Source organism: Bacillus sp. DE0042 (genome assembly GCF_007680225.1).
Lineage (GTDB): Bacteria > Bacillota > Bacilli > Bacillales > Bacillaceae_G > Bacillus_A > Bacillus_A wiedmannii.
In genome coordinates this window covers 287649-402991 of the sequence record NZ_VEJP01000001.1, presented here as the reverse complement: position 1 = coordinate 402991, position 115343 = coordinate 287649, and the positions used below count along the sequence as shown (strand labels likewise).

Annotated in this window: 66 protein-coding genes and 3 pseudogenes (2 of these 69 cut by a window edge); 60 read left to right on the top strand and 9 right to left on the bottom strand. The window is 32.4% G+C overall.

The features are described 5' to 3' along the window. The 3 genes from FS802_RS01815 to FS802_RS01805 all read left to right on the top strand — a co-directional run. A protein-coding gene (locus FS802_RS01815) for an SMI1/KNR4 family protein (RefSeq protein ID WP_098655157.1) crosses the window boundary here: on the top strand, window positions 1-355 show its end. 1178 nt of this gene lie to the left of the window's left edge; 355 of the gene's 1533 nt are visible here — the last part of the coding sequence; its start codon lies off the left edge, out of view; it ends in the stop codon at window positions 353-355. Between the two features lie 165 nt (window positions 356-520). Then, the gene (locus FS802_RS01810) at window positions 521-1831 is read left to right on the top strand and encodes a phytoene desaturase family protein (RefSeq protein ID WP_098655158.1); all 1311 of its coding nucleotides are present in this window, start codon (window positions 521-523) and stop codon (window positions 1829-1831) included. Continuing rightward, the gene (locus FS802_RS01805; protein ID WP_088092603.1) at window positions 1809-2678 is read left to right on the top strand and encodes a sigma-70 family RNA polymerase sigma factor; all 870 of its coding nucleotides are present in this window, start codon (window positions 1809-1811) and stop codon (window positions 2676-2678) included. Before FS802_RS01810 ends, FS802_RS01805 begins: the two co-directional genes overlap by 23 nt. Before the next feature lie 35 nt (window positions 2679-2713). Here FS802_RS01805 and FS802_RS30905 read toward each other — a convergent pair whose 3' ends face one another. Next, a complete protein-coding gene (locus FS802_RS30905; RefSeq protein WP_001100983.1) occupies window positions 2714-2872 on the bottom strand; it encodes a hypothetical protein in 159 nt (52 codons plus the stop codon). Window positions 2873-3183: 311 nt separating this feature from the next. Between FS802_RS30905 and FS802_RS01800 the strand changes: the two genes are divergently transcribed. The 3 genes from FS802_RS01800 (at window position 3184) to FS802_RS01790 (ending at window position 6053) form a co-directional block, all read left to right on the top strand. Continuing rightward, window positions 3184-3768 carry an O-methyltransferase gene (locus tag FS802_RS01800; protein ID WP_000380142.1) on the top strand — a complete coding sequence of 195 codons (585 nt, stop codon included), beginning with the start codon at window positions 3184-3186 and terminating at the stop codon, window positions 3766-3768. 314 nt (window positions 3769-4082) lie between these two features. After that, a complete protein-coding gene (locus FS802_RS01795; protein WP_000137410.1) occupies window positions 4083-5195 on the top strand; it encodes a toxic anion resistance protein in 1113 nt (370 codons plus the stop codon). A 24-nt stretch (window positions 5196-5219) separates the two neighbouring features. Then, window positions 5220-6053, top strand: a complete 834-nt coding sequence (locus tag FS802_RS01790; protein WP_000008384.1) for a DUF3974 domain-containing protein — start codon at window positions 5220-5222, stop codon at window positions 6051-6053. Window positions 6054-6108: 55 nt separating this feature from the next. Here the strand turns inward: FS802_RS01790 and FS802_RS01785 are convergent, their stop codons facing one another. Next, entirely contained in the window at window positions 6109-7668 is a 1560-nt protein-coding gene (locus FS802_RS01785) for a glycoside hydrolase family 10-like protein (RefSeq protein ID WP_098707933.1), read from the bottom strand. 226 nt (window positions 7669-7894) lie between these two features. Here FS802_RS01785 and FS802_RS01780 point away from each other — a divergent pair, with 226 nt between their 5' ends. The 11 genes from FS802_RS01780 (at window position 7895) to FS802_RS01730 (ending at window position 18977) form a co-directional block, all read left to right on the top strand. After that, entirely contained in the window at window positions 7895-8200 is a 306-nt protein-coding gene (locus FS802_RS01780; protein WP_000865895.1) for a PTS sugar transporter subunit IIB, read from the top strand. An 11-nt stretch (window positions 8201-8211) separates the two neighbouring features. Continuing rightward, on the top strand, window positions 8212-9495 hold the full coding sequence (locus FS802_RS01775) for a PTS sugar transporter subunit IIC (RefSeq protein ID WP_098655160.1): 1284 nt from the start codon (window positions 8212-8214) through the stop codon (window positions 9493-9495). Between the two features lie 78 nt (window positions 9496-9573). Continuing rightward, window positions 9574-9840, top strand: a complete 267-nt coding sequence (locus tag FS802_RS01770) for a hypothetical protein (protein WP_098655161.1) — start codon at window positions 9574-9576, stop codon at window positions 9838-9840. 22 nt (window positions 9841-9862) lie between these two features. Continuing rightward, window positions 9863-11020 carry an anhydro-N-acetylmuramic acid kinase AnmK gene (gene anmK / locus FS802_RS01765; RefSeq protein ID WP_098655162.1) on the top strand — a complete coding sequence of 386 codons (1158 nt, stop codon included), beginning with the start codon at window positions 9863-9865 and terminating at the stop codon, window positions 11018-11020. A 9-nt stretch (window positions 11021-11029) separates the two neighbouring features. Next, on the top strand, window positions 11030-11929 hold the full coding sequence (locus FS802_RS01760) for a BadF/BadG/BcrA/BcrD ATPase family protein (RefSeq protein ID WP_098655163.1): 900 nt from the start codon (window positions 11030-11032) through the stop codon (window positions 11927-11929). Window positions 11930-12063: 134 nt separating this feature from the next. Next, window positions 12064-12612, top strand: a complete 549-nt coding sequence (gene plsY, locus FS802_RS01755; RefSeq protein WP_098655164.1) for a glycerol-3-phosphate 1-O-acyltransferase PlsY — start codon at window positions 12064-12066, stop codon at window positions 12610-12612. A gap of 69 nt (window positions 12613-12681) precedes the next feature. Continuing rightward, complete coding sequence (locus FS802_RS01750) at window positions 12682-14265, top strand: aminotransferase class V-fold PLP-dependent enzyme (protein WP_144524840.1); 1584 nt, start codon at window positions 12682-12684, stop codon at window positions 14263-14265. A gap of 105 nt (window positions 14266-14370) precedes the next feature. Further along, on the top strand, window positions 14371-15372 hold the full coding sequence (gene tdcB, locus FS802_RS01745) for a bifunctional threonine ammonia-lyase/L-serine ammonia-lyase TdcB (protein ID WP_000628895.1): 1002 nt from the start codon (window positions 14371-14373) through the stop codon (window positions 15370-15372). Between the two features lie 449 nt (window positions 15373-15821). After that, window positions 15822-16934, top strand: a complete 1113-nt coding sequence (locus FS802_RS01740; protein WP_098707932.1) for an RNA-guided endonuclease TnpB family protein — start codon at window positions 15822-15824, stop codon at window positions 16932-16934. A gap of 185 nt (window positions 16935-17119) precedes the next feature. Then, entirely contained in the window at window positions 17120-17590 is a 471-nt protein-coding gene (locus tag FS802_RS01735) for a MarR family transcriptional regulator (protein WP_001030911.1), read from the top strand. 157 nt (window positions 17591-17747) lie between these two features. Further along, window positions 17748-18977 carry an MFS transporter gene (locus tag FS802_RS01730; RefSeq protein WP_098655167.1) on the top strand — a complete coding sequence of 410 codons (1230 nt, stop codon included), beginning with the start codon at window positions 17748-17750 and terminating at the stop codon, window positions 18975-18977. Between the two features lie 273 nt (window positions 18978-19250). On the opposite strand, the gene FS802_RS01725 is transcribed toward FS802_RS01730, so the two are convergent. After that, window positions 19251-19580 (bottom strand): YkvA family protein, encoded by a 330-nt coding sequence (locus FS802_RS01725; RefSeq protein WP_000415093.1) that lies wholly within the window; start codon window positions 19578-19580, stop codon window positions 19251-19253. A 245-nt stretch (window positions 19581-19825) separates the two neighbouring features. Between FS802_RS01725 and FS802_RS01720 the strand changes: the two genes are divergently transcribed. Beyond that, a complete protein-coding gene (locus tag FS802_RS01720; protein WP_000691140.1) occupies window positions 19826-20512 on the top strand; it encodes an MBL fold metallo-hydrolase in 687 nt (228 codons plus the stop codon). Between the two features lie 41 nt (window positions 20513-20553). Here FS802_RS01720 and FS802_RS01715 read toward each other — a convergent pair. Beyond that, window positions 20554-21263 (bottom strand): annotated as a pseudogene (locus tag FS802_RS01715) (hypothetical protein). A 62-nt stretch (window positions 21264-21325) separates the two neighbouring features. On the opposite strand from FS802_RS01715, the gene FS802_RS01710 reads away from it, so the two are divergent. The 3 genes from FS802_RS01710 (at window position 21326) to FS802_RS30900 (ending at window position 23689) form a co-directional block, all read left to right on the top strand. Next, complete coding sequence (locus FS802_RS01710) at window positions 21326-21595, top strand: hypothetical protein (protein ID WP_000054886.1); 270 nt, start codon at window positions 21326-21328, stop codon at window positions 21593-21595. 73 nt (window positions 21596-21668) lie between these two features. Continuing rightward, window positions 21669-23009: a DEAD/DEAH box helicase gene (locus tag FS802_RS01705; protein ID WP_002096607.1), complete on the top strand. Its 1341-nt coding sequence runs from the start codon at window positions 21669-21671 to the stop codon at window positions 23007-23009. A gap of 422 nt (window positions 23010-23431) precedes the next feature. After that, window positions 23432-23689: a hypothetical protein gene (locus tag FS802_RS30900; RefSeq protein WP_176547014.1), complete on the top strand. Its 258-nt coding sequence runs from the start codon at window positions 23432-23434 to the stop codon at window positions 23687-23689. Between the two features lie 841 nt (window positions 23690-24530). Here FS802_RS30900 and exsF read toward each other — a convergent pair. After that, window positions 24531-25034, bottom strand: coding sequence for an exosporium protein ExsF (gene exsF, locus FS802_RS01695; protein WP_098655168.1), 504 nt, complete (start codon window positions 25032-25034; stop codon window positions 24531-24533). Window positions 25035-25456: 422 nt separating this feature from the next. Here exsF and FS802_RS30895 point away from each other — a divergent pair, with 422 nt between their 5' ends. Beyond that, window positions 25457-25615 carry a hypothetical protein gene (locus FS802_RS30895; protein WP_176545814.1) on the top strand — a complete coding sequence of 53 codons (159 nt, stop codon included), beginning with the start codon at window positions 25457-25459 and terminating at the stop codon, window positions 25613-25615. A gap of 8 nt (window positions 25616-25623) precedes the next feature. On the opposite strand, the gene FS802_RS01690 is transcribed toward FS802_RS30895, so the two are convergent. Further along, complete coding sequence (locus FS802_RS01690; protein WP_000033155.1) at window positions 25624-25836, bottom strand: hypothetical protein; 213 nt, start codon at window positions 25834-25836, stop codon at window positions 25624-25626. 485 nt (window positions 25837-26321) lie between these two features. On the opposite strand from FS802_RS01690, the gene FS802_RS01685 reads away from it, so the two are divergent. From FS802_RS01685 to FS802_RS01660, 6 genes are all read left to right on the top strand, one after another. Then, window positions 26322-26960, top strand: a complete 639-nt coding sequence (locus FS802_RS01685) for a TetR/AcrR family transcriptional regulator (RefSeq protein ID WP_098655169.1) — start codon at window positions 26322-26324, stop codon at window positions 26958-26960. A gap of 42 nt (window positions 26961-27002) precedes the next feature. Beyond that, on the top strand, window positions 27003-28265 hold the full coding sequence (locus FS802_RS01680; protein WP_098655170.1) for an MFS transporter: 1263 nt from the start codon (window positions 27003-27005) through the stop codon (window positions 28263-28265). 6 nt (window positions 28266-28271) lie between these two features. Further along, on the top strand, window positions 28272-30611 hold the full coding sequence (locus FS802_RS01675; protein ID WP_098655171.1) for an ABC transporter permease: 2340 nt from the start codon (window positions 28272-28274) through the stop codon (window positions 30609-30611). An 11-nt stretch (window positions 30612-30622) separates the two neighbouring features. After that, complete coding sequence (locus tag FS802_RS01670) at window positions 30623-31384, top strand: ABC transporter ATP-binding protein (RefSeq protein ID WP_098655172.1); 762 nt, start codon at window positions 30623-30625, stop codon at window positions 31382-31384. Window positions 31385-31482: 98 nt separating this feature from the next. After that, entirely contained in the window at window positions 31483-32193 is a 711-nt protein-coding gene (locus tag FS802_RS01665) for a class I SAM-dependent methyltransferase (protein ID WP_098655173.1), read from the top strand. A gap of 121 nt (window positions 32194-32314) precedes the next feature. Further along, window positions 32315-32722: a VOC family protein gene (locus tag FS802_RS01660; protein WP_098655174.1), complete on the top strand. Its 408-nt coding sequence runs from the start codon at window positions 32315-32317 to the stop codon at window positions 32720-32722. A 49-nt stretch (window positions 32723-32771) separates the two neighbouring features. On the opposite strand, the gene FS802_RS01655 is transcribed toward FS802_RS01660, so the two are convergent. After that, on the bottom strand, window positions 32772-34448 hold the full coding sequence (locus FS802_RS01655; protein WP_141547122.1) for an alpha-keto acid decarboxylase family protein: 1677 nt from the start codon (window positions 34446-34448) through the stop codon (window positions 32772-32774). Between the two features lie 116 nt (window positions 34449-34564). Between FS802_RS01655 and FS802_RS01650 the strand changes: the two genes are divergently transcribed. From FS802_RS01650 to pepD, 6 genes are all read left to right on the top strand, one after another. Next, window positions 34565-35047, top strand: a complete 483-nt coding sequence (locus tag FS802_RS01650; RefSeq protein WP_088080043.1) for a MarR family winged helix-turn-helix transcriptional regulator — start codon at window positions 34565-34567, stop codon at window positions 35045-35047. Between the two features lie 167 nt (window positions 35048-35214). Continuing rightward, a complete protein-coding gene (gpmA, locus tag FS802_RS01645) occupies window positions 35215-35952 on the top strand; it encodes a 2,3-diphosphoglycerate-dependent phosphoglycerate mutase (protein WP_064449141.1) in 738 nt (245 codons plus the stop codon). A 336-nt stretch (window positions 35953-36288) separates the two neighbouring features. After that, the gene (locus FS802_RS01640) at window positions 36289-37026 is read left to right on the top strand and encodes a type II toxin-antitoxin system SpoIISA family toxin (RefSeq protein WP_116480647.1); all 738 of its coding nucleotides are present in this window, start codon (window positions 36289-36291) and stop codon (window positions 37024-37026) included. 94 nt (window positions 37027-37120) lie between these two features. Next, the gene (locus FS802_RS01635; protein WP_000588712.1) at window positions 37121-37246 is read left to right on the top strand and encodes a hypothetical protein; all 126 of its coding nucleotides are present in this window, start codon (window positions 37121-37123) and stop codon (window positions 37244-37246) included. Between the two features lie 75 nt (window positions 37247-37321). After that, window positions 37322-37498, top strand: coding sequence for a stage II sporulation protein SB (gene spoIISB, locus FS802_RS30890; RefSeq protein WP_000852619.1), 177 nt, complete (start codon window positions 37322-37324; stop codon window positions 37496-37498). A gap of 142 nt (window positions 37499-37640) precedes the next feature. Then, entirely contained in the window at window positions 37641-39110 is a 1470-nt protein-coding gene (pepD, locus tag FS802_RS01630; RefSeq protein WP_098655176.1) for a beta-Ala-His dipeptidase, read from the top strand. Window positions 39111-39702: 592 nt separating this feature from the next. On the opposite strand, the gene FS802_RS01625 is transcribed toward pepD, so the two are convergent. Then, window positions 39703-40173 (bottom strand): DUF5065 family protein, encoded by a 471-nt coding sequence (locus tag FS802_RS01625; RefSeq protein WP_033658763.1) that lies wholly within the window; start codon window positions 40171-40173, stop codon window positions 39703-39705. Between the two features lie 453 nt (window positions 40174-40626). Between FS802_RS01625 and FS802_RS01620 the strand changes: the two genes are divergently transcribed. The 7 genes from FS802_RS01620 (at window position 40627) to FS802_RS01585 (ending at window position 49710) form a co-directional block, all read left to right on the top strand. Continuing rightward, entirely contained in the window at window positions 40627-41286 is a 660-nt protein-coding gene (locus FS802_RS01620; protein WP_098655177.1) for a CatB-related O-acetyltransferase, read from the top strand. A gap of 265 nt (window positions 41287-41551) precedes the next feature. Then, window positions 41552-42865: a D-alanyl-D-alanine carboxypeptidase family protein gene (locus FS802_RS01615; RefSeq protein WP_098655178.1), complete on the top strand. Its 1314-nt coding sequence runs from the start codon at window positions 41552-41554 to the stop codon at window positions 42863-42865. Window positions 42866-43427: 562 nt separating this feature from the next. After that, entirely contained in the window at window positions 43428-44537 is a 1110-nt protein-coding gene (locus FS802_RS01610) for an acyltransferase family protein (protein ID WP_144524838.1), read from the top strand. 175 nt (window positions 44538-44712) lie between these two features. Then, complete coding sequence (locus tag FS802_RS01605) at window positions 44713-45333, top strand: SGNH/GDSL hydrolase family protein (RefSeq protein WP_116480648.1); 621 nt, start codon at window positions 44713-44715, stop codon at window positions 45331-45333. A gap of 455 nt (window positions 45334-45788) precedes the next feature. Then, window positions 45789-47759 (top strand): penicillin-binding transpeptidase domain-containing protein, encoded by a 1971-nt coding sequence (locus FS802_RS01600; protein WP_098655180.1) that lies wholly within the window; start codon window positions 45789-45791, stop codon window positions 47757-47759. A 600-nt stretch (window positions 47760-48359) separates the two neighbouring features. Continuing rightward, a complete protein-coding gene (locus FS802_RS01590) occupies window positions 48360-48893 on the top strand; it encodes an RNA polymerase sigma factor (RefSeq protein ID WP_000393076.1) in 534 nt (177 codons plus the stop codon). Then, entirely contained in the window at window positions 48883-49710 is an 828-nt protein-coding gene (locus FS802_RS01585; protein WP_098655181.1) for an anti-sigma factor, read from the top strand. Before FS802_RS01590 ends, FS802_RS01585 begins: the two co-directional genes overlap by 11 nt. 46 nt (window positions 49711-49756) lie before the next feature. On the opposite strand, the gene FS802_RS01580 is transcribed toward FS802_RS01585, so the two are convergent. After that, on the bottom strand, window positions 49757-51481 hold the full coding sequence (locus FS802_RS01580) for a peptidoglycan D,D-transpeptidase FtsI family protein (RefSeq protein ID WP_098655182.1): 1725 nt from the start codon (window positions 51479-51481) through the stop codon (window positions 49757-49759). A gap of 393 nt (window positions 51482-51874) precedes the next feature. Here FS802_RS01580 and FS802_RS01575 point away from each other — a divergent pair, with 393 nt between their 5' ends. The 19 genes and pseudogenes from FS802_RS01575 to FS802_RS01480 form a co-directional block, all read left to right on the top strand. Then, window positions 51875-54010 (top strand): peptidoglycan D,D-transpeptidase FtsI family protein, encoded by a 2136-nt coding sequence (locus FS802_RS01575; protein WP_000744259.1) that lies wholly within the window; start codon window positions 51875-51877, stop codon window positions 54008-54010. Window positions 54011-54240: 230 nt separating this feature from the next. Beyond that, complete coding sequence (gene bla / locus FS802_RS01570; RefSeq protein ID WP_371410401.1) at window positions 54241-55167, top strand: class A beta-lactamase Bla1; 927 nt, start codon at window positions 54241-54243, stop codon at window positions 55165-55167. Window positions 55168-55868: 701 nt separating this feature from the next. Further along, the gene (gene hblC, locus FS802_RS01565; RefSeq protein WP_144524836.1) at window positions 55869-57188 is read left to right on the top strand and encodes a hemolysin BL lytic component L2; all 1320 of its coding nucleotides are present in this window, start codon (window positions 55869-55871) and stop codon (window positions 57186-57188) included. A 61-nt stretch (window positions 57189-57249) separates the two neighbouring features. Continuing rightward, entirely contained in the window at window positions 57250-58479 is a 1230-nt protein-coding gene (gene hblD, locus FS802_RS01560; RefSeq protein WP_144524834.1) for a hemolysin BL lytic component L1, read from the top strand. Window positions 58480-58510: 31 nt separating this feature from the next. Further along, window positions 58511-59644, top strand: coding sequence for a hemolysin BL binding component B (gene hblA, locus FS802_RS01555; protein WP_098655185.1), 1134 nt, complete (start codon window positions 58511-58513; stop codon window positions 59642-59644). A 511-nt stretch (window positions 59645-60155) separates the two neighbouring features. After that, entirely contained in the window at window positions 60156-62765 is a 2610-nt protein-coding gene (locus FS802_RS01550; RefSeq protein WP_098655186.1) for a putative mucin/carbohydrate-binding domain-containing protein, read from the top strand. Window positions 62766-63020: 255 nt separating this feature from the next. Continuing rightward, complete coding sequence (locus FS802_RS01540) at window positions 63021-63569, top strand: fascin domain-containing protein (RefSeq protein ID WP_144524833.1); 549 nt, start codon at window positions 63021-63023, stop codon at window positions 63567-63569. A 1337-nt stretch (window positions 63570-64906) separates the two neighbouring features. Then, window positions 64907-65089 (top strand): annotated as a pseudogene (locus FS802_RS01530) (VaFE repeat-containing surface-anchored protein); the annotation flags it as partial. Then, a pseudogene (locus FS802_RS30885) lies at window positions 65078-65197 on the top strand (DDE-type integrase/transposase/recombinase); the annotation flags it as partial. The pseudogenes FS802_RS01530 and FS802_RS30885, both read left to right, overlap by 12 nt. 117 nt (window positions 65198-65314) lie before the next feature. Next, a complete protein-coding gene (locus FS802_RS01525) occupies window positions 65315-66235 on the top strand; it encodes an ABC transporter ATP-binding protein (RefSeq protein WP_098655248.1) in 921 nt (306 codons plus the stop codon). Next, on the top strand, window positions 66228-66965 hold the full coding sequence (locus FS802_RS01520) for an ABC transporter permease (protein WP_098655249.1): 738 nt from the start codon (window positions 66228-66230) through the stop codon (window positions 66963-66965). The genes FS802_RS01525 and FS802_RS01520 overlap by 8 nt, the downstream gene beginning before the upstream one ends. Before the next feature lie 106 nt (window positions 66966-67071). After that, complete coding sequence (locus FS802_RS01515) at window positions 67072-67671, top strand: undecaprenyl-diphosphatase (protein WP_098655250.1); 600 nt, start codon at window positions 67072-67074, stop codon at window positions 67669-67671. 813 nt (window positions 67672-68484) lie between these two features. Further along, on the top strand, window positions 68485-69750 hold the full coding sequence (locus FS802_RS01510; protein ID WP_098655251.1) for an MFS transporter: 1266 nt from the start codon (window positions 68485-68487) through the stop codon (window positions 69748-69750). Window positions 69751-69794: 44 nt separating this feature from the next. Next, window positions 69795-70514: a 4'-phosphopantetheinyl transferase family protein gene (locus FS802_RS01505; protein ID WP_098655252.1), complete on the top strand. Its 720-nt coding sequence runs from the start codon at window positions 69795-69797 to the stop codon at window positions 70512-70514. Continuing rightward, on the top strand, window positions 70514-71215 hold the full coding sequence (locus tag FS802_RS01500; protein WP_098655253.1) for a thioesterase II family protein: 702 nt from the start codon (window positions 70514-70516) through the stop codon (window positions 71213-71215). The genes FS802_RS01505 and FS802_RS01500 overlap by 1 nt, the downstream gene beginning before the upstream one ends. 373 nt (window positions 71216-71588) lie before the next feature. Continuing rightward, window positions 71589-87407 carry a non-ribosomal peptide synthetase gene (locus tag FS802_RS01495; RefSeq protein WP_144524831.1) on the top strand — a complete coding sequence of 5273 codons (15819 nt, stop codon included), beginning with the start codon at window positions 71589-71591 and terminating at the stop codon, window positions 87405-87407. A gap of 305 nt (window positions 87408-87712) precedes the next feature. Next, the gene (locus FS802_RS01490; protein ID WP_141547121.1) at window positions 87713-95566 is read left to right on the top strand and encodes a non-ribosomal peptide synthetase; all 7854 of its coding nucleotides are present in this window, start codon (window positions 87713-87715) and stop codon (window positions 95564-95566) included. A 102-nt stretch (window positions 95567-95668) separates the two neighbouring features. Further along, the gene (locus FS802_RS01485; RefSeq protein WP_144524829.1) at window positions 95669-114823 is read left to right on the top strand and encodes a non-ribosomal peptide synthetase; all 19155 of its coding nucleotides are present in this window, start codon (window positions 95669-95671) and stop codon (window positions 114821-114823) included. A 125-nt stretch (window positions 114824-114948) separates the two neighbouring features. Beyond that, on the top strand, window positions 114949-115343 hold the 5' portion of the coding sequence (locus FS802_RS01480; RefSeq protein ID WP_098655064.1) for a response regulator transcription factor. The gene runs 316 nt beyond the window's last position; the window shows 395 of its 711 coding nt (coding positions 1-395); it begins with the start codon at window positions 114949-114951; the stop codon falls past the right edge of the window.

Sequence of the window (115343 nt, the reverse complement as noted above, 5' to 3'; positions counted from 1 at the left end):
TTTGCAAAATTTAAATAAGTTAATCACAATTGAATTTGAAAATAGCGACATCGCTAATTTATATTGCTTTCGACACAATGCGTCAATTCAAAATATAAAGTTGACAGATACAAAGGTAAAAGATGTATCGGCATTAGGTAAAATGAAAGGGCTAAAGGAATTAGAATTAGATGGCGCAACAATTGATAACCTTGAAACGGTTTGTTGTTCTCGATCATTAGAAATATTTACAGGATCGTTTGAACAATTTTATATGTTAAAAGACTCATTTGATAGGAAAATAGATTTTTCAAAAATAATAGGGGGGATGTCTGAAGAAGAAGGAGAAATTTGGCACCAGCATGTAATTGATTAGAAAATAACATTATTATGTAAATAAGTTTGTTTGTAGAAGGTGTAACTGTTTGACAGTTGATACTGCAATAAAGTGGTTAGATGAAATAAATTATGTGTAACTGAATGTCACATCCCCCCTTAATCGTTCGTCTTGTATGTAGAACGTATAAGGAGGGATTTTGTTATGAAACATTTTGATATAGCAATTGTTGGTGGTGGGCTTGCTGGATTAACAGCATCTATATATTTAGCGAAAGCTGGAAGGAAAGTTATTGTATTAGAAAAGTCCAGTCACTTCGGTGGTCGAGGGATGACAATAAATAAAAACGGCATTTGTATGAATCTTGGTGCACATGCTCTATATAGAGGTGGAGAAGCGTTTTTAGCTTTTAATGAGCTAGGAGTAAATCTTCCAGGTGGAATCCCATCTACAAAAGCACATGGAATATGGAAAGGGGATATTTATACCATTCCAACAGATTTTCGCTCCATTTTATCAACACCGTTACTTTCATGGTCTGCAAAAGTACAGTTCGCTCGTCTTATGATTCATTTAGGAAACTTAGATGTAGGAAAAGTTCCGAAAATGAGCCTAACTACATGGGCAGAAAATGAAATTAAAGATCCAATGGTTCGAAATATATTTTATGCATTATGCCGAACAACAACATATACGTATGCTCCTACAATACAATTAGCATCTTCTGTACTAAAGCAAATACAGCTTTCTATGAAAGAAGGAGTACTTTATGTAGATGGCGGTTGGGAGACGATAATAACAAATTTAAGGAATATAGCAAGTACTAGTGGTGTGCAATTTCTGGCTAAAAAGCATGTTTTGAAAATAGAGCATTGTGAAGGGAAACAAAGAATACAATGTTTTGACGATGAAGTATTTGAAGCAGGTGCAGTCATTGTAACAACTCCACCGAAAGAAGCTTGTAAAATTATAAAAGGTGCGGAAGGAACAAGTTTGCATAGATGGAGTGAACAATCAGTACCGGTTACCGTTGCTGCATTAGATATTGGTTTGAGACGATTACCCAACCCTACACATCAATTTGTATTAGGCTTAGATCAACCTATATTTTATACAAATCAATCGAGAGCAGCTAAATTAAGTGAAGACGGATCAATTGCAGTGAGTCTAATTAAGTATCATACCCCTGTGTTTGAGCTAAATCATATTCAAGATGATAAAGAACAGTTAGAAAATACGATGGAATTATTACATCCGAATTGGGAAAGGGAAGTTGTTGCACAGCAATATTTACCGAAAATAACGGTAGTATATGATTTTCCTCATATTGACCGTGTTGAAAAACCAGGCCCTAGCATACCTGGAATGCCAGGTGTTTACGTTGCAGGAGATTGGTTAGGACATGATGAAATATTAGCTGATGCTGCGGTAGCAAGCGGAAAACGTGCAGCGTTACACATATTAAAGCAATCCGAAAGTGAGGCAATTCATCATGGAAACGGAGCAATTATATGAAACGTATCAATCATTATTATTTTCGTTAGCATATAGAATCCTTGGGAGTGTTATGGATGCTGAAGATATCGTCCATGACGTATTTATAACACTTAATAATATAGAGGACGTTCAATCTATAGAAAATATGAGAGCCTATTTATGTAAAATGGTAACAAATCGCTCAATTGACAAATTACGTTCGGCAGCACATAAACGGAACGTATATGTCGGAATGTGGTTGCCAGAGCCATTTGTGGAAGAGGTTGATGATCCATCAGAGTCATTTGTAATGAAAGAATCAATTTCTACGGCATATTTATTACTTTTACAACAATTGTCTGAGGTAGAGAGAGTTGTTTTCATATTAAGAGAGGTTTTCAGTTATGAATACGAAGAAATCGCTTCAATTGTAGATAAGAGTAATGCGAACTGCCGAAAAATCTTTCAACGTGCACGAAAAAGTATTTTGGATAAGCCGAAGCAGTCAACATTAAGTACGAAGAAGATGGCTGCCTATGTGGAGAAATTTGTATCATCATTGCAGTGTGGGGATGCGCAAGGCATGTTAGAAGTATTAAAAACAGATGCGATATTAAAAGCTGATGGTGGTGGTAAAGCTACAACTGCAATCCATCCAATCTATTCTGCAGATAGAATTATACGTTTATTCTTTGGAATTGGGAAGAAGTTCCCGGAAGAGTACAATGTTGATTATAAGATGGTAAATGGTGCCCCAGGTGTTATTGTTAAAGTAAATAATAAAGTGACTTATGTGCTTTCATTTACATTTGAAAATGAGAAAATCTCAAACATTTATATGATGGTTAATCCTGAAAAACTTATGCACTTAAATGTAACAGTATAAAAAAAGACGCATTTCTTTAGAAGTGCGTCTTTTTTTTATTTCTCTAACATTTCAAGAGGTACATCTTTTTCGCCTGCTACCTCAAATTTAATTTCCCCATCTTCTTCATAAATACGTGAAATAATCGGTATAGTAATCATTAATTTTTTATGCTGTTTGCGCTTTCGAGCAGCATCTAAGCTAATCACGTTCATTGTAAGCATCCTTTCTTCTAGAAATATATAAACAAAAGAAAATGCGTCCGGAAAGGGCGCTTAATTGAATTTGAAATACCGATTCATTTAATTGGGGTTTATATTTTTTAATAACTGCAATTGAATTAAAAATAATATGAATGGAATAATTGCACGTAGAAATTAACTTTACCAAAAAACGAAACAATATGCTATAAAAAAATTCAAATCTTTGTCATATAACGAGAAAAAGGTTTTTGTTTCGCATATAATGAAAGTAGACGGGCAGCAAGAGCTTTTTCATCATATTGCTTTGGAAAGGCGATGAAAAAATGGATACGTTAGATTCATTATTATTTCAACTTGAACAATATGGAGAAGAGCATGATCGAAATAAAAAAACACGGGAAGAAAAGTTACGGAATATTACTCGTGAGATGGGGCAGTTTTTATCGATTTTAGTAAAAGGGTGTAGCGCAAAAAACATTTTAGAAATCGGAACTTCTAATGGCTATTCTACATTGTGGTTAGCTAATGCGGTAGAAGAAACAAATGGAAATGTAACAACTGTAGAGCTTTCTTCAGAACGAGTTGGAGAGGCACTTGTCAATTTTGAAAAGGCAAACCTTTTACAAAGGATTGATGTTCATAATCAAGAAGCAGGGGCATTTTTAGATGCGCAATTAGATCACTCATTTGATTTTATTTTCCTAGATTCAGAGCGTACGCAATACATGTGGTGGCTTGAGCATATAAAACGCATTTTACAACCAAAGGGTTTTCTTGTTGTTGATAACGCAACCTCTCATGCAAGCGAATTAGCCGAGTTTAGAAAAATGATTGAAGAAGATGAAATGTTTGAAACGGTCTTATTGGCATTTCAAAATGGAGCATTTGTAGCGCTTAAGAAGAGTTAGGATTGAGCGTAATATAATTATCACATTGAAAAAGGGTGTATGTCAAAAGATTGAGTACAGTAGGATGGGAAGGACGTAATTTATATACGTAACATACGAAGAATCCGCCTTCAGCATGTTGTTCTCTAGGTCTTAAGTCTGAGGAAAATAATGTTGAGAACAGGTATACTTATAGTAAGAAACAGGGAATGACTGCATAAACAGGCATTTCTAAAAAAATCGATTTCAAGCAGTTAGAATGTATATGAAATACGATATAATAGATGAAATATAGTGCATATAAATTCGCACATATAAATAAAGGAGCGATTTTGTTGACTGAACTCGAGAAAAAAGAACCTGTATCCATTGTGAAAGATAATAATGTAGAAGTAGTAGTAGATACAGTTATAAAAGATCAAGAATTAGAGGAACTGAATAAAGAAGCTGATCTTTATGTACAAAAATTAAATAGCGAGCAAAATACGGATTTATCAAAAGTATTGTCACAGCTAGGAGATTTAGGGGATAAAGAGCAACAAGCAGCAGGACAAACGTTATCAGCACTAAAGCGTCCAGTAACAGCGATGATGAATGGAAAGAACGAAGAAATTCCAAATACATTGTTAGAATTACGAAAAGTGGTATCAGAGCTTGATCCGAATTCATTAAAAGCAAGTGGTATGAAGAAAATTATGTTTAAAGTATTCAAGAAAAATCCACTTGAAACATACGTGCATAAATATCAATCTATAGATAAGCAAATTGAGGAGATTATAAGATCCCTACTAATTGGTCGTGACAACTTACAAGAAGATACAGTTGGTCTTGAAATGCTTAAAGAACAATCGCACGATAAAATTCACGCACTTGATAAGCAAGTATACTTAGGGAGAAAACTTGCTGGCATGCTGGAAGCTGAGAAACAAAATCCAGAACGTCAAAGAGATATTCCATTAATTAACGATGCATTAGAAAAGATTCTAGTACGTACACGTAATATGCAGCAAGCGAAAAGTGTTTTATTACAATCTATCGCATCTGTAGACATTATTAAGAAAAATAATGAAAAGTTAACAGAAGCAATTCGTAATGCCATTACGATGACGCAAAACGTTGTAACAGTTTCAGCTGCTATCCAGCTAGCATTAACAAATCAGCGTAAAACAATTGATGCAGTGAATGCGACAAATGAAGCAATTGAATCAATGGTATTAAGTAACTCACAAGCATTAAAACAAAATACAGAAGAAACAACAAAACTTCTTGAAAATCCTGCTATTAGCATGGATAAATTACGTGAATCATTCCAAAATGTATTTGCTGCGATTGAAGCTTCTGAGAAATCATCAGAACGTATTATCGAGTCAAGTAAGAAGTTTGTAATTGAATTAGACACATTTAATGATGAAATGAAACAAAAACTCATTCAGCGTCCAAGGAAATAACAGACTTTTAGAGGAGGTGAAAAAATGAGTTTCATTCAAACAGTATTAGTACTATTGGGTACATTGCTTTTAATCGCATTTACTGTCGTTGTTTTAGTTGTATATTTCGGACGTAAACTGTATTTTTCATGGACGAAACCATATAAAAGAGCACATGATTCTTTAGATAAGTTATCGAATAAATCATTACCGTTTCTACAAGAATTTACACAGCACCCACTCTTTTATCGCTGGATTCGTACGGAAGGAAAGAAAGAACAATATACATTAAACACTCTTTTCTGTGCATCGGGTCAACGTACGAGAGAGCAAGTATTCTCAATGTTACCGAAAGAAAAACAGAAAAAAGTACATGTAATGGCAAAAACAACGAAAAAACTTACAAATGAAGATATTGATGTAGCGGCGATGAAAGTAAAAGATTTTTTAAGACAAGAAACGCAGCAAACAGTAAAACCATCAGACCTTTCGTTTTATAAATTGTATTTTTATGATCGATATCCAGATGCATTAAATACAATTCAAACGTATAAACGCTCAATAAACCCTTCATTACAAAGAACGGTTGATGAAATTACAATTTCAGTATTAAATGCCTTGCCGTATTATCAGGAGCAGCGTATGTTTGAACAACAACATAAACTTGAAACGTTCTTAATGAAAGATTTAACAGCGATGCTATCGTTAGTCGTACAATTACCACCTTCACAAAGACCAGAAAAAGAAGAAGAATTAAAAATCTACTTGCAAAATTTCCAAAAAGAAATGGAAGTAGTCGAGCGAGATATTCGTGACTCGATTGATCACGATTTGAATGTGAAGATGAGAGCAGCGACTGAGAAGTTTAAGAATAAATAAAAAAAACGCCTTAAAGCTATAGTTCTTAGCTTTTAAGGCGTTTTTTTATTAGTTGTTATTTTGCTTTAACGGTAGTATGACTAGATGCAACACTTTCATTATGCAATCGATCAACTGCAGTTACTACATACGTATACGTTTCTCCTGAAATAGCTGTTTTATCTACATAAATTTCTCCGAGCTTTGTTTTTCTTACAGCAGTAAGTAAATTTTTTGGATTTTCTGTATCCACTTCATTTTTTCCATTCACACGGTAAATGGCGTAATAAGCAGAGTCATTCTCTCTATCATCAATGATACCTACAGCAATACCTTCATCTCTTGGAATAGCACCTTTTAAAGTCGGTTGTTTTGGTGGATCATGAACAAGCCAAGGCATAGGCGGGATTAATGCAGGATGTTTATATATGTCTTTTGAGAGTCTATCTTTAACTCCTAGTGGATTGTTATTAATATCTTTTAAGCTAAAATGCATACTACCTTTTATTTCAGGATATAACCGGTTTAATGCAAGTTGTCTTGGGTATTCTTCAGGATCAGACCAAGCTGGGACAGAATTATTATTAATTTTATACGCCGCCTGACCGATGTATAGGTGAATCGGTTTATTATTTGTTTCTTTTACCCACCAATCTACTAATATGTCATATGCAGCTGGTGTGAAACCAATATTCCAATATATTTGCGGTGTAATGTAATCAATATAACCTTTTTGTATCCATTCACGTGTATCAGCATAAAGGTCATCATAGTTTCTTTGACCTGCAGTAGTGTTAGACCCAGTTGGATCGTCAGCTATATTTCGCCATACGCCGAACGGACTTATGCCAAACTTTACGTATGATTTTTCTTGTTTTATAGCAGTATTTAAACCTTTGACAAGTTCATTTACATTGTCACGTCGCCAATCTTCTATATTTGTAAATCTACCATTATTATACGTTTCGAACGTTTTTTGATCGGGGAATTGTTCACCAGCTACTTTATATGGATAAAAATAATCATCCATATGCAGCGCGTCAATATCGTAATGTTGTACGATTTCTAAAGCGCCTTCTATAATAAATTTTTTCACTTCTGGAATACCAGGGTTGTAATATAACTTTCCTCCATAAGGTACAACCCAATCCGGATGCTGTTTTGCAGGGTGGTTATCCGATAATCGATTTATATCAGTGTGATTCATCGTTATTCGGTATGGATTAATCCATGCGTGGAATTCTATATTTCTTTTATGTGCTTCTTCAATCATAAATGCGAGCGGGTCGTATCCGGGATCTTTTCCCTGTGTACCTGTAATGTATTCTGACCAAGGACCGTAATTGGAAGGGTAAAAAGCATCAGCGGTTGGTTTTATTTGTACAACAACTGCATTCATACCAGTGTTTTTTACATCGTCTAATAATCTAATAAACTCTTGTTTTTGATTTGCGATAGGTAAGCCAGTTTTTGAGGGCCAGTCAATATTAAGTACAGAAGCAATCCATACAGCACGTAATTCGTGTTTTTTATACGTAGTATTTACTTCAGCGTAAGTAGAGTGAGGAGAAATGAAAGAGAAAGGAATAAAAAAGATGACGATACAACATATCACTAATAAACGTTTCATGATTATTTATACGCCTCCCTATTATATGGTTAGCTAATATGATATCCGAGGTGAGGTTGTACTTACAATTGAGAAAAATAAATATTGAAACATTAATTTAATAGGAAAAATATTTTTACTGAAATTTACTTTCAATATAACTAAATTCTTTTACTTCTTCATATGCTTGTTAGTAAAGTGAAACTTCCTTTCATCCGAAGGGGATAATTTATAAGTATAGGAGGATTAATAAATGAAGGTTTTATTCGTTTGTTCTGGAGGGATGTCCAGTGCAATTGTTGTAAACGCTTTAAAAAAAGAGGCGGAGAAAAAAGGTGTAAACATGGAAGTCCATGCCATTGGAACAAGTGAGATAGAGGAAGAAGTAAAGAATGGCTGGGACGTTGTAATGGTTGCACCTCAAGTAAGACATAGATTTGACTCTGTTAAAAAATTCGCAGAAGAGGAATCTATCCCGTGCGGTATCATACCGCCACAAGCATACACGCCGCTTGGCGGACCGACTTTATTAAAAACTGTAAATGATTTAATTAGTTAGGGGGAAGCGTTATGAATAAATTTGTCACGTTTCTTGATAGAAACTTATCTGGACCGATGGCAAGGCTTTCTGAACAGAGGCATTTACAAGCAATCCGTGATGGAGTTATTTCAGCGTTACCATTTATTATTGTAGGAAGTTTCTTTTTAATCGTAGCATTTCCACCATTACCGAAAGATAGTTTCATATCTGTTTGGGCATTAAAAAATCAAACAAGTATATTAATACCATATCGTTTAACGATGTTTATTATGTCTTTATATATAGCATTTGGAATAGGGTATAATTTAGCGAAAAGTTATAAGCTAGATGCTTTATCAGGAGCACAGCTTGCAGTATGTTCATTACTATTAACATTAACGCCTGAATTAATTGATAAAAAAGGGTTTATGCTTCCGATGACAAATCTCGGAGGTCATGGATTATTCGTGACAATGATTGTTTCTATTTTATCAGTTGAGATTTTAAGATTTTGTAAGAAGAAAAACGTAACGATCAAAATGCCAGAACAAGTACCACCGTCAGTAGCGCGTTCGTTTGAAGCACTTATACCTGCGGCTTTCGTTATTATTATTATGAGTCTTATTACTGTCGTTTTTAAAGTAGATGTACATTACGTTGTGGATAAATTAGCAGCACCATTAGTTAAAGCTGGCGATAGTTACTTTGGCGTTATTATACCTGTATTTTTAATTACATTTTTCTGGTCTTTCGGGATACACGGTGTATCCGTTGTAGGTACTGTGGCGAGACCACTTTGGGATGTATATTTAGGGAAGAACGGTGAAGCTGTAGCAAGTGGTGCGAGTCATTTTCCATTCATTGCACCAGAGCCGTTTTATCAATGGTTTATTTGGATTGGTGGTTCGGGTGCAACGCTAGGACTTGTATTAGCCATGATTGTTTTTGGTAGATCAAAATATTCGAAAGCATTATCGAGAAGTTGTATTGTGCCTGGAATTTTTAACATTAATGAACCCGTTATATTCGGTTTACCAATTGTCCTGAATCCAATCTTAATTATTCCTTTCGTTATTACACCACTAGTAACAGCTACTATAGCATATTCTGCAACTGCAATGGGATTTGTAACACCAACACACATTATGCCGCCGTGGACACTACCAGCTCCAATTGGTGCATATTTAGCTACAGGAGGAGATTGGCGTGCAGTTGTATTAGTTTTAATAAATATAGCAATATCATTTCTTATTTATCTACCATTCTTTAAAATGTACGACAAAAATATGCTTGAAATTGAAAAGAATGGAGACGGAGAATCTGTAAATTCGTAATTTTTATACTGTATTTTTGAGTGATAGGCATTTTGTCTATCACTTCTTTCACATGAAGTCCAGAGAGGGTGAAATGGAATGAATATAAAATTTAGTTATAAAGGTGTATTTTTATTATTATTTGGAGTGATATGTGCAAATTTACTTTTTGTACCTTTATTAAGAATGCTACATTTATCACAAATGCATAGTATATGGCTCGTTACAAGCATTGCGGCAAGTATTTTGCTTACAGTAGTTGTTTCTTTCATTGATGGATTGTTCGCATCGAAAGCCCAGTTGTTTTATAGATTTATATTATTTTCCATCGGTTGTACGTTTGTAACTTACATGATTGTTTTTTAGTAAATAGGAGGTCATGCATGTTATGTATATTGCAGGGATAATGTCTGGTACTTCGTTAGACGGAATAGATGTAGCACTCGTTCATATAGAGGGGAGTGGTGTAGAGTCTAAGGTCAAACTCATCCATTTTACTACAGTTCCATTTTGTAATGATATGAAAAATGAGATCCAGCAGGCATTATCAATAGAAAATTCAAATGTACAACTCATATGCAGTTTAAATTTCAAACTCGGTTTATGCTTCGCCAATGCTGTAAGGGAAGTTTGTAAAGAGGCCAATTTTCCTTTGGGACAATTAAATTTAATTGGTTCTCACGGACAAACGATTTATCATCAGCCAAAGCACGATGGTAATATGATTCCTTCCACATTGCAAATTGGAGAACCAGCAGTTATAGCATATGAAACGAATACGACGGTTATTTCTAATTTTCGAACGATGGATATCGCAGCAGGGGGACAAGGTGCACCACTTGTACCATATTCAGAGATTATTTTGTATCGTCATCCAACTAAAAATAGACTACTACAAAATATTGGCGGGATTGGTAATGTTACCATAATACCAAGTCACCTAAGTGATAAGAACGTTATAGCTTTTGATACTGGTCCAGGTAATATGGTAATTGATGAAATGTGTCAAAGGCTATTTCAGTTATCATATGATCAAAATGGTAAAATTGCAAAACAGGGAGTAGTTGTAGATGAAATTTTGACATATTGTATAAACCATCCATTTTTGAAAATGAATCCACCGAAATCAACTGGTAGAGAACAGTTTGGAGAAGAATTTGTCAGTGAGTTGTTGAAGCGGTATGAAAAGCATAGTAAAGAAAATATAGTGACGACTGTCACGATGTTTACAGCAAGTTCAATTGTTCATCACTATAAGGAGTTTATTCTGCCGTATTATGAAATCGATGAGGTGATTTTAGGCGGTGGTGGCAGTTATAATCGTACACTTGTTGAAATGATACGGTATGGATTGAAGGATGAAAAATGCGCCATATTCATTCAAGAAGATATAGGCTATTCTTCAGAGGCGAAAGAAGCAATCGCCTTTGCCATTTTAGCAAACGAAACGTATCATCGTAATCCGAGTAATGTGCCAAGTGCAACAGGTGCAAAGCAATCTGTAGTTTTAGGGAATATAACATTCCCTCCAATTCGAAGAGAATGAGGCGAACATATGAAATATATGATTGGAGTAGACGGCGGGGGAACAAAGACAGAAGCAATTGCATTTGATCAAGACGGAAGTGAACTTGAAACGGCTACGAGTGGTTTTGGAAATATATTAATAGATTTTGAAGAAGCACTTTTTCATAGTATGGAAGCGATTGATCAATGCCAAAAAGGTTTATTAAATGGGCATTGCGTTTGTATTTGTTTAGGATTAGCGGGTGTAAGCGGAGCAAATACAAATGAATTAACATTACGTCTGAAAAAGAAGTACGGAACACAAATTGAAGTTTTTAATGACGCAATGATTGCTCATGCAGCCGCTTTAAAAGGAAAGGATGGAATTTTAACAATTGGCGGTACAGGTGCGATTTGTATAGGAAAGAAAGGGGAAGTGTACGAGTATAGTGGGGGATGGGGACATATTTTAGGAGATGAAGGAAGCGGATATTGGATTGCGTTACAAGGTTTAAAGAGAATGGCAAATCAATTTGATCAAGGAGTTACACTTTGCCCATTAAGCGTAAGAATTCAAGAAGAGTTTCAACTTTTGACATCGTCTCATATAAAAAGACTAGTATATAGTTTTTCAAAAGATAAAGTTGCAGCAATCGCACCATTCATTATTGAGGAAGCGAGAAATGGGAATGATGACGCACGTGAAATTATGGTGCAAGCGGCTGCGGAATTAACGAGAATTACGGTGAATATTTACAATAAGATGCAGTTTGATTTATCAACTTCAATTGCAGTAAGTGGCAGTATATTACGTTTCGTTCCTGAAATATATGCTGAATTTAAGAAATGCTGCGAGAAAAGTATGGGAGAAGTTATATTTGTATCACCATCAGAACTAGCAGTGAAAGGAACCTATTACTTAATGAAGAATTTATATTTTAATAAATAGCCGCATGAGAATTTTTGTATGATTTGTAAAAATATGATGTTAAAATGTATAAAGGGATGTAAAGTAAGAAAAGTACAATATACATAGTCATTGAATATTGTATAAGTACTCCCATGTAGAAAGTGAATGATTACATGATTAATAGTATGCAATTTTTGTATTTGGTGGCTTCTTATTTATTTGGAAACATATTGACCGCTTATATAGTGACGAAATGGAAACATAATGTTGATATTCGGCAGGAAGGAAGCGGTAATCCTGGCGCAAGAAATATGGGGCGGGTATATGGAAAAGGGTATTTCGTCGCTACATTTTTAGGTGATGCGATCAAAGGGGCAATCGTAGTTTCTATTGCAAAATACCTTTTTGGAGATTCTACATTTGTAATGTTAGCTTTACTGGCTGTTTTACTTGGACATATTTACCCAATTATATTTAAAGGCAAGGGCGGAAAAGGCATTTCAACATTTATTGGAGGATTAATTGCATTTGATTATTTGATAGCGCTTACCCTTGTTGCTGTTTTCATTATATTTTATTTAATCTTTAAAGGATTTACTAAGCCAGGACTAATTACAATCGCTTGTTTACCAGTTTGCATGATTTTGTATTCTTACTCTATTGTTACGACTATATTAAGTGCACTTATAATTATACTTATTTTATATGTAAATCGAGAATGAAATGAACTTTTTATAAGTGGAGTTAATCTCCACTTATAATTTTTATTAAATACATAAAGGAGATACAACATGGGGTTAATTTATAAAGTTGCTGATCAAGCTTGGGAATTTGAAAGTATACATAAGTTGAATTATAAAACATTTGTAGAAGAAATTCCGCAACATGAAGAAACGCAAGAGCGTGTTCGTATAGATCGTTTCCATGAAGAAAATACATATTTAATTTGTTTAGATGACGATAAGTTAGTAGGTATGGTTACATTGCGAGGAAAACGACCATTCTCGTTAGATAATAAAATTCCAAATCTAGATTATTATTTGCAAGAACATGGAGAAAACGTATATGAAATTCGTTTACTTTCAGTAGAACGTGAATATAGAAATGGAAGAGCGTTGTTAGGTTTAATTCGCTTTTTACATCGTTATTTGCTTCTAAATGGATATGAATTGGCACTCATTTCTGCTACAACACGTGAACTACCTTTATATGAGCAAATGGGATTCAAATCTTTCCATACGTTAGTTGGTACAGAAGAAGCAGCCTTCCAGCCAATGTATGTTACGCCTGCTATGTTTGAAGCGTCGAGCGTTGGAGGGGTTATGACGAAAGAATATTCGTTTTTACCTGGTCCAGTAGATATTGAAGAAAATGTTCGAAAGGCATTTTCTACTAAGCCTATTTCGCATCGTTCTAAGTCATTTCAAATGACAATGGACAATGTGAAAAAACGGTTACTTCACATGACAAAAGCAAAGCATGTACAACTTATGTTAGGAACAGGGACGTTAGCAAATGATGCCATTGCTTTACAGTTACGTTCTTTAAAAGGGAAAGGACTAGTATTAACAAATGGGGAATTTGGTAATAGATTAGTTGGACATGCAGCACGCGCGCAATTACATTTTGATACGTATAAAAAAGAAATGGGAGAACTATTTATTTATACAGAATTAGAACAAATAATGGAAACTGGCAATTATGAATGGCTTTGGTTTGTTCACCATGAAACATCAACCGGAATGTTAAATGATTTAGACGAACTAAATGTTTTATGTGAAAAGTATAAAGTGAAACTATGTGTAGATTGTATTAGCTCAATTGGAGCAATACCGATAGATTTGAAAGATGTATATTTTGCAAGTGGTGTTAGTGGAAAGGCAATTAAATCGTTTACTGGATTATCTTTCGTTTTTCATAATCACAATGTGAAAGTAAACGAAACATTACCAGCCTATCTGGACATTGGCATGTACGAAGAAAATGAAAGTATTCCATATTCTCATTCATGGAATTTAATTTATGCATTGCAAGAAGCATTAAAGAGATTTGAAGATGCAAAAGCATTTGTAAAAATAAAAGAGACATATGAATATATTGAACAAGCTATTACTACTATGGGCTTAAATCTTGTTTCACCTAAAGAACATGCTGCATCAGTTATACTTACCATTCAATTAAGCGAAGGTCTTTCTTCTAAAGCGGTAGGTGATATGTTAGCGCTGCAAGGATATATCGTCCATTATGAATCAGCGTATTTACAAAAGAATAACTGGATCCAAATTGCATGCCTGAATCATTACAAAGAACGTGATATGAAGAGGATGTTGAATTGTTTGCATATATGTACAGTAAATAATAGCGTACATATATGAGGAATGATTTTTTAACAGGGTTGGTTGCGTATAAAGGAGTTATTGCCTACGAAAACTTAGGAATGAGACAAATAGTAAATCATAAATCATGAAGGGGGTATTAGTATGATAACTAAAAAACTACCATTACATATAGCAGACATTAAAAAAGCTCAAAACATTCTAGACAGAAATGCTCGTAAAACTCCATTAGTAAAGTCTTTTTATTTGACTAGTAAAACAGGTGGAGAAATTCACCTGAAGTTAGAAAATATGCAATTAACGGGTTCTTTTAAATTTCGTGGTGCATTTAATAAAATGTCACAGTTGACAGATCAAGAAAAAGACCGAGGAGTAATTGCCTGTTCGGCAGGTAATCATGCACAAGGTATTGCTTTATCTGCTCATTTGCTTGGTATTAAGAGTAAAATTGTAATGCCAATTTCTGCGCCTTTAGCGAAAGTTGAGGCTACTAGAGGATATGGATCAGAAGTTGTTTTATACGGTGAAACTTTTGATGATGCGAAGGCAAAATGTGAGGAGATTATAAGAGAAACAGGTGAAACATATTTACATCCATATGATGATGTAGAGGTAATGGCTGGTCAAGGTACAATTGGTTTGGACATTCTTGATGATATGTGGGATGTTGATACTGTCATTGTACCAATTGGTGGAGGTGGCATTATTTCTGGTATTGCTGTTGCATTAAAATCTTTTAATCCATCCATTAATATAATTGGTGTCCAAGCAGAAAATGTTCATGGGATGAAGGCATCTTATGACAAAGGCACGATTGTAGAACATTATGAGGCACCTACTATAGCAGATGGTTGCGCAGTTAAAATACCAGGCGATTTAACTTTTGAAGTTGTAAACGAATTAGTAGATGATATCGTAACAGTGTCAGAAGGTGAATTAGAAGTAGCGATGAAAGACTTATTACAACGTGGAAAAGCTGTTGTAGAAGGTGCTGGTGCATTAGCTACTGCTGCTCTACTTGCAGGGAAAGTGGATCCATATATTAAAGGGAAAAAGGTAGTCGCGGTTATATCTGGTGGAAACGTAGACTTGCAGCGCATTTCCAGTGTTTGTGAGCAATTTTTTGTAGCCAATGAAGTGAAATAGTATTTAAAAAACATAAATTTTATGGAAGAAGAGCTAAGACAACTAATCTTAGCTCTTACTTTTTGTTTACCGTGTAGGGCATATTATAATATACATGCTTTATTTTCCGTATAGTGAATTATTATATTTTATCGTCTACTTTCATAGATAACTCAAATAATTATATCAATATTGTCGAAACGGAAACAGAAATTTAACGTATTATCCGAAAGAAGTCTCCTTCCTCAAGCGTGTGAAAGACGATAGTCTAGCGGTAGGTGGGGGATGAATTTCGATTTGGCGTAGCCAAACATTTGGTTTTCCTATTTTTTTCGCCTCTGATATAATCATTCTTATAAGAGGTAAAGTTTGGTATAACAATGAAAGTAGATAATAATAATGTAATGTTCAGGTTGTATAATCACCGTCATAGCTTATGGGAAATGAAGCGAAAACTGAGGTGAATAGAAATGATAAAGCAGAATAAGGCGTACAAATTTCGTCTGTATCCTACAGAAGAACAAGCACATCTCATACGTAAAACGTTCGGATGTGTACGCTTTGTGTATAATAAAATGCTGGCTGAGCGGAAAGAAATATACGAAACATATAAAGAGAACAAGGAAGAGCTGAAGAAACAAAAATTCCCTACTCCTGCGAAATACAAAGTGGAGTATGAATGGCTGAAAGAGGTCGATTCCTTAACATTGGCTAACGCGCAATTAAACTTGCAAACTGCGTATAAGAACTTTTTTAGTGGTCAAAGTGATTTTCCTACATTCAAAAGTAGAAAGAGTAGAAAATCTTATACAACGAATCGCGTAAACGGAAATATTATGTTATTTCATGGTTATATCAAATTACCGAAATTGAAAATGGTGAAACTGAAGCAACATAGGGAGATACCGCCAAGTAATATCATCAAATCGTGTACGATCTCGATGACACCTACTGGTAAATACTATGTGTCCATCTTGACTGAATATGAAAAAGAGATTGTACAAAAAGAAGTACAAAATGTAGTTGGATTAGACTTCGCAATGGCTGAATTATATGTGAGTAGCGAAGATGAGAAAGCCAATTATCCTCGCTTTTATCATCAGATGTTAGACAAATTAGCGAAGGAACAACGAGTATTAGCCAGACGTGTGAAAGATTCGGTACGCTGGAATAAACAACGCATTCGTGTAGCGAAGTTGCATGAAAAGGTCGCAAATCAACGTAAGAATTTCCTTCATCACAAGTCTAAAGAATTGGCTACTCATTTTGACGTTGTAGCAATCGAAGATTTACATATGAAAGGAATGTCACGAGCACTTCGCTTTGGTAAGAGTGTAGCTGATAACGGCTGGGGGATGTTAACGACATTTTTAGCATATAAGCTACAAGAACAAGGAAAACAGCTTGTGAAAATAGATAAGTGGTTTCCTTCTACAAAGATGTGTAGTCGTTGTGGAAACAAAAAAGAAATGTCACTATCTGAACGTACGTATGCGTGTTCGTGTGGACTAACAATCAGTCGTGACTATAACGCAGCTATCAATATCAAAAAAGAAGCCATGCGGTTATTCGCATTGATATAAACCGTAAGAAATAACCTTTGGAACAAGGGAGTTAGCTCGGCTGTCTTAAGACAAATTCGTTAGCTATCAAAAGTAGCGATGAACCGAGAAGACACCACTCGGGGTAAGCTCGTAAGAGATACTAAGTGGTGGGTAGTTCACTATAATGGTTTTAACGTATGAATGAGCGGTTAGGAGGATAGACCATGAATAAGGAAGAACAGGTCATGAACGGTTTCAGGGAATTATATAATAAGATGGTTTGGCTTAATAAGGATAAAATGGAAGAAGGTCTTAAAGGTTTTAAGTCTTCTGAAGTACATTGTATTGAATACATTGAAAACAATGCCGATTCTAACGTGACACAACTTGCAGAGGCTTTTTATGTGACTCGCGGTGCAATAAGTAGAATGACTAAGAAGCTCATAAACAAAGGCCTTATCGAAAGTTACCAGAAATCAGAGAATAAAAAAGAAATCTATTTTAAGCTTACTGAACAAGGGAAAGAAATATATAAAATTCACGAAGAGTTGCACAATGAGTTTCAACAACGGGATAAAGCTGTATTTGAGCAAGTAACCGAGGCGGAATTCGACAGTATTATTAACTTCGTGGAAAAGTATAGTAGGCATTTGGATGCAGAAATAAAGAAACAAGGTATACATATTAAGTCGTAAATTTGCCTGTTAATGCGAGATATATTTAAATAATAAAAAGGTAGCCTATTCACGGTAAGGCTACCTTTTTATTATTTTATTTTTGTTGACTAATCAACAAAACAGAGTTATTATTTTTGTTGACAAAGCAATAAAATGTTCTGAGGGGAGAAATTAAATGTCTATTTTAAAATCAAAAAATGAAACTGAAAAAAACATAGATAAACATGCTTTAATATTCGGTCTTATTTCTGTATTTCTTTGTGGTATAGGTTTCAGTATCATTATGCCTGTAGTGCCATTCTTAGTGGAGCCTTATATAAGTAGTCCGGAAGAACAGGCTCTAGTTGTTACGCTACTGACCTCTGTTTATGCGGTCTGCGTGTTTTTCGCTGCTCCTGCACTCGGAGCTTTGAGCGATAAATATGGCCGTCGTCCATTACTTTTAATATGCCTTTTCGGTTCTGCAATCGGGTACTTAGTTTTTGGTATAGGAGGGGCTTTATGGGTACTATTTGCTGGACGTATAGTAGAAGGAATAACAGGCGGGAGCATCAGTACAATTTTTGCATATTTTGCAGATATCATTCCCTCTGAACAGAGAACGAAGTATTTTGGGTGGGTGAGTGCAGTGGTAGGTGCAGGAACCATTATCGGACCAACTCTTGGGGGATTACTTGCAAAGTTTGGTCATTCTGTACCTTTATATTTCGGAGCACTTATAACTTTATTAAATGTTTTATATGGGATGAAATATATGCCTGAGAGTCTTGACAAAAATAATAGGTTAAAAGAAATTACTTTTGTAAGGTTAAATCCTTTTGCACAGCTGGCAAACATACTTTCCATGAAAAACTTAAAATGGTTACTTGTCTCAGCGTTTTTACTTTGGATACCTAACGGATCTTTACAAGCAATTTTTACACAATTTACGATGGATACTTTTAGCTGGAAACCTGCACTAATCGGACTTATGTTTTCAATTATGGGCTTTCAAGATATCATTTCACAAGCTTTTATAATGCCAAAGCTTTTGATCAAGCTTAGTGATAAACAAATAGCTATGCTTGGAATGGTTTCGGAGATTATTGGCTACAGTTTTATTGCAGCATCTGCTTTATTTTCCTTATATCCTCTTCTAATCGTTGGGATGTTACTGTTTGGTTTTGGTGACTCAATTTTCGGGCCTTCATTCAATGGGATGCTTTCAAAGTCTGTCGATTCTAGTGAACAAGGAAGGATTCAAGGCGGTAGCCAATCTATTCAAGCTTTGGCAAGAATGATTGGTCCAATTATTGGAGGGCAAATCTATGTATCACTTGGTCATACTGCACCTGCTTTTATGGGAATGATTCTTATAGTAGTGGCAATAGCAGTTTTGTATAAGGGGACGCATGTAACTGTATAAACTACATGCACTAATATGGTATTTCTTCATATAAGAATGTCACAACTGGAATCCTTCCTGAATGAATTGTATAACAGATAAATTTCAGAACAAATAATAAGGTGTCAGAACTTAGGAACAAGTACTGACACCTTATTTGTTTACGGTTGAGAGCTAAGAGAAATTAAGAATGTATTCTGTAATGCTCTCATGGTGAATGTTAAATAGAACTATCAATAATTATAGTTAGCTTTTTTGAAAGTAAAAAGCTAGGTAAATGACTGGACAGTATAATTATACTTGTGCTGAAGTAAATAATGACTCCATTTTTACTTTGCTCTTCTCTCGAATTTCAGCGTCCGCATGGCGCATTACAAACTTATGCGCTATAGCAATTGCTAAAACATCATCTAATAAGCCAATCCCAATAATAGCAGCTATATCTGGAATGAAGTCGATTGTTAATACGTAATAGGATAAAGCGGCTAAAATTATAAATTTCGCTTTAGTAGGTAACCCTTTTTTTCTCATTGTGTAGTATAAAATAATACTTTCATATACGCTAGATTTTCCGAGGCTTGCTGAGCTTTGTTTGAATTTTTTCCAAAGTGTCTGTTTCTCCATATAAACACTCCTTTTACTAAAACAGAGATTTTTTAAAAGGATAGACAAAAAAGTGAGGAAGTAATCAATTTTATTATTTATCTTATTGTATATTTCCATAAAAATAAGGAATTACCTGTTCAAAATAATAGAATGTTGGTTATGTCACGACTCACGGTGTTTTGTTACATAAGTATGTACAGTAAAATGTATGTGGATGATTTGTTTATTATTAAACATTAAATAATGGGTATGGGGGAAGAAAAATGAAGATAATAGAATTACCAATTGAATTTGAGTTTAATGGGGCAAAACAATATATTTATCCTAGCTTAATTATAATAAACAATGAATTAACTTTAGTAGATACAGGTTATTTAAACTTTTTACCTTTAATTGAAGACGCAATTTTAAAACAGGGGTATGAGATGAAAAACTTAAAAAATATAATTATTACTCATTATGATGACGATCATATAGGATCTTTATATGATTTCAAAGTGAAATATCCTTACATTAATATTATGGCTAGTGAAATAGAATCCAACTACATAAATGGTGAAATAAAATCGGAGAGACTAGTTCAAGCTGAAGACATGTTAGAACGTATGCCAATTGAAGAGAAAGAATTTGGTGAATGGTTTATACAACACTTAAAAAATATAAGACATATTTCCGTCGATGAAAAAGTATATGATGGTCAAATGATTTTGAATGATGAATGTCAAATAGTAGCGACCCCAGGACATACTTCGGGGCATATTTCATTATATTTTCCAAATTTAAATTGTGTAATTACAGGGGATGCGGCCGTTCAAGATAATTGTGAATTAGAAATAGCTAATCCGGATTTTTGTTTAGATATAGAAAAAGCGGAAGAATCTTTAAAGAGAATTAAAAACCTTAAAGCTGCAAGTTATTATTGCTATCATGGAGGAAAACTCACTGTATGAATTAAAAAACCGACCTTTTCGATATAGGAAAGATCGGTTTTTTAATTCATAGATTCTGCAATTCTAATCAAATCATTAACACTGTATTTTCTTTTTATGTATAGTTTGTTACCAATGGCGATTTTATTTTGAAAACCGTCTTTTTTATATTATGTTTTAAAATGTGAAATTTAGTTCCCTTATGTACATATTGATCTAATTTATGTTGAACTGGTGAAACAGTGATTTTTAAAATCCCATGAATATCTTCATTGTAGTATTGGAGGTTTAAGTAATCGTTATAGATGTACCCTTGAAATTCGTGAATTTCGAATGGGAATTTTGTAGGTGTTAGTATATGCCGCTTAATCCTCAATTCATATTCTTTTACAATAGTAGCTTCTTTCATAAGAGGGTTAGTTCCATCATAAATTTGATTAATTCGAGATATTTTAATATTCTTTGTTACTATTTCTAAAATACAACCGATAGTAAATTCATCACCAGTGTCTTTGAAATAGGAAATAAGAATTGTAGTATCTTCTTTTGGAGACGGTACTATTTTAATTTCATGAATATGTTTATCTGTAAGGAAAGTAGGCAATTCAATCCCTTCTGTTACATTTGACCGCATTAATTTTTTATCATTTTTGAGTAAAGCTTGTTTAAATTCACTTATCACATTTGTTTGAGACTTCGCCATAATAATTGAGTTCGATTGAAAATATAGTAAGAAAAATACGCAAAAACTCTTTATGAATGTAGTCGTCAATTTCATCACCCTGTAACTATATTTCCGTAAATTTGAAATATATATGTATAGGAGGGGAGAAGATGAGTTTATTGCTTGATATAATAATGGATATAATTTTATTTTATCCTCGAAATGATATGAAATTAAAACATCATATTGCAAAGTTAAGTGAATTCGAGTGGTTTCGAAAGCTACACGAAGATACAAAGTATACAAAATTAATTTGGAATAATAGAAAAATTAAAAAGTTCATTTTGTCTTCTATTAATATGGAAGCATTAATAAAATCCGAGAAAAAACAAAAAGAATTTATTCATTTAGTACACGATGAATATAAAAAAAGAAGATAAGAATTTTTTTATTTTTCATATTTGGCGAAACAAATGGTACAATGAAAGCTAATGTGAAAAATAAGGAAAAGAAGTGGTCTATTTGAAAAACTTTTTAGAATTAGGAATTAGTGAAACTTTTAATCATACATTACGTGAAAATGGAATTACAGAAGCAACACCAATTCAAGAGAAGGCAATTCCTGTTATTATGTCAGGTAAAGATATTATTGGGCAGGCGAAAACAGGAACGGGTAAAACGTTAGCATTCGTGTTACCGATTTTAGAAAAAATCGATCCAGAGTCTAGTGATGTTCAGGCTTTAATTGTGGCACCAACAAGGGAACTAGCATTGCAAATTACAACTGAAATTAAAAAAATGCTTGTTCAAAGAGAAGATATTAATGTACTAGCGATATATGGCGGACAAGATGTAGCACAACAATTGAGAAAATTAAAAGGTAATACACATATTGTTGTAGCGACACCAGGTCGATTATTAGATCATATACGACGTGAAACAATTGATTTAAGTAATCTTTCAACGATTGTACTAGATGAAGCGGATCAAATGCTTTATTTCGGTTTCTTATATGATATTGAAGATATTTTAGATGAGACACCTGATAGTAAACAAACGATGTTATTCTCAGCAACGATGCCAAAAGATATTAAAAAATTGGCGAAACGTTATATGGATGAGCCGCAAATGATTCAAGTACAAAGTGAAGAAGTAACGGTAAATACAATTGAGCAGCGTGTCATTGAGACGACAGATCGTGCAAAGCCAGATGCACTTCGTTTTGTTATGGATCGTGATCAGCCATTTTTAGCTGTTATTTTCTGTCGTACAAAGGTTAGAGCAAGTAAGCTTTATGATAATTTAAAAGGACTAGGTTATAATTGTGCTGAACTTCATGGTGATATACCTCAAGCGAAACGTGAAAGAGTCATGAAGAGTTTCCGCGAAGCTAAAATTCAGTACTTAATTGCGACTGATGTAGCGGCTCGTGGACTTGATGTAGATGGTGTAACGCACGTATTTAACTTTGACATTCCTGAAGATGTAGAAAGTTATATTCACCGCATTGGCCGAACAGGACGTGCAGGTGGATCAGGTATTGCAATTACGTTCGTTGCAGCGAAAGATGAAAAACATTTAGAAGAAATTGAAAAAACGCTTGGTGCACCACTGCAAAGAGAAATAATCGAACAACCGAAGATAAAACGTGTAGATGAAAATGGAAAACCGGTACCAAAGCCGGCTCCAAAGAAATCAGATCAATATCGTCAAAGAGATAGCCGTGAAGGTTCAAGAAGTGGTTCAAAAGGTGGCCCAAGAAATAGTTCGAGAAATGATAACAATCGATCATTTAATAAGCCAAGTAATAAGAAAAGTAGTACAAAACAAGGTCAGCAAAGACGTGGCCGTTAAATAGTTATTATTTAAAAAGAGTCGCAAAGTGTTGCGGCTCTTTTTTTGTTTGTAGACAACAAGGGTGATGCCGAGAAAAAAGCAAAAATTTCATTCACCGTATTTAAAATGAATTTTATAGTCCAAAACCAGTAGAGCAAAGGTATTACTGCCATGTCGCAATTCAAGAACAAGTGCAACTTACGTATGAACAATATTTAATCGGAAAAAAAATCGAGAGAAAACAATTCGTACTAGCGCCCTGATGATGATACGGGTTATGAAAAAATCAATTGGTATAATGATACGAAAACATTTTTTGCTAACAAAGAATTGGACGATTTGGTGAAAGAAACTCGTAACACATTCAAACGGTACGGGAATGTTATGTTGCAGCAAAAAGAGAACGGAACTTATTATGTCTACTATTTCGGCAGAATACTTTGGTTGAAAGAAAAGGTAATGTAGCGAGCGAGTATTTTCATTACACATTCCGCAATTATCGAAATGGAAAAAGAGAAGTTTATGAAGGATTTAACTCGTATTGGGATACGATCGTTGGAAACTGGAAAACTAATTTGTTCGTTTTGCTCGATGGGGAACTTGAGAAGCACAACTGCCATCCTTATTGGGAAATTGCTTACTACGACGATGAAGGTAATGTAGTACGAAGTTACCTGAAGGGATTGTATGCGATATAAGAAAAAAGGACTAGCAGTCGTACCTGCCGTCCTTTAATAGGAGAAAAAGTATTCTTGTTTAGAACTACGCATAAACAGAAAATCTGCTTGTAATTAGCTTTACCTTAAATGTACGTGTCTATACAAAAAGGGATAAGTAAAAAATACTTATCCCCAGGAAGGGAAATCCCAAGCACCAAAATGGTTCGTATTGGTCTGCAGGTTCAAAAGTAGTATATGTAAAACGAAAAATCTCATACAAAAAGCAGACAACGATTTTGGTTGTCTGCCAGTGAGTTCAATGAGTTAGCTAATTGTAATAAATTGCATCCCCATTACGAGAAGAGTGAAGCTGCTAGTTCAAACAGCTTGTTGGTATTATTTTCGATTTCTTAAAAAATATACAGAGAAAGCAGATAAGTGAAGAACCTACCTGCTTCTGCTGTAACAAAAGAAAGAAGTATTAGCCGTGGACACGGCGGCTTGAAAATAGTATGTATTTTTATTTGAAAAATATTCAAGGGGTGAAGAAACATGGAATGTTTAATAAAAGGTGTTTGTGAAATTAATCAGCTAATTAGTAAAACAAAAGAGAAAAACAATGAGCAAATATAACAATAAAAAGGTAAATGTTCAAAAGAGCGATGAGTATAAGGTAAAACAAAATAGTTATATTAAAGCTTGATTTTCATAAGAGCACACATATAAGTATGCTCTTATGAACGCTTTAGATTTGTATGACTAGATAGTCACCATACAATAAAATATGCTTGTTTGATATAAATGTGTGTTAAATCTATAACATATATTTTGGGGTGTATAAGGAATATTAAATGTTAATTAGCAAAGCATATTGTTTTTATTAACGAATTTGTGCAACTGTTAAAGCGGCAGAACGAATATCTACTGTACCAATTACTTCAACCGGTACAATTTGAATTAAATCATCAGGGTTTAAGTTTATTAGAATGACACCGCTGGATACATCTACTTCACCAGTGCCAATGATATTAGAACGGACTGCGGTTCCAGATCCTGCAATAATATTAGTTGATGAGTTTAGTGTCAAGAAAAAGCGCGCTGCTTCCGGAGCTACTGGAACATTATCGAGGCTGATTGTTAATGTATAACTGACTTGATAAATACCAGCTACTTGAATTCTAATACCAGTTCCTGTACTGATTGTATCATTGATTACAGGTACAGTAATGTTTGGATTTGGGCCTGTACTAGGTAGTAGTAGTGGCGTGAATAGTGTTGTAAATTGAGGTGAAGTAGCATTAAAAGCAAAACCGAGAGCTGGTAGTGTACTGGGGGCTTGTGCTCCACAATTAAAGTTTGTGAGCTTACGACTAGATGAGCGCATATTCTCACTCACTCCTTTCTTTCATTTAGATTGCGTGAGTAATAACCTCACGTTTTGGACAAGCACAATACACTATATGAAAATTTCTAGTGAATAGTGCAGAGGTGTGCTGTTATGAATAAAACTAACTGCCTGTTGTACAAAGGAAACACTACGCTTACAGAAATAGTTTGTAACCTAAAGTTGAAAAAATAGTATGAACAGAGTTAAAAATGTTATTTAGAAATGAAAGAAAACATAATAAAAAAGAGCACGCATATAAGCATGCTCTTTGACAAGAAAGGTAGATTTTTATGAGTGGATTCCTCCATAGAATAATATATGCTTGTCCGGTTAATAGTTGAGAAAGGGAGAATGCATATAGAACGAATTGAAGCGAATAACAAAATAAAGATTTCATTTTGTAGCAAAGGGGAATAGATATGTGTATTTATTGGGAAACGCAGTTAAAGAGTTCTTTAAGTGGTAAGAACTGGAACGAAATGAAAGAGCAGCTAGCAAAAGCTAACTGCTCAATACAAGGAGATACAGGGAAAACTACTTTAAATGAAATTTGGCATACAGCCTACATACAGTATTGACCGAATATTTATTTTAAATCCAATTTATTTAAAGTAAACATCCCAACAGATAAAATGGCTGCACCTGCTGCAGAACCTAACCAGTCTCTCCAGCCTAATGAATTTAAAGGCGTATCTGTTAAATCCATAATTAAGAAGATAGCAAACATTAATACACCAAATGCTAAGCATCCCCAAAATGTTTGCAAATATTTAATCATCTTCTTTCGGAACTTGCTCATATAAATCACCCTTATTAATAATCTATATTTTTATAAATAAATTATCGCATGTGCAAAAATTAAAAGTATGAAATATGCAAAATTACATATTGGAACTTAACAAAATAATCCATTCATAAGTAAATAGATCGAACAGAGGGGAACCGTATCGTATGAATCAATTGTCATTTTTTGAAGTCATCGATGAAAAGGAGATGCGCAGACTTGTGGTAAAGGAGCTGAAAAAATACAAAGTATTGTGCGTCTGAATGAAGAATCAAGAAAAATAGGATCAAGCGGGGGCATCGTTCTTTTCCTAAAATAAAAGGTGACGATAAGAAACATGAGATACGTTTTAAACAAATTGAACGGAAGTTAAAAAATAAAAATTTATAAAGGAAATAGAAAGAAGGATGTTGTATATAAACAATAATAGGAAACTTTTTACTAACTAAACATATAATTAAAATAGACCGACAGTCGGTCTGGCGGGAAGGAGAACGTGAATGCGCATAGTTAAGGAATATGAGGAGCGTAGAAAGGAAATTTTAGAAACTGCTGAACGTTTATTTGTTACGAAAGGTTATACGAAAACAACAGTAAATGACATTTTAAAAGAGATAGGGATAGCAAAGGGGACATTTTATCACTATTTTAAGTCAAAAGAAGAAGTAATGGATGAGATCATTATGAGGATCATTAAAGATGATGTTGCTAAAGCGAAAGTAATTGTCTCTAATCCAAATATCCCGGTATTAGAAAAATTATTTCGAGTTTTAATGGAGCAATCGCCAAAATCAGGGGATGTTAAAGATAAAATGATTGAACAATTTCATCAACCAAATAATGCGGAAATGCATCAAAAAAGTATAGTGCAATCCATTATTCATTTATCTCCTGTTTTAGCAGAGATTTTAGAACAAGGAATCGATGAAGGCATATTTTCTACACCATACCCACAAGAAACGATTGAACTATTACTCTCTTCAGCACAAGTCATATTTGATGAAGGTTTATTCCAGTGGAAGCCGGAAGAAATGATCAGAAGAGCTAAAGCTTATATTAAAATGATGGAAGTATCTGTTGGAGCGAAAGAAGGATCCTTTAATTATATGGTTGAGGTTTTAATTAAACAGAAATCATGATTTCTGTTTAATTATTACAGACCGACAGTCGGTCTGAATTAAATGAAGGGTGTGATGAGGATGCCAGCAAGTATAAAATCTTCTATGAAAGATTTTCACTTAATGGTAAGTGGGCAAATTATTACTATTTTAGGTTCAACATTTTTACGTTTTGCTCTGTCTTTATATGTATTAGATATAACAGGGCGTGCTGATATATTCGCAGGACTATATGCGGTTACGAGTATTCCGTTTTTGCTAGCTCCTCTTGGCGGAGCGATAGCAGATCGTTTCAATCGCCGTAATTTAATGGTTATATTTGATTTTATAAACGCTGCGATTGTGTTAAGCTTTATAGTTTTGTTATTTACTGGATCTGTATCTATTCTATTGATCGGAACAATTATGTTTTTACTAGCGATCATTAGTGCAATGTACTCACCGGTAGTAATGGCGAGTATTCCGCAATTAGTTCCAGAGAAAAAGTTAGAACAAGCGAACGGTATCGTAAATGGTGTGCAAGCATTATCTAATATAGTCGCTCCTGTATTAGGAGGAATATTGTACGGCATAATTGGTTTGAAAATGCTCGTAATAATAAGTTGCTTCGCTTTCTTTTTATCTGCGATTTTGGAAATGTTTATTACAATACCTTTTATAAAAAGAACGCAAGAAAGCCATATAATACCGACAATTGTAAAGGATATGAAAGAAGGGTTTATATTCGTTTTAAAACAACCATTTATTTTGAAATCTATGCTTTTAGCCGCATTACTAAATTTAATATTAACACCGCTATTTGTTGTTTGTGCTCCAATTATTATACGAGTAACAATGGGAAGTAGCCACACGTTATACGGAATTGGAATGGGATTAATAGATTTTGCAACGATATTAGGTGCGTTATCTATAGGTTATTTTGCGAAAAAGCTTCAGATGAAAACATTGTATTATTGGATGCTTTTAATAGCATTATTAGTAATACCTATGGCACTATCCGTTACACCATTTATTCTTAATTTAGGACACTATCCATCATTTATCATCTTTATACTCTCTTCAATTCTAATTGCAATGATCATGACAATTGTATCTATTTATGTCATTACAGTAGTTCAAAAGAAAACACCAAATGAAAACCTAGGGAAAATAATGGCAATTATAACAGCAGTATCTCAATGTATGGCACCAATCGGGCAAGTCATTTATGGTTTTATGTTTGAAGGATTCAGTATGAAAATTTATTTACCTATATTCGCTATTAGTTTCATAATGATAATAATAGCAATCGTGACGAAGAAAATATTATGGAATGAAGGGAACTAGCTTCATATGATTAGGAGAATGTTAAAAAGAGATTTCTCTCAAAATAAAATGATAATTACCATTTTATTTATGTTTATCATGTTATCAAGTCTTTTAATGGCTAGTGCTTCAAGTAATGTTATAAATCTATTGAACTCAATTGATCAATTGTTTAAAGCATCAAACGCACCGCACTTTGTACAAATGCATGCCGGAGAAATAAATCAAAAGTCAATCGACTCATTTGTAGCGAAAACTCCTTTTGTAAAAAAACAGCAAACGGCTGAGATGGTTCAAATAAATGGATCTAACATTTTTATAAAGAAGAAAAATCAAGCGGAACATAATAGTGTAATGGACATAAGCTTCGTTAAACAAAATAGTAAGTTTGATTTTTTATTAAATTTAAATAATGAAGTGGTCGATGTTAGGAAAGGAGAAATAGGTGTACCAATTTATTATATGCAAAAATATAATTTGCGTATTGGAGATAAAATATGGGTTGATAAAAATAAGAATGAACTAGAATTTACTATTTCAGCATTTGTTCGTGATGTTCAAATGAATCCATCAATTGTTAGTTCAAAACGATTCGTAATAAGCAATGAAGATTTCGAAAGAATAAAAAGGAATTTTGGAGAAAGCGAATATCTTATTGAATTCCAGCTAACAGATGTAAATAAAATAAATGAATTTGAAAATCTATACGAGTCATCGAACTTACCTCAAAAAGGTCCCTCTATTACGTATTCACTCTTTAAAACACTCAATTCATTAACAGATGGAATTATAGCTGCAATGCTCATTATAATAAGTGCATTATTAATGTTAATCGCAAGTTTATGTATTAGATTTACGATTATGACTTCAATGGAAGAAGATTACCGGGAAATTGGTGTTATGAAAGCTATCGGCATTACAAGTAAGCAGATACAAAAATTATATGTAACAAAATATGTTGTTATTGTTGCTAGTGGATGTATATGTGGATATATACTTTCGTTATTTGTTACAAAAGTATTTGCTTCTAATATCTCACTTTATATGGGGATAGCAAATACAAGTGTTTTACATTTTGTTATACCATTACTAGTCACAACTTTATTATTTCTAGCCGTTATCCTTTTCTGTCGTATTGTTTTGCGGAATCTCAGGAGAATTACAGCAATAGATGCTTTACGATCAAGAGATAATCTAGGAAAGAGGAAGGGAAAAAGGTCTTTTTCTCTCTATCAAACTAAAATTACAAATGTAAATATATTTATTGGCATACAAGATGTAGTAAAACGATTTAAGTTATATCGCGTATTAAGTATCGTTTTAATCATAGCCGTTTTCATGATTGTTGTACCTGTTAATTTTTTGTATACGATTCAGTCACCGAAGTTTGTAAATTATATGGGAACAGGAAAAAGTGATATTCGAATAGATTTACAGCAATCTGAAAATATAGAGAAACGATTTAAAGACGTTATTTCATATATACGAAATGATAAAGAAGTAGAAAAATATGCAGCTTTTGTAACGAGTACATTTAAAATGGTAAGCGCTGATGGTACACATGAAAACTTACATGTAGAAGTAGGAGACTTCACTCAGTTTCCATTAGATTATATTCAAGGTACGGCACCAAAAACTGAAGATGAAATTGCGCTTTCTTATATGAATGCAAATGAATTAAAAAAGAATGTGGGGGATAAGATCGTTTTATTTGTAGAAGGAAAAGAAAAGGCACTAACTATTAGTGGGATATATCAAGATGTAACAAATGGTGGGAAAACAGCAAAAGCAAGCTTCTCTTATAATAGTGAAAATATATTATGGTATGTCGTTAATGTAGACATGAAGCCTACTGTAAATTTACAAGAAAAAGTGAAGGAGTATAAACATAATTTTCATTCTGCAAAAATAACAGATATGGATGATTATTTAACGCAAACTTTAGGAGAGACAATTAAACAATTAAGACTCTTGACGCAAGTGGCAATTTTGATTGCAATATTGATATCGGTTTTAATTACTGCGATGTTTTTTAAAATGTTATTAGCAAAAGACTCTTCGCAAATATTAATTATGAAAAGTATAGGCTTTTCTTACAAAGATATTCGTATACAGTATATAACTCGTTCTATTGTCATCGTATTATTAGGCATTGTAACAGGGATAATACTAGCTGCTACGTTTGGTGAAATGTTAGTAAGTTGGTTAGGATCGTTTATGGGAGCAGCTCATATAAAGTTTGTCGTGAATCATATGGTTTCTTATGTAATATGTCCAACTATATTATTTATAGCTGTGACAGCAACAACACTTTTCAGTAGTTTTACTATAAATCAAACAAACGATGTAACGCCAAATGGGGAGTAGGGGTGTAAAACTTGAAAAAAATTTTAGAAGTAAAGCAAGTAAACAAAACATATTCAATAGATGGAAATGCAAATTATCACGTGCTAAAAAATATAGATTTAGAGGTTTATGAGGGAGAGTTTGTATCGGTTATGGGGCCTTCTGGTTCTGGGAAATCGACGTTACTATATAATATTAGTGGAATGGATCAAATGTCATCAGGAAGTGTGAAAATTAGTAGTAAAGAAATATCATCTATGAAAGAAGAAGAGTTAGCCAAATTGCGCCTTACTGAAATAGGATTTATTTTTCAGCAGAGCAACCTTCTTAGGAATTTGAATCTATTTGATAATATCATACTGTCAGCATATTTAGCGAAATATGAAAGTAAGGAAATAGTAAATAAACGCGCTCTAGAGCTAATGGGGAAAATGGGGATAAGTGATTTAGCGTCTCATTATATAACCGAAGCATCTGGTGGGCAATTACAAAGAGTTTCTATTTGTAGAGCGCTTATCAATAATCCAAATATTATTTTTGCAGATGAGCCGACTGGTGCTCTAAATTTAAAATCAACAGAAGAAGTAATGCAAATATTATTAAATATTAATCGTGATGGAACGACTATTATGTTAGTCACTCATGATGTCAAAGTAGCAGCAAAAACAGAAAGAGTGCTCTTTATGGCTGACGGAGAAATTGTTAGTGAAATACAGTTAGGGAAGCTTATGAATAATGATTTAAAAGTGCGAGAAGAGAAGTTTTTAAAATGGTTAGCTGTACTTGGATTTTAAAGACACAAACTCCTATTGAATGTAGGAGTTTTTTCTTTGTCTGAAAGTTTGGAAAGATATATAATAATTTTCTGACTATTAAATTTGGAGGGATACAAATGAAAAATGAAACGTTACATACTCAAGAAAATATTATTGAAATGCTTGATTCATTATTAAGACCGGCAGAACTGTTTTGGAATGAATTTTATGCGAACAGAGAAAAAGATGTTCCGTTTTTTGAAAATATTCCAGATGAGAACCTAGTTTCCTATATACAAAAAGAATGGATCTCCAAAGGGAAAGTGTTGGAGCTTGGATGTGGTCCAGGAAGAAATGCAATTTATTTGGCGAATGAAGGATTTGAAGTAACAGCAGTGGATTTATCTATAGAGGGCATTAATTGGGCGAAAGAGAGGGCGTTAGCAAAAGGAATAGAAATCGATTTTATTTGTGATTCGATTTTTAATTTAGAGTGTCAAAATGATTTTGATTTTGTGTACGATTCGGGCTGTTTACATCATATTCCACCGCATAGAAGAATAAATTATGTGAATTTAATTAAAAACTCCTTGAAATCGGGTGGTTATTTTGGATTAACATGTTTTTCGGCAGGTGATTTAGATGAGCGAAATGGATCAGAAATAACAGATTGGGATGTATATAGAGGATGGAGTCTACAAGGTGGCCTTGCATATTCAGAAGAAAAATTAAGAGATATATTTGACGAGTTTGAAGTGATCGAAATTAGAAAGATGAAGCAAATTGACCAACCAAATACTATGTTTGGAGAATCATTTCTTTGGACAGCATTATTTAAGAAGAAATAAGAAAGTAGATAATTGACAAACTCATCGTTTTTATAGACAATATATTTATAAGAATATACGTTCGGTTTTTTGCTTGCCGGTGTATGTTTTGCATAAATACATAATAAGGGGTTGTCTCTATATGAGTAACACAAATCAAAAAATTACTACGTTTTTAATGTTTGAAGGTAAAGCTGAGGAGGCGATGAATTTTTACACGTCGCTATTCGATCAATCAGAAATTGTAAGTATTTCTCGCTACGATGAAAATGGACCTGGTAAAGAGGGAACTGTCATTCATGCAACTTTTACGCTAAATGGCCAAGAGTTTATGTGTATTGATAGTTATGTAAATCATAATTTCACATTCACTCCAGCTATGTCTCTTTATGTAACTTGTGAGACAGAAGAAGAAATTGAAACGGTCTTTAATAAACTAGTGCAGGATGGATCCGTACTAATGCCTTTAGGTTCCTATCCATTTAGCAAAAAGTTTGGCTGGTTAAATGATAAGTATGGTGTGTCTTGGCAGTTAACGCTTGCGGAATAAAAATTTAATAAGAAAAAGCGTAGCTATAAATGGGCTACGCTTTTTCTTATTAAGAATTTTGCTTACCGAATCTTTTCGCAAGTTTAGCTAACAATTCAGGCTGATCCCCTTGGCTCATTACAACTTCAACAAAGATAAGTCGATTTATATTAAAATTTATTTTAGTTAAGACTTCTGCTAACTCTGTTTCATTTTCCACTTTAAATGTTAAGCTTTTTTCTTCTGATCCGAATGTGTTTGCTAGTTTCGTGTAATCCCACATTTGTATGTCATTATACGGTTGATTTTGGCCGTGAATTGCACGTTCAACAGTGTATCCATTGTTATTAATTAAAAATATAATCGGTTTTAAGTTTTGCCGAAGTATAGTCGATAACTCTTGAACAGTTAATTGGAAAGAACCATCACCAATAATTAAAATGTTACGCCGCGATAAGTCAGCGAGCTGTGTAACGAGTAGAGCAGGTAATGTATAACCGATTGATCCCCATAATGGTTGTGCTACATATGTAGTGTTGCTTGGTAAAGGGATAGCGGCGCTACCAAAGAAAGGTGTTCCTTGCTCTGCAATTAAAACATCGTTTTCTTGTAAGAAATGGTATATTTGTTGCCAAAAACGTTTTTGTGTAACCATTTGAGCTTTTGGATTGAACTCTTCTGTCATAGATAGTGATTCTGAAATAAAGGACTTCATTTCAAGTGTTTCCTCTATGCGATGTTCGATTAAATCACTTAATTGTTCTAAAACATCTTTCATTACAACTGGTCCATATGTTTTATCTATAATTTTCACAGTATAGGGATGGATTTCTATAACTTGCTCTTTCGTAAAACCTTGTGTAAAGCCGCCGGTAATAGTATCAGTTAATTTTACGCCAATACTAATAATACAGTCAGATTCATCAATTCTTTTTCGTAAGTATGGAGAACTAACATCCCCAGTATAAATTCCTATAAATTGAGGGTGTTTTTCAGGGAATATTCCTTTCCCCATACTTAACGTTGCGATAGGAAACCCAGTTTTTTCTACGAATTGATGTAAATATTCTTCCGCATGAAAACGATTCACTTCAAAATCAGCTAAAATAACAGGTTTTTTTGCACTGTTTATTATTGAAGTTGCATATAGAAGCATTTTATCCAGCGCATCTTTATTACTTAAAACTGGTTTATGTAAAATTGGTTCCGTAGGTTTATTAATTGGCTTATTATATACATCAATTGGTAATTGAATATGAATAGGGCGTTTATCACTCCAACATGCACGTAACACACGGTCAATTTCTTCAGCGGCATGCTCAGGTGTTAATTTTGATTGTGCTACCGTGATTTCTCTATACATATTGGAGAAATGATCGAACTTTCCATCACCTAACGTATGATGAACGAGTCCTCCATTTTCCATTACTTTAGTTGTTGGCGTACCTGTTATTTTTATAACTGGTACGTTTTCGGCATATGAGCCAGCAACACCGTTAAGGGCGCTTAATTCTCCAACGCCAAAGGTGGTAATAAGAGCGGCAATTCCTTTTATACGAGCGTATCCATCTGCAGCATATGCCGCATTTAATTCATTACAACTGCCAATCCACTTTAGCTTTTCATGTGCGAGTACATCATCTAAAAAAGCTAAATTATAATCACCAGGAACACCAAATATATGCTCAATTCCTAATTCGCTTAGTCGATCTAATAAATATGTACTTACAGTATATTGCGATTTCAAATGAATCCTCTCCTAATTGTGCATTGAATATTTCAATAAACTAAAGAAGTTCTAATGTGTTCGTTAAAATATTCAATACTAGATTGTGGTATAATTTACATACAGGGGGAAAGTAGATGACACAACATAAAGAAGAACAGATGAATGAAGCATTAGCATTATTTTACTTTGCATATAAAACATTTACTGAAAAGCCAGATGAAATTATAAAAGAGTATGGCATACAACGAGTACATCACCGAATTTTATTTTTTATCGCACGATTTCCAGGGATAAGTGTAAATGAGTTATTATCACTGCTAGAAATAAGTAAACAAGCTCTTCACGGACCACTACGACAACTTGTGGAAAAGGGCTTAATTGAGAGTAATGAAGCTACACATGATCGCCGTGTGAAACAGTTATCTTTAACAGAAATAGGTGTAGATTTAGAGAAAAAATTGAGCGATGTTCAAAGACAACAGATGAGTGCTATTTTTTCAAAATTTGGTGAATCGTGTGAAGAAAATTGGCATCAAGTTATGAATGAAATGGCAAATAGTCGATCAGGTTTTGATGCTTGGATATCAAAACGAGAAGTTGTAATCGATCAAAAATAATAAGAAATATATCTGTTTTTATAGTTTGAAAAAGAACAAATTTTATCCATACATTTGGCAACTATGGATTGGTCATAGAGTGAATGGATAAAAAGATACATTACTAGATACTTTATACGTGTACGCAATGGAACAATAAAATTCACATTTCCGAGAGGGGAATTATTATGATAAAACTTGTACTTATTCGTCACGGACAAAGTTTATGGAATCTTGAAAATCGTTTTACTGGATGGACAGATGTAGATTTATCAGAGAATGGATTAAGTGAAGCGAGAGAAGCAGGAGCAATATTAAAGAAAAACGGATATACTTTTGATGTTGCTTATACATCTGTATTAAAACGAGCAATTCGGACTTTATGGATTGTACTTCATGAGATGGATCTTGCCTGGGTGCCAGTACATAAATCTTGGAAGCTAAATGAAAGACATTACGGTGCATTGCAAGGGTTGAATAAAGATGAAACTGCGAAAAAATATGGTGAGGAGCAAGTTCATATTTGGAGAAGAAGTATTGATGTAAGACCACCTGCTCTTACTGAGGATGATCCTAGATATGAAATGAATGATCCAAAATATAAAGCACTTAAAAAAGGTGAGTTTCCATTGACTGAATGTTTAGTGGATACGGAGAAAAGAGTACTTGATTATTGGCATTCAGAAATTGCACCGTCATTAAAAAATGGTGAAAAGGTAATTATTTCATCACACGGTAATACGATTCGTTCGCTAGTGAAATACTTAGATAACCTTTCAAGCGATGGTGTTGTTTCATTAAATATTCCAACGAGCATTCCACTCGTTTATGAATTAGACGATGATTTACGTCCGGTTCGTCATTATTACTTAAGTATGGACGGAGAAGTACCAGAAGGGGAAATTCCGAAACATATTTCTTTTTAACATGAAAATTTGAAACGCATGCTTGTCTACATATACAATGTAGATTCATGATAAAGTGAAACTTTAATCAGTGGGGGGTTCATCCCCCATTGATTATTAGTTGAACCAATCGGGCTTTTATGGGCAGTTGATCCCCTACCTAACTTCTATGCTTTTGCTAAATTTTCAGGTGGGGGTCTTACTGCCCGTTAATGCGGGGTAAAAGACGTGGCACCTTCTAATGTATATGCGATATTGCTAAATTTAGAAGCTTGTCCACGTCTTTTGTCATAAAGAGAGCTGCTTGTGCATGTAATTATATCGTGAGTAGTTTTTGAATGGAGGGTGATGTCATTGGTGATCTCTAACATTCGAATCGGCTTATTTATTTTAGCAATCGTTTTTCTCGTTCTTGTGTTCTTTTACTGGAGAAACGAAGAGTTGTACGAGGAGAAAAAGCAACGTATTAGAAAGACTTGGTATGGGTTGTTTATAATATCAGTCACCGTGTATTTCATGATAAAAGGAATTGATTTAACCCTCTGGAAAAATCTTTTAATGTTCACTGCAATGGTTATTTTCGTTGATATCGCATTTATTTTAACACCAAATATTTCAGAAATATGGGGAGCGAAATTTAGCGATATCGGCAAGACTGTTCAATCGATAAAACGGTCATTAATTGCTTCTAAAGCAAGAGGAGAAATATACACAACAATTATTCAAAATGTCAATCCAGCAGTATTCGGTACAATGGAATGGCATACGGAAGAGGAATATACAAAGAGCTTAAACGCATTTTTAGATTCGTACGGAGAAAAGATTGGTGCGAAAATTGTTGTATTTGAAGCGGCAAAGGAATTAAATACAAACTTTCGTGGTATCCGTTCTCAATTTAGTATTATCGTTCCGTTAGAACACATTGAGCAATTGAATGAGCAGAAAGCGGTGCAAGTAGAAAATGTCGGAATAATACCAGCAAAAATGGTGAGTGATGTTTTCATTGTTATTGATGGGAAGAAAAATAACCTGCAAGATCGAGATTTTGAAAATGTATATAATTTAACAATACATCATAGTTATTTTAGTAAATAAGGACAGGATTTTCTTCTGTCCTTTTCACTTATACATAAAGGACTTGTATAAAATCGGACAATCATTCCTACACTAGCACGTAGAGGTGATTGTAATGATAAAAGATTATGACAATGATTTTTTTAAAGAAGATAATGAAGATACAACAGATTTCTCGTTAATAAAAGGAGATACATTACAGCAAGTAGAAGAATTAGAAGAAGAATTAAAAAGAAAATGATACGTGTACACGCTGTCTACATTTGCGATATAATATAAATAGAAGATTGTATCTTTTTGAAAAGGGGGAGAAGAGATGGCTGAAGTAAACGTACAAAAGTCTTCATTTTTTAAAGAAAAAAAAGAAGAACCAAATACAGATTTCTCTCTTGTGAAAGGTGCATTAACGGAAAATATAAATCGGTTAGAGAAATTAATGAATAATGGTACTTCAAAATATATGAGAGCAAAAAAAACGAAAGAAAATGCATAGTGCATTTTCTTTCGTTTTTTTTATACGATTAAATATTTAAAGGGTGGATTTTAAAGGATGAAATAGAAAGGGAAAGTAACGAATCATGGTATAATGATAGCAGACTTACATATTATTTTGTCATTTTGAGAGGAGCTTAAAAATGTATTCTACTTTAGAACAATTAACAAAGCACCCTGTATTTTATCATTTTGCAGAAATTTCAAAGATTCCTAGAGGATCTGGTAATGAAAAGGAAATTAGTGATTATTTAGTTGGTTTTGCAAAAGAGCGTAACTTAGAAGTGATTCAAGATGAAGCAATGAATGTCATTATTAAAAAAGACGCAACTACTGGCTATGAAAATGTACCAGCTATTATCATTCAAGGCCATATGGATATGGTATGTGAAAAAAATCAAGCAACCGTACATGATTTTGAAAAAGATCCAATTGAATTACGAATCATTGGGGACATGTTATATGCAAATCAAACGACTTTAGGTGCTGATAATGGAATTGCAGTTGCGTATGCAATGGCTTTATTAGATGCATCAGACATTTCGCATCCAGCACTTGAAGTAGTTATTACTACTGAAGAAGAAACGACAATGGGCGGGGCTTTCGCTGTTGATGCAAATCACTTTGAAGGAAAGATTTTTATAAATATCGATTCTGAAGAAGATCATAAATTACTTGTAAGTAGCGCAGGTGGTGCGAAAGCTGTAGAAACAATTCCAGTAATATGGGATGAAGCGCCAGTGAATACGGATGCATACCGTCTATATGTTGGTGGTTTAAAAGGCGGACATTCTGGTATGGAAATTGATAAACAACGCGGTAATGCGAACAAAGTATTAGGACGAGTATTACGAGATTTATCAGCAAATATTCAATTTGAAATAAGTGACGTTCACGGCGGATTAAAAACAAATGCAATTCCGCGTGAAAGTGTAGCTACAATTGTATTAGCTACAGAAGATGTAGAGAAAGTAGAAGAAAAACTAGAATCATGGACAAGAGTATTACAAGAAGAAATGCGTGCTGTTGATCCAGATGTTCATGTAACACTTACAAAATTGGATGAGAAAGTAGAAAAAGTATTTGCTAAAGAGACACAAAAGCAACTTATTTCATCATTATTCTTAATTCCGAATGGCATTCAAAGTATGAGCATGGATATTAAAGGTCTAGTAGAAAGTTCAACAAATTTAGGCGTTATTGAAACGTTGCAAGATGAAATTAAATTACGTAACGAAGTGAGAAGTTCTGTCAGTAGTTTAAAACAACATATTGCAAATGAAATTAAATGTATTGCCGAATTAGTTGGTGCAACATTTGAAATAGAGTCAGAATATCCAGAATGGCCATACAATCCGAATTCACAAATTCGTAATTTGTTTGAAAAAGTGCATCAAGAAAAATACAATAAGGATGCTGAAATATTCGCTGTACATGCAGGTATTGAATGTAGTGCATTCGTTCAAAAGATGCCTGACTTAGATGCAATTTCATTTGGTCCAGACATTTTTAACGTTCATACACCAGATGAACATATTAGTATTTCTTCTGTTGTGAATAACTGGGGATTCTTCGTTGATGTAATGAAGGGTACGAAAGAATTAGCTAAATAATATGGATGAAATGAAAAGTAGCCTATAAAATTTTATAGGCTACTTTTTTGTATAGAGTTTTATTAGAAATTTTTTTTACGTTAGTATTTAATTTTTACTTTTATTTCTAGAGGATATTGTACCAAAGATTGCTCCGGATACTGCTCCGATTAAAGTCATAAAAAATGCACTCCATGCTGCAAATGACATTATTACACCTCCAAATAATAAATTATTGTTTCTTAGCCTTTTGAATAGAAATGATAATTGCAACAAATATTAAGAAAATAAGAGGGACCAAGAATAGAAAGACATGTAATATTCTCCTTCCAATACTAATTTTAAATATTTTTATAAACAAATTATCGCATTTTTAAAGAGTAAACATATAAAATATGCAATATTGCATATTGAATTGTAAAACTTATAGAAGTGGAAACAGTTATTGAATAAAAATGCTAATTTATAAAGAAAGTAAGAATTTTTTTAAACCTTAAAAAGGGCAAACAATCAAAAAGCTCCTCTATCTTATATAAGGTAGAGAAGCTTTTAAAATGATTTTTGTCTAATAAAAATGTATCCAATATTTTTTTACTGATGAGATAAATGTAAATTATTTTGAGATTTTAAAGCTGCCCCCATAATAATAATTTTCTCCAAGTTTCATAACGGCTACATATGTTCCTGGATTATAAACCTTAGTAATAGGTGTTACAAATCTACCATAATTATGTTTTAAACCTGAGTCATAAATGGTTTTATATCTATGCAAGTTTATTTCATTATTTTCATTTTCACTCAATTGATATATTTTTACAATACCAGTATCCTTACCACCAGTATATATAGTAACATCGAATGTATCTCCATGCTTTAAGTCACCAACTGCTAACTCTTCTATAAAATCTGCATTATGATGTAATAAAAAATAGCTTTGCCACCGCCAATTATCTAAAATTCGTGATTCTTTTTGTGTAAGTTGCGATTCAGCAGACACAGGTGTGATTGTACTAATTGTATTTGAAAATAAAAATCCTCCAACAGTCAATGCACCAATAATTGTTGATTGCCTTAAAAGTTTCATGTTCTAAACCTCCTATTTACTTAAGGATTCAGAAATCGTTTTTGTGAAAAACTAGCTGTGAAATCTAATGGATGATAATATCTTCTATAATCATATTAACATTTATTGATTTATCAGACAAATTAATAAATAATAAAACTATATCGAGGGAGTGAAGGCTAATATAAGAAAGAAGTTAGATGTATAGCTAAGAAATCTTTATTATATGTAATTGGGATTTGTTATTTGAAAACTCGATTATTTTAATGCTGAAATTTCAATTCATACTTCAAGTTTCAGTACATAATTTTACAATTTGACTTATATAATTTATCACGATATGATTCCTTTATAATAAAAGAAAGGCTTGAATACAATGATTCGTCGTTTGAGAAAGCTAAAAAATGTAGCAGTCGTAGTAAGCTTCTAAGTAAATAGCAAAATATATAATACTTAGAAGCGAGGAATAAAGTTATGAAGCATCCATTATTTAATCATTGGTCAGAAACAAAGTATTTAAAAGATATAGTAACAAATTCACTCATTGAGGTAGGAGAGTACTCCTATTATTCAGGTTATTATGGTCATCAAAATTTTGAAGATGGCTGTGTAAGGTATTTGTGGGGGGATGCTAAGTCCCGAGCGCTGTTCAATCCAATTGAACAGATGGGATGGCATCTTGATAAACTCATTATTGGGAACTATGTTTGTATTGCGAGTGGAGTAGTCATTTTAATGGGTGGTAATCATAATCATCACTCAGAATGGATTACAGTATATCCATTCGCTGAGCAAATTGAACATTCGTATGAACCGAAGGGCGATACAGTCATTAAAAGTGATGCTTGGATTGGAATGAATGCTATTATTATGCCTGGCGTTATAATCGGTGAAGGTGCAATCGTTGCAGCGGGATCTGTCGTAAGTAAAGATGTTCCGCCGTATACAATAGTTGGTGGAAATCCTGCTAAGGAAATAAAGAAACGATTCACTGATACAGAAATGAAAATGCTAATGGAAATGCGTTGGTTTGATTGGGATAGAGAATTAGTTGAGAAGGCAATGTCGCTTTTATCTAGTTCATCTATTGAATTATTATATGATTTTTATAACAAGGAAGTAAAAAATAGATAGATCTGTGAGGGAAACTACATTCTATATAGGATGTAGTTTTTTTATTATAAAAAATTAATAGTCTAGACTAAGGAAAATTCATCTCTGGTATGAGTATAGTAAATAGCTGAATTAAATAATTAAAATCCTTGATAGCTAATAAAACCAGTGTGTCTCGATATTTAATCGGGATACACTGGTTTTATTTTTTGTAAATATGGAACAAACGCATTATTTAGATTGTCTATTCATTGTAATCCTAAAAAATATATTGGAGGTAAGAGGATTGAAAGGTATGTTTTACAAAAAATTCATTGTAATAGTAACAGTGCTTACACTATTTTGTAGCATAATTGTTACATCTGGAAGAGCAACAGCGGAAACAGTCCCTGTTTTAGATGTAGAAGCAGGATCAGCAATTTTAGTAGAAGCGAATTCCGGAAAAATTTTATATCAAAAAAATGCGGATGAATCACTAGCAATTGCTAGTATGACAAAAATGATGAGTGAATATTTAGTTCATGAAGCGGTGGATAAAGGAAAACTTAAATGGGATCAAAAAGTTAAAATCTCTGAATATGCACATAAGATTTCACAAGATCGCTCATTATCAAACGTTCCATTAGAAAATGGTGGCTCTTACACAGTAAAAGAGTTATATGAGGCAATGGCAATTTACTCTGCAAATGGTGCAACAATTGCTTTAGTTGAAGAAATTGCTGGAAAAGAAGCCGATTTCGTGAAAATGATGAATGATAAGTCAAAAGAGTTTGGAATGAAAAATTATAAATTTGTAAACTCTACAGGCTTAACAAACTATGATTTAAAAGGATATCACCCAGAAGGGACAACTCCAGACGAGAAAAATAAAATGTCCGCAAGAGATTGTGCGATTTTAGCACAACGTCTTATTAAAGATTTTCCAAAAATGTTAGATACAGCAAAAATTCCCAAAAAAACATTCCAAAAGGGTGGCAAGTATCCAATTGATATGGTGAATTTTAACATGATGTTAAAAGGTTTAATTAAGCAATACGAAGGTGTAGATGGGTTGAAAACAGGAACTACTCCAGAAGCCGGTGATTGCTTCACTGGTACAGTAGAAAGAAACGGTATGCGTCTAATATCTGTAGTGATAAAAGCAAACTCCCATACAGCACGTTTTGATGAAACGAAGAAATTATATGATTATGGATTTGCGAATTTTGAAGTGAAGAATATCTACGGAAAAGATTCAGTAGTAAAAGGGCATGAAACTTTGCGAGTTGCAAATGCAAAAGACAAAGATGTAGTAGTTCAAACGAAGCAAGCTGTTTCACTTCCAATACCAAAGAGCAATAAAGATGTTTATAAAAAAGAATTTAAAGTATCGAATAAAGAACAAGAAGCGCCTATTAAAAAAGGTGTAACAATAAGTAAAATGATTATCTCGCCTAAAGATAATACAGATCCTGGGTTCTTATCAGGTAAATCATTACAAATAGACCTTGTAACAAAATCTGATGTAGAACAAGCAAATTGGTTTACACGTTTTATGCGCCAAATTGGATCTTTCTTTAGCAGTATATGGGATAGTGCGGTTGATATAGTAAAAAGCTAACTTTATAAGATAAAACTAAAAATTAATCTGAAATACAGAGTTTCAAAGTATTATGGATTTTTGTGTAGATAGCTTGGAATGGTAGATTGCATTAATTCTCAAATTTGGCTCTTCAGAACTATTTGTAGTGGTAGTGCTATCAAGCTAAATTAAATTTGTATCTATATAATCAAAAAACGCTATTCTTTTTGTAGAAATATACAGAAAGGATGGCGTTTATTATGTATTTTTTGATTCAAAGCATTCTAGTACAAAGTTAGTTTAATAAAGTTACATGAAGAAAAAACATCCATTTTTTCATTAAATGACAATAAAAAATAATACCCGGTACGTATTTCTGTAATTAGATTTTATAAAAATTTAATAAAATCTTTTCTTTGTATTAAATATTTTGTTTTAAATTATTTATATAAGGAAATGGAGACCAGAAAACAGATGCATAGATTGACTTTGAACTGCTTATATCTGGGATCTAGATAAACATTATGTACAATTCTCCCACTATACTAGTATAGTGGCCTTTACGAACAGCAAAATCTACAATTTACAAGGAGAACATTTTATGAGTAAGAGAATAAAAGAATTAGATTCTATACGAGGGTTAGCGGCACTTACTGTGGTATTTGGACATTTTTGTTTAATGCTACCATCGTTGCCTAATTCTATTAAATTTTCCCCGCTTAGGTTTTTATGGGCGGGTGGGGAAGCTGTTATCGTTTTTTATGTACTAAGTGGTTTTGTGTTATCTATGGCACTTTATCATTCAAAAACAAATTATTGGGGATATTTAATTAAGAGATTTGTAAGAATCTATATTCCTTATTATTTTTGGATAATCGTTACCTTTGTTTTATTTATTGTATTTTCGTCGTATGAAGTGGTAGGACTAAGGGATTGGTTCTATGATAGGTGGCAAGGGTCTATAACAAAATTAGATATTCTAAACCACTTTGTGCTTCTTAATAACTTTTTTACGGAAAATTATAATCCAGTTATTTGGTCATTGGCTCAAGAAATACGTATATCTATTGTGTTTCCTTTATTATTCCTTCTTTTTTATAAACTGAATTGGAAGAAAACGGTACTATTTGCTTTGAGCTTTTCTTTCATTAGTGTTTTTCTTAATATGTTGCATATTGGGAAAGCTGAAGGATTTTATAATGGTTATGCTGATACACTGCATTTTACATCTATGTTTATGGTTGGAATGTTACTTTTTAAGTATCAGGAAAAACTTATTTACTCATATAGGAATATGAAAAAATTTAAAAAAGGATTTCTTATTGCATTAGGGATTATTTTATATTTATATTCCATTTTAATTTATGGTTTTTCCCGTAATGATACTACTTTCTTATTAAAAGATTGGGGTGTCGTAATGGGGGTTAGTATATTTATTATAATGGCTATGAGTAACCTAAAAGTAAAAGCATTTTTAAATAAGAATGTATTTGTATATTTAGGAGAAATTTCATACAGTATCTATTTGTGTCATTTTCCAATCATGATGGTACTATTTAAACTTTTGTATACAAAGATACCTATCTTTTTCCTGCTTACTTTGTGCATTGCAATGACACTACTTTTTTCTATAATTTCGTATCATTTAATCGAAAAGAAATGTATAAACTGGGCAAAACAAAGAACAACCAATTTTTTGAAAAAAGTATAATTCCTAGAGAGATTTTATTTCTTTAGTAAATATACGAAATTGACCGATTCCTAAGTATACTTAGGAATCGGTCAATTTTGGATTCTAAATGTAAATATAGTAAAGTGGAATATAATTGAAATCGAAAACCACTTAGAAATAACAATTACGGTGTGAGCTATTGTATAGTATAGATATGGTTAATAATAAAGGGGGACTACATATGTGGAAGCGATTTGTATCGATTGGTGATAGTTTTACAGAGGGCATAGGGGATGAAGTTGAGGGAATAGCATTAAAAAGCTGGGTAGATCATTTTGTTCAACTCTGTGTAAACGATATAGAATATGCTAATTTTGCAAAGCGTGGGTTAGTAACTAAAGAAATTCGCTCACAGCAATTGGAAAAGGCATTAACGTTTAATCCAGATTTGGTTAGTTTAATTGCAGGTGCAAATGATGTATTAAAAGGACGTTGGAATCATCAAGAATATAAGAACGAAATGGAATTTATGATAGATACATTAAGTAAAACAGATGCTGATATTATTATAGCAAACCTTCCAGATTTTACAGTTCGGCTACCTATTTCTTCTGAAAAAAAACAAGTGTTAAAAGAACAATTATTAGAGGCAAATGAAATTATACTTTCATTGAGTAGAGAGTATAAGCTTCATCATGTTGACTTTTGGAATCATCATTTAGTAAACGATAATACGCTTTGGTCTACGGATTTGATTCATCCAAACTCAAAAGGATATGTAAAAGTTGCTGAATTGATTTTTAGTAGTTTGCCTGTACATGACTCTTCTAAATAAGCTTTAGAATGAACGCATCGAATCCCCTGTCGCATACAGCGCAGGGGTTTTGATGCGAAATAGAAGGATATAAAGCGCCTATAAATTATACTTTCAGTAATTCTTTTTATTGTTTATACTTAGTTATTTTCTATTGTAGGACCCTTAGTATAAGGGGTCTTTTTTGTTTCAAATATCTACAAAAAAGATAAGAGCGGAGAACTCAAACTAAAAGGTATTTTAAATAAAATTGTTAAAACAGCACTAATAATGACACCGATTGCTAAATAGATCCGCTTTTTTTATTTGTAAGAATTTTAAAATCTTCCCCTTCGAATGCATCTGAACCATAAATTAATTTCTTTTGTAAATATGGAACAATCTCATTACTTACACTGTCTATTAAGCGTTACAACATTTTTTATTTAATATATCAAGAAAGGAATAAATATTTTTAACTAAGGGAGAAGATTGAATTGAAAAAATTATGGATGTTGGTTTTCTTTTGTTTTGCAGTTATGTTGGTAGGATGTAATAAAAACGAACCGCCAAAACAAGCATTTGAAGAATATATAAATTTATGGAATGATAAAAAATTCGCAAATATGTATGATCATTTATCAGAACATGCCCAAAAAACGATTTCTAAAAAGGAATTCACCGAGAAATATCAAAAAATCTATGAGGGTATTGGAGTTAAGGATTTAAAAATTAAAACGAAAGGAGAGAATGCTAAAGATAAAGAACTTTTTCTTTTTGAAGTTAAGATGGATACGGATGGAGGAACAGCTTCATTTATACATGAAGCAAAACTTGTGAAAGAAAAAGAATCTTGGAAAATAGATTGGACACCAGATTTCATTTTTCCAGGTATGAAAAAAGATTACAAAGTACGTATGCAAATAGAACAAGAAAAACGCGGAGAAATATATGATCGAAATGGGAAGGGTCTAGCAACGAATGGTAAAGCGACTGAGGTTGGAATTATTCCAGAGAAACTAGGCGAAACGGCAGCGCAAACAAAAGAAATAGTAGCACAGTTACTGGATATGTCTATAGAAGAGGTTGATCAGAAGCTTACAGCGAAATGGATAAAACCAGACTCCTTTGTACCAATTGGGATTTTAAAAGAGGGAACTAGACAGAATGATTATATTGAATTAGAAGGAGTATCATCTCGCCCAGTAAATATTCGTACGTATTCATTAGGAGAAGCAGCGGCACACTTAACTGGATATATAGGAAAGGTGAATGCAGAGGAGTTAAAATCGCTTCAAAAAAGAGGTTATCAAGCTGATGATTTAGTAGGTAAGACAGGTTTAGAGAAAGTATTAGAGAATAAATTGCGTGGCGAAAAAGGTGGACGCGTATTTATAGAAGATGAGAATGGAAAAGAGATTAAAAATGTAGCAAAAAAAGAAGCAAAAGAAGGGGAAAACGTTACGTTAACAATTGATGCTGCAATTCAAGAAAAAATCTTTAATGAGATGAAAAATGAAGCAGGATCTAGTGCAGCGGTCAATCCTAAAACAGGTGAAACTATAGCACTTGTAAGTAGCCCTGCTTATAATCCAAATACAATAGTTAGAGGAGCGTCAAAAGCCCAACGAGAAGCATGGAATAACGATTCAAAACTACCAATGATGAATCGTTTCACACAAGCATTTGTACCAGGTTCCGTATTTAAAACGATTACTGGTGCAATTGGTTTGGAAACAAACACTATAAACCCTAAGGAAGAATTTAAAATTCAAGGATTAAAGTGGGCAAAAGATTCATCTTGGGGAAATTATTATGTAACACGTGTGAAGGAAGCTAGTCCAATTGATTTTGATAAGGCAATGAAGTACTCTGATAATATTTATTTTGCTCAACAAGCTTTGAAAATGGGAAAAGATCAGTATGTAAATGAATTTAAGAAATACGGATTTTATGAAAAATTACCAATCGAATACGAATTTCCTATTTCAATCATTGCAAGAGATGGGATAAAAAATGATATTCAACTAGCAGACACGGGATATGGACAAGGACAAGTATTAATGACACCACTCCATTTAGCATTAACATATGCACCGATTGTGAATGAAGGGAATATTCCGTCGCCTCATCTTTTAAAAGAAGCAAAAGTAGAGGGGAATTGGAAAGAAAATGTGGTTTCTAAAAAGAATCAAGAGATATTAAAGAGCGCATTAATAAAAGTCATTAATGACCCTGATGGCGCGGGGAGAATTGCTAAGGTTGATGGTATAACTCTTGCTGGTAAAACCGGTACAGCAGAACTGAAGGAGTCGAAAGAAGCAGACGGAAAAGAACTTGGATGGTTTGCAGCTTTTGATGCAAATGCGCCCGACATGATCGTTACCATGATGATCGAAGATGTAAAAGGAAGAGGGGGGAGTAACGTTCCAGGCGAAAAAGTAAAACATGTTTTTCAGAAAAAATAAGTAACTATAAGGTGAAATCTTTTACTACATTCATTGTTTGCTTAACACGAAGGTATAAATTGAGCAATGCAAAGAACAATTAAGTTTCGAAAAAGCATTCTCCTTAATTGAGAATGCTTTTTTGTTGTGGCTGAATAAAGATAATAACACATCTTTGTTTTCATTTTTGAAAGGTTGGTATTGCTAATAGTAAATAGAAGAGTAAAACAAATTGAAAGGGACAAGTGAGGGGGAATTGTAAACGTTAACAAAACAGTTATTTAGTAAAACATAAATAGAGCACACAAATAAGTATGCTCTAAGAAAAAAGGTGATACAAGTGGAGTGTTGCGTGAAATGCACAAATAATAATCAGATTTTTTATGAGTGTATTTTTAACATTGTATGCTTTACTTGTTTTTTCGGAGCTTGTCATGTAAAAGAATGTATAGATGATTATTTTATGAAAGTAATTGCACACCTTTACATTTTTAGGAGGATTTTTTTATTAAAAAAAGATAAAGAACGGAACAAATGAAACTTGTATCTTGTCTATATATTGAAACCATAATAAAAGTGAGGGCAGTTTTATCTTTATTCAAATAAGTTCGAGGTGTGGAAATGGAAGAGACGTTTATTGAAAAGTGTATTCATGATGAGCTTGACTATGTTATAAAAGACTATTGGCAAGATGTATGGAATTATTCATTTATTATTACGAAAGATCCACACTTATCAGATGATATCACGCAAGATGTATTTATAAAGGTATTTAAAAATTGGAATTCATTTCGAAAGGAGTCATCTATTAAAACGTGGATATTAAAAATTACAAGAAATACAGCAATAAACTATTTGAAATCCTCCTATTTTAAAAGGATATCATTAGTAGGTTTTTTTAGTGATGATAAGCAATCTCCATCGGCAGAAAAAGAATTTTTTAATCAAGAGGAAATGAATGAAGTGTGGGATGTTGTATTAAAACTACCTAAAAAACACCGTGAAATAATAATTTTAGACGCGAAATATGAATTATCTTATGAAGAAATGGCCGAAACACTAGGAGTATCCATTGGAACTGTAAAATCTAGATTAAGCCGAGCGAGAAGTAAGGTTTCAAAATTAATAGGGGAGGGTAGTAGTGATGAACAATAAACAAAATCCTGACTGGTATAAACAATTAAAAAAAGGCCCAATGAAGAATCGTAAAGATGAAGAAGAGTTTATTTTTAAAATAAAGCAGTCTATATATGAAAATAATGAAGCGGATCTTGTAAAACATAAAAGACCGTTTCGTAAAAGAGCATTGCCTATAGTAGTTGTTTTGGTTTGTACAATGTTATTTGTTATCGTTCAACAACCATGGCTTGATGATAATAAATCACCGGTCCAAAGTAGTACACAAATTAAGCCTAAAACTAAAGATGAGTCTGCTCAAGATCCAACATTAAAACAATTTATGAATGAATTATATCAAAGTACAAATTCAAAAAATGAAAATGACTTGTATAGAGCGTTAAATGATGAAGTTCTATTTAAAGGGAAGAGTTATAAGAAGGATGAATTGAAGTTTGATGAAGATATTTTTCATGAGTTGCAAGTCGCTCTTACAATGGGGGGAGAATTTGCAAATGATACAAAAAAAGTATACAAAGTACCAAGTGGATTGACAGAAAGTAACGAACCAAAGCAAGCGCATTATATATATGCAACTGTTACTGGAAATAAAACGAAAATTTTAGCTGAACCAAAGCGAGAATCACAAGTTTTATATGAAGTATCTAATGAAATGGTAAAAGCTTGGATTCCAGAAAAAGTGCAGAATAATGGATATATAAAAGTATCGACAATTAGCGGTAATACTGGATATGTACAAAAAGAGTATGTTTTAACTGATATTAAATATTCTTTCATGTTCGAAAAGGATCATGAAGGTAAATGGAAAATAATGAATATAGATTCTATATGGTAAAGAGGAAGGTTCACTTTAATGAACCTTCCTCTTTGTTTTTATTCTCTTATTGAAGAGTATTCCAGTACTCTAAAATTTCTGATGTAACGAGAGCAGCAATGTTTTTTTCTGAATTACTACCAGGAATAACGACAGAAACGGCAATTTGTGGATCTTCCGTAGGAGCATATGCAATGAAAAGAGAATGGTTTATCATTCTTTCTTGCTCATTCGGAGCACCTGTTATGCCTGTTTTACCTGCGACATGAAAGGGTAAGTTTTTAATTTCCTCTATATTTTGGCTCATCCCACCTTGCACGACACTCCAAAATTTCACCGGGTAACGATTTGAACTTTCTAAAATTGGTTTAAACTTTTTGGTTTCCTTACCATTTTGATCAATAATAGCACTTAAGATTTGAGGTTTATATTTATCACCTTTACTTGCTAAAGTTGCTGCATATTGAGCAAGTTGAAGAGGCGTGTGTACTTCATTTCCTCCCCAAGAGGCATTTAATAAGGCGGAGATCCCATTTTCAAACTTGTTTGTTGGATGAAATTCATATTGTCCGTCTTCTTCAAAAGGTAAATCAACCCCGGTTTTAGAACGAAGGCCGAATTGTTTTAAATACTCTGTCCATATATGTGCAACTTTTTCTATATTCCCATTATTTTGGTTGAATAAGGGTAGAGCTACTTTTGCTGTCATAAATGTGTTAGATGAATTAATGATAGCCTGCCTCGGTGTAATCTCACCTGTTGGCGTTCCAGGTGCATTCGTAATGTTATTTTGATTATCATATTGAAAAGTACCTTTATCTAAATAAGTATCTTCAGGTTGAAAAAGCTTTTCGTTTAATCCAATTAAAATAGTAAGTGGCTTTATAGTTGAGGCCATATTTACATAAGATTCACCATACTTTAATTTTTGAATTGCTTTATTTTGCGAAAGTGATTTGATGTTTTCTTTTTTAGATGATACTTGTTCATATAATGTATTTGGATCAAACACTGCTGAGTTGGCCATAGTTAAAATTGCGCCAGTTTTCACATCGGTTACCACAACGTAACCAGCATTAACATCAGTTATTTTCTTGATTTGAGATCTTAATGCTTCCTCTGTTTTTTGCTGCAACTTAGAGTCTAAAGCTAGCCGGATATCTTTTCCTTTTTGTACTTTTTGAATGTTCCATAAGAACTTTTTATTATTCATTTTAAAAATAAGAGTTTTTCCGGGTTTTCCTTTTAAATCATTTTCATATTGCAGCTCAATCCCGCTTTTTCCAACGGGTCCATACTTAGAATTAAGGTCATTTTCTACATACCCAATTAGCTGTGAACCAACTTCGTGTTTAGGATAATATCGAATCCATTCATCTTTAATTATTACATTATTGGGTTTGTTCTTGTTTATGAATGTAAGTTCACTCTCATTTATGTCAGAGTATAACGGTAAATCATTCATAGTCTGCTTTTTACAAGATTGTTGTAATTGTGATTTTATGTCCTCTGCCGAAATGTCATGTTGAAACTCGTTTGAAAATTGATTAAAAAAAGCTAATGTGTTTGATGTATCTTGATTCGATACCTTTTCATCATTAGAAGTGCAATATAGAGACTTAACTTTCTTATTTGTAGCTAGTATTACACCATTTTGATCGGAAATTTTTCCTCTTTCAGCTGAAGAAGTTGCGATAGTAATTGAGATGAAGTTGATTTTTAATAAAATTAGTAAAATCAAACCTACAATAGAAAGAACCGCAAAAAATCTCCATCTTTTTATATGTAACATATAACCCTCCCTTATGTAGCCTATTTCATCTTATAGTTAATTATTTTTTTTGTAAATGTGGAACAATTTTATTATTTAGGTTGTCTATTAAGTATAACAGCATGAAGAAAGGAATAATTAGTATGAAAAGTTACTAGCAAGTCTATGTGTAAGCTTAATATGAGTCATTATACAGTTTAGCATTTCTAATGCAAGCAATAAAAAAATAGAGAGAAAAACAGGAAAGGGGATTTATCGATTACGCGGCTAAACGAAGAAGGCTTGATGCTTACAAGGATGTAGAAAAAAAGATAAGACACTATTTATAACTGAATGGTGATTTCTAATATATAGGGAACGTATTTATTTACTAAGTATTAGTGAGGAGTTCCGGAAGAATTATATGGAGGATTTATGAAAAAACAAAAAGAAAAAAAGCAGCAGACATATATATCTATTCGATTAAATATAATGTTCCTTTGCATATTTCTACTATTCTCAGCCATTATTATGCAGCTAGGAAAAGTACAAATCGTTGAGGGAGAGGCTTATAAGAACCAAGTGGAGAGCAGTCAAAATGAAACAACTAGTATACCAGTTCCACGTGGACAAATACTAGATCGAGAAGGGAAAACAGTCGTTAATAATAAATCTCTTCGTACGATTACGTATACAAGGGTAAAGGGAATTACTAGTGAAGATATTTTAAAAACAGCAAACGACTTAGCGAAAGTACTTGAAATGTCTGAACAAGATATAAATAAATTAACAGATATCGATAAAAAAGATTTTTGGATGCAGTTGAATACGAAACGTGCGGAGACAATGATTACTAAAAAAGATATAGAAAAGTTAAAAGATAAGGGAATAGAAGGAAAAGAGTTAGATAAAAAAATAGAAGACTTAAGACGAAGTCGTGTTACAGAATTAGAATTGGCAGAATTAACAGCACAAGATTTAAAGGTGTTAGCTATTAAAAGTAAAATGAGTTCAGGTTATCAACTAACACCACAAATTATAAAAAAAGATGTAACAGATCAAGAGTATGCGCGAATAAGTGAAAACCTTGCTGAGTTTCCAGGAGTAGATGCAACAGTTGATTGGGAACGTAATTATGTAAATGGTAATCTATTTCGTTCCGTGTTAGGTAATATTACGAGTAGTGAAGAAGGATTACCGAAAGAAAACTTAGATTCTTATTTGGTACGTGGATATAACCGAAATGATCGTGTAGGAAAAAGTTATATTGAACAACGATATGAAGATGTCTTGCACGGTGCAAAAGAAGAAGTGAAAAACATTACTGATAAATCAGGAAACATTATAAACACAGAAATAATCTCTAAAGGAAAAAGTGGTAATAGTTTAACATTAACGATTGATATGGAATTACAAAAGAAAGTGGAAGAAAGTATAGAGAAAAATTTGAGAGCGTTTAAGAGTTCAGAGCCACTGTTGGACCGAGCTTTTGTCGTCATGACGAATCCAAATAACGGACAGATTTTATCTATGGCAGGCAAAAAGATTGTAGAAAAAGAAGGGAAAATAGAGATTGAAGATTTGGCATTAGGTAACATGACAACCTCGTATGAGCTAGGGTCAGCTGTAAAAGGTGCAACTTTATTAACTGGATATGAGACAGGGGCAATACAGCCAGGAGATCAATTTTATGATGCACCTATGAAATTTAAAGGTACACAAGCTAAGAAATCGTGGAATGTATCCGGATTTGGTAATATTAATGATTTACGAGCGCTACAAGTATCTTCGAATGTATACATGTTCCAGACAGCATTAAAAATTGCGGGAGTTAATTACGTACCAAATGGTTCGTTGGATATAAAACAAGGAGCATTTGATACGATGCGCTATTATTTTAAACAATTTGGATTAGGAGTTCCAACAGGTATTGATTTACCGAATGAAATAATTGGACAAACTAGAAAAGTAGATAGTCAGCCTGGGTTTTTACTAGATTTTTCTATCGGGCAGTATGATACGTATACACCGTTGCAATTGGCGCAATATATTTCAACGATTGCTAATGGGGGGTATAGAATGCAACCTCAAATTGTACAAGAAATACGAGAGCAATCAATAAAAGAAGAAGAGGTTGGCAAAGTTATACGCTCTATAGAGCCTGTCGTATTAAATCGAATTGATATGAAGACAGAACATATTGATCGGATAAAAGAAGGGTTTAGATGGGTATTCCAAGAAGGTGATGGAACTGGCGTGAAGTATTTCAAAAACGCGCCATATAAACCAGCAGGAAAGACAGGGACAGCTCAAACTGTTTATGGTGGAGATGATCCAATTGGTAGAAATGCAAAAGGAGAACGTATGGAATGCTACAACTTAACGTTAGTTGGATATGCTCCATATGATAATCCAGAAGTAGCATTTTCTGTAGTAGTTCCATGGCTTCATAACGATAAAAGTGGAATTAATTCTATAATTGGAAAAGAAGTTTTAGATGTATACTTTGATTTGAAACAGCAACGTATACAGGGGGGAGCTCCTAGTACAGGTATTTCTAAGCAAAATTAGTAAGATTTTAGTACTTTTCTCAGGGAAGAGACCCTGTTTATATAAAGGTATTTATAAGTAAAAAAATGAGATGTGAAATAAGAGATAGCGGCGCTCGTAGCTGCTATCTTTTATTTTGTTAATATCTTGGCTACTAGTTAAAAAGTTTTAAATTTATGGAACAAACTTGTTTCTTAGATGGTCTATTATGTGTACGTATAAAAACAGATGTTGAAAATTTGAAAGGAATGATGATTTTGAAAAATAAGAGGATGCTAAAAATAGGTATATGCGTTGGTATATTAAGTTTAAGTCTTACAAGCTTAGAAGCTTTTAAAGGAGGGCCATTGCAAGTTGAGGCGAAAGAAAAGACAGGACAAGTGAAGCATAAACATCAGGCGACGTATAAAGAGTTCTCTCAACTTGAGAAAAAATTCGATGCACGATTAGGTGTATATGCGATTGATACTGGTACAAATCAAACAATCTCTTATCGACCTAACGAAAGGTTTGCCTTTGCATCAACATACAAGGCGTTAGCGGCAGGGGTATTACTACAGCAAAACTCTACTGAGAAATTAAATGAAGTTATTACTTATACGAAAGAAGACTTAGTGGATTATTCACCTGTTACCGAGAAACATATAGATACTGGAATGACACTAGGAGAAATTGCTGAGGCTGCTGTTCGTAACAGTGATAATACTGCAGGGAACATTTTATTTAACAAAATAGGCGGACCAAAAGGATATGAAAAAGCGCTTAGACAGATGGGTGATCGGGTTACTATGTCTGATCGCTTTGAAACAGAATTAAACGAGGCTATTCCAGGAGACATTCGTGACACTAGTACAGCGAAAGCAATTGCTACGAATCTGAAAGCTTTTACGGTCGGAAATGCGCTTCCGCTTCATAAATGTAACATTCTTACAGGGTGGATGAAAGGAAATGCTACAGGAGACAAACTTATTCGTGCAGGCGTACCAACTGACTGGATAGTTGGAGATAAATCAGGAGCTGGAAGTTATGGGACACGAAATGATATTGCTATCGTTTGGCCGCCAAATAGAGCACCCATTATCATCGCAATTTTATCTAGTAAAGATGAGAAAGAGGCTACCTATGATAATCAACTAATTGCAGAGGCAACTGAAATGATAGTTAAGGCTCTTAAATGATAATTTCTCAATTCTTTATGTAACGTAATTGAAAATATGAACCTAGAAAGCGATTCTTTTCATGTGAAAAGAATCGCTTTTTTGTATTTCTATAATGAATAGTAAGTATATAAGTAAAAAATTTTATTACATAGACATTCTATCCCCTAGAGTGCATGAGGGGAGTTTTCTCCTGTGGTGTTCGTAGTCGCAATATTATTATTTATACGATAATAATATTGTTGGCGTATGTATGCTAGTTACTCCTAGATGGATATGTAATTTTACATATCCATCTAAAAGACACATATGCGTCAATTACTATTAAATTATATTAAAATCATTTTCGGATGAGGGATTGATATAGGTTTTGGTGAATAAAAGGATTTTTATGTTTAATTATCATAGTATAATTATTTCACTTTATGAAATGAAATTTGGATTTAACTTTTTTAAATATAATATTTTATAATTTGAATAATAAATATCTGAAAAATCAAATTTAACAAAAGCGATTTTCTGGTTTACTTATGAAAAACATAGTGTTTAAAATGAGGGGGAAGTAAGGTCCTTATATTTTTTCAAAAATAAATAAAAAACGAGATGGAATTACTTTTTTGAAAAAATCTCTATCCTCAAGTATGTGTGAAGAAATCCTAACGTTAGGTTGTACAACATTTACGATTAAAACTGTAAAAAACAATAGTGAAGAGGTGTACGGAATGAAGAATAAAATTATGACAGGATTTTTAATAACATCAATCGTTACTGGAGCGACTATTCCTATCAATACTCTCGCAACGCCAACCGTTCAGGCAGAAACGAAACAAGAAAATATAGATATTTCCTCAGCATTACGAAAAATAGGTGCACACTCCAAATTAACACAAACCTTTATAGATGGAGCCTTAGCAAGTCCGAATGTGCAACTTGAAGAAGTTCCATCTTTAAATACAACTCAATTTCTAATTAAACAAGATATGAAAGAGTGGTCCTCAGAACTATATCCAAAATTAATTCTACTAAATTCAAAAAGTAAAGGATTTGCAACCAAATTTAATAGCTATTATCCAACATTAAAAGGATTTGTAGATAATAAGGAAGATAAAGAAGGGTTTTTAGATAGACTGGAAGTTCTTCAAGATATGACTATAACAAACCAAGAAAACGTGCAACGTCAGATTAATGAGTTAACAGATCTTAAACTACAGGTAGATAAGAAACTGAAAAATCTTGATACAGATGTGGTAAAAGCACAGAGTGTACTTAGTTCAGAGGGAACCGGAAAAATAGACAAGTTAAAAAATGAAATGCTAAATACAAAAAAATCAATTCAAAATGATTTACAGCAAATAGCATTATTACCAGGAGCTTTAAATGAACAAGGGCTAAAGGTATTCCAAGAAATTTATAGTCTATCAAAAGATATCATTGAACCGGCTGCTCAAACCGCAATAGTGGTGTATAACAAAGGAAAAGAAATAAACAATGCTATTGTAGAAGCAGAGAAGAAAGCAGAGCAAGAAGCAACAGAAAAGGGAAAATCAGTTATAGAAATTGAAGCTGCCAAAAAAGAAGCACGTGAAGCGATAGAGAAAAGTAAAAAAGGTGAAATTGCTGCAGCTGCAGTTACAAAAACGAAAGAGTATGATCTTATGAAAGTGATTGATCCTGAAAAAATTAAAAAAACATATAGTACCTTTGCCGAAATTAATAAACTAACAGCAGAGCAAAGAGCATATTTAAATGATTTAGAGAAACAAAATCAAAAATTATATGACTTAACAACTAAATTAACAGTAGCAGATTTACAAAAATCAATGATTCTTTTCATGCAAAATGATTTGCATACATTTGCTAATCAAGTAGATGGAGAGATTGAGCTAATGAAACGTTATAAAGAGGATTTGAATCTAATAAATAATAGTATTACAAAATTATCGAATGAAGTTGATACGAATAACACTCAGTCTCAAAAAGATACATTAAGACGACTAAAGAATGTAATAAATCAACTCGAAGAACAAGTTAATAAATTTTAATATTAAGAAATTAGGTTTAACAAAAAATTATAATGCAACTGAAAATAAGGAGGAGAATCAAATAATGAAATTTCCATTTAAGGTCATAACTTTGGCCACTTTAGCAACGGTTATAACTGCTACGAATGGTAGTACTATTCATGCACTTGCACAAGAACAGACAGCCCAAGAACAGCAAATAGAAAATTATGCGTTAGGACCTGAAGGGTTAAAGAAAGTATTGGCTGAAACAGGCTCTCATATTCTTGTAATGGATTTGTACGCAAAAACAATGATTAAGCAACCGAATGTAAATTTATCCAACATTGAATTAGGTTCAGGAGGGGGAGAATTAATTAAAAACATTCACCTGAATCAGGAACTGTCACGAATCAATGCAAATTACTGGCTAGATACAGCGAAGCCAAACATTCAAAAAACAGCACGTAATATTGTAAATTATGATGAACAATTTCAAAATTATTACGACACACTAGTAGATACTGTAAAAAAGAAAGATAAGGCGGGCCTCAAAGAAGGAATAGGGGATTTAATCGGTACAATTCATACAAATTCAAATGAAGTTACGGAAGTTATTAAGATGTTAGAAGCTTTCAAAACAAAGTTGTATACAAATACTGTAGATTTTAAAAATAATGTTGGAGGTCCAGATGGACAAGGGGGATTAACGGCTATATTAGCGGGAAAACAAGCACTAGTCCCACAACTTCAGGCCGAAATTGAGAATTTACGTTCTACGCAGAAAGCACATTTTGATAATGTATTAGCCTGGTCAATTGGTGGTGGATTAGGAGCAGCTATTTTAGTTATTGGAACGATTGCAGGAGCGGTAGTAATTGTTGTGACCGGTGGCACAGCGACACCAGCTGTTGTTGGTGGTCTAACAGCTCTAGGGGCAGCTGGTATCGGTTTAGGAACAGCAGCTGGTGTTACGGCATCTAATCATATGAACTCTTATAATGAAATTTCTAATAAAATCGGAGAATTAAGTATGAAAGCCGATCTTGCTAACCAAGCAGTTATTTCACTTACTAATACAAAAGACACGTTGACATATTTGTATCAAACAGTGGATCAAGCAATCATGTCTCTAACGAATATTCAGCAACAATGGAATACGATGGGAGCAAATTATAAAGATCTATATGATAATATCGACCAAATGCAAGAACATAAACTTTCTTTAATACCTGATGATTTAAAGGCTGCAAAACAAAGTTGGAATGATATTCATAAGGATGCAGAATTCATTTCAAAAGACATTGCTTTTAAACAAGAAAAAACAAATTAAAAATCAATATATATGTATAGGAGGAATTGAAATGAATAAAAACTTTCCTTATAAACTAATTGCTGTATCGACGTTTTTAACTGTGACAACAACTACTGTAGTTTCTCCAGTGGCAGCCTTCGCAAGTGAAAGTAAAATGGAACAAACTAGTACCGAAGATATATCTCTTTCTGTAAACAGCGAAAAGATGAAAAAAGCTTTGCAAGATGCTGGGGTATTTGCAAAATCTATGAATGATTACTCTTATTTGTTAATTAAAAACCCAGATGTTAACTTTGAAGGAATTGACATTAAAGGATATACAAATCTACCTAGTCAAATTCTACAAGATCAAAAGAATGCAAGAGAGCATGCTACGAAATGGGATTCACACATAAAAAAACAACTTTTAGATACACTGACGGGGATTGTAGAGTATGATACTAAATTCGACAATTATTATGACACATTAGTAGAAGCGATTAATGAAGGGGATGCAGACACATTAAAAGAAGGTATTACAGATTTACAAGGTGAGATTAAACAAAATCAAGCATATACACAGAATTTAATACAAGAACTAGCTAAGTTAAGAGATAGTATTGGAGAAGATGTCCGGGCATTTGGAGGTCATAAAGATATTTTGCATTCGATTCTGAAAAACCAAGCATCTGGAATTGATGAAGATGAAAAGCACCTAAATGAAGTTTTAGAGCAAGTTAGACATTTTAAACAAGTAGAATCAGATGGAATAATAACTGTATCAATTCCCTCAATTCCTACGTGGATTGCTGGTGGTGTAATGATAGGGGTAGCAAGAAATAATTTAGGTACATTAGAGCCGTTGTTAGCACAATTACGTCAGACTATAGATTATAAAGTAACATTAAATCGTGTAGTTGGTGTTGCGTATAATAATATTAATGAAATGCACAATGCGATTGGATCGGCTATTAATGCACTTACCTATATGTCTGCACAATGGCATGATTTAGATTCTCAATATTCGGGAGTGCTTAGTCATATTGATAAAGCATCCCAAAAAGCGGATCAAAATAAATTCAAATTCCTAAAACCTAATTTGAATGCAGCGAAAGATAGTTGGAAAACATTGAGAGCGGATGCGTTTACATTAAAAGAAGGGATAAAAACATTAAAAATGGATCCTATTTCTTCAAAAAAATAGCGGAATACGGTATTTGTTACAAGGGCATTTATACAGTTATAAAATGATTTTTTGTTCTTTATAAATTGAAAAGACGGAGGTATAATCAGGCCTCTGTCTTTTGTTTTATTGAAATATTTTTATAATTCCATCCTATATGTAGAAAGTAGTTATACAAGTTTGAATTTTTAAGGTGAATGATTTTTATGAATTTTTCCGTAAAACCTAATCTATGATTAGTGAGCTTTATATTCTTATTTTCCTAATTGAATACTTTTATACAATTAGATGGAAGTTAAGAATACTAAATCAAAACATAATAGGTTGTTATTGATGAGTTTATCGTAAAGTTGTTATTTTATGTGTCATCAAATAACATTTATAAACAATTAGAAATAAAGAAAAGGAGACTATTATGAGAAAAAATAGAGTATTAGATACAAAATAAATAGCGTAAATAGTTTTTGATGTAAAAACATGATAAATAAAATAATAGTCCTTACATGTACTAAGGGAAAATGAGGGAGATAATATGGGGAATAACTCAAAATATAAAACTAGAAAAATACTTGCAGCTACTGCTACAGTAACTATGCTTACGACTGGAATGGTTTCTTCATCAGATGTCTTTGCAGAGGAAACAAAGCAGCAAAAAAAAATATCGACATCATTGCAAGAGGAAAAGTCAGTTAAATCAGAAAACAGAATATATACAGTCCCAGGAAAAGGGGATGTTGAGATACTGAAACAACAGGAAAGAAAAAGTATGGCATTTAGTCCATATGAACCCACTGGTTTATATGCAAAGCCAAATGAACAAATAACGATTAATGTAGAAGGAAATCAAAATATTCAAGCATACATTGGAACGTATTCGTATGATGCTTCTTGGAGAGAAGATTCTAAAATAAAATTATTTACATTAAAACCTGGTATAAACACAATCCAATCTCCAAATGGGGGGATGATTTATTTTTATAATAAACAACAAGGTGGCACTATTCGAACAACAGTCACAACGGGTGGAGCGACTACTCCTTTCTTTGAACTAGGCAAACATACGAAACAAGATTTAATAAACATGCTGGACCAATATCCAAATGCACATGCAGTGGAGTTAAAAGGAGAACGTGTATTAATTACGGCCAGCCCGGCACGTGTTAAGAAATATTTGTTAGGTTCTAATACAGATCCTGTACAACTCTTAAAAAAGATGGATGAAGCTACTCGAATTCAAGACAAAGTAGCTGGATTATCTGAAGAACAAGCAGATAAACATTATATTCATTACGTAGAAGAAAATCATTCTCCTGATTATTATATGTATGCAACTTCTTATCGAACCGCATATGTGGGAGACGCAATCCAATACGTGTTAGATATTAATAAATTTATAAAAGATGGTTGGGGTCCATGGCATGAGGCAGGGCATTTGAGACAGCAATCACCTTGGAAGTTTTATAATATGACAGAAGTACAAAATAATATTTACAGCCTTTCTGTAGAAAAAGCATTTACATCTAATCAACCTTTTAGATTGCAACAAGAGGGTGCTTATACTAAGGCATTTCAATACTTAGAACAATCTAATAAAAATTATGATGAAATTAGTGATGCTTTTGTTAAGCTTGTTATGCTTTGGCAACTACAATTAGCATATGGAGAAGACTTCTATCCTAAACTGCATCAATTGTATAGAGATATGTCTTCTGATGAACTTCCACAAACAGATGAAAATAAAAAACAATTATTTATGATCTCAGCATCAAAAGTAGCCAAACAAAATTTGATGCCTTTCTTTGAGAAGTGGGGATTACGTCCAAATAATGATACCATTCAAAAAGTGGCTGCATTAGGATATCCAATTTTAACAGCAGAGATTTGGAAGGGTACTGATTCTAATCCGATTAAACCAAATGTGCCTAATGCAAATAATATTTTAGAAGGAAGACAGTTTGCGTGGTCAATGAAAGGAATTAGTGATTTCGAGTTTGCTAAAATCAATTTCAATAAGTCGGCAGAAGAAATGCAAGTGGACTTAAAAGCAGGCGTACCGCATCACTATTTTAATGAAACATATGCGAGTATTAAAGTACAAAATGCATCAGGCAAAGTAGTATACAAGAAAGACATTTATGGAAACAAACAACAAAATGCTGAATCGCAAAAAGTTCCAGTTAAAGTAGGGGATTATATTGAGTTAACACATCTAGAAGGTGTGCATAGAGCTACTTTAACAAATATAGATAATAGTAAACAAGAAAGCTTTGGAAAAAAAGCAATGTACGAAGTTACAAAAGAAGGCCTGAAAAAAGTAGAAAAAATGCCAGAATCAACAATTTTAGATGGGAATCAATTTGCATGGTCACTAAAAGGAATAAGTGATTTTGAGTTTGCTAAAATCAATTTCAATAAGTCGACAGAAGAAATGCAAATGGACTTAAAAGCAGGCGTACCGCATCACTATTTTAATGAAACATATGCCAGTATTAAAGTACAAAATGCATCAGGCAAAGTAGTATACAAGAAAGACATTTATGGAAACAAACAACAAAATGCTGAATCGCAAAAAGTTCCAGTTAAAGTAGGAGATTATATTGAGTTAACACATCTAGAAGGTGTGCATAGAGCTACTTTAACAAATGTAGATAACAGTAAACAAGAAAGCTTTGGAAAAAAAGCAATGTACGAAGTTACAAAAGAAGGTCTGAAAAAAGTAGAAAAAATGCCAGAAACAACGGTTTTAGACGGGAATCAATTTGGCTGGTCTTTAAAAGGATATAGTGATAGAGAGATTGCAAAAATAAATTATAATAGGGTAACAGAGAAAATGCAGGTGAATTTAGAGGCAGGCGTACCACATTCTTATTTTAATAATACGTATGCAAGTATCAAAGTACAGAATTCATCTGGTAGTGTTATGTACAATAAGGAAATAGTGGGAAATAGACAGCAAACTGCTGAAAGCCAAACTGTGCCAGTCAAAGTGGGAGATTATATCGAGTTTACCCATATAGAAGGGGAGGCAGTAAATGAAAAGACACGGGCTACACTTACTAACCTTGAGAATAATAAACAAGAATATATAGGCAAAAAAAGAATCTATCAAGTTACTTCAACGGGATTAAACAAAATAGATTAACATGAAAAACATTCAAATTATTAGTTAGATGCTTGATAGTCGTTCATTATGAACGGCTATTTAGCTTTTATTTAAAATAAAGTGAAATTAATTTTAAAAATATGTTTGAGAATAGAGCAATGTTTAGGTGCTATAGATTTGAGAAATAAGAAACAGAATAATAAGGTATTTGTTGATAAAGACTCTCTTGTATTACAAAATTTTACATATTTAGTATGATGTATATGAGTGCTATATATTAAGGGAGGATTGGGAATGAAGAGGTTCATAGCTCATGCAAATGGTAATAAGATCTTTAAAAAGTTAGTTTTAATGGTGTTACCAATGGTTCTAATGATAATGATGATAACCCCATCGAATGATGCATTGGCAGCCAGCCAATTAAATGCGTGTTTACTAAAAGGTGTGAATCTATTTAATGGAAGCTGGACTGTTGCTATACAAGCTGCAAATTTACAATATGTGTCTGCTGAGCCATCGGGAAATGTAGTAGCAAATCGTAGTGTAGTTAATGAATGGGAGAAATTTGAATTAATTCCGACTGGGGAATTATATACATTTGCTTTAAAAGCGAAAAGTAATGGAAAGTACGTTTCGTTTGAGCCAAATGGTAGAGTAGTAGCAGATCGTACATTAATCGGGGCGTGGGAAAAATTTATTTTATATAATGGTGGAGACAATAGGATATATGTATTACAAGCGTTAAGTAATGGTAGATTTATATCAGCAAATGGTGGTAGAGGATTAACAGCTAATAGTTATGTAGCTGGAAGCTGGGAAAGATTTGTTATTGTGTACTTCTAAATTTGGAAGTGTAATATTTCTAAATGATAATGACATGTTTAGTTAATAATAATGCATAATAAAATAAAGGATTAAGTACTTAAGACAAGTGTATATTTAGGTACAAAAAGGACTACAAGTAATTGTCAGTCCTTTTTGTATGTTAAATAAGTAACTGCTGTAGATGTAATAAGAAGAAAAAGAACCCTATAGGGTTCTTTTTCAAGGCATATTAACTGTAAGGAGAATCATGAAATGCTACTTCAAATCTTTATTAGGGGAAAGATTTTGAAAAAGCTTAACATACATCTATTTTTACATAAATGTAATATATAGTAAATTGATAATGTTTATACTTACTATTATTAATATTCAATTAAGATAGTTAACACTATGCTTATAGTGTTAACTAGTGTTTAGTGAAGTATACATTGAGATATCTAGTATTAGATTACAATTTTCAAAAAAGCTAATAGATTTATCATTTCAAATTTTAACTAAGATTTAAACGATTTTAATTGAAATTGGGTGTGTATTAACTCTTATAAGCTAATGAAAGTAAATAAAATAAACAAAGACCCTGTAAAAAAATACAGGGTCGGATACAGGGTTAAGGGAACGCATAGTTTCTTAAAAACATAATAGCATATATGTTTTGTATAGCTATATGAGGATTTTGACAAAATTAAGAACAAGACAGAAAATCTTTGAGAAAGCAAATATAGTGATAGAAATATGATTTGGAAGTGAACTATTTACATGTTGATATAGACGAAAAATCTTGAGCACCATGATCAAAGTGTCTTTAAATAAGAGGATTAGGTTAGTAAAATAGTTGAATCTTCCTGAAAAAGAAAAATTTTTTTTTAATTAAAAGAAGAAAAGACACCTTTTGAGAGTCTTTTCTTTTGGGGTACAGCTCACATATTGCTGAATTAGATACGAAACCATAATTCAACTATGAAATAAACAACTTAAGAAATTTTAACATAATCTGTACTGAAAAAAATATGTAATAGTGCACTTTTAGTCTTCAATTACTTTATCGGATATAGAACAGCAATATAAATAAAAAGGGGGTATGCAGTCGTATCTGCCGCCCTTTTTAGGAGGAATTCAAGACACCAATAGAACACGTATTGGTAAGCAGGTTCAAAAATAGTATATGTGATAAGAAAAAGTTCTATATAAAAAGATTACTGTAAACACCACAGCCTATGTGTATGTGAAATAATGAAGGGCCGTCCTATTGGATTGTTCTTCTCGTTTGAAGAATTAATATTAATATTCAAATAGTTTATCCATTAAATTTTGAATTTCACGTCTTTTTTTATCAATTGTATACTAATTATCCTCAATTATTAATTGATGGTAAGGAAGTAACTTTTGAGACTAAGTTTACTGCAAAAGAAAAGGATGTTTTTTAAACGTTAGCTATTACTTTCGTTTGTGTTGAACAGCAAGTGAGAGAAATAGTAGTGTTTGAAAATTTATTACATGAAGGTCAAGTAATTGCAACTTACGCTGACATTAATCAGATTTGGAAAAAGAAAAACAAATCTGCACACCATACTTGCCATCTAGATGAGACTTATATCAAAGTCAATGGAGAGTGGTGTTATCTTTATTGTACAATGGTGCAAGAAGGAGTCAATGATGACTAGTTAATTTCATAATTAAGAAATAGTTAAGAAATAGTTAAGCCTGGTTTAAAATTTGCTTTCTATACTAAAATCATAAGCATACAAGAAAGTTGGTGTTCTTACATGAGTGCAATAATAAAGACTACAAATTTAACAAAGATTTATGGCAATCAGAAATCAGTTGATAATCTTAATATAACCGTAAATCAAGGAGAAATATACGGTTTTTTAGGTCGAAATGGTGCAGGGAAGACGACTACAATTAGAATGTTATTAGGATTAATAAAACCCACCCATGGAAAGATTGAAATATTTGGAGAAGATTTATTTAAAAATCAAAAGGAAATCCTTAAAAGAATTGGGTCTATTGTTGAAGTTCCTGGATTTTATGAGAATCTTACAGCACGGGAAAATCTAATAATAAATGCAAAAATTATTGGGATACACAAAAAAAATGCAATTGATGAAGCGTTAGAAATCGTAGGATTGCAACATGAAACTAAAAAGCTTGTGGGTAAATATTCTTTAGGGATGAAGCAAAGATTGGGGATTGCTAGATCTCTTCTTCATTACCCAGAATTATTAATATTAGATGAGCCTACTAATGGTTTGGATCCAATTGGAATTAAGGAAATTAGAAGGTTAATAAAAAATTTGGCTAAAGAAAGAAAAATTACTTTATTGATATCCAGCCACATTCTATCAGAAATAGAACAGTTAGTAGATCATATGGGGATTATTCATGAAGGTAAGCTCTTAGAGGAAATCGAATTTAACAGCCTTAGAAAAAAGAATCGTAAATATATTGAGTTTCAAGTATCGAATGATAATAAAGCTACAACAATCTTAGAGAAGAACTTTGATATTTTCGATTATGAAGTTCATGATGAGGGGATTATTCGTGTTTATTCTAAGCTTGGACAACAAGGTGATATTAATAAAATATTTGTACAAAATGATATTCAGGTTTTGAAAATATTGTTGAGTGAAGACAAATTAGAAGATTACTTCACAAAATTAGTTGGAGGTGGAACAATTGGTTAATCTGTTATATACAGAATTATTAAAGCTAAAACGATCCCATATGTTCTTAATTAGTATTCTCGGTGCATCGGTGGCACCTTTTATGGTAGTAGTAGCATCATTTGTAAGTTTAAAAACTAAACATCCTACTCCTACTATTGTATTTAGTCAATTGTTTGGTGAAGTAAATTTATATACCGTTCTAATAATAGGAGTACCACTATATGGGGTTGTAACCGCCTACCTATTTATTCGGGAATATACAGAAGATACATTAAAGAATTTATTAACCATACCTGTATCACGTATAAATTTTCTAATCAGTAAAATCATACTTCTGTTTTCGTGGATTATGATGTTAACTTTTGTAGCATGGGTATTAACATTATTATTAGGGATAATATTTCAATTTGATGGACTAAGTTCATCCTTAATGAGGGAATCTTTTGTACAATTTCTGATAGGTGGATTATTACTTTTTATTTTATCATCACCAATCATACTTTTAACAATTGTGCTTAAGAATTACGTGCCGACCATTGTATTTACAGTTGTAATAACTATGATTAATTTAATGACGGCAAATTCAGAACATAGAGCATTGTTTCCATGGGCAGCAGCAGGAGATATTTCAAGAAATACGCTTCAGCCCACTTATCCTCCCGAGTACTCCTATATAGGTATATTCGGAACATCTTTTATTGGATTAGTGTTATTGATTTCATATTTTAAAAAGGTAGATATCCATTAAGAAAAATAACATGGGACCATCTAAAACTATTAGGTAGTAACATAAAGTAGTTAAAAAAATTATAATTAGCGTTTAATTTATATATATCGTAAGGAGGAGTTTGAAAATGTCTTTTTCTCAATTCAATATTGATGCTTTTCGAGCCGTTAACGATTTAGGCAAACAGTACCCATTTCTCAATTCTACTATGACGTTCGTTGCAGAATATATGGTATATTTCTTAGCTTTAATTATTGTAGTGTATTGGTTTACTCGATCTAACCAAAATCGAATGATGGTTGTTCAAGCAATGATTGCTTTTGTGACTGCTGAGGTTATCGGGAAAATAGCAGGAAAGTTTTATTCAAATTATCAACCATTTGCAGAGTTACCCAATGTTAATAAATTGGTAGAGCATGCTGTTGATAATTCATTTCCAAGTGACCATACAATTTTATTCTTTTCAATTTGTTTTTCATTTTGGCTTGTTCATAAAAAGATTGGTTGGCTATGGATCACACTTGCATTCTGTTTAGCTTTTTCTCGTATCTGGGTAGGAGTTCATTATCCTTTCGATGTTATGACAGGTGCTATATTAGGGATTGCTTCAGCGATATTTGCTTATTGGCTAGTACCAAAAGTTACTTTCTTGAAAAGAATACTTTCTATATATGAAAAAGGGGAAAACTACATTTTACCTGCAAAAGATAAATCAAAAAATTTTTAAGGAAAAAACATCTAAATTATAAGTAGCTTTTTGCCTATAGTGTTAGTTTGATGTTAGGTAAAGATGCAGCATTTTTAGGATAAGGAGTGGCTTAAACTTGCCACTTCAATTATCCTAGAATAACTGAGTAAAAATATGGTTTGTATATGTATCATAAATACGAACAACGTTTTCTTGGTAAAAATCTTTTCATTACAATTGTTTTTTGGAAGACTAAACCTCATAGACATACCCCACATCATTTTCACTTCAAAAATGAATTTCATACTTAAGTTAAAACAGTTACAAGGGATAGGATAACATTGGTGTTCATTCCTTTTAGTAATAATTGTGGATATACATAATTATTTTTTAGAAAAAAATTTACAGTAATATTACGTTTCTTAAAGAAGAAATAAAGTTATCTAAATTATTAAAAAATATGATTTATTGGTGATTTGAAAACTTGAGAAAATAATTGATTTATTATTTTGATTACAATATAAGGTAGTATTAGAATGTAGCGTGGAAAGGTAGGGAAAATAATTTGTATATCAAAAGGAGGATGCTTTTGGATAGTTATGTTTGGATTATGAATATCAGAATAAAAAACTATAAACTTTAATGAGTGGTAGTGTACATTTGGTCGTGCACTTCGCGATAGAAATCTTAATGATAAACTAGACCTTAAACCAGTGTGCTAAGGCTTCTAACCACAGGAACTGCGATGAACGTCAGAAATTATTAGCGATTTAGATATTCTACGTTTCAAACATAGCAAAGGCATTAAATGCTGAATAATTCAAATTAAGTCAAATTTAATGAGGAGCCCTTATGAAGAAACTTTTAGTTCTATTTCAAAATGGGAATTACTTGAGGCTATTTTTTGCATCTTTTACTTCACAAATGGGTAGTACAATTGGTTTAACCGCACTTATGTTTTATTTTTTAAATCGTTTTTCGCACCAACCTGCATATGCTACTATTACGGAGTTGATGTTGTCTTTGCCTACATTAGTAGTATTTTTTCTTGTTGGTGTAGTTACTGATAGGATTGATCGACAAAAAATAGCTCAAAACTGTGATTGGATTTGTTCTATATTATCGCTCTTATTATTGTGGTCTCTTTTTATAAACTGGATGCCAGTAGCATTTGCACTGTTATTTTTAAGGAGTATGGTAAAGAGCTTTTTTACACCTGCACAATCATCCCTTGTACAAGGTGTTTTAACAAGAGATGATTATACTACTGCAGTTGGTTTGAATCAGATGGTTACAAGTTTGTTTATGCTTTTTGGTAGTGGTATCGGGATTTATTGTTATTGGGTAATCGGTATTTATGGTGCAATCTTAATTGATGCAATTAGTTTTTTTATTAGTGGTCTTCTTATAAAATCTTGTAGAATGTCAGAAGAAATTCGTATGCCAAACGGAAAACATAATATCAAAGATTTGAACATTTCAATTGTAATGAAGGATTTTGTGAAGGGAATACGTTATATTTTCAACCACAATTTGTTACTTACGCTTATCTCCGGATTTATAGTTTTCGGAATTTTAAATGGAGGGCTTTCAGTGATGCAGGTGTTTATTTTAAAATACAAACTAGCCCCAAGAAACTATGAAGAAGTTTCAATTATATTAAGTATAGTCTTTGGTATAGGAATTTTACTTGGTAGTGTTATAGCATCTATACTTTCTCAAAAAATAAAGCTTTATCATTTACTTATTTTAGCTTTGTTTATTGGAGGAGGAGCGATTATTTTGAGTTCATTAGTCAATACAGTTTGGCTGTATATTATTTGTACGGGCATAGTTGCCCTAGCACTTCCGATGATTAATGTAGCTATTGGAGGGTGGATTCCAAAAATAGTAAATCCCAAAATGATGGGAAGAGTACAAGGTTGTATTAATCCTTTGATGATGTTATCACAGTCACTAACCTTATTTTTTATTGCAGGATTTTATCCAGGTATTCTTGCAGTTGAAACTCTTTTTTGGATAGTAGGCGGATGTTTAATATTTGTAGGAGTTTTTTACATGATTAGCATTCCACGATTTATGGAAGAAGAAAAATCAGTTAGCATAACGCTCGAATAATTGTAGTTGATCAATTAACTTAACTAGGATTTGTGAGGGGTTTTATGGAGATTTGTGTTGTCAAAATTAAAGATATAAATGATCAAAAATTAGAAAATATTTGTTCGCGGATAGATGAAGAGAAAAGATATAGAATAAAAAAGTTTATTAATAAAAAAGATAAAATTAGAACCTTGATTGGTGAGTTACTAGTAAGGACTTTAACAAATAAAAAGCTTAAAATCGGTAATGAAAGAATAGTATGGGGGAAAAATCATTATGGAAAACCTTACTTAAATGGGTATCCGAATTATTACTTTAATATTTCACATTCAGGGGAATTTGTAGTATGCGCAATTAGTAATAACCCTGTTGGAATTGATATTGAACAAATAAAACAAATTGAATACGAAGAAATAGCAAAAAGTTTTTTTTGTGATAGTGAATATGCTTATATACAAAAAGGTGATGTTAATCATCAATTAAGGAAGTTTTATGAGGTATGGACATTGAAAGAGAGTTATATTAAATGCTATGGAAGCGGATTATCAATGTCACTAAAATCATTTTCTATTAAAATAGATAGTCACAAAGCTGTTCGTATACTTTCCGATAATGGAGAAAAAAGTAATTCTTATTCAATGGCGATTTTTGATATAGAGTCAGAATACAAAATGGCTGTATGTTCATTAAATGAAGAAATTTCAAGTAATATAACAGTGATTGATCAAGATAGTATTATTAATGATTTTTACAAACTTTTATCAGAAAGTGGTGCATTCTAATGAAGTTATTTTGTTTACCATATGCAGGAGGATCAGAGGCATTATATTATAAATGGGGTGATTATCTAAGCCCATCTATAAATCTATGTCCAGTACTGTTAAAGGGAAGAGGGAAAAGATTTAATGAACCATTTTATAATAGCTTAGAAGAAGCGGTAGATGACATTTTTGATAATATTCGGGATAAAATAGGTGAGGAAGATTATGCAATTTATGGACATAGTATGGGGAGCCTATTAGCGTATGAATTATACTATAAAATAATAAGAATGGGCTTGAAGAAACCTAAGCATATCTTTTTTTCCGGATACAAAGCACCGAGTGAAAGGGAAAAGAAGGAGATAACTTATAATTTACCAAATAACGAGTTTAAAAATAGAGTTATAGAATTAGGGGGAACACCAGAAGAATTAATTCGTAACGAAGAATTGTTCGATTTTTTCATCCCTTTACTAAAACATGATTTTAAAATAGTTGAAACATATGATTATAAGGAAAAAGCAGACAAAATCACATGTGATATCACTGTATTAAACGGAAAAGAAGATTTAATTAGTCTAAAAAGTATAATAGGTTGGAAGAAGCATACTTGTGGAAATTTTAAGATTTATAATTTTGAAGGGAATCACTTCTTTATAAATAACAACGTGGAGAAAATTGTAACGATAATAAATGATACGTTAGCTGAAGTTTTAAATTAGATTCTTCTGAGATATACCACTAGTTATTCTTGTTTATTCATTTTCTTAATTATGTGCTGTAGTAGAGTTATCTGTAACGTGATATGAGTTTTAATATTTGTCTTTAATTAAATTACTGTAAAAAAATCTGAATATTTTAACTATTCAACCGAATTTTTTTCATGTGCTTTTTTACGTAAAAATAAGGAAATTTTTCTCATAGTAAGTTAAATTTTTCTATAGAATTCCTTTTATTAACTTCTAAATAGGGGGGATTGTATACCTTGTTATGAACGATGAATTTTTTATTTAATTCATTCTCTATATTTTTAACAGTAATAAAATAATAAATAATTTTGGTAATGGATAATTACTAAAAAAGGGGAAATCCAATATGTCTATTAAGAATTCTGGTGAAATAAACAAGGATGGTATAAGAACTTACGATGAGATTACAGCAGCAGAGCAAAATATAATATTAAATAAATTCAATTCCACAAAAACTGAATATCCAAAAAATAAGACCATAAACCAGCTATTTGAAGAACAAGTAGAGAGGACACCTGAAAATATTGCAGTTGTGTTTAAAGATAAACAACTCACATACAGGGAACTTAACGAGAAATCCAATCAATTAGCAAGGATGTTAAGGAATAAAGGCGTTCATACAGATGCTATCATAGGATTAATGACTGATAGGTCTCTCGAAATGATAATTGGAATAATGGGTATTTTAAAATCTGGAGCGGCTTACCTCCCAATTGATCCTGATACTCCAAAAGCAAGGATTGATTATATATTACAGGATAGTCATGCCATGATTTTATTGACTCAAGAGAAATTCATTAAGAAAATTGAATATGATTTGGAAATGATTAATTTGGACGAGCTAGATTCAAGCGACTTAAGTACAGGTAATCTGAAACATGTAAATCGTTCTGATGATACAGCTTATATTATTTATACATCGGGTTCTACTGGAATACCAAAGGGAGTTATCATTTCGCATTATAGTGCTATCAGAGTCGTTCGGAATACAAATTACATAAAAATAAAAAATAATGATACCATTCTGCAGCTTTCGAATTATTCTTTTGATGGATCAATTTTTGATATATATGGTGCTCTGTTAAATGGGGCAAAATTAGTAGTGATAGAAAAAGATACAGTCATTGATATAAATAAGCTTGGAAACATAATTAAGCAAGAAAACATAAACGTAATGTTTATTACAACTGCTTTATTTAATGCGCTTGTAGATATGAAAATAGATTGTTTAATCAATATAAGAAAAATATTATTTGGAGGAGAAAGAATTTCAGTTTCCCATGCTAGAAAAGCATTAGAATTTATAGGGAAAGATAAACTCATTCATGTATACGGACCAACGGAAAGTACAGTTTTTGCCACATATTACTTTATAAATGAAATAGATGAGGAAGTTGACACTCTACCTATAGGTAAACCGTTAGCAAATACTTCGGTTTACATAGTAGATGAAGAGAAAAATTTACTTCCTATTGGTGAACCTGGAGAACTTTGTATTTCTGGCGATGGATTAACTAAAGGGTACTTAAATAATGAGCAGTTAACATTAGAGAAATTCGTTAAAAACCCATTTGCAATAGGTGAGCGTTTATACCACACAGGAGATTTGGCTAGGTGGTTACCTGATGGGAATATTGAATTTATAGGAAGAATTGACCATCAAGTAAAGGTTCGAGGATTTAGGATTGAACTTGGAGAGATAGAGAGTCAGTTATTAAAGCATCAAAATGTAAAAGAAGCTGTAGTTGTAGCAAGAGAAGAAAAGAACAAGAGCAATTATATTTGTGCATATCTAACATTAGTGGGAGAAGTTACAGTTGAAGAATTAAGAAGATTTTTAGGTCAAAAGTTACCTGATTATATGATTCCTACTTATTTTCTTAAGTTAGATAAAATGCCGTTAACAGCAAATGGAAAGATAGATAAAAAGTCTTTACCTGAGCCAGATGGAAGTTTTGATACTGAGGTTGAATATGAGGGACCAAGAAATGAGATTGAAAAACAGCTAGTTTTAATGTGGCAGGAAACTTTGAATATAAATAAAGTTGGTATTAATGACAATTTTGCAGTTCTTGGTGGGCATTCCATAAATGCAATGGAGCTTATATCTAAAATGAATGATAGGTTAAGTGTTGACTTACCATTAAAGGAACTGTTCAGATTATCTACAATAAAGAAAATAAGTACTTACATTGAAACAAATAAGGGAGAAATTATAGAGAACCGACAATTTACAAAAACTACAGATTTAAAGAATTTACATGAGCCTTTCCCACTTACAGGTATACAATTAGCCTATTTAATAGGTAGAGATCCGGCTTTTGAAATTGGTGGCGCAGCTACAAATTTAACGGTTGAATTTGAAATAGATATAGATATGGATAGGTTTAATAGTGCATTACAAAAATTGATTAATAGACATCCAATACTAAGAACAATAGTTTTTGAAAATGGAACACAAAGAATCCTTGAAGGAGAACTTCTTTATTCTGTAGACACAGTAGATGTAAGGAATTTAAATCAAGAAGATATAATGATACGTATATTGGAACAAAGACAAAAAATGATAACTAAAATCATAGATCCAAGTACTTGGCCATTATTTGAGATAAAAGCTTTTATATTACCTAATAATAAAAAATATTTTGGTTTGAATATAGATCCGTTAATTTGTGATGACAGTAGTATGAAAATATTAATCAAAGAATTTAAAATGTTTTACGATCAGACAAGTCTGCAGCTGCCTGAGCTGGAGTATAATTTTAGAGATTATGTTTTAGCGGCTACTGAATTTAGGCAATCTAATCGATATAAAAAAGATGAGAATTACTGGTTAAGTAAATTGGATAATTTCCCAAGTGCACCAGCATTGCCTTTAAAATGCAACCCAGTAGAAGTTGAGAAGCCTATATTCGGTAAATATTCCGAATTTTTAGAACGTGAAACATGGAATAAATTAAAACAAAAAGCAAAAGAAAAAAATCTAACCCCCACATCTGTTTTATGTGCTGCATATGCTTATGTCTTAGCATATTGGAGTAATCAGAGTCAATTTGCAGTCAATTTAACTGTTTTTAATCGGATACCGTTTCATCAAGACGTAAAAAAAATCATTGGAGATTTCACAACTCTAATGTTATTAGATATTAACGCGAAAGATAGTGTTGATTCATTTTGGAAATTTGCTGCGAAGGTACAGGATACATTGTTAGAAGCCCTTGAACATAGACATTATGATGGTGTGGATTTTATAAGAGCTATTGGGAAAAAACATAGAATGGTTAATCAAGCTATAATGCCTATTGTATTTACAAGTGTATTGAGTGAGGACTCAGATGATTCATTTGATCATTTGATAGACTTTGAAAAAATTAAATTTTTTAGTACAAGAACATCCCAAGTTTATATAGATAACCAAGTTTATGAATTAAATGGAGGTTTATATATTACGTGGGATTACGTTGAACAATTATTTGAGGACAATGTTATTAAATCAATGTTTGAACAATATATAAATATATTAAATCAGGTTATATTTAATGATCAAGTGTCAGGTATTAACCTTAGTGAGAATAGCATAAAAGTTATTGAAACCTATAATGATACAAACAAAAAGTTTGATAAGTGTACTTTACATGAAATGTTTGTGAAACGAGCAAAACTAGTACCAGATAAGGTAGCTGTAATTCATCATGATTCGATAACTTATAAAGAACTAAATGAAAAATCGAATCAAATTGCAAGATACTTAATGGATAAGGGAGTTAGAAAAGGTGATTACATTGGTGTGATAGGTAAGCGATGTATAGATACCATTATAAATTTGTTTGCTGTTTTAAAGGCTGGAGCAGCATATATACCGCTTGATCCTGATTATCCTGAAGAAAGAAAAGAATATATAAAAAAGAAAAGTAATTGTAAGTTCTTTATAACACCTTCTACCTATAAAGATGAAAATATTAGGGAATATTCTGGTGATGAAGTTAATATAAAAGTAGATGAAACAGATATGGCATATGTTATTTTTACTTCTGGTAGTACAGGAAAACCTAAAGGAGTTCAAATAACTCATGGTGCAGCAACAAATACAATTATAGATATTAACGAAAAATTCTGTGTGACAGAAAATGATAAAATTATGGGGATTTCTTCACTGTGCTTTGATTTGTCAGTTTATGATGTTTTTGGTGCATTGAGCTGTGGAGCGGCCCTTGTAATTATAGATGATCAAAGGGATGTATATAACCTAAAAAAAGTTGTAAAGAAAGAAGGAATCACAATTTGGAACTCAGTTCCAGCAATTATGGAACTGACAGTGGACTTATATAATGATAGTGAACAGGATGATAGTCTAAGGCTTGTATTGCTTAGTGGGGACTGGATACCGCTGGAACTTCCTCAGAAGATAAAGAAAACTTTCAAAAATGCGGAAGTTATTAGCTTAGGTGGAGCAACTGAGGGGTCAATATGGTCCATATATTACCCTATTAAGGAAATTAAGGTTAATTGGAAAAGCATACCATATGGAATGCCGTTGGCTAACCAGAAAATTTATGTATTAAATCAAAACAAGCAATTGTGTCCCGTAGATGTAGAGGGAGAATTGTACATTGGTGGAGTGGGAGTAGCAAGTGGGTATATAAATGATATTGAAAAAACTAAGATGTCATTTATTTTGCACGAAGAATTAGGATATATTTACAAAACTGGTGATTATGGCGTGTTAAAAGAGGACGGATATGTCGAATTTTTAGGAAGAAAAGACAGTCAAGTTAAGATAAGGGGATATAGGATAGAATTAGGGGAAATTGAAAATTGTATAATCAAATATAAAGGTGTAAATAAAACAGTAGTAATTGACTATACAAACGATATTAAAATGAAAAGCCTATATGCTTTTGTAGTTTCAGATGAAGACATAAACCCAAATGAACTAAAACAATATTTGCAAAATCAGCTCCCGAATTATATGATTCCATCAAGATTTTTCAAAATAGATGAAATACCATTGACTGTAAATGGGAAAGTAAATAAGAGTATTTTGGGGGAATTAATAAAAAATCATGAACTAGATGAAGTTGCAGCAACTAAATGTGAAGAAGCAGAAAATGAAACTCAAGCCCAAATATTAGATATATGGAAAGACGTATTCGGAATAGAAAACATAGGAATAGATACTAATTACTATGAAATAGGCGGAGATTCATTAAAAGCGATATCGATTGTTACTGAAATTAAAAAGAGAATGAATATAGAGGTGCCGATAGGAGGAATATTTAAAAATGGCACTATAAAGGTATTAGATCAATATTTGAAAAATAGCCAAGACAATCATAGGGGAAATATGATTGAAAGGGTATCGAAAAAGGATTATTATGCCACATCGCCTTCTCAAAAACGAATGTACATGCTTTCTATGATGGAAAATAATAGAGGAGCATATCATATTCCTATGGCGTTACTTGTCGAAGGTGAAATCGAATGTAATAGACTTGAAAATGCATTTAGAAAATTTATAGATAGACATGAAATCCTGAGAACAGGATTTGAAGTATTAGATAATGAATTAGTTCAAAGGGTTTATGATAAAGTTGATTTTGATTTGGAATACCAATGTTTAGATATAGTCGTAACAGATGATGAAGGTTTAAGAGATTTAACTAGCAAAATGTGTAAGGAATCAACAAAGCCTTTTGATTTAAGTAAACCATCATTAATGAGAGCTAAGCTAATTAAAATCGGAGTAGAGAAGCATATATTGGTCGTTAACTTCCATCACATAATAGCAGATGGGGTATCACAAGGATTATTTATGAATGAAATACTCGATTTATATAACAATCTTGATTTACCTAAGATAAATATACAATACAAGGATTATGTAGAATGGAATAATACGTATAATCAATCTAATGCTATAAAAAAACAAGAGCAATATTGGCTGAATTTATACAGTCATCTGCCATCTAAATTAGAATTACCTTATGATTATAGAAAAGAAAATATTGATGCCTTTGCAGGAGAAAATGCATACTTTCATATAGGAAAAGAGTTATCTGAACAGATAAGAAGGGTAGCTAAGGATACAGGATCGACTTTATATATGCTTATGCTTAGCGCTTATCATATATTACTTCACAAATATACTGGAAAAACTGATATTGTTGTCGGAACAGCAGCATCAGGTAGGTTACATCAAGATTTACAAAACATTTTTGGTGTGTTCGTCAACACTATTGCTTTAAGAAACAATATAGATTCTACAAAAAGTTTTAAAGAAATTTTGGAACAGGTAAAAGAAAATACAATTACAGCATTTGAAAACTCTGAGTATCAGTTTGACGAACTAATTCGCAGTATAGACTATGAAAGAGACTCTAATAGAAATCCTTTATTTGATACCATGTTTGTATTGGAAGACGCTAAATTATTTACTAAGAAGCAAGGTGATTTAAATCTTAGTCCAATAATATTTGAATTAGATAATGCAAAATTCGATATAACTTTTAGTATTTTAGATTATGATGATGAGATTGTGTTAAATGTCGAATATAGCACTGGATTATTCAAAAAAGAAACAATATTAAGAATGACAGAAAACTATATTAATATTCTAAGGGAAATATCAAGGAATCTTTTGGTAAGTGTAAATAAAATAGATATGATTCCACAAGAAGAAAAGCGCCTTTTATTGTATGAGCATAACGATACAAATGTAGATTTCTCTAAAAACCAGTTAATACACAAGTTATTTGAAGAACAAGCAGAACGAACGCCAGATAGCATTGCAGTTGTTTTTGAAGATAAGAAATTGACATATAGGGAGTTAAATGAAAAATCTAATCAATTGGCAAGAGTGTTAAGAGAAAATGGTGTTGGTTCTGATAAAATAGTAGGAATATTATTAGAACGTTCAGTTGATGTGATTGTGGGAATTATGGGGATTTTAAAAGCTGGTGGTGCGTATTTACCTATTGATCCTACATATCCTATAGATAGAATTAAATATATACTTCAAGATAGTCAAACGGAAATATTATTGACCCAGGATAAATTAATTAATTTAGTTGATTGTACAGAAGTTGATGATATTAGCATTATTAATATTCATAATGAGCATTTGTTTAAATACGGAACCGAGAACCTACGTATTGATAGCAGCAGTAAAGATTTAGTCTATGTCATTTATACATCTGGTTCTACTGGAAAGCCAAAAGGAGTTATGGTGGAGCATCATTCATTGGTGAACTTATGTAATTGGCATAATTCCTTCAATGAAATAAGTGAAACTGATAAAAATGCCAGTTATGCAAGTATAAGTTTTGATGCATTTGCTTGGGAAGTATTTCCTTATATCATAGCGGGTTCAGAGATTCATATTATAAATGATAATTTAAAATTAGATATTACGAAATTAAACAAATATTTTATTGAAAAAGAGATTTCAATAAGCTTTTTACCTACACAAGTATGTGAACAATTTTTAATGCTTGAGAATACATCTTTAAGGAGATTATTAACAGGTGGAGATAAACTAAATTATTTTGAAAATAAAAGTTACCAGATTGTTAATAACTATGGTCCTACAGAGAATTCAGTAGTAACAACAAGTTTTATTATAGAAAATTCTTATGGCAATATACCGATAGGAAAACCAATATGTAATACAAAAGTCTTTATTTTAAACGAATCTAATGGGCTTTGTCCATTGGGAGTGCCAGGTGAGTTTTGTATCAGCGGAGAAGGTTTGGCACGTGGTTATTTAAATAGACCAGGGCTCACAGCAGAAAAATTCATTCCAAATCCGTTCATTCCAGGAGAGAGAATGTATCGAACAGGAGACCTTGTGAGAATGTTACCTGATGGAAATATTGAGTTTTTAGGAAGAATTGACCATCAAGTGAAAATTCGTGGTTTCAGGATTGAACTGGGTGAGATAGAGAGTCAACTTTTAAAACATAAGGAAGTAAAAGAAGCTGTTGTTATCGCAAGAGAAGATAATAATAATCATCAATATTTATGTGCGTACTTTACTTCTGAAACATCGAAGGGTGAGACTAGGGTTCAAGAAATTCGAAAGTTTTTGGCAAAAGAGCTACCAGAGTATATGATTCCTGCTTTTTTTGTTCAGCTAGACAAGCTACCACTTACTACAAATGGGAAAGTGGATCGAAAGGCTTTACCAAGTCCTGATGGAAGTTCGGTTGCAGGAGTAGTAGAGTATGAGGCGCCAAGGAATACAGTCGAAGAAAAGCTTGTGTCCATTTGGCAAGATATTTTAGATATAGAAAACATAGGAATTCAACACAACTTTTTTGAAATTGGAGGCCATTCACTGAAAGCGACTACGATGGTTTCTAAAATCCATAAGGAACTTATGGTGGAGATACCTTTAGGACAAATCTTCCAAGCACCTACTATAAAAGGGATTGGAGAATATATTGACTCTACAAAAGAAAGTGTATATGCATCGATCAAAAAAGTAGAAAAACAAGATTATTATCCGCTTTCATCTGTCCAAAGAAGACTCTACATTTTAAACAAAATAGAGGGTAGCGGAGTATCTTATAATATGCCTTTCGCTATGAAAATAAAAGGTGATTTGGATGTTCATCAGCTTGAGAAGGCTTTCCATAAATTAATCGAAAGACATGAAGCTTTAAGAACTTCTTTTGTAATGGTAGATGGTGAACCAGTTCAAAAGATTGAAAAAGAGATAGATTTCCAAGTGACGTATAGAGAAATGGGTACCCATAAGCTAGATGATATGATTAATGGATTTGTTAAACCGTTTGATTTGGAGAATGCGCCTCTTTTACGGGTTGAAATCATACATGTAACAGATGATGAGCACGTGGTGGTATTAGATATGCATCATATCATTTCAGATGGTGTATCAATGGGGATTTTCATGCAGGAATTAGCTGAATTATATAATGGTCAAAAATTATCTCCATTAAGCATTCAATATAAAGATTATTCTGCGTGGCAAAGAGGCTTGTTTACTCAAGAAGAAATCACAAAGCAAGAAAAGTATTGGATGAATGTGTTCAATGAAGAAGTACCAGTACTAAATATGCCAACGGACTATAAAAGGCCAAAAAGAAGAAGTTTTGCTGGAGATAGAATCAATTTAAAAATCAATAGTGAAACTTATAATCAGTTAAACAAGTTGGCTACAGAAAATGAAGTTACTATGTATATGCTGATGTTAGCAGGATACACAACTTTGCTTTCTAAATATTCAGGGCAAGAGGATATAGTAGTAGGATCACCAATTGCAGGAAGAAAACATGTAGATTTAAATAATGTAATGGGCATGTTTGTGAATACCCTTGCGATGAGAAATTATCCAAAGGGCAATAGATCTTTTAGAGAGTACTTAAAAGAAGTAAAAGAAAATACATTGAAAGCATATGAAAATCAGGATTATCAATTTGAAGAATTGGTAGAAAAGGTAAATGTGAGAAGAGACATTTCACGAAATCCACTATTTGATACGATGCTTGTATTTCAACACACTGATAATATGCTATTAAATTTGGATGGACTAAAGGTTAGCATGTTAGAAGATCAGAGGAAAATAGTTAAGTTTGATATTACTATACATGTAAGTGAGTTAGAGGACGGATTAGGATTAGAAATTGAATACTGTACGGCTCTCTATAAAAAGGAAACAATAGAGAGGTTTTTAGAGCATTTTATAAATATCTTAAGAGAAGTAGTAGAAAATCCAGAACAGAAATTAAGTGAAATAGATATATTAACAGAGAAAGAAAAAAGTAAGTTATTAAACGAATTTAATAATACAAAAGGAAAATATGCTAAAGAAAAAACACTTCCAGAGCTTTTTGAAGAACAGGTAGAGAAGACACCTAATAATGTGGCACTTGTTTTTGAAAATCAAAGTATAACATATAAAGAGCTAAACGAAAGGGCAAATAGCCTTGCGCATATACTCCGCGAAAAAGGAGTTGGTCCTGACGTAGTAACGGGAATAATGGTGGAACGCTCTATTGAAATGATAGTAGGTATAATGGGGATTTTAAAAGCTGGAGGAGCTTATTTACCGATTGATCCAACTTATCCTAGGACAAGAAAAGAATATATGTTACGTAATAGCCATATAGAGATACTATGCGTAACGAATGAGGTTCATAGCGATATATCTTTTCATGGACAAATTATACAATTAGATAAATTAAAATATAAAGAAAATAGAACGAATATCAGTAAAATAAATAGTCCCCGAAATTTAGCTTATGTAATATATACATCAGGTTCTACAGGGAATCCTAAAGGGGTAATGATAGAACAAAATAGTGTAAATAACTTAGTCAATGGGTTAAATGATGTAATTTATAAAAGGTTCAATACTAATGTTAATGTCGCATTGCTAGCACCATTTATATTTGATGCATCGGTGAAACAAATATTTGCAACATTACTTTTAGGACATACCTTATTTGTTGTGCCAAAGGAAGTAAGTTGGAATGCAATGAGTTTAATTGAGTATTATGCAACAAATAAAATACATGTATCCGATGCTACTCCGGCACATTTAACAATGCTTAGCTATGTAAATAAAATAGAACAAGAATTAGAAATTAAAGAATTTATTGTAGGAGGAGAGGCATTAACGCCTTATTTAATCAAAGGTTTATTTGAAAAATTTGCTGATTTTAAACCTAATATCACAAATGTTTATGGGCCTACAGAGTGTTGTGTAGATTCCACAAGTTATAGAATTGAGTTTAATCAAATAAGCGGTGATAAGGTAATTCCGATTGGAAAACCAATTTTAAACACTAATATATATATATTAGACAAGGGAAATAATCTTCAGCCAATTGGAGTAGCTGGGGAACTGTGTGTATCAGGTGAGGGGATAGCAAGAGGATATTTGAATAATCTAGAATTAACAGCTGAAAGGTTTATTGAAAATCCATTTAATAACGGTGAATCTATGTATCGAACTGGAGATCTTGCAAGGTGGTTACCTGATGGGAATATAGAATTTTTAGGACGGATAGATCATCAGGTGAAAATACGTGGTTATCGAATTGAACTTGGAGAAATAGAAAGTCAACTGTCAACTCATCAAGATATCGAAGAAGCGATTGTTATAGCTAGAGAAGATAAGGAAAGTAATCAATATTTATGTGCGTATATCGTTTCAGAAAAAGAATTACATGCAAGGGAAATTCGAGAATATTTAGAACAGAAACTTCCGGATTATATGATTCCTGGATATTTTGTGAAATTAGATAAACTTCCGTTAACAACGAACGGGAAAGTAGACAGAAAAGCACTTCCTGAACCAGATGGAAGTATTAATACTGGGGTAGAGTATGAGGAACCGAGAAATGAAGTGGAAGAAAAGCTCGTTGAAATTTGGAGAAGTATTATTGGGATAGAGGATATAGGGATTAATCATAATTTCTTTGTATCTGGAGGAGATTCCATTAAGGCAATCCAAATTATATCTAGATTATCTAGAGTTGGCCTTAAACTAGAAATGAAAGATTTATTTGCACATCCAAAAATTAAAAATCTTGGAAAATATATAAAACGAGAAAAGAAAGAACAAAAGGTGCATGAAATAGTAAAGGGGGAAGTAGAATTAACCCCGATACAAAGCTGGTATTTTGAGAAAAACCAAGAAGAGATAAATCATTTTAATCAATCGTTCATGCTATTTAGAGAAAATGGATTTGATGAAAAACAGATAGAAGAAGTATTTAATAAAATTATGGAACATCATGATGCTTTACGCATGATATATAAAGAAAAAGAGGGAGAAATAATTCAATATAATAGAGGTTATGACAAGAACCTATTTGATTTATATATTCATGATGTTAAGGGCGTTGAGAATAAGGAAGAGAAGGTATATGAAATTGCTACAAGTATTCAAAAAGAGCTGGATATTAAAGAAGGTAAACTTGTAAAGCTTTGTATATTTAAATCGGATGAAGGAGATCATCTTCTGATTGCGATTCATCACCTTGTAGTGGATGGAGTATCATGGAGAATCCTACTCGAAGATTTGGAGACTTTATATTCACAACTAGAAAAAGGTGAAAAGCTAGAAATAGGATTCAAAACAGATTCCTATAAAGAATTTGCATCAAAGTTAAAAGCTTATAGCGTGAGTAGGGAATTAATGAAAGAAAGGGAATATTGGACAAGTATATCAAAAGAGAATGTACAGTTTATCCCTAAAAAGAAAGAAATCACAAAAAACAACTTTGAAAATAGTAGTACAGTAAGTATTACATTAGATAAAGAACTCACTACATCTTTACTTAGAAAAACAAATAGGGCATATAACACAGAAATAAATGATATTTTATTAACAGCTTTAGCAGTTGGAATCAGAGAATTGGCGGGGAAATACAAGCTAAAAGTAAATATGGAAGGGCATGGTAGAGAAGACGTAATAGAGAATTTCGAAATCAATAGGACTGTTGGCTGGTTCACGACGATGTATCCAGTGCTTTTAGATATAGGGAATGAAAATGAACTTTCGACCAACATAAAGACAGTTAAAGAAACTTTGAGGAAAATACCAAATAAAGGAATAGGTTATGGAGTATTAAAACATTTAGCAAAAGATAAGGGATTTATGAATGAAGAAAAGGCACCAATTTCATTTAACTATTTAGGTGAATTGGATCAAGATATTAACAGGAGAGAATTCTCTGCATCGAAATGGTCTATAGGTGAAACAGCGGGTAAGAAAATTAATAGGAATACATCTATAGAAATGAATTCAATGGTTTTAAATGGTGAATTGGTTATTCATACAACATTTAATAAATTAGAATACAGTGAAAAAATGATAAAGGACTTAAATCAGAAATATAAAGAAAGTCTTGAAATGATAATTAATCACTGTGCGAATAAAGTAGAACCAGATCAAACACCTTTTGATTATGGAGATATAAATATAACATTAGAAGAACTTGAAGAAATAAAAGAAAAATACAATGGTTTTATTATTGAGAAAATATATCCGTTAGCAAATATGCAAAAAGGGATGTTATTCCACGCATTAGAAGATAAAAATTCAAGTATGTATTTTGAACAAATTGTAATGGATATAAAAGGGACTGTAGATGTAGATATTTTAGAAAAATCATTTAATACAATAATGAGGAGACACGAAATATTAAGAGCAGCATTTGAGTATGAATTAGTGGAGGAACCAAGACACGTCATACTTCAAGATAGAAAAGTAGGTTTCAAATATTATGATATTCAAGACGAAAGCATTGAGCAGAAAACAAAGTTTATAGAGAATTATTTACAAAATGATAAACAAAAAGGCTTTAATTTAAGTGAAGACACATTAATGAGAATTAGCTTAATTCAAATGAATCAGGATTCATATAAATTGGTATGGAGTCATCATCACATATTGTTAGATGGATGGTGTCTTGGGATTATATTAGGTGAGTTATTTGATGTGTATGGAAGAAAGATGAAAGGTGAAGAGAGCCATTTAGCGGAGCCAACACCATATAGTGATTATATAAGATGGTTGGAAGAACAGGATAAAGAAGAAGGATTAGCACATTGGAAGAGTTATTTGGATGGATATGAAGAAAAAGCACAGGTTCCTAAAATCTTGAATAAAGTTAATGAGTATAAAAGAAAAGAAAAAATGATAGAATTTTCAAAAGAAATGACTCGTAACATTATTCAACTCGCAAATAGAAATCAAGTTACTTTTAATACCGTACTGCAGACAATTTGGGGCATTCTTTTAGCGAGGTACAATAATATAGAAGATGTTGTATTTGGAACAGTCGTATCAGGAAGAGAGGCAAAAGTAGAAGGAATTGAAGCGATGGTAGGATTATTCATTAATACAATTCCGACTCGAGTTAAACTGGAAAAAGATAGTAGTTTTAAAGAGGTTTTAAGAAATGTCCAGGATGAATCAATAGAAAATAATAAATATAACTATATAAATTTGGCTGAAATTCAATCTTTACATGATCTAAAAAGAAATTTAATTGATCATGTAATGGTATTTCAAAATTATTCACTGGATGATAGTAGTTTTAATCATGCAGAAAGTAATACAGGTTTTATGTGTCAAAATATAAGGGGAGAAGAGCAAACCAATTATGGATTTAACATTGTAGCAATTCCTGGAGAACAGTTAGTATTAAAATTAACTTATAACGAAAAGATTTATCCACAGAAAATAATAGACAATATAGAAATGCATCTTAAAAAAGTAACGGAACAAGTTGTTATAAATGAGGATAAGAAATTAAATGAGATAGACATAATCCCAGAGAAAGAGCGAAATGCATTATTGTATAGATTTAATGATACAAAGACGAATTATCCGATGGATAAGACTATACATCAGCTGTTTGAGGAACAGGTAGAGAAAACGCCTAATCATATTGCCGTTGAATTTGAAGGCACTAAAATAACGTATCAAGAATTAAATGAAAGGTCTAATCAAGTTGCTAGATGGTTACGAGATAAAGGGATTACTGCAAATACAATTGTGGGAATTATGGTTGAGAGATCCCCTGAGATGATAATTGGAATAATGGGTATCTTAAAATCAGGTTCAGCTTATTTGCCGATAGATCCTAAATCTCCTCAGGATAGAATCAAATTTATGATACAAGATAGTGATATTCAAATTCTATTAACGCAGGAGAAGTTCATTAATGATCCTTCATTGGATGTAGAGATGGTTAGTTTAGATAAGAGTGAGAATTTTCAATTGAGTAAAGAGAATTTAGCTCCTATCAATGATTCTGGGAACATAGCTTATATCATATATACATCGGGCTCTACTGGAGTACCAAAAGGTGTGGTTACATCACACTCTAATGTAGTAAGAGTTGTTCGTGACACAAACTATATTAAGATTGATGCAGATGATATTATTTTACAGCTTTCAAATTATTCTTTTGATGGATCCGTATTTGATATCTACGGTGCATTGTTAAATGGTGCAAAATTAGTGATGGTATCAATAGATACAGTATTGAATTTAAGTAAGCTAACAAAATTAATAAAAGAAGAAAAAATTAGTGTTATGTTTATAACTACAGCCTTATTTAATACGTTGGTTGATTTAGAAATAGAGTGTTTATCTAATATAAGAAAAATCCTTTTTGGTGGTGAAAGAATTTCAGTATCACATACAAAACGAGCATTGGAGTACCTAGGGAAAGATAAGCTGATTCATGTATACGGTCCGACAGAAAGTACTGTTTTTGCTACGTATTATTGTATAAATGAAATCAATGAAGAATTCGACACAATACCAATTGGGAAGCCATTAGCAAATACTTCAGCATTTATAGTAGATGGAAATCAGAGACTACTTCCAATCGGCGTAGCTGGAGAACTTTGTTTAGGTGGAGCAGGATTAGCTCATGGATATTTAAACCGACCAGATTTGACAGCAGAAAAGTTTGTCTCAAATCCATTTATACCAGAAGAAAAAATGTATCGAACAGGGGATCTTGTTAGGATGTTGCCTGATGGAAATATTGAGTTCTTAGGTAGAATAGATCATCAAGTGAAAGTTCGTGGTTTCAGGATTGAACTTGGTGAGATAGAGAGTCAGCTACTTAAATATAAAAAAGTAAAAGAAGCTATTGTTATCGTAAGAGATGATATTCATGGTGAAAAATATATATGCGCTTACTTTACTTCTGAAACATGGAAAGATGAATTAATAATTCAAGAAATTAGAAAGTATCTAACTAAAAAGCTTCCAGAGTATATGATTCCTGCATTTTTTGTTCAACTTGATAAGCTACCGCTAACTACAAACGGGAAAGTAGACCGAAAGTCATTACCAAAGCCTGATGGGAATGTAACAACTGAGGTAGAGTACGTAGCACCAAGTAATTTTGTAGAAGAGACTATTATTTTAATTTGGGAAGAAATCCTAGGCATCAAATCTATTGGAATTTCTCATAACTTCTTTGAAATAGGAGGAAATTCACTGAGGTTAATGAGTGCTGTTGCTGCTATTAATAAAGTTTTAAATACAGATATAAGCATTCACAATTTCTTTGAGAATCCAAGTGTAATGGGTTTAGCAAATTATATCCTATCAACTGAACATGATCGTCAAATTAGTTCTTATGATTATGTTGAGGAAGAGGTATAACGGTTTAAAATGAAATTCATTTCTTTTGGAGGTAAAAGATATTAGTAATAGGTGTAAAAAGGCAGATTTTCTATAATGTTGATTGTTTTGAGATTTAAGATTTAATTATAAGAAAAGGGGATTTATCCTAGGAAAACTGTACAATCTATACTTCTTCTTAGCAGAGAAAAAGGAATAGATTGTGCAGTTAAACTAGGCCCAATGGTTTAAATTTCAAAGATGTATATGAAATTTGATAGTTGTTTTAGTTATTTACTAATAGTGTTAGAAATTGAATGGGCACCGCGAAGGGAATGATTCTAGTTATGGATATTAAAGGGTTTATAAATGATTTGAAAAAATCAAACATTTTCTTATATCAGAATCAAGGGAAGATAAAAATTATTGGACCTCGTGAGCTAATAACAGCTGAATTAAAGGGGAAAATAAAGTTATATAAAGAAAAAATTATTATAGCTTTAAAAAATGAAGATATAGAAAAAAAGAATGAAATTCCAAAAGCGAAACAATCAGAAAATGATTGTTATACCTTATCAATGGCACAAAAAAGGATGCTTATTTTAAATAATTTGGAATCTAAACGTACGACATATAATATTCCTTTAGTTATCAAAATCGTGGGCGATTTTCAAATGCAAGTTTTTGAGAATGCTTTTAAGGCACTAATTGATAGACATGAAGCATTAAGAACATCCTTTGTAATGATTGATGGAGAACTAGTTCAAAAGATAGAAAAAGAAATAGATTTTAAAATTGAATATAGTGAATTAGGAGAAAATAGTGTATCAGAACGAGTGGCACGATTTATAAGATCTTTTGATTTAGAGATAGCGCCGCTTCTAAGGGTAGAGATTTTACGTGTTAATCAGAATGAGCATATCATGATGCTTGATATGCATCATATTATTTCAGATGGAGTATCAATGGGCATTTTGATGAAGGAGTTAGCTGATTTAGTTAGAGAAAAAGAATTAGCACCATTAAAAGTTCAATATAAAGACTATTCGGAATGGCAAAAAGAATACTATAAAGGAGATAACATAAAGCAGCAGGAGGAATATTGGCTCAAGGTATTTGAGGGTGACATTCCAGTTCTGAATATGCCAACTGATTTTCCAAGACCACAAATACAAAGTAGTGAGGGAGATAGGCTTGGTTTTGAAATAGATTCTGAACTAACAAATAAACTTAAATTTCTTGCAAGGGAAAATGGAGTTACTATGTATATGCTTCTTTTAGCAGTATATAAAACGCTTCTTTCTAAATATACAAGGCAAGAGGACATAATAGTTGGTTCACCAATTGCGGGAAGAACACATGATGATTTAAAAAATACAATTGGCATGTTTGTCAATACCCTTGCAATGAGAAGTCATCCAAAAGCAGATACTAAATTCATTGATTATTTAAAACAATTAAAAGAAAACACATTAAATGCTTATGAGAATCAAGAATATCAATTTGATACATTAGTAGAGAAACTAAATTTAAGAAAAGAAACAAGTAGAAGCGCATTGTTTGATACGATGTTTGATATACAAACTCAAAATAATTTTGAGTTTAATATAAATGGAGTAACCACTGAGGTTTGCGATATTGATTTTAATGTGGCGAAATTTGATTTAAGTCTTACGGCGATAGAATATACAGATCATTTGAAATTTGATTTGCAATATTGCACAAAATTATTTAAAAAAGAAACAATCAAAAGACTTGCAGGTCATTTAGTAAATGTAATAAAGGAAATTACCAATAATCCGGGGCTTAAATTAGGAGAAATAAATTTACTTTCAGAAGAAGAAACGAAAATCATATTACACAAATTTAATGATACCATGGCTGAATTTCCTAAAAATAAGACCTTAAACCATGTATTTGAAGAGCAGGTTCTAAAAACACCAAATCATATTGCAGTTATATTTGAAGAGGAACAATTAACATATACACAACTAAATGAAAAAGCAAATCGACTGGCAAGGTTGCTTAGAAAAAATGGTGCAAAGCCGGATACTGTAATAGGAATTATGGCGGATAAATCCCCAGAAATGATAATTGGCATATTGGCGATTTTAAAAGCTGGAGCAGCATATTTACCAATTGACCCTGAGTATCCTGAAGAAAGAATTGAATATATGCTAAAAGATAGTGAGGCAAAATTAGTCGTTACTCAGGAGCACTTACAATTCAAGGTAAGAACAGTTCCAAGTATTTTATTTAATGATGAAGAAATTAGTTCTTTAAATAAGGACAACCTAGAAAATTTAAATCATTCATCTGATTTAGCTTATTTAATATATACGTCAGGTTCTAGTGGAAAGCCTAAAGGGGTTATGACTACACATCGTAACGTTATTAACTATATTTATGCATTTTCAAAACAAATTACTTTAAATGAAGAAGATTCTATATTACAAGTAGTTTCATTTTCATTTGATGCTTTTACGGAAGAAACATTTCCTATTTTGGCTAATTCGGGGAAATTAATCATTAATAAAAAAATTGGTGATCTGAACATAGATGAGCTAGTTAAAAATATTGAAAAATATAATGTGACTTTAGTGAGCTGTTCACCACTGTTACTCAATGAAATTGATAAAAATAAGCATTTAATACTTAATAAAAATATGAAATTTATTAGTGGTGGAGATGTTTTAAAGTATGAATATATAAAAAATATTATTGAGATTGCCGATGTTTATAATTCATATGGTCCTACAGAAACAACTGTTTGCGCAACATATTATAAGGTCAGTTCCAATGATTGTATGGGAATGAGTGTACCTATAGGTAAGCCACTAAGTAATTATAAATTGTATGTTTTGGATAATAACGCTCAATTACTGCCGATAGGAATACCTGGTGAATTATATATAGGTGGAGAAGGTGTAGCGCGAGGATACAAAAATAATAAAGAATTAACTGAAGAAAAATTCAAGTCTAATGCTTTTTGTTTAGGAGAACGAGTGTATGGGACTGGAGATTTAGTAAGATGGCTACCTGATGGAAATATTGAATTTTTAGGTAGAATAGATAATCAGGTAAAAATTCACGGTTTTAGAATTGAACTGGAAGAAATTGAATATCACTTATTAAGACAATCGAACATAAAAGAAGCTAAAGTAATTGATAAAGAGGGGATAGATGGAAACAGATATCTTTGCGCATTTATTACAGTTAATGATTTGAATGAAGAACTGAACATAGATAAAGTGAGAGAGTTGCTTGCCAAAGAGCTTCCTGGTTACATGATTCCTTTGCATTTTATAGAGATGGAAAAATTGCCGATTACACTCAATGGAAAAGTGGATGTGAAAGCATTACCGGAACCAGATCTCAGTAAATTTATAGAAGATCATTATGAAGCACCTCGAAATCTAGTAGAAGAGAAGTTGGCTTTAGTGTGGAAGGACGTTTTGGGTATAGAGAAAATTGGAATAAATCATAACTTCTTTGAAGCTGGAGGACATTCACTAAAAGCTTTTTCATTGGTATCAAAGATACACAAAGAATTAAATGTTGAAATACCATTAAAACAAATATTTAATTTTCCTACTATCAAAGGCATTGGCGAATATATAAAAGGGAAAGAAACGAGTACTTACTCAAAAATAAAGAAAGCTGAGGAGAAGCAATTTTATAATCTTTCATCGGCTCAAAAAAGGCTATATATTTTAAATCAAATAGAGGATAGTGGAATTACTTACAATCTACCAGTTGTTATACAAATGAAGGGGCGCTTTCAATTGGACACTTTTGAAAAAGCCTTTAAAGCATTAATTGATAGACATGAAGCATTAAGAACATCTTTTGTAATGATTGATGGAGAACCAGTTCAAAAGATAGAAAAAGAAATAGATTTTAAAATTGAATATGGTGAATTAGGGAAAGAGAACGTATCAGAACGAGTGGCGCGATTCATAAGTCCCTTTAATCTAGAGGTAGCTCCGCTTCTAAGGGTAGAAATCGTACAAGTTAGTCAGGATGAGCATATCATGATGCTTGATATGCATCATATTATTTCAGACGGAGTATCAATGAGCATTTTGATGAAAGAGTTAACAGATATATTTGGAGAAAAAAAATTAGCGCCATTAGAAATTCAATATAAAGACTATTCAGAATGGCAAGAAGAGTTTTGTAAAGGTGATAATATAAAGAAACAGGAGGAATATTGGCTTAAAGTATTTGAGGGTGAGATACCAGTTCTGAATATGCCAACTGACTTTCCAAGACCACAAATACAAAGTAGCGAGGGAGATAGATTAAGTTTTGAAATAGATTCTGAACTAACAAACAAGCTTAAAATGTTTGCAAGGGAAAATGGAGTTACTATGTATATGCTACTTTTAGCAGCATATACAACGCTACTTTCGAAATATACGGGACAAGAAGACATTATAGTTGGCTCGCCAACTGCAGGAAGACAACATGATGATTTAAAAAATACTATTGGTATGTTTGTTAATACTCTTGTGATGAGAAATCGTCCTAAAGCAGACAGTAGATTCATTGATTATTTGAAGAAAGTAAAAGAAAATACCTTAAATGCTTATGAAAATCAAGATTATCAATTTGATGAGTTAGTTGAAAAGCTAACCTTAAAAAGGGATATTAGTAGAAACGCATTGTTTGATACGATGTTTTCTATTCAAAATTTAGATAATCTAGAGTTGAATATAAAAGGCTTAAAAATCGAACCTTATGACATTGATTTTAAAGCGGCAAAGTTTGATTTAAGTCTATCGGCAATTGAAAATACAGATCATATAGAATTTATTTTAGAGTATTGCACAAAATTATTTAAAAAAGAAACAATACAAAGAATTGGAAATCATGTAGTTAATATCTTAAAAGAAATTGTTAATAACCCTGAACAAAAATTAAGTGAAATAAATTTGCTTTCACAAGAAGAAAGAGAAATGATATTAAACAAGTTTAATGATACTGCTGTTGAATATACAGTAGGTACTATACACGAACTTTTTGAAGAGCAGGTTAAAAAAACACCAAATCATATAGCTGTAGTGTTCGAAGAAAAGCAGTTGACCTATGAAGAACTGAATAAAAAAGCAAATAAACTAGCTAGAACTTTGAGAGGAAAAGGTGTTGCACAAAATAGTATAGTTGGAATAATGGTGGATAGATCAGTAGAAATGATTGTAGGAATATTGGGGGTTCTCAAAGCTGGAGGAGCATATCTGCCGATAGATCCAGAATACCCTACAGAGAGAATAGAATTTATGCTTGAGGATAGTAATGCGGACATTATTATTACCCAAGAACATCTAACGGATAAAAGTGGTTCCTACGGTGAAGTAGTAAATATAAATCATATAGATATATATGATATCGATGAAGATAATTTGAATCATATCAATTCACCGGATGATTTAGTGTATATCATATATACATCAGGAACAACTGGAAACCCTAAAGGTGTACTAGTAGAGCATAAAAATTTGGTTAATGCCCATTACACTTGGAGAGATCACTATGAATTGTCAAAGTATGAAGTCAATTTACTACAAATGGCTAGTATGTCGTTTGATGTATTTGCAGGGGACTTATGCAGAAGTTTATTAAATGGTGGGACAATGTATATAGTACCGAGTCATATCAAGCTAGAACTGGATTTATTATATAAGACAATTAAGAAGTATAAAATTAATATTTTTGAATCGACTCCAAGTCTTATTATACCTTTTATGAATTATGTATATGAAAATAATTTTGATCTCACGACATTACGATTATTAATATTAGGTTCTGATAGCTGTCCTATACATGAGTACAAAAATTTGGTTAAAAGATATGGGGAGAATATGAGAGTAATTAATAGCTATGGAGTTACAGAAGCAACTATTGATTCTAGCTATTATGAAGAAGAGTACGATTATATACCACAAATGGTAAATACTCCTATAGGAAAGCCGTTAAATAACACAAAATATTATGTTTTAAACTCTTTATTAGAACCACAACCTATAGGGGTGTATGGTGAATTGTACATTGGTGGAAAAGGTGTTGCAAAAGGATACTTAAACAAACCAGACCTTACTCATGAAAGGTTTGTTTCAAATGACTTTACACCTGGTGAAAAAATGTATAAAACAGGAGATTTGGCAAGATGGCTTTCAGATGGAAATATTGAGTTTTTAGGAAGAATAGACAATCAAGTAAAGGTTCGAGGGTTTAGGGTAGAAATAGGAGAAATTGAAGCTAAACTATTAGGTAATCAAAATATAAATCAGGCGGTAGTAGTTGATCGGAAAGATAATGCTGGTTTTACCTATTTATGTGCATACATAATAGCTAAAGAGGAGCTAACTACAAGTGAATTAAGAGACTACTTGTCAAATTATTTACCAGATTATATGATTCCTTCATTTTTTATTCAATTAGATAAAATGCCTCTTACACCGAATGGAAAAATAGATAGAAAAGCATTGCCTCTTGTACAAGAGGGGGACCTTTCTAAGGGAACAGATTATGAAGCGCCTCGAAATGAAGTGGAAGAACATCTTGTATCAGCTTGGCAGGATGTCTTGGCTATTAAAGAAATTGGAATTAACGATAGTTTTTTTGAGGTTGGTGGAGATTCTATAAAAGCGTTACAAATAGTTTCTAAACTATCGAAAGTGAATCTTAAACTCAAAATTAAAGATTTATTTGAAAACCCGAAAATTAAAAATCTTAGTAAGTATGTAAAAAATGAATCGAGAGTAAAGAAAAACCATGAAATAATTCAGGGAAACGTTCCTTTAATGCCAATACAGAAAAGACATTTTGTATTAAACAAAGCATTAAATAATAAAGAGCTAAATCACTATAATCAATCATTTATGCTGTATAGAAAAAATGGATTTGAAGAACAGATTGTAGAAAAGGTGTTTCGTAAAATTTGTGAAAAACACGATGCTTTACGAATGATTTATAAAGAGGAAAATGGTGAAATTATTCAATATAATCGTGATTTGAATGGGGATTTCTTTGATTTATATGTCCATGATATTAAGAATCAAGATAATCAACAGGAGATAGTGGGTCAACTAGCAACAAATATACAAAAAGAAGTTTCGATTACTGACGGTAAAATGTTAAAACTTTGCATTTTTAGAACAAATGAGGGTGATCATTTGCTTATTACTATCCATCATCTTGTAATAGATGGAGTGTCATGGCGGATATTGTTCGAAGATTTAGAAATGTTATATAAACAAGCATATCTCAATGAAAAACTTGATATGGGTTTTAAAACGGATTCATTTAAGGAGTTTTCAGAAAAGTTAATGGATTATGCGGTAGGTAATAAACTTCTAAAAGAAAAAAAATATTGGGCAGACATATCTAAAATGAGAGTAGATTTTTTAGCGAAAAATGAAGAAATAGATGTGACCGATTATAAAAATAGCAAGACCTTAACCATTTCACTAAATAAGGAGAACACTCAAAAATTATTGGGAGAAACAAACAAAACATATAATACTCAAATAAATGATATCCTTTTAGCGGCTTTGTTAGTAACAGTAAGAGATTTAACAGGAGAAAACAGGTTGAAAATTCTTATGGAAGGTCATGGAAGAGAAGAAGTCATTGAAAACATAGATGTTAGTAGAACTATTGGGTGGTTTACTACAATATACCCTGTATATTTTGATTTAGGTAAAGAAAAAGAAATTTCTATGAGTATAAAATTGGTAAAAGAGACTTTAAGAAAAATTCCTAATAACGGAATAGGATATGGGGTTTTAAAATACCTGAAAAAGGATCAAGATTTGTTAAATGATGAAACGGCACCTATATTATTTAATTATTTGGGAGAAATGAGTAAAAAAGCGACCAATGAAGAATTTTCTGCATCATGGCTATCACCTGGCGAAAGTATAGGTGGCGAAAATGCAAGAGATGCTTCTATAGAAATTAATTCAATAATTGTAGAGGACACATTAATAATAAACACTACCTTCAACAAAAAGGAATATTCTGAATTTTTAATCGCTGATTTTAACCAAAAGTATAAAGAGAACCTTGAAATGATAATCGATCATTGTATTAATCAAACGGAATCAGAAAAAACAGCTTCCGATTATGGTTACAATAAAATGTCACTAGAAGAGCTTGATGAGTTACTAGGTGAATATGAATACATCGATAATTAAAGCCTGGAGGCAAAACACAATCATAGCGACTACTTAATTGTACAAATCATATTTATAATTTTTGTGCCTTTTCCGACGGAAACTATTTAGGGGGATAAATTTATGAAAGTCAATAAAGTTGAGAAAATCTATCCATTGTCAAATATGCAAAAGGGGATACTGTTTCATGCTATTGAAGATAAAAATTCAGATGCATATTTTGAACAAATTATATTAGATATAAAAGGTTATGTAGATGAAACTATTTTTGAGGAAAGTTTCAACGAGATTATGAAACGGCACGAAGTGTTAAGAGCATCATTTAATTATAAATTGGACGAGCCATTACATGTAATATTAAGGGATAGAAAAATTAAGTTTAGCTATAATGATGTAAGTAATTTAGATTTAAACACTAAAGATTTATATGTGGAAAAATATATAGTAGATGATAAGGTGAAGGGCTTTGACCTAACAAAAGAAACCCTTATGAGAATTTGTTTGATCAAAACAAATGATAACTCATATAAAGTAATTTGGAGCTTTCATCATATATTACTTGATGGTTGGTGTATTGGGATTATATTAGATGAGTTATTTACTATCTATTCACATAAAATGAAAGGTGAAGAGCATCAATTAGAAGATCCTAGACCCTATAGTGATTATATAAATTGGCTAAATAATCAGGATAATGAAGAAGGATTGAAGTATTGGAGTAAGTATCTGGAGGGGTATGAGTTAAATGCTACCCTCCCTAAATTTAATAACTCTAGTGCTGGAAAGTATCAGAGAAGAGAAAAAGTGATAGAATTTTCAAAAGAGTTAACTGATAAGATTACACAACTGGCAAATAAAAATAACGTCACCTTAAATACAGTGATGCAGAGTATTTGGGGGCTTATTCTAGCGAAGTATAACAATAGTGAGGATGTTGTTTTTGGAACAGTTGTCTCAGGCAGAGATGCAGCTGTAGAAGGCATAGAGAATATGTTAGGTTTATTTATAAATACAATACCAACTAGAATAAAGCTGCAAAGTGAAAAATCATTTAAAGAAGTTTTAAAAGCAACTCAACATGATGCAATAGAGGGTAATGATTATAATTATATTAATTTAGCCGAAGTTCAAGCTCTTAGTAACTTAAAAAGTAATCTTATTGATCATATATTAGTATTTGAAAATTATGCTATTGATGAAAAAGGATTGGAAGAAAAGGAAAGTGGATTAGGGTTCGAAGTGGTATCTGTAATCGACGAAGAGAGAAGTAATTATAGCCTAAGCCTTACTGTAGGATTAGGAGAGAAATTGAAACTAACAATTGTATATGACGAAAATGTATATGAAGAAGGACTAATCAATAATCTAGAGTGTCATATTCAAAATGTAACGAAGCAAGTTATCGAAAATGATGATAAGAAATTGAGCGATATAGATTTAATTTCAGAAGAGGAAAGAAACATCCTTCTTTATAAATTTAATGAAACAACCGTTGAATATCCTAAAGATAGGTTGATACATCAATTGTTTGAGGAACAGGTTGTGAAGACACCTGACCGTGTGGCAGTTAGCTTTAAAAGTAATAACCTAACTTATAGGGAATTAAATGAAAAATCAAATCAAATAGCTAGACTACTGCGAGAAAAAGGTGTTCAATCAAACACAATTGTAGGAATCATGGTCGACCGTTCTTTAGAAATGATTATAGGAATTATGGGGATTTTAAAATCCGGAGCGGCGTATTTACCAATTGATCCTGAGACTCCTAAAGAGAGAATTGGCTACATGTTACAAGATAGTAATGTAAAAGTTTTATTGACTCAAGATAGATGTATAAGTCAACTTAATTTGAATGTGGAGTTAATTAATTTAGATCAAGAGAATTTTTTAAGGCTAAGTACAGATAATTTGAATTTGATAAATCATTCAAGTGATACAGCTTATATCATTTATACTTCAGGATCAACAGGAACACCAAAAGGAGTAGTTATTCCGCATTATAGTGCAATTAGAGTAGTTAAGAATACAAATTATATTGAAATTAATGAGAATGATACGATACTACAACTTTCGAATTATGCTTTTGATGGGTCTATATTTGATATTTATGGTGCACTTCTAAATGGTGCAAAGTTAATAATGGTTGAGAAGGACACTGTATTAAGTCTTGTTAAACTAGCTAAGTTAATAAAGGAAGAACAGATAAGTATTATGTTTATTACCACAGCTTTATTTAATGCGCTTGTAGATTTAGAAATAGATTGTTTAGATAAAATAAGAAAAATATTATTCGGTGGTGAAAGAGTTTCAGTTCCACATGTGAAAAAAGCCCTTGAGAAATTGGGCAAAGATAAAATTATTCATGTTTATGGTCCAACTGAAAGTACGGTATATGCTACGTATTATTTTGTTAATGAAGTAACTGAGGTTATTCCAATAGGAAAACCGTTAGCAAATACTTCGGTTTTTGTAGTAGATAAAAATTCTAACCTGCTTCCACTTGGTGTACCTGGAGAACTATGTATTTCTGGAGACGGATTAAGTAAAGGGTATTTAAATAACGAGAGATTAACAGTTCAGAAATTCGTTCCAAATCCGTTCATTCTAGGAGAGAGAATGTATCGAACAGGAGACCTTGTGAGAATGTTACCTGATGGAAATATTGAGTTTTTAGGAAGAATTGACCATCAAGTGAAAATTCGTGGTTTCAGGATTGAACTGGGTGAGATAGAGAGTCAACTTCTAAAACATAAGGAAGTAAAAGAAGCTGTTGTTATCGCAAAAGAAGATAATAACAATCATCAATATTTATGTGCGTACTTTACTTCTGAAACACCGAAGGACGAGACTAGGATTCAAGAAATTCGAAAGTTTTTGGCAAAAGAGCTGCCAGAGTATATGATTCCTGCTTTTTTTGTTCAACTAGACAAGCTACCACTTACTACAAATGGGAAAGTAGATCGAAAGGCTTTACCAAGTCCTGATGGAAGTTCCGTTGCAGGAGTAGTAGAGTATGAGGCGCCAAGGAATACAGTCGAAGAAAAACTTGTATCCATTTGGCAAGATATTTTAGATATAGAAAACATAGGGATTCAACACAACTTTTTTGAAATTGGAGGCCATTCACTGAAAGCAACTACGATGGTTTCTAGAATCCATAAGGACCTTAAGGTAGAGCTACCATTACGACAAATTTTTAAAACGCCTACTATAAAAGGAATTGGAGAATATATTGACTCTACAAAAGAAAGTGTATATGCATCCATCAAAAAAGTAGAAGAACAAGATTATTATCCGCTCTCATCTGCTCAAAGAAGACTCTACATTTTAAACAAAATAGAGGGTAGCGGAGTATCTTATAATATGCCTTTCGCTATGAAAATAAAAGGTGATTTGGATGTTCATCAGCTTGAGAAGGCTTTCCATAAATTAATCGAAAGACATGAAGCTTTAAGAACTTCTTTTGTAATGGTAGATGGTGAACCAGTTCAAAAGATTGAAAAAGACATAGATTTCCAAGTGACGTATAGAGAAATGGGTACCCATAAGCTAGATGATATGATTAATGGATTTGTTAAACCGTTTGATTTGGAGAAAGCTCCTCTTTTACGGGTTGAAATTATACATGTCACAGATGATGAGCACGTGATGGTCCTAGATATGCACCATATCATTTCAGATGGAGTTTCAATGAACATTTTAAATAGAGAGCTCTGTAAACTGTATGAAGGGAAAGAGTTATCTCCATTGGACCTACAGTATAAAGATTATTCAGTATGGCAAAAAGACTTGTTTACTCAAGAGGAAATGAAGAAGCAAGAAGAATATTGGATAAATGTTTTTAAAGAAGAAGTACCTATATTAAATATGCCAACAGATTATAAAAGGCCGCCGACACAAAGTGTTGAAGGGGCCCGAAGAAGTTTTGAAATAGATAGTGAGTTGACAAAGAAGCTTAATAGAATTGCAAAAGAAAATGGGGTTACCATGTATATGCTTCTGTTAGCTGGATATACAACTTTACTTTCAAGATATACGGGTCAAGATGATATTGTGGTAGGATCTCCAATTGCAGGAAGAAGCCATCATGATTTGAAAAATATTGTCGGAATGTTTGTGAATACCCTTGCGATGAGAAATTATCCAAAAGAAGATAAAACATTTCGTAATTATTTAAGAGAAGTAAAAGAAAATGCATTAAAGGCTTATGAAAATCAAGATTATCCTTTGGATGAATTGGTTGAAAAGCTGGACTTACAAAGAGATATGAGTAGAAGTGCATTATTTGATACGATGTTTGTGCTACAAAACTTAGATATTTCTAATGAAGAGATTAAAGGGTTAAGTTTTGAAACATATGATAGTGAACTTAATATAGCAAATTTTGATTTGACATTATCAGCAGTAGAAACTAATAACATCATAAAATTTGATTTAGAATATTGTACAAAATTGTTTAAGAAAGAGACAATAGCTAAAATATCAGAGCACTTTGTTAGTGTTTTAAGAGAAATTACTAATAATCAGGAAGTTTGTTTAGGTCAAATAGATATGCTTTCGCGAGAAGAAAAATACATCCTCTTGAATGAATTTAATGAAACTGATATGGATTATCCAAAGAATAAAACCATTTATCAATTATTTGAGGAGCAGGTAGAGAGAACTCCAAACAAGGTTGCCGTAGAATTTGAGGGGCAACAAGTTACTTATAAGGAGCTCAATGAAAAATCCAATCAAGTAGCTAGATTACTTCATGATAAGGGTGTTCATCCAGAAATGATTGTAGGAATTATGGTGGAACGTTCTTTAGATATGATTGTCGGTATCATGGGGATATTAAAATCAGGGGCAGCATATTTACCAATAGACCCTGAATATCCTGAAGAGCGAATTAAATATATGGTAGAAGATAGTAACACAAAGTTCGTATTAACGCAGACTCATTTATACGATAAACTTCATTTTACCAATAATGAATGTATAACTAAAATCTCAATTAATGATGAAACAATAAAAAATCAAGAGCAAATTAATATGGAAAGGCGTAATAATAGAAATGATTTAGCCTATGTCATTTATACGTCTGGTTCCACGGGTTTACCGAAAGGGGTGTTAGTGGAACATCATTCCTTAGTCAATTTATGTAATTGGTATGTAGATTTTCATAAAATAACAGAAAGAGATCGAATTACAAACTATTTGAAAGTCTCATTTGATGCATCTATTGGAGAAATTTTCCCTTGTTTAATCACCGGAGCTACTTTGCACGTTTTAGGCAAAGATATTAGGCTTGATCTAGATAAATTAAATGAATATATGAATAGCAAAGACATAACAGTTGCAACATTCCCATCTAAGGTAAGTGAACAATTTATATTACAAGATAATCATTCTTTAAGAATGTTAGTATCCGGTGGCGAAAAGTTAATATTAAATAAGAATACCCGCTATCAGCTTGTAAATGCCTACGGTCCAACCGAAAATACAGTAGTAACTACAAGTTTCTTAATGAATAAAAATGATGATAATATTCCAATTGGAAAACCGGTGTATAATACTAAAGTTTATATAGTAAATAAGTATAATCAGCTTTGTCCAATTGGAGTAACAGGAGAGTTATGTATATCTGGAGGTGGATTGGCAAGAGGTTATTTAAATAATCCGGCCTTAACTGCCGAGAAATTTGTGGAAAATCCTTTCGTCAGTGGGGAAAAAATGTATCGTACAGGTGATCTTGTAAGATGGATGCCTGATGGAAATGTTGAATTCATAGGAAGAATTGACCATCAAGTAAAAATACGTGGGTATAGAATAGAACTTGGTGAAATAGAGAGCCAGTTGTTAAAACATCAAGATATAAAAGAGGTCGTAGTAGTAGCAAAAGAGGATAAGGAAAATCATACGTATATAAGTGCTTATATTGTGTCTGAAAAAGCAATATCTTCAGCCAAGATAAGAGAATTTTTAGAAAAGGAACTCCCTGATTACATGATTCCCTCTTATTTTGTTCAACTTGACCAGTTACCACTTACATCAAACGATAAAGTGGATCGAAAAGCACTTCCAGAACCAGATAGAAGTAGTCAATCAGGGGTAGAATATGAGGCACCAAGAAATGAAGTTGAAACACATCTTGTTGAGATTTGGAGGGATATCCTAGGCATAGAGGATATAGGGATAAATCATCATTTCTTTGTATCAGGTGGAGATTCTATTAAGGCTCTGCAAATTGTGTCCAGGTTGTCTAGAATAAATCTTAAGTTAGAAGTGAAAGATCTATTTGCAAACCCTAAAATTAAAGATCTTAGTAAGTATGTAAAAAAGCAAAACAAACGGTTAAAACCTTATGAAATAGTTACAGGAGAAGTAATATTATCTCCAATTCAAAAATGGTATTTTGAGAAAAATAAAGAAGAACTAGATCATTTTAATCAATCATTTATGCTGTTTAGGGAAGATGGATTTGATCAAAAGAGAATAGAGAGAGTCTTTAATAAGATATTAGAGCAGCATGATGCCCTTAGAATGATTTATAGAGAAAATGATGGAGAGATCATTCAGTATAATAGAGGCTATAAGGATAACCTCTTTGATTTATACGTTCATGATGTTGAGGGAGTAGAGAATAAGGAAGAGAAAATATATGAATTAGCGACAAATATCCAAAAGAAATCTTCCATCAAAAATGATAAACTCGTTAATCTTTGTTTATTTAAAACGAATCAAGGTGATCATCTGCTTATTACCATTCATCATCTTGTAGTAGATGGAGTATCATGGAGAATAATATTAGAAGATTTTGAAACTCTATATTCTCAGGATTTAAGAGGTGAGAAGTTAGACATTGGATTCAAAACTGAATCCTTTAAAGAATTTTCCTCTAAGCTGAGGGAGTATGCTAGTAGCAATAAATTATTAAAGGAAAAAGAGTATTGGCAAGAGATAGCAAATACTGAGGTTGCATTTATACCTAGAAAAAAAGAGCTCAAAAGGGACACATTCGAAAATAGTAAAACAGTTAGTATTTCTTTAAATAAGGAAAAGACTATAAGTTTATTAAGAAAATCCAATAGAGCATACAATACAGAAATAAATGATATATTGTTAACTTCCTTATTATTAGGTGCTAGAGAGATAACAAGTGAAAATTGTATAAAAATAAATATGGAGGGACATGGAAGAGAAGATATCTTAGAAAATGTAGATATTAGTAGGACTGTAGGCTGGTTTACAACTATGTATCCAGTACTTATAGATTTAGGTAATGAGACCGATCTTGCTACTAATATAAAAATGGTAAAAGAAATTTTAAGGAAAATTCCTAACAAGGGAATCGGATTTGGTATACTAAAATATTTATCAAAAGAGAAGTATCTATTAAATGAACAAAAAGCACCAATTTCATTTAACTATTTAGGTGAAATGGATAATGATGTTAACAGAAATGAATTTTCTGAATCAAAATTTTCTTATGGGGAAACAATTGGAGGAAAGATTTCACGAAATAATTCGATAGAAATAAATTCGATAATTATTAATAATGAATTGGTTATAAATACTACCTTTAATGAGCTAGAGTTTGATGAACTAACAATCAGGAAATTAAATGATAAGTTTAAAGAAAGTCTTGAAACTATAATTGATCATTGTGTTAGTCAAATAGAGGTGGACAAAACGCCTTATGACTATGGGGATACTAAATTAACTCTAAGTGAACTTAAGGATATTAAAGAAAAGTATAAAGATTTCGAAATTGAAAAGATTTACCCGTTAGCAAATATGCAAAAGGGAATGCTGTTCCATGCTTTGGAAAACAAAAATTCAAAAGCATATTTTGAACAAACTGTCATGGATATAACAGGATACGTTGATGTAGAGATATTAAAAACAAGTTTTAATAAAATCATGCAAAGATACGAAATACTAAGAGCATCATTTGAATATGAAATAGTTGAGGAGCCTAGACAAATAATAATAGCGGATAGAGAAATAGGTTTTCAATATTGCGATATAAGTGAAAGAGGAACTATAGAAAAAGAGTTATTCATAAAAAATTATAGAGAAGAAGATACAGAAAAGGGATTTAACTTAAGTAAAGATACTTTAATGAGAGTATGTTTGATTAGAACAGATGAAAACTTATATAAATTGGTATGGAGTCATCACCATATTTTATTGGATGGTTGGTGTCTTGGAATCGTATTAGGTGAGTTATTCACTGTATATGGAAAATTAATAAATGGTGAAGAATATGAGTTAGAAGAAACGAAACCTTATAGCGATTATATAAAATGGCTGGAAGAGCAAGATAAAGAAGAAGGTAAAAGTTATTGGGAGCAATATTTAGATGGTTATGAAGAGAAAGCGCAAATACCAAAATTACAGATTACTAAGAATAATAGTGAGTATTTAAGAAAAGAAAAAGTAATTGAATTTTCGAGTGAACTAACAAATAAGATTACACAGCTTGCTAATAGGAATAGCGTAACCTTTAATACAGTATTCCAGAGTATTTGGGGTATTATTTTGGCGAAGTATAACAATACAGACGAAGTAGTATTTGGAACTATTGTATCTGGAAGGGAAGCACCAGTAGACGGAATTGAAAAGATGATTGGTTTATTTATTAATGCCATTCCAACTAGAATAAACCTTGGAAAGAATCAGAAGTTTAAAGAAGTTTTAATGGTTGTACAGAGTGAAGCTATAGCTAGCAATAATTATAACTATATGAATTTAGCTGAAGTTCAAGCAATGAGTAAATTAAAGAATGATCTTATTGATCATATAATTGTGTTTGAGAACTATGCTGTTGATAAACGTATTGCCGGAAATGAAAAAATGGGTATAGGTTTTGAGGTTGAAGATATACATGCTGAAGAACAGAGTAATTATAGTTTTAGTATTGCAGCAACTCCAGGTGAGAAGTTAAATCTAGTTTTAACTTATGATGGCAATGTTTATGATGAAAGAATAATTGATAATATTGAAATGCACATTAAAACAGTAACTGAACAAGTAGTTGCAGATGAGAACAAAAAAATAAATGAAATAGAAATAATTGCAGAAGAAGAAAGGTCAAATTTATTGTATGAATTTAATAATACAAAAGTAGAGTGTCCAAAAGAAAAGGCGATACATCAATTGTTCCAAGAACAAGTAGAAAGGACACCTGAAAATATTGCTGTTACGTATGAAGGGAAGAAAATTACCTATAGTGATCTTAATGAACGTGCGAATCAATTAGCTCATAATCTACAGAAAAAAGGAATAGGACCTGATTCGTTGGTTGGTCTATGTGTTGAACGCTCCCTTGAAATGATTGTAGGTATTTTAGGGATTTTAAAAGCTGGTGGAGCTTATGTACCACTTGATCCAACATATCCAGAGCAGCGACTTCAGTATATTTTAGAGGATGCTAATATTCAGTTAGTCGTAACACAAGAAAAGTTAAAAGAATCGAAATGGTTACCAGAGAATATTAAATCGATTTGCCTTGATCGAGATCAAGTTGAAATTGAGAATGAAAGTACGACTTTACCAATTGCTGATGTAAGTCCTCAACATCTCGCTTACGTAATCTATACTTCGGGATCGACAGGAAATCCGAAGGGGGTTATGGTTGAGCATCATAATGTAATTCGTTTATTTAAATCAACGGACTGTTGGTATCAGTTTGATGAAAAAGATACTTGGACACTTTTCCACTCTTATGCATTTGATTTCTCGGTATGGGAGATTTGGGGAGCACTGCTCTATGGGGGGAAATTAGTTGTTGTTCCTTATTGGATTAGTCGATCGCCAAATGATTTCTATCAACTGTTAGTAAAGGAAGAGGTTACGATTCTTAATCAGACACCATCAGCATTTCGACAATTGATACAGGTATGTGAACAAGAAGATGCGAATAAAAACTTGCATCTACGTTATGTCATATTTGGCGGGGAAGCACTTGAGCCTACCAGCTTGCTACCATGGTTTCAAAGTTATGGGGAGCAGAAGCCACAGTTAATTAATATGTATGGGATTACAGAAACTACTGTTCATGTTACTTATCATCCAATTACTCAAGATGATGTGCAGCATGCTTCAAGAAGTAATATTGGAAAGCGGATACCAGATTTAGAAGTGTATGTACTAGACTCTGGTCAAAAGCCTGTGCCTGTGGGAGTAGCTGGCGAGCTATATATCGGGGGGGCAGGACTCGCGCGTGGGTATTTAAACCGACCTGAACTGACTGCAGAACGTTTCATTTCTCATCCATTCAGTAGTGACCTAGAAGCGCGACTATATCGAACAGGAGACTTAGCAAGATACTTGCCGGATGGAAATCTGGATTATCTTGGGCGGATAGATCATCAGGTGAAAATTCGTGGTTTCCGAATTGAACTTGGTGAGGTAGAGAATCAACTTCTGAAACAAAAAGGGATTAGAGAAGCTGTTGTCATTGCAAGAAAGGATAATGATTGCCAACCATACTTATGTGCTTATTTTACGTCTGAAACACGTAAGAAAGAATCCAAAGTACAAGAAATCCGAAAAATTTTGGCGAACGAGCTTCCGGATTATATGGTTCCTGCATTTTTTGTTCATTTGGATAGCATACCGCTTACCGAAAACGGAAAAGTAGACAGGAAGGCCTTACCGGAACCAAATGAAAGTGCATTTGTAGAAGTAGAGTATGAGGCGCCAAGGAATTCAGTCGAAGAAAAACTTGTATCTATTTGGCAGGATGTTTTGGAAGTAGATAAGGTTGGAATCAACCAGCACTTTTTTGAAATCGGAGGCCATTCTCTTAAAGCAACTACGCTAGCTGCAAAAATTCAAAAAGAATTTATGGTAGAAATACCTTTACGTCAAATTTTTCAAACGCCTACTATAAAAGGAATTGGGGAATTTCTTAATTCTACAAAAGAAAGTGTATATGCATCTATTAATAAAGTAGAAGAACAAGACTATTATCCGCTAGCATCTGCACAAAAAAGACTTTATATTTTAAACAAATTAGAAGGTAACGGAGTATCTTATAACATACCGTTCGCTATGAAGATAAAAGGTGATTTCGATATAAGTCAATTTGAGAAAGCACTCCATAGATTAATTGAAAGACATGAGGCTTTAAGAACTTCTTTTGTAATGGTAGATGGTGAACCCGTCCAAAAGATTGAAAAAGAGATTGATTTCCAAGTGACGTATAGAGAAATGGGTACCAATAAGCTAGATGATATGATCAATGGATTTGTTAAACCATTTGATTTGGAGAAAGCTCCACTTTTACGGGTTGAAATTATACATGTCACAGATAATGAATACGTGATGGTTCTAGATATGCACCATATTATTTCAGATGGTGTATCAATGGGGATTTTCACACAGGAATTAGCTGAATTATATAATGGTCAAAAATTATCGCAATTAAGCATTCAATATAAAGATTATTCTGCGTGGCAAAGAAGATTATTTACACAAAAAGAAATGAAGAGACAAGAAGAATACTGGATGAATGTATTTAAAGAGGAAGTACCAGTACTAAATATGCCGACAGATTATAAAAGACCATCAATTCAAAGTACAGAAGGTGACCTTGTACATTTTGAACTCGATAGTGACATTTATGTCAATCTTAAGAAGATGGCGAAGGTACATGGTGTAACGTTGTACATGCTTCTGTTAGCAGGATATACAACACTGCTCTCAAAATATACGGGACAAGAGGAAATCGTAGTGGGCTCTCCAATCGCAGGAAGACCTCATGATGATTTAAAACAGGTAATGGGTGTTTTTGTGAATACTCTTGCGATGAGAAATTATCCAAAACAAGGAATTTTATTCCAAGATTATTTAAAAGAAGTTAAAGAGAATGCTTTACAAGCTTATGAAAATCAGGATTATCCATTTGATGAATTGGTTGAAAAATTAGACTTAAAGAGAGATATGAGTAGAAATGCCTTGTTTGACACAATGTTCGTCTTACAAAACTTTGACCATGATGATTTTGAAATAAAAGGTCTAACTTTCTCACCATATCAAATGAAGGCGCATGTTTCTAAATTTGATTTCACACTTACTGCTGTTGAAGAAGAGCGTAGTATCAAATGTGTATTAAATTACAGAACTAAATTATTTAAGAAGGAAACTGTAGAAAGATTAGCTAAACATTTAATCCAGGTATTTAAAGAAATTATTGAGAAGCCAGAACAAAGCATTCAGGATATTATGTTGCTTTCAGAAGAAGAAGAAGTGCAGATGCTATTGCAGGATGATAAAGATACAAAAGCTGAGTATCCGAAGGATAAAACAATTTCACAATTATTTGAGGAACAGGTGAATCGAACACCTCACCATGTAGCCGTGGTATTTAAAAATCAGAAGCTTACGTATCTGGAACTGAATGAAAAAGCGAATCAAATGGCAAGGTTGCTTCAAGAAAAAGGAGCAAAGCCAGGGAAAACAGTAGGTATGTTAGTTGAAGAATCCCTTGAAATGATTATTGGAATTATGGCCGTATTAAAAGCAGGAGCGACCTACTTGCCAATCGATCCTGAACAATTGGATAAAAGAACGAATGTCATTTTAAAAGACAGTAATGCTAGTTTATTGATAGTGAAAGGAGAAAGGAAAGAAACTCTTCAATTTAAGGGAGAAGTAATCTCCGTGGAAGACGATTCTATAAAAGAGAGAGACACATCAAATTTACTAGTCAATTATAAATTGAATCATAATGCGTATATCATCTATACATCAGGTTCGACTGGTACACCTAAAGGTGTATGTGTTCAGCACTACAACGTTGTAAACTACATGACTTGGTTTACAAAGGAAGCTAATCTAAAAGAAACAGATAAGGCAATGTTAGTATCTTCCTATGCATTTGACTTGGGCTATACAAGTCTATATTCATCACTTTTAAATGGATGTGAACTGCATCTCGTTACAAAAGAAGTATATACTAATGCTCAGAAAGCATTACAGTATATAGAAGAACAGGGTATTTCTTATTTAAAATTGACACCGTCTCTCTTTAATGTCTTGGTGAATGATGCGAGTTTCTCAGATAATCAAAACTGTAAAACATTGAGATTAGTCGTGTTAGGTGGTGAGAAAATCAATCCAATAGATGTTGAAACATTCTACACACATTATCCAAATCATGTGGTAATGAATCACTATGGACCTACAGAGGCGACAATTGGTTCGGTCTATCATGTTATTGAATATAATACAATGGCAGCTTTCAAAGAATGTCCTGTGATTGGAAGACCAATTCAGAATATGAAGGCGTATGTAGTGGATCAACAAATGAAACTTGTCCCAGAAGGTATTTATGGTGAATTATGTTTATCAGGAGAAGGCGTAGCAAGTGGGTATTTAAATAGAAGAGATTTAACAGAAGAAAAATTTGTTCAAAATCCATTTGAACCGAATAAAAAAATGTATCGAACGGGAGATCTCGCTCGAAGGTTATTAGATGGTAGAATTGAGCTTGCAGGTAGAATTGATGGCCAAGTAAAAATAAGAGGGTATCGAATTGAAACAGAAGAGATTAAGCGTCATCTAGTTAAACATGAACAAATTAAAGAAGCATACGTAATTGACCGAGAGAGTCAGGACGGAAGAAGACATTTATGTGCATATATTACATCTCAGAGGGAACTATCATTTGAAGAGTTAAGAGCGTACTTAAAAGTAGAAATACCTGAGTACATGATTCCATCTTACTTCGTTCAAATGGAGCGTATTCCACTTACGGCAAATGGAAAAGTAAACGAAAAAGCCTTACCAGATCCAGATGTGAGTAAGGGAGTAGACTATGAAAAACCAAGAAATCAGGTAGAAGAGCAACTTGTGAAGGTATGGGAAGATATATTAGGAGTCAAGCCAATCGGGATTAACCATAACTTTTTTGCTTCAGGTGGAGATTCTATTAAGGCTTTACAAATTATCTCACGTTTATCACGAGAAGGTATCATATTAGAGATGAAAGATTTATTTAATTATCCCGAAATCAAGCTTTTAAGTAAATATGTCAATATTGAGGCGATACAAGAAGGCTCATATGAAATCGAAGTAGGAGATGTGTTACTCACTCCAATTCAACAGGCTTATTTTATGAGTGGAAAAGAAGATGTAAATCATTTTAATCATGCAGTTATGTTGTATAGGAAAGATGGATTCCGTGAGGAAATGATAAAAGAAATTATGGAAGCAATTTTTGTACATCATGACGCTTTACGAATGATTTATAAAGAAGAGAATAAGGAAGTACTTCAATTCAATCGAGAAGTGGAAAAGAATCAATTTGGATTTTATGTTTATGACGTTTCGAGAGAAGGTAATCCAGATGAGAAGATTCAGGAACTTGCGACAATATTACAGAAGAAAATTGATATACAAGAAGGACCTCTTGTAAATGTAGCACAGTTTAAGACGAATGTTGGAGACCATCTGTTACTTATTATTCATCACCTTGTGGTGGATGGAATCTCTTGGAGAATCCTATTTGAAGATTTTGCGCTTGGATATAGCCAGCTAATGAAAGGAGAACAAATAGCATTTTATCCAAAAACGACTTCTTATAAAGAGTATGCCACTCAGCTCAACGAGTATGCTAAGAGTGCAAGAATCCTTAGAGAAAAACAATATTGGGTGAACACATTAAAGGATAATGTTAACTTTTTAGAGAAAAAAGAGGAAATTGGGCTATTCCGATATGAGGAGAGTGATACTTTCAGTACCACTCTTGGAATAGAGGAAACAAGCCGATTGTTAAGAGAAACAAATCAAGCATATCATACTGAAATTAATGATTTACTAATTAGTGCTCTTTTAATAGCTACAAGGAAAGTAACTGGTGAAAATAAAATTAGGATTAGTCTAGAGGGACATGGTAGAGAACAGATTATAAAAAATGTAGAAATTAGCCGAACAGTTGGATGGTTTACAACCAAATATCCTGTATACATCAATTTAGGAGATGAAAAGGGCCTTTCAATGACTATTAAAACAGTGAAAGAGTCTCTTAGAAGAATTCCAAATAAGGGAATAGGTTATGGGGTTTTAAAACATTTGAGTAGAGATTCAGATTTATGGAATATTGAACAGCCACCTATTTTGTTTAATTACTTAGGTCAAATGGATGCAGATCTCAATAATACAATCTTTTCTTCCTCTTGGATATCGGCAGGAGAGTCGATTGGAGGAAAACATACAAGAGAAACACCTATAGAAATGAATGCTGTTGTCTTAGATGGAAAGCTCACTATTGATACGACTTATAATACAAAAGTATATGCAGTGGATGTCGTAATAGAGTTTACAGAAGCTTTCAAGGATGCTCTTCTTGATGTAATTCATCATTGCATTTCTAAGGAACAGGCTGAAAAAACGCCATTTGACTATGGAGACAAAGAGTTAAGCTTCGAACAACTAGAGGAAATCAAGGCGAAAAATAGGTGGGGTGAAATAGAAAAGATTTATCCATTAGCTAATATGCAGCAGGGGATGCTATTCCATGCATTAGAAGATCAACAATCAGGTGCATACTTTGAACAACTTGTCATTGATGTCAAAGGATTCATTGATGTCAATTTATTCGAGGAAAGCTTAAACGATATTATGAAAAGACATGAAATCCTTCGGACAGCGATTGAATATGAAATTACAGAAAAACCAAAAAATATAATTCTAAAAGATCGAAAGATTGGCTTTAGATATCGAGATATTAGACAGCAAGGAATAGATCAGCAAAAAGAAAGTATAGCAACCTACATTGAACAAGATCGAGAAACAGGTTTTGATTTCAGTAAAGATGTCTTAATTAGACTGGAACTTATACAAACTGATGATAAGGCTTATACAATTATATGGAGTAATCATCACATCTTGTTTGATGGATGGGGCAGAGGTATTATTTTGGGAGAATTGTTCCATATCTATGGAAGCAAACAAGTAGGACAGTATCCTAATTTAGAAGAGTCAAGACCATATAGTGATTATATTAGATGGTTAGGGGAACAGGAAAAAGAAGAGGGAATTCAATATTGGAAACACTATTTAACAGGATATCAAAAACCTGCGAAAATTCCATCATTCAAAGAAGATAGTACAAGAGAGTACCATGGACAAGAGACGCTCATTGAATTTTCAAGCGAACTTACGAAAAATATGACTGAATTAGCTAATCAAAATCACGTTACGTTAAACACTGTGCTACAAACTTTATGGGGAATTATTTTAGCGAAGTATAATCATACAGACGATGTTGTATTTGGTTCTGTCGTTTCTGGTAGAGATGCCAAAGTAGCTGGAATTGAAAAAATGGTTGGATTATTCATTAATGCAATTCCAACGAGAATTAATATAAAAGAACATAAGAGCTTTAAAAATATATTAAAAGAGGTACAGCAGCAAGCGATAGAAAGCCAAGCATACAACTATATGAATCTTTCGGATATACAGTCTCTTAGTGATTTAAAAAGGGATTTAATTGATCATGTAATGATTTTTGAGAATTATGCACTTGATGAACGTTTACTTCAGGAAGGAGAAAGTAAGAGTGGTTTCGTGTTTAAGGATATTAAAGGGATTGAACAAACCAACTATGGATTTACAATAGTTGTCGTTCCAGGTGAACAGCTTATTCTCAAAATATCATATAATGGAAATCTCTATTCAGAAAAACTTATCCAGAACATAGCAAACCATCTGAAAAGTGTTATGGAACAAGTTGTGCAGGATGAACATAAAAATGTAAATCAATTAGAAATCCTTTCAAAAGAAGAAAAGCATTATTTCTTGAATGAGTTTAATGAAACAAAGGCAAAGTATCCAAAAGAAAAAACAATTCATCGTTTATTTGAAGAACAGGTAGAACGGACTCCAAATAAGGTAGCTGTGGTACTTGATAAGCAGCAACTCACTTATAAAGAGCTTAATGAAAAATCTAACCAAATAGCTAGAATACTCCAGAATAAAGGGGTTCAACCAAATACAATTGTAGGTATCATGATTGAACGTTCTCTAGAGATGATTATAGGGATTATGGGGATTTTAAAATCTGGAGCAGCATATTTACCAATAGATCCTGAATATCCTGAAAAACGAATTAAGTATATTGTAGAGGATAGTGGAACAAATATTATACTTACAAAAGGCAAAGATGCAGTAAGATTAAACAAAGAAATAGTATTTTTAGATGAAGAGTATAATCATTATTCTACTGAAAATATCAAAGTAACAAGTGATACTAACAACCTAGCTTATATGATTTATACTTCGGGTTCTACTGGTATGCCAAAGGGAACTATGCTTAAGCAAAGAGGCCTAGTCAATTATATAACATGGGCAAATAAGGAATATGTCAAAGGAGAGGCCTTAGATTTTGCCTTTTATTCATCATTCTCATTTGACCTTACAATTACATCAATATTCACACCATTAATTTCTGGAAATAAAATAGTTATTTACGATAATGATGGTGATGAACCAATTATAAGAAAAATCTTTAAGGATAATAGGGTAGGTATAGTAAAATTGACACCATCTCATTTAAGCTTGATAAGAGATATTGATAACAGCAACTCAAGTATAAAACGATTAATAGTAGGTGGAGAAGATTTAAAGACTGATTTAGCAAGAGAGATTTCAAAAAGCTTTAATCATAATGTTGAGATCTATAATGAGTATGGTCCAACAGAAACAACAATTGGCTGTATGATTTATAAATATAATCTCAATGACGATAAACATATATCGGTACCTATTGGAAAGCCAATTGATAATGTTCAAATTTATATATTGGATAATAATAAAAAGATATTACCAGTAGGAATAGAAGGAGAACTTTATATAAGTGGAGATGGTGTTGCTACAGGTTATCTAAATAGACCTGAATTGACAGCAGAAAAATTTATATCAAATCCATATGTACCTGAAGCAAAGATGTATAGAACAGGGGATCTTGCAAGATGGTTGCCTAATGGAAATATCGAATTTATAGGGAGAACTGACCATCAAGTGAAAATTCGCGGTTATAGAATTGAATTAGGAGAAATAGAGAATCAAATTCTAAAATTAGATAATATAAAAGAAACAAAAGTTGTTGCAAGAATAGACGGTGAGAATAGTCAGTATCTTTGTGCATATGTTGTTTTAGAGAATAAAGAAAAAGCAATTACTGTTACAGAGATGAGAAGAGATTTAACAAAAGAACTTCCAAATTATATGATACCAGCGTTTTTCACACAGCTAAAGGAATTCCCATTGACAACAAATGGGAAAATCGATATAAACTCATTACCAGTGCCGGATGGAAATGTCAAATATGGATTAGAATACGAACCGCCAAGAAATAATTTAGAAGAAAAAATCGTTAGCATATGGGAAGAAATTTTAAATATTAATAAAATAGGTATGAATACTAATTTATTTGATATCGGAGCGAACTCTTTAAACGTTATGACATTTGTTTCAAGAATATTTGCAGAGTTAAACTTTAGAGTACCGTTTAAAGATGTATTTGATAAACCAACAGTTCGAAGTTTTTCAGTGTTCTTAGAAGGCGCAAAAGAAATGTTAAAGGATTATACAGAGGATTGCATTCAACTTAGTAGCTCTACAAGCAGCAATAAAAAACTATTTTGTTTCCCACCTGCTGCTTCAATAGGAATAGCATATATGGGGCTAGCAAAGCATATTGAGTCATATTCAGTTTACAGTTTTAATTTTATTAAATCTGAAAATAGGATTGCACAATATGTTAAAATAATAAAAGATATTCAATCAGAAGGACCGTACACATTAGTGGGATATTCAGCTGGTGGAATTCTTGCATTCGATGTGGCAAAAGAATTAAATAGACAAGGTTTTGAAGTAGAAAATCTTATTCTTATTGATTCCAAATACCGTACGACTGTAGAACAGAATCTTTATACAGAGGAAGAGTGTAAGAGAGAACTTCATGAAAAATTCAATCTGAAAAAATATAAAGATTTAGAAAAATTAGCTAGTGATTATTTGATAGAATTAATTATGAAGTCTTATATGTATGTACAGAGTACAACAACAAATGGCAGTGTTGATGGAAATATAAGTTATATAAAATCAGTAAAAGAAAAAGAAGATGAAAATAATTTAATGTGGGAAAATGCTACAACGAAGAATTTCAGGATAATTCAAGGGTACGGAACTCATATGGAAATGTTATCAAATTCAAACCTGGATATTCTTAAAAAGAATGCTAATATAATAAACGACATATTGGCGTTTGAAACAGTTTAATTTTTGAGAATTGGCATTTCTTTAAAGGAATGCCAATTTTCTTATTTTGATAACATCTAAATTAAAGCGAATAAGCACAATAATTTTGGACATGTATAATAAAAATTAAGAAAGCAGGTGTTATTTTGCGAGAAATTAGAATTCTTATAGCGGATGATGAAAAAGAAATTAGAGATTTATTAAAAAAATATATGGAGCGAGAATTGTATAAGGTTGATGTTGCTATAGATGGCGAGCACGCTCTTTCTTTATTTAATAAAAACAAATATGATCTGTTTATATTAGATCTTATGATGCCAAAAATTGATGGGATTGAGGTCTGCAGAAAATTAAGAGAAAAAACGAATGTTCCTATTCTAATGCTCACTGCTAAAAATCATGAAACTGATAAGATATTAGGTTTAAGTATGGGCGCAGATGACTATATTACAAAACCTTTTAGTATAAATGAGGTAGTAGCTAGAGTTAAAGCCCTTATGAGGAGGTTTTTAGTTTTAGGAAGTGAAGCAGGGGATAGAGA

Bases quoted from the DNA above. Each gene is read 5' to 3' on its own strand.
- FS802_RS01810 (WP_098655158.1), top strand. From the start codon at position 521: ATGAAACATTTTGATATAGCAATTGTTGGTGGTGGGCTTGCTGGATTA.
- FS802_RS01805 (WP_088092603.1), top strand. From the start codon at position 1,809: ATGGAAACGGAGCAATTATATGAAACGTATCAATCATTATTATTTTCG.
- FS802_RS30905 (WP_001100983.1), bottom strand. From the start codon at position 2,872: ATGAACGTGATTAGCTTAGATGCTGCTCGAAAGCGCAAACAGCATAAA.
- FS802_RS01800 (WP_000380142.1), top strand. From the start codon at position 3,184: ATGGATACGTTAGATTCATTATTATTTCAACTTGAACAATATGGAGAA.
- FS802_RS01790 (WP_000008384.1), top strand. From the start codon at position 5,220: ATGAGTTTCATTCAAACAGTATTAGTACTATTGGGTACATTGCTTTTA.
- FS802_RS01780 (WP_000865895.1), top strand. From the start codon at position 7,895: ATGAAGGTTTTATTCGTTTGTTCTGGAGGGATGTCCAGTGCAATTGTT.
- FS802_RS01775 (WP_098655160.1), top strand. From the start codon at position 8,212: ATGAATAAATTTGTCACGTTTCTTGATAGAAACTTATCTGGACCGATG.
- FS802_RS01770 (WP_098655161.1), top strand. From the start codon at position 9,574: ATGAATATAAAATTTAGTTATAAAGGTGTATTTTTATTATTATTTGGA.
- anmK (WP_098655162.1), top strand. From the start codon at position 9,863: ATGTATATTGCAGGGATAATGTCTGGTACTTCGTTAGACGGAATAGAT.
- FS802_RS01760 (WP_098655163.1), top strand. From the start codon at position 11,030: ATGAAATATATGATTGGAGTAGACGGCGGGGGAACAAAGACAGAAGCA.
- plsY (WP_098655164.1), top strand. From the start codon at position 12,064: ATGATTAATAGTATGCAATTTTTGTATTTGGTGGCTTCTTATTTATTT.
- FS802_RS01750 (WP_144524840.1), top strand. From the start codon at position 12,682: ATGGGGTTAATTTATAAAGTTGCTGATCAAGCTTGGGAATTTGAAAGT.
- tdcB (WP_000628895.1), top strand. From the start codon at position 14,371: ATGATAACTAAAAAACTACCATTACATATAGCAGACATTAAAAAAGCT.
- FS802_RS01740 (WP_098707932.1), top strand. From the start codon at position 15,822: ATGATAAAGCAGAATAAGGCGTACAAATTTCGTCTGTATCCTACAGAA.
- FS802_RS01735 (WP_001030911.1), top strand. From the start codon at position 17,120: ATGAATAAGGAAGAACAGGTCATGAACGGTTTCAGGGAATTATATAAT.
- FS802_RS01730 (WP_098655167.1), top strand. From the start codon at position 17,748: ATGTCTATTTTAAAATCAAAAAATGAAACTGAAAAAAACATAGATAAA.
- FS802_RS01725 (WP_000415093.1), bottom strand. From the start codon at position 19,580: ATGGAGAAACAGACACTTTGGAAAAAATTCAAACAAAGCTCAGCAAGC.
- FS802_RS01720 (WP_000691140.1), top strand. From the start codon at position 19,826: ATGAAGATAATAGAATTACCAATTGAATTTGAGTTTAATGGGGCAAAA.
- FS802_RS01710 (WP_000054886.1), top strand. From the start codon at position 21,326: ATGAGTTTATTGCTTGATATAATAATGGATATAATTTTATTTTATCCT.
- exsF (WP_098655168.1), bottom strand. From the start codon at position 25,034: ATGCGCTCATCTAGTCGTAAGCTCACAAACTTTAATTGTGGAGCACAA.
- FS802_RS30895 (WP_176545814.1), top strand. From the start codon at position 25,457: ATGTGTATTTATTGGGAAACGCAGTTAAAGAGTTCTTTAAGTGGTAAG.
- FS802_RS01690 (WP_000033155.1), bottom strand. From the start codon at position 25,836: ATGAGCAAGTTCCGAAAGAAGATGATTAAATATTTGCAAACATTTTGG.
- FS802_RS01685 (WP_098655169.1), top strand. From the start codon at position 26,322: ATGCGCATAGTTAAGGAATATGAGGAGCGTAGAAAGGAAATTTTAGAA.
- FS802_RS01680 (WP_098655170.1), top strand. From the start codon at position 27,003: ATGAAGGGTGTGATGAGGATGCCAGCAAGTATAAAATCTTCTATGAAA.
- FS802_RS01675 (WP_098655171.1), top strand. From the start codon at position 28,272: ATGATTAGGAGAATGTTAAAAAGAGATTTCTCTCAAAATAAAATGATA.
- FS802_RS01665 (WP_098655173.1), top strand. From the start codon at position 31,483: ATGAAAAATGAAACGTTACATACTCAAGAAAATATTATTGAAATGCTT.
- FS802_RS01660 (WP_098655174.1), top strand. From the start codon at position 32,315: ATGAGTAACACAAATCAAAAAATTACTACGTTTTTAATGTTTGAAGGT.
- FS802_RS01650 (WP_088080043.1), top strand. From the start codon at position 34,565: ATGACACAACATAAAGAAGAACAGATGAATGAAGCATTAGCATTATTT.
- gpmA (WP_064449141.1), top strand. From the start codon at position 35,215: ATGATAAAACTTGTACTTATTCGTCACGGACAAAGTTTATGGAATCTT.
- FS802_RS01635 (WP_000588712.1), top strand. From the start codon at position 37,121: ATGATAAAAGATTATGACAATGATTTTTTTAAAGAAGATAATGAAGAT.
- spoIISB (WP_000852619.1), top strand. From the start codon at position 37,322: ATGGCTGAAGTAAACGTACAAAAGTCTTCATTTTTTAAAGAAAAAAAA.
- pepD (WP_098655176.1), top strand. From the start codon at position 37,641: ATGTATTCTACTTTAGAACAATTAACAAAGCACCCTGTATTTTATCAT.
- FS802_RS01625 (WP_033658763.1), bottom strand. From the start codon at position 40,173: ATGAAACTTTTAAGGCAATCAACAATTATTGGTGCATTGACTGTTGGA.
- FS802_RS01620 (WP_098655177.1), top strand. From the start codon at position 40,627: ATGAAGCATCCATTATTTAATCATTGGTCAGAAACAAAGTATTTAAAA.
- FS802_RS01610 (WP_144524838.1), top strand. From the start codon at position 43,428: ATGAGTAAGAGAATAAAAGAATTAGATTCTATACGAGGGTTAGCGGCA.
- FS802_RS01605 (WP_116480648.1), top strand. From the start codon at position 44,713: ATGGTTAATAATAAAGGGGGACTACATATGTGGAAGCGATTTGTATCG.
- FS802_RS01590 (WP_000393076.1), top strand. From the start codon at position 48,360: ATGGAAGAGACGTTTATTGAAAAGTGTATTCATGATGAGCTTGACTAT.
- FS802_RS01585 (WP_098655181.1), top strand. From the start codon at position 48,883: ATGAACAATAAACAAAATCCTGACTGGTATAAACAATTAAAAAAAGGC.
- FS802_RS01580 (WP_098655182.1), bottom strand. From the start codon at position 51,481: ATGTTACATATAAAAAGATGGAGATTTTTTGCGGTTCTTTCTATTGTA.
- FS802_RS01575 (WP_000744259.1), top strand. From the start codon at position 51,875: ATGAAAAAACAAAAAGAAAAAAAGCAGCAGACATATATATCTATTCGA.
- bla (WP_371410401.1), top strand. From the start codon at position 54,241: ATGATTTTGAAAAATAAGAGGATGCTAAAAATAGGTATATGCGTTGGT.
- hblC (WP_144524836.1), top strand. From the start codon at position 55,869: ATGAAGAATAAAATTATGACAGGATTTTTAATAACATCAATCGTTACT.
- hblA (WP_098655185.1), top strand. From the start codon at position 58,511: ATGAATAAAAACTTTCCTTATAAACTAATTGCTGTATCGACGTTTTTA.
- FS802_RS01550 (WP_098655186.1), top strand. From the start codon at position 60,156: ATGGGGAATAACTCAAAATATAAAACTAGAAAAATACTTGCAGCTACT.
- FS802_RS01540 (WP_144524833.1), top strand. From the start codon at position 63,021: ATGAAGAGGTTCATAGCTCATGCAAATGGTAATAAGATCTTTAAAAAG.
- FS802_RS01525 (WP_098655248.1), top strand. From the start codon at position 65,315: ATGAGTGCAATAATAAAGACTACAAATTTAACAAAGATTTATGGCAAT.
- FS802_RS01515 (WP_098655250.1), top strand. From the start codon at position 67,072: ATGTCTTTTTCTCAATTCAATATTGATGCTTTTCGAGCCGTTAACGAT.
- FS802_RS01510 (WP_098655251.1), top strand. From the start codon at position 68,485: ATGAAGAAACTTTTAGTTCTATTTCAAAATGGGAATTACTTGAGGCTA.
- FS802_RS01505 (WP_098655252.1), top strand. From the start codon at position 69,795: ATGGAGATTTGTGTTGTCAAAATTAAAGATATAAATGATCAAAAATTA.
- FS802_RS01500 (WP_098655253.1), top strand. From the start codon at position 70,514: ATGAAGTTATTTTGTTTACCATATGCAGGAGGATCAGAGGCATTATAT.
- FS802_RS01495 (WP_144524831.1), top strand. From the start codon at position 71,589: ATGTCTATTAAGAATTCTGGTGAAATAAACAAGGATGGTATAAGAACT.
- FS802_RS01490 (WP_141547121.1), top strand. From the start codon at position 87,713: ATGGATATTAAAGGGTTTATAAATGATTTGAAAAAATCAAACATTTTC.
- FS802_RS01485 (WP_144524829.1), top strand. From the start codon at position 95,669: ATGAAAGTCAATAAAGTTGAGAAAATCTATCCATTGTCAAATATGCAA.